A 94,756-nucleotide genomic window follows, 5' to 3' on the forward strand; every position below is an offset into this window, starting at 1 on the left:
TTGACAATGGAATGTGAGGTTATATCAATCAACGATGAACTCGGAGAAACCCGTGTTGTCGGTAAAGTAGTCAATCTTCAGGCGGAAGAAAACCTGTTCAATGAAGCCGGACAACTTGATTATTCATTGCTCCGTCCCATCTCCTACGATTCTGAAACACGCAGTTATCGTGAATTGGGAGGTATCATCGGCAAGGCATTCCATGATGGCTCACAACTAATCAAATAAGAGGATGAAGATAAAAAACATAATAAACTCGGTCATGGCGATAGCCGCTCTGTTGTTCAGTTTCAACCTCTCAGCGACCGAACCTACCGCAAAAACAGGAAAAGACATGAAATCCATAATAGTCTATTTCACCCATTCAGGCAATACAGAGCTTGCCGCTAAAAAATTGGCGGAAGTGACAGGTTCGCCAATAGTTCGGCTACTTCCTGCCGAGCCATATACAGCAGCCGATGTCGATTGGGTAAACGAACAGTCACGATGCACTCAAGAGCATCTAAACCAGACATTACGTCCCGCAATCAAGCCATTGGACGTGGATTTCAGTCAATATGACACCGTTTTTATCGGCTTTCCTATCTGGTGGCACGAAGAGCCGGCTGTAATCCGCACCTTCCTTGATACCACGGATTTGAAAGGCAAGGAACTTTATCCCTTCTGCACATCATACGAAAGCCCTATGTCGGAGGCTGACGCAACTTTGCAGAAAGGTTATCCTACCCTCAAATGGCACACTGGCCTCCGACTTCCGGCAAGCACCGACAAAATCAAGGAATGGATAGAAAAATAACCGACCACACAGAAACCCTCAGGTTTTTGCATACATCACCAATCTAATATTAATAATAGGTTAATCGAGCATTAATAATAGGTCAAGCAAATAATCAGTCAAATTAATAATCGGTTAAACAAACCCAATGAAAAAGTCAGGCTTCAAGTAGTGATACTCGGTGCCTGACTTTGTTATGCCTTGATTTATTTCTCTTGAAATTAGTGTCTGACTTTTGTCTACCCCACCTAAAAAATCAAAAGCCTCGTAATATTGCCAATTAAATCATGTTTTTATACTGTGCAACGGAGCTATACTGTCGGTGTTGCCGGTACGTCGCCCTGAGCCGATAATGGTATTGTTCGCGCCGATAAGTTGAGTAAACCGTTGGGACTTGTTAGAGTAAACTTTATTGTCGGCCATTTGGTTTTATATTAAAACACAAACAGTTAATACTTTGGATATGTCAATACTATTTTATATTGGTATTATAATGGTCTTTCTATCTTTCATCCCTTGGCTTTTACTAAGTAGTAAAATGATGAGAGATAAGAAAGAGTATGAGCAGTTGCCGCTTAAAATGAAAGAGATTGAAGCAGATTACAAAAGGAAACGATTTTATTTGATGCTATTCCAATTAGCAGGTATCATCATTGCTATAATCGGAGTCCTGTGCTGATACCGTTCCTGTGCGGGTGCGTCAAAATTCATAGTGCACCCTCTTTTCATGACAGAAAGAAAACCATATAACAAGGAGACTGTGCAAAAAACGCAGCCTCCTTGTTCTGTAACTTCAACGCTAATGCGGAACGCGTTATAGGGACTTCTATCATATATGAGATCGTGCGTTTTTTATTTAAATGTAAATTTGTTTCAGAAAATAAATACTAATTTTGCTTTTGGCAACTTATGGGTTGTCGTAAAGAGGTAGAGCAATAAGAATATCTATTTTTTGCAGCGTCAACTGAGTATGATAGAGCATTTCAATACATATATCGAAGAGATTGATTTTGATGCCTGGCGCGAGTTGTGTGTCAGCAGGGGGTCTTTGCGGCGTTTTGCCAAAGGGGAGGAGTTCGTTTCAATCGGCGAGGTGGGACGTTATATCGGATATATCGTTTCCGGGACGCTTAAATATGTGGCACGTTCCACTGATGGTACGGAGCATGTGATGGGACTGGTGTTTGACGAAGGATTGGTTGCTGACTGGCCATTTTGCATATACGGACAAAAAGCTAAACTGGCCATAGTAGCAGTCTCGGACTGTGAGATTTACTGCATCCCAACCAAGGATGTCAATGAGATGATTGACGCCGATCCGGATTTTAAAGATATTGTGATGCACTCGACTGAAGCTGTTTATACAACTGTCTATGACCGTTATGTAGATTTATATGTCAAATCACCTCAGCAGCGTTACGATGAACTTGTCAAATACCACCCAAATCTTTTTGACCTCTTTTCGCTCAAAGACATCGCTTCATTCCTCAACATTACGCCCACTCATCTGAGCCGACTGCGAAAAAACGACAAAAAACAGTGTTAAAAACCTTGACTCTCAACATATGTTGAGAGTTTTTATTTTTATTGGTTGTAACTTTGCGGACGGGTAGGCTATCTTTAGTCTAACACAACTTTGATTAAACAATAAAACAACTCAAAATGAATAAATTAAAAATGAAAGGAGTTCTATTATACCTGACTTTATGCGCCATATCTTCGATTAGCCTTCAAGCAGAATCCACTACGGCTTTATCGGGCGCATGGAGAGGAGAACTGAGAATGGGGAATTTTGCGTTGCCCCTTGTATTCAATTTCAATGAGGCACCCGATGGATCTCCGACATTTACACTTGATTCTCCACAACAAAATGTAAAAGGATTACCATTGATGGTCAATTATTTGTCATCCGACAGCATATCTGTTTCCGCTGGAAATATCGGTGCAACATACGATGCCCGTATAGTTGGGAGTGAGATTGACGGAGTATTCTCTCAGAGAGGCTACAATTTCCCATTGAGATTAATTCCAGAGGAGCCAATAGACTTGCGACGTCCTCAGACTCCGAAGCCACCATACCCCTATCAAATGTCAGATACCACTTTCACAGCTTCCGATGGAATTATACTTGCAGGCACTATGACGGTTCCTCCAAATGCGACTGAAAATACTCCGGTGGTAGTTATGGTCACTGGGAGCGGTCCGCAAAATAGAGATGAAGAAGGGTTCGAACATCATCCTTTTGCCGTCATTGCTGATTATCTTGCCCGCAATGGAATCGCATCTTTTCGTTATGATGACCGTGGAGTCGGACATTCGGAAGGAAATTTCGCAACATCAACATTAACTACATTTGAAACGGACTGCGAATCGGCAGTGAAGTTTGTGCGCGGTTTGAAACGTTTTGGTAATGTTGGCATACTCGGTCATTCAGAAGGCGGTACTATCGCCATGCTTCTTGCAGCGAAACATATACCAGATTTCATCGTTTCTTTGGCCGGCATGGCAATCCAAGGCAAACAAACTATTCTTGACCAAAATCGACATCATATGGAGGGAATGGGACTTGCTGGAAATGAAATAGAAGGTAGTATAGCCGTGATTGATACCGTTTTCGATGAAATAATTAGAGGCAAACCTGCCTCTTCGATTGATGTTAACAAAATTGCACAATCAATGGGTGTAACGGTACCTACGGCAGTGATGTCATCGCTCAAGCAAAATGTTGCTGCCTATACGCCATACTTTGCCGAGTTGATTGCAGTTGATGCAGGAGCCGAAATAAAGAATATAAACTGCCCGTTTCTTGCCATCAACGGAACGCTCGACACTCAGGTTGATGCCAGTAAAAATCTCGGAGTGATACGACGGGCCAAAAGCAAGAAAGCTGTAGTGAAAGAATTGGAAGGACTCAACCATTTACTTCAACATGCCTCAACGGGAGAGATAGCTGAGTATTCGGGAATCCGCGAGACAATCGCTCCCGAAGTTCTGGAAATTATTGTGGACTTCATTGACGGAATTTCAAAATAAAAAGACCATATCACAGCCCGACGAGAGAAAAATCTTTCGCCGGGCTGAATTGCGATTTATATACAGTCAGCAAAGACTGGAGAGTCCTATTTGACCATTAAGGACGTAAAGACTGAAACTACTGTCACCTTACATTTTATAGTTGAAGATTTCTATTTGTCTTTCAGAATTGATGAAATTGATGGAACTAATACCAATGAGTTCTTTGAAGTTGGTAGGGAGATAAGATTTATACGCAATGAAGACAATACCAAGCCTTTAAAGGTAATTTGGTGTCAAAATATTACTTTTCGACCTATGACTGTCGGAGAAGGTATTTTCAAGATCTTTCATAGAGATACAAATATATTCACAATGGAATTTTCGTTGCATCATAAAAGCGATGAAGAGTTCGCACTGTATGAATATACAATGGGAGGCGATGACGGGTACATGACAATGTTTGACTCCATTTTCAATTTCGATTGGGAAAAAAATATCACATCACTCCCTTCCGGATCTCAACCTGTGAAAAGAATCGAGATGATACTTACCGACAAAAGCAATGGATGTAAAGTAACATGCAGCCTCCAACAATGAAGGATATGACGGCAAACAGTGTTAAAATCCTTGATTCTCAACATTTGTTGAGAGTTTTTATTTTTATTGGTTGTATTTTTGCTTGATAATACGACAAAGTATCACCCTGTTAAATGACCATTTTGGGACATGGCCATATACGCACTGTCGAAGAAGTGAATATGGATTTCCTTGAAACCGATTATCACGAATAGATATGAAACAATTGATTTTTATACTGCTTTTGTTGGCTGCAACTACGGCATTTGCAAAAGATTATGTCAAGGATGCAGATGCGGCGATTCTTGAAGTTCATTACATACGCACTGCGGTGAATGATACAACAAAACGGAATTCTCATTTTTCAAGGGATCCTGTGATGCTTAGAATCGGGAAAAACAAATCTGTTTTTTGCGGCACAAAACGCTTATGGCAGGATTCGATAATGGTATGTGACCCTGCGAGCTTTTGGGCCATGGATCAGGCACGAACTATGAGTGGCAAGCGCGATGATACCCAGTTGGCATGTGGTTATTATTGGAACTATATCTATAAGAATATTCCTGAAGGCAAAGTTACGGAACGTTGCTATTTTGATATGGAGCGATGGCAGTATTCAGAGGATTGGGAGAAACCCGAATGGGTGATTGGGGATAGCACCAAGACCATATTGGGTTATGAATGTGTTGAGGCTATTGCCGATTATCGTGGGCGAAGATGGATAGCTTGGTTCGCACCTGAGATTCCCATTCAGGATGGACCATGGAAACTTTGCGGTCTGCCGGGGTTGATTCTTGAAGCTCATGATGCCAACAATGATTATGTCTTTGAAGCAAATGGCCTTGTGCAGAATCCCAATTCAGAAGTCGGAATTTTTACTTATGATGATAAATGGGGCTTCACCACAGTGACCCGTGACAAGTTTTTCAACAATTGGTGGAAGTTTCAGCACTCAAATTTTGCTGCTAAAATTCAGGCAGCGTATGGTGTCGGTACAGCTTCAACTAATGAAAAATCCGAAGTCAACTTCGACAAGGAGGAAACCAACTATCCTCACGACTTATGAACCGACTGATATTCATATATTGGTATTCTCAATATCAGGCCTCTACATCTGAGTCGATTGCGAAAAAATGATAGCAAAAAATGCTAAAATCCATGACTTGCGACATTTGTTGATAGTTTTTATTTTTATTTGTGGTATCTTTGTACAAATTACGTTTCAAGAAATATGCGAAATAAGCGCCTCAAAATATCGTCTTTGATACTTGCAGCCTGTTGTATATGGTTGTGGTGTAGTTCCTGTGGGCTGAAGAAAAGTGTTTCGCTCACAACCGGGAGGTATGATAATGTGTCGTCACGCAATTTCCAATCTGATATTGAAATTTCCCGTGACACAGTTGCCACGTATCATTTTTAGTGAGAGATATGAGGTGTGTAAATAGCAAATTTAGATTTTGAATATGAATGGAATTATGAAAATAGCGGATAAGAATGGGAAAATGCTCCGATACGGAATGTTGGTTCCTTTGGCTTTGATGATAGCATCTGTCGTGTCGAGTTGCCTCTCATATTCCAACGCTAAAACAAGCATCGCGAATGACCTTAACGATGCTATGATTGCATTGGTTCATGAAAACAGCGAATTGTGGACCCGTCAGGATACCATCACGGCATTGAGAAAAATGCATGAAGCCACCCGCAAACCGCTCATCTATCAAGCATCTGATTTGAATTTCAGAAATTCTGTTCTGAAAGATCAGGCATATTTCACTCTTGCCTTGGTTGACGAGAAGAGGACTGCGCCTAAACTCCAAGGGAATAAAATTGCCTCGGATTCCATAATGCTTGTGCCTGAACGGGCAGTCGATGGAGTTGCAATACAGGTTCAAGGTTTCGCTGACTGTTCGATGGTATCAGTGTTTGCCGCTTCCGATCAGACGTTGCCCAGTGTCCTTTTCGCTCTCTCCATCCTTTCGATGGCGGGTATGTTTTTATTGCCACGAAAAGTTATCGGCCTGCCCATTGCTTTGCAAGAAACAGAACTGCCGGAAATGGCAGGCATTCCGCTACATTCGACCGAACATATTCTTGACGGAATCAAACTCACTCCTATGCAGCGACGGTTTGCCCGGATGCTTCTGGAGGCACCCGATATGAGAGTTGACAAAGCCACACTTTGCTCAGCCCTTTGGGACAATAAGAGCAATGCGGAGGAATCACTTTATACCTTGGTGAGACGCACAAAAACGGCTCTTGCAGAAACTGATATCGAAATAATCTGTAACCGAGGAGAGTCTTATGAGCTTCGTGTAAGTGGCTGACACGCTGCATTGTCAGTGTTTTGTCAGATAAATGTCAGACAAAATTTTAGGTCTTGTCGGTACTTTTTCATTTGCTTTGCAGCCAAAAACAACCGCCGCTACTAACGGCTATGAGAGCGATTTTCGCTTTATCTCTACCGCGTGTCGGAGGTTAAAGAAAAACTCGTTTTAGCATGAAAAAGTTACTGTTTGTCCTACTGTGGACATTGCCTTCGATGGCATCCGCACAACAAGAAGTCTCGCCCGACTCCATTTCCAACAATCTCGATGAAGTGGTGGTTACTGCCGACGCGCAGATTGAAACTGCCAAGAAGGTCATACTCCGGCCTACAAAGCTGGAGAAGAAACACAGCACCAACGGCTACACCCTGTTGGAAAACATGAACTTGCCGGATTTCAATGTCAATGCTTCGGCAAAGTCCATTTCGACTGCGGCAGGCCGTGATGTCAGAATACTCGTCAATGGCGTGGAGGTTAATCCGGATGAACTCGCCACACTCTCTGCATCAGAGATTGTGCAGATTGATTACCAACGCAATCCCGGTGGGCAGTATGTCGGTAGCGGGGCGGTGATGAATTTCATTACCGCGCAGTATGGTTACGGAGGCAACGTCTATCTTTCAGCCGATGAAGGATTGGTACGTCAATACGGTAATTATATCGGAATGGTCAACTACAAGAAAGATGCCCTCACACTGACGCTTACGGCAAATGGGAAATGGGATGAGCGCTCTCAGCTCAACAGCGCGGAGAATGTATTCATGCTCAATGACGGAGTTTTGAATCAAGCCATTTTGCCCGTCGGGAGCAAAACCCGTTCAAATTCCCAATACGTCAACTTCAAATTAGCCCATGCAGCCGGGAACCATTCGTTTGACATTTCAGTGGCCATGACACGAAGCGCCACCCCAAGGAATTTCTTACAGGACAATGTCACTTACACAGGTCTCTATGATTTCTCTTCCGAGGCCATCCGAAAAAGTAAAGAGCGAGGTCTGTCACCGGTAGTGAAAATGCACTATAATCTGTTTTTGCCCGGAGGCCATACAATTATGGCGATCTCAACCCTACGCCACGGACATACGAACTACCGAAGTAACTATCTGGAAACTAATGTTGACGCAATTACAAACAACACTAAGGAGAACAACATATTGGCAAGTGCCACTTTGGGGTATTTCAAATCTTTCTCAAATGGACTCAGCATCGGCTTGACTGTCGATGAATACTATAACTATTACCATGATGTTTATTCCGGCAGTTTCACAAGCAAGCAGACGTTGAAGAACAACCATGCGATGGCCATGCTGCACATCGACCATAACCTGCCATTCGGTCTGTCATATTATGCCTCAGCAGGTATAACCGACTTATATTCCACAATCGGAGACCATAGCGACAATCAGATCTCCCCAAAGGTGTTCTATGGTCTGACATACGCCATCAATCAACGACATTCTCTTTCAGTTACAGGCAATTATCTCCACAGTATCTATAATCCATCATACAAAAACGATGCAGTGATACAGACGTCCTTCTTCGAGGCTACAATGGGAAATCCCGACCTTAAGCAGTTGAACGCTTTTCAAAACTTTGTAAGCTATAATGGCCGTTTCGGGCATTTCGGACTGTCGTTCACCTACGATTTCCTGAAATACTTCGACAACACTTCCAACCGATACTTCGCGGAGGGCAACATAATGTATCATCAGCTTGTCAATGACGGTAATTTCTCTTATAACAAACTGATATTCGGTCTGTCGGCCAATCTTCTCGACAACAAGCTACGGCTGAAAGGAAACGCAACATTCAGCATCAACCGTTTCGATTCTGAATACCGGCCTGCAAGAAGCAATGATTGGCGGACTGATTTCAGTGCGTCATACATGTACGGGGATTGGCAGATAAAGGGGACTTATGCCTTACCATATAGCGTGCTTGGGATAGAAGGAGTAAAGGTGCGTAATCCTGCGCAATATGGCCTTTCACTTAACTGGCAGCATGGCAATTGGGCAGCAGAATGTCGTGTTGAAAATTTCCTTGACAGACGGATGTGTACACGAACAGATGCGAATTATGGCCTATATCAGTCTCATTCACGGTTATTTAGCGATCTGACAGGGCGCAATGTCAGCCTTTCCCTCACATACATGCTCCCCTACGGAAAGAAGACGGAAAAAGGTCGTGTGGAAACTGAAAACAAAATCAACTCAGCAATCCTCCGTCCATTCTAATATTGGGAAAATTGAAAAGTATAAAATTGTTTTGGAAAATATAAAACTATCCGGGAAATAGAAGACTATCCGGGAAAAATAGAAAACAGCTAATCATATCAATACTAATTCCAAGCTCCCGGCGAGATGTCGGGAGCTTGGAATAGGTATTGATTGTGGTTAGAAACTGAAAACCTGAGCAGCGATTTGAAAATAAGCTCTGTTTTCAACCGGATTGAACATAGCCGTAGCCGAAACCGGGATACGGTAAGTCTCAGTAATCTTGACGGAATAGGTGACTTTTGCTTTCACATCAATGAACCCGGCCTATCCGAATAAAATGTTGAGCGGTCGCCCGATTTGTGCGAAAGGGTGAATGTTCCGCCGACAGAGGTATCGACTGTCCACTCTTGTCTGTCAAGGCAACGGTAGGTCACCTCGACGTATGTGGAATACCGATTTTTAGAACCGGTTGAGTAGAGGTCATATCTGTCACGGCCGAATAAGATTGTTGACCATGTAAGCGACAAAGGGAATTTGGGCCCGAAATTATATGAAAGGATGCAATCAAGGAATCTTCCGGTAGTCCGTGCGCTGTAATTGAAAAACTCCTTATTGTTGTAGTTCGCTCCCGGTGAGAAATTATATGTGTCCCACAAGGCAAGATTGAACATTTTCATGGAAAATTCCAGAAATAAGTTGAACTCCTTGTATGTACCGTTGACATTTGTCCCGTTCCAGAATCCGAAATTCACGATATTATTCCTGTCATGTATGCTGAGGGAGGTGCATATAACCAACCCGTCGCTCACCTCGATGCCACGCCAGAGATGATTGTTGGCTATACGCAAATCAAAGTCCAGATAGTCAGCCACTGGTTGGCAAGGGCCGGAGACAGGGCAATTCCTTCTGTCTCCGGCAATTGCCGAAAAGGTACCTAAAGAATAGATGATTGTCAGATATACCTTTATTGCACTTGCTTTCATCTGAACGCAGACCTTAGGCGTCGGTTTTTTCTTCAAGATCAATAATCAACTTCATCGACGTATCTCGGTTATCGTCGATAAAACGGTAGGCATCATCATATTTCTCGAATGGGAAACGATTGCTTACCAGAGGTGTGAGATCCACTCTTCCTTTATTGACGAAATCAACCGCAGTCTCATAATCCTCATGACGATACATCATTGAACCGATGAGCCGTAGCTCATGTTCTCCGAGGTAGAACATGCTGAGCGCAGGGTCTTTCGAGAAGACTGCCACAATCACAATGTCGCTACCCTTCTCGATTGTCTCCATCAGTGAACGGATGCTTGATTCGACTCCGGCAACTTCAAATCCTGCCTGATAGCCTTCTTCGCCGAATGTTTCTTTGACAGCTTCCTTAAGAGGGATTTTGGCGACATTTGCAGTGTATTCAATGCCACATTCTCGCGCCTTCTGAAGACGCAGGTCGCTGATGTCGGTAATCAGAACTTTCTTTGCTCCACGGGCCTTGCAGAACTGGGCCAGCGCCGCCAGTGTATAGAACATAACCGGCGATGTGTTTGGCGAGAAATAATACAACAGTATCATGCTTACGCCTGTCAGCAGGCTAAAGACACTTGCGGCCCATCCCTTGTTGTTTGTCAGCTTGAACACCATTGGAAATAGTGCCGCTCCTGCTATGCTCGGCAGAATGATAACCATTGAGAAAAATGGAAACAGATTCTCATTGCCCTCCACATATTTGAAATAGTATATCAGATCGGCATTTCTTCCGTAGAGTATGAACCCGAAGAGCAGTTGACCGATCACAGCCATTATGAACGGCTTGTTTTTCGCCCCCCGCCCGTAATTGTTGGCTGACGGGATATGATTTCCGGGATGGAGGCGTGACCACTTCTTTTGTTTTTGCAAAACAGAACCAGTGGCACGCAGTAAAGATGGCACCATAAATGATGGCTACCCATATAAAACCTCTTGCATTGCTCAGTGTGCCGTCGCCACAATATTTCACCAACGGGACTGTCACAATATTGATGATGCCAATTGCCACCATCGCTGCGACCGAGCGGCTGGTATTGAGCTTGGCTCTCTCATCGATATTCTGTGTCATCGCGCCACATAGAGTGCCGTATGGAAGATTGACGCATGTGTAGCCAAGTACAAGCAGGGCATAAGTGAGACTCATATATAGAACTTTCCATGTATATCCCATTTCCGGCTGTGCCCAGAAACAGAGGATAAGGACAATCGATGTCAACGGCACTCCGAACAACAGCCATGGACTATAGCGCCCCCCAGCGTGATCTGGTGCGGTCGCAGAGACTGCCGATTAATGGATCATTGACAGCATCCCATATTCTTGAAATCAATAGAAGCGTTGCCACCGCTCCCATGCCGATGCCGAACACATCGGTATAGAAAATCATCAGGAAAGAGACTACAAATGACCAACTGAAATTGCAGCCTACGTCTCCAAACCCATAAGCGATTTTGCTTATGAGTGGCACTTTTGTGTTTTCAGCTATTTCAACTGAATTTTTCATGTTTTTCGGATTTAAGAGATTAACGGATTGACTTGATGATGTTTGTGATGCAAAATTAGTCCCGACTCCTTTTGGGTAAATCACCATAATAGATATTGCCAAGGAGCTTGGCATATCAAAATCTACAGTATCCAGAGTTCTTGCCGGAGATTCCCGCAACGTTAAACCGGAAACAATGCGTAAAATTCAGGAGACGGCAACAAAAATGGGTTACCGCAGGAATGAGCTTGCGGTCAACCTGCGACGTCAGACGACTAAAAATATTGGAATAATAATACCTGAGATTGTCACACCGTTCTTCATGACTTTCATTCAGCAGGCTCAGAAATATATGCGTAAGAATGGATTCAGAACAATTATTGCCGTCTCAAATGAAGATTCTGAGCAGGAACTGGAAAATCTTGTCATGTTTGAACAATGCCGGATTGATGGTATCTTGATCTGCCCTTGTCACAAATCTAAAAACAACAAGGCATTTCAGCGGCTGATGGATAGTGGGATACCGCTGGTGTTTTTCGATAGGAAAGTCAGTGAAATGGATGTTTCGCAGGTCAGCATTGACGACAATCTTATGTCGCATTTTATGGTTGAAGCGCTAATCAGGCGTGGACGTAAGAAAATCGTTCATATCGCCGGACCTGATTATGTAAGCAATGCTGTGGATCGCTATAGAGGCTATCGGGAAGCTCTGGAGAAATTCCAGATACCTTTTGACGCCAGATATGTGGTGGATGGCGGACTGACCGCCGATGAAGGAGTGCAGGCTATGGAACAGTTCCTGTCTCTCGGTCTGGACTTCGATACCGTTTTCGGATTTACGGAGACAGCCGTATTGGGTGCGAAAAGCGTACTACAGAAGTTGCACTATAAAATTCCTGATGACATTGCCCTTTGCTGTCTATCCGGGACTACTCTATGCACACTTGTCTTCCCAACCATTTCCGCTGTCGAACAACCCGTCAATCAGATGGCATCTGAGGCATGTAGAATCCTGCAACGTAAAATCGAAACTCACGATATGTCACCTGAAAAAATCACACTGCGAGGCGAAATGAAACTCAGGGAGTCAACCTGAACTTTGCGCCAGAAGTTGGTCGCATAGTAAAACCCAGCTATGTTTAGGCATAAAAACAGACAGCCCCGGGGCGCGTAGAAGATTTAGCTTTCGAACTAATATATTAATTGTATGGCGGTATAAAAGCAACAGAGGGCTAAATCTTAAGATTTAGCCCTCTGTTTTGTTGCCTTGGAAGGATTCGAACCCTCACAGGCGGAACCAGAATCCGACGTGCTACCATTACACCACAAGGCAATTTTTATTTCGTTTTGTCATTAGGAGTGGTGTTATTTCCTTTTGACAGTGCAAAGGTAGGGGTAAATTCTGAATCCACCAAATTTTTTCAAGACTTTTTTCAAAAAAAATTAACTTTAGCCCATTTTTGAATGTATTAGAAGGGGGAAATGATGAATTTTTAGGCTCGTTTTTCTATAATAAAATTAGTTTTTAGGTTCATTTTCAGGGCGTTTCTCTTGTTGTGGATTGGCCTGAGTTGAGGAATATGGCAATTATGGAAATTTTTGAGAATTTTTCTCTGATTTTCGTGTGGATAGTGAAAAAAGTGGATGGTAGCGAAATTTTATGATCTGGTGTTGTCACAGAGTGTAATTTTTATTCACATGTCATGTGTCTTATTTTGCATGATTATTCTCGTTGTCGGATTGGTTGAATGAATATGATTTCGCTCAGGGGGAAGTTAATGGAGATGTCAGGGGACGCTTTAAGGCTATAGGTGTTTCAAAGTTGCCCAGTTTGGCTTCCATTGTGAGATTGGTCTTGCTTTAAATCTATACATTAATCCTAATCTGCTTATAGTCTTTCTAATATAATAGGGACTATTGCGATTGTATATTACAAACGAGATCATGATTGGGCGTTATAGTTGACTGAAGCATTGGGTAATACTACGATTATTAGTGTCGTGGATTAGGATTCAGTATGCCGTAGATTCTATATACGGTGTGGTGTGTGAATCAGAATTTTTGACCCAATAGGCAAATGAATAGATATGTTAGGAAAGATGTGGAGTGGCTCCGGAGGTGGCGGTAGATGAGGTAGGGGATGTAGATGCCGGTGAGGAGGGAGAGGGTGGAGTAGACCCACCACGGAAGTTCGACGAAGTGGTGGAGGATCTGCTGGGCAGCTATATTGAAGTACCACGACAGGAGGAATATGATATAGTTTGCTCCGGAGAGGTGGTCGAGGATGCGGATGTCATGGCTGTCGAGCAGTTTTGAAGATGAAATGCACATCGTTATTCCCGCAAGCGTGCAGAGCGGGAATAGCGGTGTGTTTTCTGTCAATGCGAAGAGCCCAGCCCACAGGGCGGCGCATCCGGCGAATGCGATGGCGGAATTTCGGGGGAAGAGGCGGTTGATGTGTTGGTAATATCGTGCGTAGATAGCTCCGATGATAAAATACAGCCCGGTTTCCACTGTGAGATGGAGTGAAAAAGTATTGGTTGTTCCTATAGGAACGAACGGTGTGATAAGGAATATCAATAACAGGGCTGCGTAAACCGGCAAATCGGGCAGATGGAGCCGTCGGGCGGTATGCAGAATCGTGAAATTGACAATCAGAAGCGTGAAGCAGACTTGCAGAAACCAGAAGTAGGGGATGACGAGGCTTCCGGTGTAGATAAATGAATCTCTGAACGATTCGACGGAAAGAGTGACAGGGTCGTCGGCCATCCCCGACATCATCGCACGCGGGAAGAAGGTGACTGCTGTCAGCACAACGAATGGAACCATGAGCCTCCTCAGTTTCGAGGTGACGAAATTCCTCCATGAGACCGCCTTCCCTTTCAGCTCCATGCCGTAGACCATCAGGAAGCCCGACACGAAGAGGAATAAGGGCATGTGGAAACTGTAGATCATACGGTAGAGCAGGGTTGTACGTCCCATGTCGTTGTCGGGATACTCATGCATGGAGTGACCGACGACAACAAGGATGATGCCGATAACCTGCATGTAGGAGATGAAGGCCAACTGCTTGCCACCGATGTTATTATGGAGAGACGGATTGCTCATGCGAAACTGTTTTGGCTGATGAAGCGGTGAGGAGGAGTCACGACATGATGGTGGCTACAATCTTGCGAGGACCGCCGTAGTCACGGAATTCACACAGATAGATGCCTTGCCATGTCCCGAGGTTCAAGTGTCCGCGTGAGACAGGAATGGTGAGTGACGGCCCGACGAGCACGGATTTGGCATGTGACGGCATGTCGTCGGGGCCTTCGTCTGTGTGAAGATAATATGGCGCATTTTCGGGGACAAGACGGTCAAAGATAGCGTTGAGGTCATGGCGCACGTCAGGGTCTGCGTTCTCATTGAGGGCGAGGGCAGCCGAAGTGTGTTTGATGAGCAGATTGAGCAGTCCACATTCGGGAAGGTTGCCGATCTGTCGCATTATCTCGCCTGTCACCAGATGGATGCCACGGGGATAGGCGCGGAGGGTGAATTCAATTTGCTGTATCATATCGGAGTATAAATATACGGTTTGGAAATTATGACCGGTGATCGTCGTGAAGCAATCTAATAGGACCGGGACCACCGGGAATACAAGTGCAAAGATACGAAATCTTTGTTGAACTTTTTTAACATTTGCGCCGTTCTATAATTGCTATCGAATCTTTCGTTAGCAAACGGCAATCATGATGGCCTGACAGGTGTTTACTTTGCAGAAAATTTAAAAACAGAATGTCATTATGATCGCACTTAATGTTCCTTTAGTTACATGGTGTGTAATCGCCTTCGCGATGGTCGCACTCATTATTATCAGAGTTTGTCAGAAGAACTACAATCAGCCTGCTCATCACAGACATCTCATTGAAATCGGCAGTGAGCGGGAAGAATTCTTCGTTCCGGGCGACAGGCTCATAAAAGAAGATGATCTCTATGACGACGATGAGGATTGAAGCCTCAGCCGCAGAGCCCATAGCTCTTTCGAACTGTCTGTGCGGCGAGAGCCATTCGCTTAAAGAAATCTGTCTGTTCCTCTCGGAATATGCCTCATGGCTGCTTGGAAGCGGTGCCACCTGCATCCGTCTCGAACGGAACGTCAACCGCATGGCGAAGGCTATGGGCTGCGAGGCGGTGATGACCATCCTTCCACGCCACATTCATCTCACCGTCTGCCTGCCTGACCATTCGGACAGCTATACATATATAACTGCATCGAGGACCATGCCCATAAGCTTCGACATAAACACACGTCTGAGTGAACTGAGCTGGGAGATTGCCGACAGCAAGATTAGTTTTGATGAGGCCAAGGAGAAATTCGAATCCATCATACATACGCCTCCTGCCAACAAGAATCTCGTGCTTCTCCTGGCTTCATGCGCCAACGCCGCTTTCTGCCGGCTTTTCACAGGCGACTGGCAGGCCGTTGCAGTTGTCTTTCTCTCGACAATCGCCGGTTTCTATCTGAAACAGGTGTTGTGTGAGCACAAGATGGACATGCGTCTCGTCTTCATCATCTGTGCGTTTGTCTCGTCAGTGTTGGGTGCGACGGATGCACTTTTCAATTTAGGCACAACGCCGGAGATTGCCGTTGGCACCAGTGTCCTCTACCTTGTCCCCGGCATACCGTTTCTGAATTCATTCAGCGATATGCTTGCCGGACACTATATCTGCTCTTTTTCACGTTTTATACATGCAGTGATTCTCACATGCTGCCTTTCGTTCGGACTGTGCGGAGGGATGCTGCTGATGAATATGGGCATGTTTTAGGATCTGTGTAGTGATTTTTTCGGTCGTCATGCAGTCCCCACGTTTCTGATTCATTATGTTAAGCGAATTTCTTCAAGATGCTTTCTTCGCAGCGATCGCAGCCATCGGTTTCGCAGCGATAAGCAACCCTCCAAGGAGGGCCTACCTCTATTGCGCCATCATTGCCGCCGTCGGGCATTCCGCACGGTTTCTGATGATGCAGGAGAGTCTGCTCGGTCTTCATATTGTCATCGCAAGCACTTTGGCGGCACTGATAGTCGGTATGCTTGCCGTATTGTTGTCGCCCGTGGCACATACGCCTGCGGAGACATGTCTCTTCCCCTCTCTGCTCCCGATGATTCCGGGCATTTATGCCTACAAGACTTTCGGAGGATTGGTGATGTGTCTGTATCACGGCAGCGAAGATGCTTTCGACCATTATTTCTACCTCTTCGTTAGCAACGGACTGACCTGTCTGTTCATCCTCCTCGGGATGGTGATAGGCGCTACTATTCCGATATTCCTGTTTAAAAACATCTCGTTTCAAGCAACGAGGTGAAGACGCGGGCGGTGGCCCGGTCAAGATATATTCATCCATTATTTCAGATTCATCCCATCATGGAACTTCGACAGCTTAAATATTTCGTCAAGGTGGCCGAGACATTGAACTTCTCGGAGGCATCGCGCGCACTCTTCATCACCCAAAGCACCCTTTCGCAGCAGATCAAGCAACTGGAGCAGGAGATGGGCACAATGCTGTTTGTGCGCGACAGCCACAGTGTATCTCTGACCGAGGCAGGAAGCGAGTTGCTGCCCTACGCTGTCCGTACCCTTCAGGACGCTCAGCTTTGCCACGAGAGGATGAATGATTTGCGCGAGTTGCTTGCCGGAACGCTGAACATCGGCGTTACCTATTCGTTCAGTCCGATACTGACAGAGACCTTGCTTGATTTCATGAAGCTTTATCCCGGTGTCAAGCTCAACATCTATTATAAGCCTGTCTCGGAACTGATGACAATGTTGAGCGAAAGGGAAGTAGATTTCGTGTTGGCCTTCCGTCCGCGTCAGGCTACCGACGGGATTGAGTCACATGCGCTGTTCCAAAACTATTTAGCCGTGATTGTCAACTCATGCCATCCGCTTGCATCCAAGCAAAAGGTGACAATGGAGGAGCTGAGCCACTATGACCTGGCTCTGCCTACGAAGGGATTGCAGGCGCGGAATTACTTTGATGCTATCGTCATGCCCAAAGGAATGGATATGCGCGTTAGGATTGAGCTTAATGAGGTCAACATTCTTCTGAAACTCATCAGTTGCAGCAATCTTGTGACCGTCCTTGCAGAAGCTACAACGCACAATGTCAAGGGGATCAAAGCTGTTCCCCTTGACATTGCGGCTAATGAGATGATAGGATGTGTCCACACTCTGCGTGACAGTTACCACAAGCGTTCGATGCGTGAATTCGTGAGAATGTTGAGCGAATCGGCTGCAATCCGTGAGCGTGTCAACGCATGGCTTTAGGTGTGAGGATGAAGCTAATCGGGAGTCTGCATCCTCACCGGGAGTGGAATCAGTCGAGTGTCTTTTTCGGATAGAGTGATTCCCACCATGAATCATCATCCTGCAGGTATTTGGCAAACCAGGCGAAGATTGTCTCCTGCCATTGCTTGCGTTTGTTGAAGTCGGTCACCTGATGGTTGGCATCCTTGACGGCAACAAAGGCAGTCTCGCGTCCGAGGAGTTTGAGGGCGGTATACATCTGGATGCTCTCTCCGAAGGGGACGTTCGTGTCGGCATCGCCGTGAAGGAAAAGTATCGGAGTATGAATCTTGTCGGCATTGTAGAGCGGACTCTGTTTCACATAGAGGTCGGAGTGGCTCCAGGGATAGCTGTTGGCCATGCTGACCTCGCTGTAGGAATAGCCCCAGTAGCCTTCGCCCCAATAGCTTGTGTGGTCGCTGATACCTGCGTGTGAGATAGCGGCTGCGAAGATGTCGGTGCGTGTCTGGAGATATTGGGTCATGAAACCGCCGTAGGATGCACCGATGCAACCGATTTTAGATGCGTCCACCCACGGATTGGCGGCAGTGAACTGTTTCACGCCTTCGATAATGTCTTCAGCAACACCTTCACCGGCGGTATTGACATGGCGCGATGCGAATTCCTGACCGAAACCTGCGCTTCCGCTCGGATTGATGACAAGGACGACGTAGCCGTTGGCCGCATAGACATGGTGCGGGTAGCGGCCTTCGAATGTGCGGCTTGTCGGGCTGCAACCACCATAGTAGTTGACAATCATAGGATACTTGCGCGAAGGATCGAAGTCGGGAGGAAGGATGTAGCGCCCGCAGATGCTGTCGCCTCGTGATGTGAGATAGGTCCAAGGTTTGCATTCGCCTAAGCGTATGCCGTCAAGGCGCTCGGCACTAATATCCTCGATAAGTTCCTGACGGAGATTCTTGGTGTTGAGCGAATAGAGACGGTCGGAGTTGGAAGCTCCCTGACCTACATAGACCAGAGCCGGGGCCGATGAAGCGACGGCAAATGAAGCCACGTATTCCTCATTTGCCTTGAGGTCGTCAATCTTTCCATTCGCGGGGTTGACGCGGAAGAGTGAACGGCGGTCACGGTCCTCGGCTGCGAAATAGATGCAGCCGTCGGCGCGGTTCCAGATGACATTCTCGACAGAAGGATTGAAATCGCGTGTGAGGGGAGTTATGTCGGTGGTGGCGACATCGAGGATGTAGAGCTGATTGTCATACATGCTCGGTGTGCGTCCTTCGGGCAGATTCTTTCCGATTGCACCGTAGGCTTCGGGCGAACCTATGAGCGCAACTTTCGAGCCGTCGGGCGAGAGGGTCGCTCCTCCGAAAAATCCTTCCTTATCAACGAGGCAGCGGGTTGAGTTGTCGGCGAGATTCAGAAGATAGAGGGAAGAGAGAGTGGTGGGGCGTTTCTCCAATCGGGATTCGGAGACGGTGTAAAGGAGCTTGCTGCCATCGTCGGAAATCCCACACAATCCGATGTTGCGGTTGCCGAATGTGAGCGGGGTTGACAGTCCGGTGGCAAAATCCATTTTCATGAGTGTCCCTCGGTTTCTCCATCCGGGCTGGCGGTCTTCGGGATGGACGATTTCATAGAGGTCGGCGCTCTTTTCCTTCGGCCCTTCCTGAGTCTTCATGTAAATCATGAAGTCCTCGGTGGGAGAAATCGTGAAATAGCTTGTCGGAAGTTCAGAGGCGATAACTTCTTCCTGTCCGTTGGCCGGATTGAGGGTGACGAGTTCAAGTTTGTCGTTTTTGTAACGGGTGAAGTAGAGCAGGTCGCTCTTCGGCATCCATTTGAGGGCTTCTAACCTTTTTGCCAATACGGCTCCCCCGTTGGCGGCACTCACTTCGTTGGAGAAAGTATTGGCTCCTCCTTCGTGGGTGGTGTAGTAGATTCTCAGAAGATATTTGCCGCTCGGAGAAAGCGATGCGGAGCTGAAGCGGCGACCGGTCATGACATCGTTGAGGGTGTAGCGGCGCTGTGAACCGGAATTGATTTTCATCAGTTCGGGACGTTCGCTTTCAAGGGCTATCTTTACGGAGTCGGCGGAGGCACTGTCGGTAAGACACTTGATGGTGATGCTGTGGGTGGCGGGAGTGAGGCGGAGCTGATCACTGTCAAGTTTTTTTCCGTCAAGGTAAACCTCATGGTTCTTCAGACCGTCGACTTTGAGCGATGCGGTGACGTAGCGTTCATTGTCAATCGTGAAATTCAACAGGTGGAGGGCATGGCTGTCGGATTTAAGGACTAAACCGCCGTCACACAATCGCCCCTTGTCGGCTGATGCGAGCGAAAGCGGAGTAGCGAGCAGTGAGGAAGGGTCAAATTTCTTTGAGTTTACATCGACACTGTCCACCATGACGGGTAGATTGAGTGAAAAGGGACCTTGATATTTGAATGACTCAATATCAATCTTTTCAGCACTTGCATTCATCGAAAGGAAGGCAAGTGCGCTTAAAGGTAATATGCGCAAGTTCATGTGATAAAATTGTGTAACGCAAAAATACACAATTTCCATGAGACAATGTATATAGAATGAGTAAATAAATTAAAGGAACAATTGGTGTATTTTTTTATTTTAAGAAAAATTCTCTTTTATCAAGTGTTAGGCTCTGATCCCTATTTCTTGGGGAGCCGGAGAGGATAGCAGAAACTTCTCTACATCCACAATCACAAATGTATTTAGCCATACAGCCTTGACATTCTGTTGGATGATAGTTCGACTCTAAATATAAATTCCAATATTCCCTATCAGTAATTAATGTGGGATTGAATACATATCCAACTATCCTAGGAGAATGGTTACATACTCTAATTCTTCCGGATGGATCGACTGCAAAAAAACGTTTCGCAGCAGCGCATCGATATCCAATTTTTAAATGCTCATATTGAGTAGGATGGTAAATAGAGCATAACGGAATTGTTGTTCCCATTCGTCCGTAAATATTTGCGGATTTAAGAGCGGCTTCTGTTATTTGCAGCATTTCATTTACCTGCTTAGTCGAGAGTTTTAATTCTTCTAAATAAGTAATCCCTCTACCTCCTGGCATAAATCGATTGAGTAGAATATTAGATGCACCATTCTTGATTGTAAGTGAAATCACATTATGTAATTCGTGTATGTTTTGTCTGGTCGCTGTTATGCTGGCTGTTACTTTAATCCCAATCTCTTTCGCTTTTTTCATCTTTTCAAGAATATTGTCTGCACCGTTTATTCCAGTGTGCCATTTGAAAGTGTCGTAGCCAGGAAAGCTGATAGCTAACTGAACGCCATACTTTTTGAAGAGCATTAACCATTCATCGTTTATCAGTAAGCCATTAGAAATAATACTGCAACTTTTACATTTTTGTTTTGTCACAACATATTTAAGTAGCTCAGCAAATCCATCTTTCATCAATGCCTCACCTCCCGAAAATGTAATTTGTTCTACTCCATTGTTGAGAAGAATATCGATTGCATTTTCCCATTCGCTAATTGTCAGCTCTTTTTCGAGTGGGTACGATGATTGCTCCCATGGACAATAGCAGAACTTACACTTATGATTACATGTATATGTAAGTTCTATTACAACATTCTTAGGTAAAAGTCTCATTATTTTATGTCTAAAACCAAATTATCTTCATGAAAAATATGAACACCATTACATAGATTAATAGGGTGATTTATGGGGATTTGAATATGCTCAAAAACTTTAAAATCTGAATTCTTCGCTAATTCGTTCAGACATTCCCTACAGAGAAAATGTACATATACAGTATGGCCGAGTTCTCTATTGTGGGCAGTTAAAATGTTAATATCATAATATGAGGAATGATAAAAAGATATACTTTTTTCACATTTATCACATTCTATAGTTACATCTGGTTCATCATCATAGTCATCGGCAGGCTCATAGCACATCACATCCAGGGTTTGGATGCTTATTCTTCTAATGAACTGATGTAGTCTGAAGGCTAAATTGCGCATGGTTAAAATATAGTTGTTATCAGGGAAATACAAAATCTAATTAGACTCATCTTGTAAATTTAATTAATAAATTATTGAATTACTTATGAGTTGATAGTATATAGAGTTTGCGAATTTACGAAAACTTGTCTTGGCGTACAACAATAATTTGATAAAAAGCTACTACTACATCGAGCGAATATACAATGAAGCCCGTAGGACGCAATTGTATATTCGTGAGGCGTGGGGTTAGGTTGGTATTGAATCAGACGGGCATCGAAGATGTCCGATAATATCATCCCGTCACAAATAATTATCTACGGAATTGATTCGTTTCAAAATATCGAAATAGGTAATATCCCCACATTCTCCACATATCAACAATTATTTGAATAATCCGGAGGCGTGCGTTATTATCGGACATCTTCGATGCCCGTGGGAGGATGTTATTCCTTTTCCCCACACCTTCGCGCGCCGCAATTTCGCCCTGCGGGCTTCATTGCATCGCGCTCGATGAGGGGCTACCATCGTACCGCTGCTTCGCAGCTAACCGGCTGCCATCCGGCAAAGTAGTGACATAATGCAATAGCCTCGTAATTCACCAATTACCATCCATAACAAATTTGTTATATGATAGAACAGAATAAACAAAAGTGACAGAAGTGTAATTTGCTGAAATTAAGCTTTTTGTATCTTCTGACCTTCTGTCTTTCTGTACCCTTTTCAGATGTTGACGGATTTAATGCATTGTAATTACGGTTTGTGCAGCAATTTACCAATTGCCATACGGTGAGGTGATGCATCTTCGCAGCTTACCAATTTATAGTTTAACCGATCCCGGAAGGTTTTTTTCATCAAAATTACTATCAGTTTTGACTGAAAAGGTGCGAAGATGCAAAAACTGTGGTTTTTATTTCCTTTTTATGGTAAGGTTCATTTCCAATAGGGCGGTGTAGGCTATCGAGGCGGCTGCGGCGGCTGCTTCGGGGTCGATGTTGCGTTCGCGTTCAATGTGGAGGAGTGCGGAGGCATAGTCACGTTTATGTTCAGCATTCAGTTTGGTCCAGTTTATGCCTGCGAACTCTACCGCAATATCCTCAGCGTAGGGCAGGAGTCCGAGACGCATCATCACTGCAATGACGGGATAGCCGGGGTAGCCCTGCCAGAATGTAGCATTGTCGGTTGAGGTGAAGACTTTTGCATCGTCGCGCCATGTCACTTTATATTTCTTCGCGCGGTCAGAGGATTCCACTTCCGCTTCACCATGACCGACGGTGCTGTCAGCAAGGATGTTGACGCGACCATCGGTGAGGGCCGTCCATGCCTCGTAGATTTTTTCGATAGGGGTCTGCTTTTTCATGCCATACATATATTAATTGTATGAAAAATAAACCCGTGTGGGAGGATTATTGTTTAACTTTGCAGAAAAGTCAAAATTATTGGTATGAAAGTATTAGTTATAAACGGAAGTCCTCATCTTCACGGCTGTACAGACCGTGCGCTCAATGAGGTTGAAGCAACGCTTCAGAACGAAGGGATTGAAACTGTCAGGGTAAATGTCGGTAATCAGGATATTCGCGGGTGTATTTCCTGCCTTTTCTGTCGCAAGCATGGCGAATGTGTGTTTCATGATCTTGTCAACGAGGCCGCGCCTCTGTTTGAAGAGGCAGATGGTATAATTGTCGGTTCCCCGACGTATTATGCCGGTGCCAACGGTCAGGTGCTTGCTTTCCTCGACCGTCTGTTCTACTCCACAGCAGGAACCTTCGACAAGACTATGAAGGTCGGGGCGGCTGTCATCTCATCCCGTAGGGGTGGTTCGACATCGGCATTTGATGAAATCAATAAATACTTTACCATCAGCGCCATGCCGATTGTGTCGAGCACATACTGGAATGAGGTACACGGTTTTGTGGCTGAAGATGTCGAAAAGGATCTTGAGGGACTCCAGACAATGCGCAATCTTGGACGCAATATGGCTTTCCTCATAAAAGCTATAAATGCCCGGAAGGAAACTGAGGGTGTTCCTGCTCAGGAACGCAGGTTTTTTACCAGTTTCCATGACGGAAAGTAAGCAAACGGTATGTTTTATTAACTTTTTGATGAAATTTACATGTATTTTATTAAAATTTGAAATAAAACATATAACTTTGCAAACCATTTCTAAGAAAAAAAGAATTTATGCTTCGAATTGCCATACAGGCCAAAGGTCGACTTAACGAGAAGACCATGGCCTTACTTGCCGATGCCGGCATCTCGGCTTCCGTCGGAAGCCGTTCGCTCATAGCCCACGCAAAGGGTTTTCCGGTGGATTTACTTCTTCTTCGAGACGATGACATACCTCAGGCCGTCTCGATGGGAACAGCCGACATAGGTATTGTCGGACTAAATGAGGTGGAAGAGAAAAATGTCGATGTCAAGCGTGTGCTTGATCTCGGATTCGGCGGTTGCCGTCTGAGCCTTGCCGTCCCCCGTGAGGCTGACTACAAAGGCCTCGAATGGTTCAACGGCAAACGCATCGCCACTTCATATCCCGAAATCCTTTCGCGTTTCCTCAAAGAGAAGAATATCAATGCCAAAATCCACACCATCACCGGATCAGTCGAGATTGCTCCTGCCGTCGGGATGGCCGATGCGATTTTCGATATAGTGTCGTCAGGCGGAACGCTGATTCAGAACGGTCTTGTCGAGGTGGAATCCATCCTTGAATCTCAGGCGGTGCTCATTGCCACTCCCGGACTGCCGGAGGAGAAGCAGGCTGAACTCGACAAACTCTGCTTCCGTTTCCGTTCGATTATTGAGAGCCGTGGCATGAAATATGTGCTCATGAATCTTCCGAAATCGTCGCTTGACGAGGCCTTGAAGGTACTTCCCGGAATGAAGAGCCCGACAATCCTTCATCTTGCCGATCCCGACTGGCTTTCGATTCATGCCGTCATTCCCGAATCGCAACTTTGGGAGCGCATCGAGCGTCTGAAGGCCATCGGTGCAGAGGATATTCTTGTGCTTGTGCTTGAAAATATTGTAAAATAATCGGATATGCAGACATTCTTAAATCCATCACGTCAGGAATGGCCGGTACTTACCGAACGCAACATCCCCGATGATCCGGCTGTCGGTCAGGCGGTCAGTGGAATTATCGAGGAGGTCCGTGCGAAAGGTGACGAGGCCTTGCGTGAGATGGCATTGAAATTCGACGGCACCTCAGTCAGTGAGCTTGAGGTCAGTGCCGCCGAGATTGCCGAGGGGTGTGCTCGGGTCAGTGAAGAAGTGAAGGCTGCTATAGGCTTGGCAAAGGAGAATATTTCCAAATTCCATGCTGCCCAGCTTCCTCATGAAGTCGATGTCAACACCATTCCCGGAGTGCGCTGCGTCCAGCGTCCGGTTGCCATTGACCGTGTCGGGCTGTATATTCCCGGCGGGCAGGCTCCATTGTTTTCGACTGTGTTGATGCTTGCATGTCCGGCAAAGATTGCAGGGTGTCGGGAGATTGTGTTGTGTACGCCTCAGAGCCGCAACCAACCGATTGCACCCGAGATTCTTTATGCAGCCTCAATCTGCGGCATCGACAAGATATATCGTGTCGGTGGCGCACAGGCTATCGCCGCAATGGCGCTTGGCACGGAGACTATAGCCCGTGTCGATAAGATTTTCGGCCCGGGTAACCGCTATGTCACCAAGGCCAAGCAACAGTTGAGCTCCGTAGTGGCGATTGATATGCCTGCCGGTCCGAGCGAAGTACTCGTCATGGCTGATGAGACCGCCGAACCGACTTTCATTGCTGCCGATCTTCTCTCGCAGGCTGAGCATGGGCGCGACAGTCAGGCTATCCTTGTCTGCAACTCAAAGGCGATTGCCGAAAAGGTTGATGAGGAGGTCAAACGTCTGTCCGGAAAACTCAGCCGTGTGGAGTCGGTCGAAGGTTCGCTTTCCCACAGCCGTCTGATTGTGTTTGACAACGGCACCGACACCATGCTCGACTTTGTCAACGCATACGCACCTGAGCATCTCATTATTTCCATGCGCGACGCGTGGTCGGTCGCATCACGGGTGAGAGCGGCGGGAAGTGTCTTCATCGGCAATTATTCTCCGGAGAGTGCCGGTGACTATGCTTCGGGTACAAACCATACGCTCCCGACAGGTGCGTGGGCGCGTTCCTACAGCGGTGTGAATATCGACAGCTTCATGCGCAAGATAACCTATCAGGAACTGACGCGCGACGGACTGGCTCTCCTTGCCCCGACAATCGTCACCATGGCTGATGCCGAAGGACTGGATGCCCACGCTCTTGCCGTGAAGGTGAGGATTGACCAACTTAAATAGACTTTACACATATATTATACAATATAAATTGCTTCTGATGACAGGTAAAATAAACCCTCTCGACCTTGTCCGCCCCAACATCCTTGCGCTCGAACCTTATTCGACTGCCCGCGATGAATTCAAGGGGGGCGACATCTCCGTGTGGCTCGATGCCAATGAAAGTCCCTATCCTTCGGGGCTTAACCGTTATCCCGACCCTCATCAGAAGAAACTCAAACATGCGATTGCCGCGCTTAAAGGTGTGCGCGAGGAGCAGATATTCATCGGTGGAGCCGGAAGTGATGAGGCTATAGACCTTGTCTACCGTATCTTCTGCCGTCCGGGTATCGACAATGCCATCTCCATATCCCCGACTTATGGTGTGTATGAGGTGAGTGCCGATATCAATGACATTGCTCTGCGGAAAGTGGAGCTTGGCGAGGATTATTCCCTCCCTGTCGACGCGCTCCTTGAGGCTGCCGACGGCAACAGCAAGGTCTTGTGGATTTGTTCGCCTAACAATCCGACGGGAAATGCTTTCGCTCCTGAGGATATTCTCAGACTTGTGGACAGCTTTCCGGGTATGGTGGTGGTCGATGAAGCTTACATTGACTTCTCGCCATATCCTTCGCTGCTTAACGTACTTGACAAACACCCGAATCTGATAGTCATGCAAACTTTTTCGAAGGCATGGGGGATGGCCTCGCTCCGTATGGGCATGGCCTTCGCCTCGCCTGAGATTGCAGAGCTGTTCGCAAGGGTCAAGTATCCCTACAACGTCAACGGGCCTACTCAGGAAGAGCTTCTGAGGCGCATCAGTGAGACGGACATCAATGAAAATGTGGATGAAATCATCCGTGAGCGTTCACGCCTTGCCTCAGCTCTTGAAAGTATGCCGAAAGTGAGGAAGGTGCATCATTCCGATGCCAATTTCCTGCTTGTCGAGGTCGAGGACGCGGATGGCATGTATGACTATCTGATTTCCCACGGCGTGATTGTCCGCAACCGCAACCGTGTGAAAGGTTGTCGCGGCTGTCTGCGTTTCACGGTCGGTACGCCGGAGGAAAATGACCGTGTGATTTCTCTTGTCGAAAAATTTTAATTCCAGATATGTCATGTTGAAGAAAGCTGTTTTCATTGACCGCGACGGAACCATCATAAAGGAACCTGCCGACGAGCAGATTGATTCTCTCGAGAAGCTTGAATTCGTCCCCGGGGCAATTTCCGGTCTCCGTTCGCTCATGAACCGTGGCTATGAACTCGTGATGGTCTCGAATCAGGATGGTCTCGGGACAGATTCATTTCCTGAAGATACATTCTGGCCCGCACACAACCGTATGCTCTCCACTCTCGAAGGTGAGGGAGTGAGGTTTGACGATATTCTGATTGACCGTTCCTTTCCGGAGGATAATGCGCCGACACGCAAGCCACGCACAGGAATGCTCACGGCATACATGGACGGGTCGTATGACCTTGCAAATTCCTTCGTGGTCGGTGACCGCTTGACCGATGTGCAGCTCGCTCAAAATCTTGGTGCGCGTGGAATCCTCATCGCTCCTGCCGACGGGGAATGTCCGGACGGATGCGAATTGCTGACGGAGGATTGGGACGAAATTGCCCGCCATATCCTGTCGTCTGACCGCAAGGTGACTGTCGAGCGCAACACATCTGAAACCTGCATCTCCATCACTCTCGACCTTGACGGTCATGAACCGTCGCATATAGACAGTGGGTTGAAGTTCTTCGATCACATGCTCTGGCAGCTTCCCCACCACGCAGGAATCTCGCTCGAACTCCGCTGTGAGGGTGATCTTGAAGTAGACGAGCACCATAGCATGGAGGATGTGGCCATCGCGCTCGGACAGGCCATCGACACGGCGCTCGGGTCGAAGCGCGGCATTGACCGCTATGGATTCGTGCTCCCGATGGATGAATGTAAGGCTATGGTGCTGATTGATTTCGGAGGCCGCGCGGATTTCGTCTGGGATGTCGAGTTTACGCGTGAATATGTCGGTGATACTCCGACAGAAATGTATAAACACTTCTTCAAGTCGCTCTGTGTGGCCATGCGTTGCAATCTCCACATCTCAGCGCGCGGTGAGAACAATCATCATCTCATCGAGGGTGTGTTCAAGGCTTTCGCGCGGGCATTGCGTATGGCCGTGAGGCGCGATGTGTTCAGTTATTCACTTCCTTCAAGCAAAGGTGTCCTATGATAGCGATAATAGATTATGAGATGGGCAATCTCCGTTCGGTCGGCAATGCCCTTGACCGCCTTGGTGCGGAGTGGAAACTGACTGCCGATCCCGCAGAGATCCGTCAGGCTTCAAAAGTGTTGCTTCCCGGTGTCGGAAATGATGCCGAGGCTATGGCGCGTCTGCGTGAGCGCGGTTTGTGTGAGGTCATCCGTGACCTTCGCCACCCGGTGCTCGGTATCTGCGTCGGTATGCAGGTGATGTGTCGCCACTCCGAAGAGGGTGATGTGGACTGCCTCGGGATATTTGATGCCAAAGTCCGGAGATTCCCGGAAGAGGATGACCTGAAGGTGCCTCACGTCGGGTGGAACCGCATCAACAATCTTGATTCGAAACTTTTCAAGGGGATAGATAGGGGTGCATACGTCTATTATGTCCATTCCTACTATGCACCGCTCTGTCCCGACACCATCGCCACCACGCGATATGGCTCAACGATGTTCAGTGCTGCTCTGAAATATGAGAATTTCTATGGAACACAGTTCCATCCGGAGAAGAGCGGAGATGTCGGTGAGCGCATAATTGCAAATTTCCTTGCATTGTAATTCCGTAAAGCAGTTATATCGGAATTGTCCTTATACAATAAACCATGATAGAAGTAATTCCTGCAATAGATCTCATAGACGGCAAGTGTGTCCGTCTGAGTCAAGGTGACTATGACCGCTGCACCGACTACGGTGCGTCGCCGGTCGATATGGCGAAACTGTTTCTTGACAATGGCCTCACGCGCATCCATCTTGTTGACCTCGATGGCGCGAAGGCCAGCTCTCCGCGCAATCTCCGCACACTCGAACAGATTGCACGTCTCAACGGTGTTGAAGTGGAGTGGGGCGGAGGCATCAAGACCGACCAAAGCCTTAAGGATGTGTTCAATGCCGGAGCGACATACGCGATTATCGGCAGTGTGGCCGCCCGTCAGCCTGAATTGATGTCGGCATGGCTTGACATGTATGGTGGCGAGCGCCTTGTGCTTGGTGCAGATGTGCGCGACGGCAAGGTGGCCGTCAGCGGATGGATGGAAGCGACAGCCGATACCATTGACGACCTTATCAACCGGTTCAAACCTCACGGTCTTTCACAGGCAATCTGTACGGACATATCGAAAGACGGAATGCTCGAAGGCCCTGCCTACGATATGTATGTCCGTCTGTCGGAGGAGTTTCCGGATGTCATTTTCACCGTGTCCGGTGGCATAAGTTCGCTTGACGATATTTTGCGACTGAATGATATGGGCATGAAACGTGTCATAACCGGCAAGGCTCTCTACGAAAACCGTATTTCTCTTTCCGACCTCCGCCAATTCGCGCGATAGATTCCGTAGGAGATACAAAAGCACAAAAGAGCATAAGAAACAAAAGGATATATAGCAAAGAATCTGAAGATAACTATCAATCTTGCAGAGAGCTATATATCCTTTTGTTTCTTATGCTCTTTTGTACGTTTGTATCTAAAAACAGAAATACTGAATTATATACAGTATTATCTGTGTTTTTCAGACGTTGGCGGGTTTCTTTGTGGTTTCGGTTGAAAGGACGTAAGCCTTGACCTTTTGGAAGAGGTCGTTGGCGAATACGAATTCATTCAGTGCCTCGTTGGAGGTCTGATAAATCTGGTGCATGTCGCCGACCCATTCGCGATGTCCTTTGTTGATGAAGATGATGTTCTCGCCGATGCCCAACACGGAGTTCATGTCGTGGGTGTTGATGATTGTCGTGATATTGTATTCGTGGGTGATGTCGCTCAGAAGCTCGTCGATGAGTATCGAGGTGCGGGGGTCGAGGCCGGAGTTGGGCTCGTCGCAGAAAAGATATTTCGGGTTGAGGGCAATGGCGCGTGCGATGGCCACACGTTTCTGCATACCGCCGGAAATCTCGGAGGGAAATTTCTTGTCGGCACCTTTCAGATTCACACGTTCGAGGCAGAACTGGGCGCGGTCCTTGATTTCACCGTAGCTCATCTTCGTGAACATGGTCAGGGGGAACATTACGTTGCCCAGGACGGTCTCAGAGTCAAAGAGCGCGGAGCCTTGGAAAAGCATACCGATTTCCTTGCGCAGTTCCTTCACCTTATTCTGGTCCATTTTCAGCAGGTCGCGGCCGTCGTAAAGAATCTCGCCTTTTTCCGGGCGTAACAGCCCGACGAGCGATTTGACAAGCACGGTCTTTCCCGAGCCGCTCTGTCCGATGATAAGGTTGGTCTTACCTGTGTGGAAGGTGGCTGAGACATCGTGGAGGATGGTCTTGCCATCAAATGACTTGGTGATATTTTTTACTTCGATCATTGCAGCAAGAGTTTGGTAAGCACTACGTCGAGGAGAAGAATCAGGATGCTTGAGGCAACGACAGCGTTGGTGGAAGCCTTGCCGACCTCAAGCGCACCGCCTTTCACATAGTAGCCGTAGAATGCGGCAACCGAGGTGATGATGAACGAGAAGAAGAGTGATTTTATAAGTCCGTACCACACATACCATTCGGAGAACATTGTCTGCAGACCGTAGATGAAGCGGTTGAGAGGAATGATGGATGTGAAGACCGAAATCAGCACACCTCCGAGAAATGAGGTGAAGATACAGAAGACCACGAGTACCGGCATATAGATGAGGAAGCCGACAATCTTGGGCAATACAAGGAAATTGGCTGAGTTGATGCCCATGATGTCGAGTGCGTCAATCTGTTCTGTCACACGCATGGTTCCTATCTCCGATGCTATGTTGGAACCCACCTTACCTGCAAGAATCAGACAGAGGATAGAGTTGGAGAACTCAAGGAGGATGATTTCGCGGGTGGCGAGGCCTGTCGAATAGGAGGGGACAAGAGGCGATACGATGTTGAGCTGCATCTGGATTGTGATAACCGCACCGATGAAGAGCGAGATGACTATCACAAGCGGAATTGAATCAACACCGAGTTTGGTGATTTCAAAAAATGTACGTTTGAAGAAGGTCTTCCATTTGTCGGGGATGGAAAAGACCTTGTTTATGAAGAGGCAATATGTGCCAAATGTGGTCAGAGAGTCGGATATAAGCATACCGAAATTTATGTAATGAGTTGTTTTCCTATGACAAAATTAACCATTTATTGTCAAAGGAAGTTCATGAGAGGGTCAAAAGACCAAATTATTGGCATAAATTGAGAGCCAGCGAGTGTTTGCAATGGCCAGGAGCGACTAAAGGGCTCATATCATAGATATGCAGGGCCGGCTGATGAAGCGGCCCTGCGCATGATATGGTTCAATCCGTGGTCGGCTTAAGCAAGAGCCTTCACGAGCTCGTCGACCGAAAGGCTCTTCTGTTCGCCGGAAGTCATGTCTTTCAGCGTTACGGTGCCTTCTGCAAGCTCGCTTTCGCCGATGATGGCCACAAAGGGGATGCCGAGTGCGTCAGCGCGTCCCATCTGCTTCTTCATCTTCGCGCAGTCGGGATAGATTTCAGCTGAAATACCGTTCTCGCGGAGTTTTTTGATGACTTCAAGTGATTTGGCTGCTTCTGCTACGCCGAAGTTAGTAAACATCACCTTGGCTGCACCGGCTATGTCGGCAGGGTAGAGGTTGAGGGTGTTGAGCACATCATAGATACGGTCTGCTCCGAAGGAGATACCGACACCTGACACTCCGGGGAGTCCGAAGACACCTGTGAGGTTATCGTAGCGTCCACCGCCTGTGATGCTGCCGATTTCAACGTCGCGGGCTTTGACTTCAATGATAGTGCCGGTGTAGTAGTTGAGACCGCGGGCGAGGCTCACATCAAGTTCTAGTTCCGCACGGAGTCCGAGTTGCTTTGAGCCTTCCATCACTTCGCGGAGTTCCTCCACTCCCTTAAGGCCAGTTTCGCTTCCCGCAAGAAGTTCGGAGAGTTTTGCGAGACGTTCCTCGTTCGAGCCTGAAAGAGTGATGATGGGAGTGATTTTGTCAATGGCCTCAGCGCTCAATCCGCGTTCTGCGAGTTCCTCCTTGACCTTGTCAAGACCGATTTTGTCGATTTTGTCGATAGCAACGGTGATGTCGACAATCTTCTCAGGCTCACCGACGAGTTCAGCTATGCCTGCGAGGACTTTGCGATTGTTGAGTTTGATTGTGGTGCGGATTCCAAGACGGTTGAACACCTCGTCAATCATCTGGATAAGCTCTATTTCATTGAGAAGCGAATCCGAACCGACGACGTCGGCATCACACTGATAGAATTCGCGATAGCGGCCCTTCTGCGGACGGTCGGCACGCCATACGGGCTGAATCTGGAAGCGCTTGAAGGGGAAAGAGAGGTCGTTGCGGTGCATGACCACGAAGCGCGCGAAGGGGACGGTGAGGTCATAGCGGAGACCTTTCTCGCAAAGTTTCGGGGCGAGTTTCGGGCAATCGCCGGCTTCAATCAGCTTGGGATCAACTCCGCGGAGGAAATCGCCTGAATTGAGAATCTTGAAGAGGAGTTTGTCGCCCTCCTCACCGTATTTTCCCATGAGGGTTGACAGATTTTCCATCGCCGGAGTTTCAATCTGCTGGAATCCAAAGAGATGGAAGACGCTGCGGATAGTATCGAATATATAGTTACGACGGGCCATCTCGGCCGGGGTGAAGTCACGGGTTCCTTTAGGAATGGAGGGTTTCTGAGCCATAATGTAATATTATGTGTAGGATTACAAATGTTTGCCTTTAATTTTTTGCAAAGATACGGATAATTTAGTAAATTTGCGAAAATTTAATGCGTAATCATACTTCATCAATGAAATACATCGGGGCACATGTCTCGGCGGAGCAGGGTGTAAGCAATGCTCCGCTCAAAGCTCATCTTATCGGAGCCAAATCATTCGCGATTTTCACGCGCAATCCTTCCAGATGGACTTCCAAGGCAATTACAGCCAAGGAAGCGGAGGCGTTTAAGGTTAATTGCGCTGAGTATGGCTACACTCCCGATGTGATTCTTCCCCACGACAGCTTCCTTATAAATCTCGGTTCGCCTGATAAGGAGAAACTTGAAAAATCAAGAGTAGCTTTCCTCGATGAACTCCGCAGATGTGAGCAGCTTGGCCTGACCATGCTGAATTTCCATCCCGGTTCCCATCTGAAGGAGATTGAGACCGATGCCTGCCTCGACCTCATCGCGGAATCGATAAATCTTGCTCTTGACAAGACCACAGGGGTAAAAGCCGTCATAGAGAACACAGCCGGGCAGGGGAGCAATCTCGGTTGCACTTTCGAGCAGCTTGCCCATATCATCGACAAGGTTGAGGACAAGAGCCGTGTCGGGGTTTGCATCGACACCTGTCATGCCTACACTTCCGGCTATGACATGGTCAGCGAAGAGGCCTACAATCGCACTTGGGATGATTTCGACCGTGTGGTCGGGATGAAATACCTTTGCGGAATGCACCTTAACGATACCATGAAGGCTCTCGGATCGAGGGTTGACCGCCATGCACCGCTCTTCACCGGACATCTTGACGAGGGATTCTGGCGACGGTTGATGAATGACCCGCGCATGAACGATATGCCGCTTATACTTGAAACTCCCAATGAGGAGATATGGGCCGAGGAGATAAAACGGCTCTATGCCATGATTGACTGAATGGATTCAGAAGGTTAAAGGCACAATAGGTAAAAAATAAATTAATAACAGATTATATCATTACACTTACAACAAAATTATGGTTAAGAATAAACCGGACCAAAGTTTTATGAAACTCTGGAATCTGAGTTTCGGTTTTTTCGGCGTACAGATTGCCTACGCCCTTCAGAGCGCCAACATCTCGCGCATCTTTGCCACCTTGGGTGCCGATCCGCACTCACTGAGCTACTTCTGGATTCTTCCCCCCTTGATGGGTATCCTTGTCCAGCCACTTGTCGGAGCTGCGAGTGACCGTACATGGAACCGTCTCGGTCGTCGACTTCCATATCTGCTTCTCGGAGCTGCAATTGCAGTTATCGTGATGTGTCTGCTTCCCAATGCCGGAAGCTTCGGCCTTTCGGTTGCCGGAGCGATGATTTTCGGTTTTGTTGCCCTGATGTTCCTTGACACATCCATCAACATGGCCATGCAGCCGTTCAAGATGCTTGTCGGCGATCAGGTCAACGAACGTCAGAAAGGACTTGCATATTCCATCCAGAGCTTTCTCTGCAACGCAGGTAGCCTTGTCGGTTATCTCGCGCCTATCACATTGACCGCAATCGGTATCAGCAACATCGCTCCGACCGGGCAGGTGCCTGATGCTGTCACATATTCATTCTACATTGGTGCCGCCGTACTGATTCTCTGTGTCATTTACAGCTTTGCCACTATCCGCGAGATGCCCCCCAAGGAATATGCCGAATACCACGGTATCACCGAAGAGCAGAAAGAGGAGAAGAGCAGCATGATTCACCTCCTGCGCCACGCTCCCAAGACTTTCTGGACAGTGGGTCTTGTTCAGTTCTTCTGCTGGGCTGCTTTCCTTTATATGTGGACCTACACTCCGGGTGCCATCGCCGATACCGTTTGGGGCACAACCAACACAGAGACCGAGGCTTACCAGACTGCAGGCAACTGGGTCGGTGTATTGTTCACGATTCAGGCCGTAGGCTCTGTGCTTTGGGCTGTTGTCATCCCCCGTTTCAAGAATCATAAGACTGTTTATGCTCTCAGCCTCCTTCTTGGAGCAATCGGATTCGTGTCGACCCTCTTCATCACTGATAAGTATGTCCTCTTCATCTCATTCCTCCTTATCGGTTGCGCTTGGGCCGCGATGCTTGCTCTTCCCTTCACTATCCTTACCAACTCGATTTCCGGCAAGAATATGGGTACCTACCTCGGCCTTTTTAACGGAACCATCTGCATTCCGCAGATCTGCGCCGCAGCTCTCGGTGGCGTGATTCTTCCGCTCCTCGGTGGCCGTCAGGTCAACATGCTCGTGCTTGCAGGCATTCTCCTTGTGGTAGGCGCATTCTGCGTCTCGCTCGTGAAAGAGACCTACGGAGATTCCACAGCCAACGCCGAGGCTTGAGTCTAAGAACAGAACTTTCGCTCTCCTGATCCGACATTACGGATGCCATAAAAATCGAGAGGTGCAGAAACAAATTCCGGTTTCTGCACCTCTCGATTTTTTAGCTTCTATATATGAGTTGACCGCTTTGCGTAGTGCGTTTTTTATTTAATGCGGTGCCGGAGGAGGGTTAGGACGAGGCCGCGACAGAGCAGGTAGGCGAGGAATGCTATCCACAGACCGTGATTGCCAAGACGGGGGAAGAGGAAATAGTAAGTGAGGAAGTAGACCAGTGTGGCGGATGCGATTGAGATGAGCATCTCGCGTGTGCGGGTAGCTCCGATGAAAACACCGTCCCAAGTGAAAGCTGCGAAGCCTACGGCGGGGATGGCTATCACCCATGAGAAAAATTCTTTGGACGATATGATTACTCCGGCATCATCGCTCAAAAGACTCATGATTCCTTCACCGGCCAAGGCATATATTATGGTGAAAAGAGCCACCATGACAATGCTCCATCTGAAAAGTGCCTTGATTGTGGCATGTAGGCCCTCGGAATCCTTCTTCCCGATATAGTTGCCGCAGAGCGATTCTCCGGCGAAGGCAAAACCGTCCATGAAGTAAGAGAAGAGTGTGAAGAACTGCATGAGCAGGGTGTTGACGGCAAGAATGTCGGTACCTTGGGTGGAACCCGTGCGGGTGAACCATACTGTGACAGCAATCAGGCAGAGCGTGCGGAAGAAGATGTTTACGTTGATTGAGAAGAAGCGTTTGAGTTGAGTTGTGTCGAGTATCTCTTCGAGACTTTTCAGTTGCGGATGATCCTTGCGGATGGCTGTGGTCAGAGCTACTATAAAACCGAGCCATTGGGCGCTGAGAGTGCCGAACGCGACTCCCTTAATCTTCATTCCGAACAGATAGACGAGGGCGAGGCTGATGACGATATTGGAGATGTTGATGATGAATGCGACTTTCATCGGCGCCTTGGCATTCTTCTGGCCGAGGAACCATCCTGAAATGACGAATGCTCCGAGCGATGCGGGCGCACCCCAGATGAGGATTGAGAAATAGTCGCGGACCATCCCGAGAATGTTGTCCTCGATTTCGAACAGCACTCCGGCAAGTTTGAAAATTGGTCGTTGGAGCACTATCATGGCTGCTGATGCGAGGAGCACAACGAGAAGTCCGCGCAGCAATACGAGGTCGCATCCCTCCTTGTCCTGCGAACCGTGGGCCTGGGCGGTCAGACCGCTCGAACCCATGCGCAGAAAGGCGAACAGCCAGTATATCATGTTGAATATCGTACCGCCCACAGCAATGGCTGCGATATAGTCAGCGCTCCCCATGTGACCAACAATCACCACATCCATCAGCGCGAGCAGTGGTGTGGTGATGTTGGTTATAATCGAGGGTACTGCGATCGACAGTATTTCACGATTAATCGGTTTCATGTTTGTGCAATCAGTCCTTCAGGGTCTTCACTTTCATTGATTCCCAGATAAGATAGATGATGAGAAGTGCGTAGACTGCCAGACCGGCCCACTGGGTGGCGATGGCGTCCATCGGGTTCTGATATTCAAAACCGAGGAAGCGGGTGAGGGCTGCGAATACGCCGAAGAGCGCGCCACCGGCGATGAGACCCGACGAGATGAGGGTGCCACGGTCACGACGTGCGTCGTTGAGCGACTTGTCTTTCGAACGGCTGCCCACAAACCATGCGATGGCACCGCCCACAAGAAGCGGAGTGTTGAGCTGCAGGGGAATGAACATGCCGAGGCAGAATGCGAGTGCGGGGACACCGAGCCAGTTGAGCAGAAGGGCGAGGATAGCACCGGTCATGTAGAGAATCCACGGAGTGTCGCCACCCATCATGAGAGGTTCGATGACCTTAGCCATAGCGTTGGCCTGAGGAGCTACGAGAGCGTTCTCACCTGTGAATCCGTAGACCTGGTTGAGCAGGAGGATGACACCCCCGACGGTTGCTGCCGAGACGATGGTGCCGAGGAATTTCCAGCTTTCCTGCTTCTTGGGGGTTGAACCGAGCCAGTAGCCGACCTTGAGGTCAGTAACGAAGCCTCCGGCCATTGAAAGAGCGGTGCAGACAACACCACCGATGACCATTGAGGCCACGATGCCGGAGGTGCCGTTAAGACCGATGCCGACGAAGATGGCTGATGCGATAATCAGTGTCATGAGGGTCATACCCGAAACAGGGTTTGAGCCTACAATTGCAATGGCGTTTGCCGCTACAGTGGTGAAGAGGAAGGCGATGAGGGTCACCACAATCCATGCCACCAATGCCTGCCAGAAGGTGTTGATGACACCGAACCAGAAGAAGAGGAGGACGGCGACGAGGGCGATTGCAACGAAGAACACGATGTGTTTCATCGAAATGTCGCTCTGCCAACGGATGGTGGAAGCGCCATCAGCCTTGCCGCGGAGTTCGCGTCCGGCGAGACCGACAGCACTGCGGATGATACCCCATGATTTCACAATGCCGATAATACCGGCCATTGCAATGCCACCGATACCGATGAGACGCGCATAGTCAGCGAAGATGGCTTCGGGTGCCATGGCGGTCATGTCGGAGCTACCGTAAGTGCCGAGCAGAGGGATGAGCACCCACCAGACGAACACTGAACCGGCAAAGATGATGAAGGCATAGTTGAGACCGATGATGTAGCCGAGACCGAGGACGGCAGCACCGGTGTTGCAGCTTACCACAAGTTTGGTCTTTTCGGCAAGAGTCTGTCCCCAGCCTGTGACGGCTGTGTTAAGGACACCTGCCCACCAGCCGAAGGTCTCGACGATGTAGTCATACACACCGCCGATGAGCGATGCGAGAACGAGGGTCTTCGCCTGACCGTCGTTCTTCGAGGATGCTTTCCCGAGACCGCTTGCAAGCACCTGAGTGGTGGCTGTAGCTTCCGGGAAGGGGTATTTGCCGTGCATGTCCTTCACGAAATATTTTCGGAAAGGAATGAAGAAGAGGATGCCGAGGATACCTCCCAAGAGTGAGCTCAGGAAAATCTGGAGGAAGTTGACGGTGATTTCAGGATACTTGGCCTGAAGAATGTAGAGCGCGGGGAGGGTGAAGATGGCACCGGCCACAATCACACCCGAACATGCACCGATACTTTGGATGATGACGTTCTGCCCGAGCGGGTTCTCTTTTTTCAACGCGCCTGAAAGACCGACGGCGATGATGGCAATTGGAATTGCCGCTTCAAACACCTGTCCGACCTTTAGGCCAAGGTAGGCTGCCGCGGCACTGAAGATGACGGCGAGCACAAGTCCCATGGTCACTGAGTAGGGGGTCACCTCCGGATAGTCATGCGCGGGGTGCATGATAGGGCGGTAGACCTCATCCTCTCCGAGTTCGCGGAAGGCGTTTTCGGGGAGTTCCAGAGGGTCAGCGTCCATGTAGACTTCTTTGGCTTCTCTGTTGTCTGCCATGATAATGAATGGTTTTGGTTTAAGGTTTGTTTATTGTTCTGAAAAATAGGATGGCGGGAAGGGGCGGCAGTTGTAGCGCGAGGCCATGATTTCGCCGTAGGCACCTGCGGAGCGGAGTGCGAGGAGATAGCCGCGCTTCACTTCGGGAAGTGTCTCATCCTGACCGAAGCAGTCGGACGATTCGCAGATAGGGCCGACAACGTCGTAGTGGTGAAGCTCACCGTTGGGATTCGAGATGTTCTCGATCTTGTGGTGGGCATTGTAGAGGGCGGGACGGATGAGGTCGCTCATGCCTGCGTCCACGATGGCGAATTTCTTGGTTGTTCCTCGCTTCACATAGAGCACTTTGGTGATGAGCGAACCACACTGTGCCACAATCGAGCGCCCGAGTTCGAAATGCACTTCCTGGTCTTCGCGGATGCGCAGATGGTTGTGGAACGTTGTGAAGTAGTTCTCGAAATCCGGAATCGGATGGCGTTCGGGATGTGCGTAGTCGATGCCGAGACCGCCGCCGACGTTGATTGACGAGAAGTAGATGCCGCGTTCGTTGTATTCGTCCTGCAGACGGTTGATGGTCTCGCAGAGCATCACGAACGGCTCTGTTTCCGTAATCTGTGAGCCGATGTGGAAATGGAGACCACGCAGGTCGATGTTGGGCAGGGTGCAGGCAAGCGCGATGATGCCGGGGAGCATCTCAAGATTGACTCCGAATTTGTTTTCGGCCAGACCTGTGGTGATGTAGGCATGGGTGTGTGCGTCGATGTTTGGGTTGACTCTGATTGCGACGCGCGCAGTCTTGCCCATTGATTCGGCAAGCTGGCTGATGACACGCAGTTCCGGTTCGGACTCGACGTTGAAACATTCGATGTCTTTCTCCAGACCGAGACGGATTTCATTGTCGCTCTTGCCGACACCGGCATAGACTATGCGGTCGCCACGGAAACCGGCTTCAAGAGCGGTCTCGATTTCCCAACCGCTGACGCAGTCCACTCCGAGACCTGCGGCCTGGATGCTGCGGAGGATTCCGGGGTTGGCGTTGGCCTTGATTGCATAGTGGACCTTGAAGCGGGGGTCGCGGGCGGTACGCTTGATTTCCTTGAGCGTGCGGTCGAGCAGCTTCAGATCATAGAAGTAGAAGGGGGTCTGAAGCGATTCAAATTCTTCGATAGGGAAACGTGTCATTTATTTCTCGTTGAAAAGTGTTTCGCTCAGGCGACGCAGAGCTTCGATTTTGTCCTCCTTGCGGATGAGGAATGAGATGTTGTAGTTTGAACCGCCGTAGGAAATCATGCGGACTGGAATATTGGCAAGAGCTTCCATTGCCTTTGCCTCATAGCCGGTGTTGGTCCACTCCATGTTGCCGACAACACAGATGATGACCATGTCGCGGTCGATGGTGACGGTGCCGAACTTCTTAAGCTCGTCGACGATTTCGGGGAGGAAACGCTCGGAGTCGATGGTGAGCGATACGCCGACTTCGCTTGTGGCGATCATGTCGATGGGAGTGCGGTATTTCTCGAATGTCTCAAACACGCGGGTCAGATAACCGTAGGCGAGGAGCATACGCGAACTCTTGATCTTGATGGCCACAATGTTGTCCTTGGCAGCGACGGCCTTGATGGAGGGTTCGGTGATGTTGTTGTAGATGAGTGTGCCGTGTGCCTCCGGTTCGAGAGTGTTGAGAAGACGGAGAGGAATATTGTTGACCTTGGCGGGGAGCACACAGGTGGGGTGGAGGATTTTTGCACCGAAGTATGCAAGCTCGGAAGCTTCCTCGTAGTGAAGCTCGTTGACGGGGCTTGTCTTGTCGACAAAGCGGGGGTCGTTGTTGTGCATACCGTCGATGTCAGTCCAGATTTCGATTTCCTCAGCTTCGATGGCTGCGCCGATGAGCGATGCGGTGTAGTCGCTGCCACCGCGCTGGAGGTTGTCGATCTCGCCGGTTGAGTTGCGGCAGATGAATCCCTGGGTGATGAAGATGTCGGCGTCGATATACTTGTCAAGGAGGGGCTGGAGATGGAGGGTGATGTGCTGCATGTCGGGCTCACCGTTGGCATCGGTCTTCATGAAGTCGAGTGCAGGGAGCGATTCGGCATAGAGGCCACGCTCGTTGAGGAGGATGGTCATCATGGCCACGCTCATGATTTCGCCCTGTGCGAGGATGATCTTTTCCTCGATTTCGCTGAAAGTCTCGCGCTGGGTGAACGAACGGATATAGTTGAAGCAGGCCTTGATTTCTTTGAGGGCTTTCTCGCGGCTCTCATGTTTGTCGTAGAGCGCTGCGATTGTCTTGAGATATTTTGATTCGAGAAGATTGATTGTCTCTTTTGCTCCGTTGGTGTTTTTCTTGTAGAGGTAATCGGCGATTTCTACAAGTGAATTTGTCGTGCCCGACATTGCGGAAAGCACGATGATGTTCTTGCCTCTTTCAGAGACGAGGTCGGCAACGTGGCGGATACGTTCTGCGGAACCTACTGAGGTACCTCCAAACTTTAAAACTTTCATACCTTATAATTATAATTGTAATGTGATTTTCGAATGACTGACTGATGATATGCCAAAATGGACGGATTGAACGATTTTAGCAAATTATCGGCAAAATTACTAATAATTATCTAAAAATCGAACCAATCTGTTGTCAAACTGAAAGTTTAACGCCGGATTGGTTCGATTTTGATATGAAAAGAGGTAAAATTGTAAGAGGGCGGTGACGCTTATCGGCCTGATGCCATGCGTTTGAGCAGGGAGTAGGAGGAGACGATTCCGAGTTCTCCTGCGCGGCTGAGGTCGGGGAACGCCTTGTCTTTGTCGCCGATGGTGAGGTGGACATATCCGCGGTTGTAGTAGGCTTCGCCGAAATCACGTTTCAGTTCGATTGCCCGTGTGAAGGCTTTCAGGGCTTCGTCGAGATGTCCGATTTCAGTAAGCACGACGCCTTTGTTGTAGTATGCAACAGGCATGAAAGGGGAGAGGCTTATAGCCTTTTCGATGTCGGCGAGGATGTCGACGCTCTCTTCTTCGGATAGGATGTGGGTGCCTTGTCCGTCGTCGGTCGCTTTATGTTTTTTCGCATATCTCACCTGCGCTCTGAGCAGATATGCCAAGGCGAAATCGGGCGTCAGTCTGACGGCTGTGGTGAGATCGCCGACGGCTGCATCAAAGTCACCTACTGTATAGAAATCCATTGCCCTTCCGAAATAATCAATCGCACGCGGGGGATGGCTTGCGATGTAGGAATTATAGAAGTCTATCGACGAGCGGTGGGTGGTCTCGACATTGTCATCCCGGAGGGTGGATTCGCGGTTGGCTACTTGCAGACCGAAGCGGAGCAGTCCGGTTGCGTTGAGGTCGTTGACCTCGCGGATGTATTCGCTGTTGAGCTTGATTTCTGTCGGTGAGGTGTAGTAGGTGATTATGAAAATCGGTTCAAGTTCGACTTTCAGTTCCTGGTCCTGGACACGTCCGCGGATGGTCGTTGCATCGTTTTCCGATGTGTAGTTGGCCGATACGGTTGCGAGCGATGAGAAGCGTTTCTTCACCTGTTCCTGAGTTTCGGTCACGACGGGACCGTCGCCGTCCTCATCCTGTGAATTTCCGGCTGAGGTGTTGTCGGCAAACTGTTTGTCGGGAGAGACCGGAACCTTTGTCTTGGCAAGTGCGAGAGACTTGTTATAGTCTTTCTCGGCGCTTTGGAGGTCTCCTTTGCGGCGTTTGATGTCGTAGCGCAGGAAATAGGCCGCAGCGAAATCCGGGTAAGCCTCGAGCACACGGTTGAGGTCGGAAAGGGCTGCTTCAAAATCACCGATTTCAGCAAGAAGCATTGAGCGGTTATAGAGCGTTTTGTAGTCGTCAGGGTTGAGATTTATGACGCTTGTGAAATCCTCGATGGCCTTGTTGGTGTCGTGGACTTCGGCTCGGAGGAGTCCTCGGTTGAAGAGCGCCATTGAGTTTGTCGGGTCAAGTTTCAGCGCATGGTCATAGTCGTCAAACGCTCCATAGAAATCATCGGTCATATAGCGCAGGAATGCACGGTTGATGTAGTAGCCGGGGAAATCCGGGCTTAGTTTCACCGCCATGTCCATGTCGGCCAATGCACTTTTGTAGTCCTGTCCGGAGTGGATGGCTATGTCGGCCCTCATCAGATAGGCGTTGATTGCCGAGGAGTTTATTGTCAGTGCCTTATCAATGTCGCTTTTCGCTCCAATGGTGTCCTTTGTTTCGAGTCTGAGACGTGCGCGGCCGAGATAGCCCCCCTCATAGCGCGGATATTTTCTGATAAGAGCGGCGAAAGTGGTGTCGGCTCCTGCATGGTCCTTAATCTGACATTGCGCCATGGCTTTGTTGAAGAGGACGCTGCGGGTGTCGGGGTGCATTTCAAGCACTTTGTTGTAATCCTTGATGGCCTCACGGTTTTTACCTTGGTTCTGACGTGCCACCCCGCGCACTTCGTAGGCATCCACGATGAAGGGGTTGCGCTCGATGGCAAGCGAGGCATCCTCTTCGGCTCCGGGGAAATCATCGAGGTTCAGTTTGGCGATAGCGCGATAGAAATATGGTTTTGCAAGACGCGGATTGACGCTGATGACCTGATTGAAATATTGGATTGAAAGGACGTAGTCTTCAAAATAATTTGTATTTGCCCCGATTCTCATCACCTGCTCGGTGTTGATTTGCGCCCTCAGCGCGAGCATGGGGCAAAGAAATGTGAACAAGATTATGATGGAGCTTTTTAAACGCGACATTTACCTTAGGGGAAAATAATGATCATGGAATAGCGGGAAGATTGCAGAACTGAAAGAGCCATGCAAATTAAACCCTCTGTGAATTCAACGGCAAATGTAGTGTTTTATGTGAAAAAATCCGTTATTTTTAAGGAATTTTCATAATTTTGTTATACAAGCGAACTGATTTTGCTTTTTCGGCGCTTTAAATTTAAAATTGAAAATATGAATAGGAATTGCTATATTTGCATGAAATTGTGATTATCAAAGATGATGGCTTAATGGAAGAAGGCATTTTTTTCATCATGAAATCAAAAATTTTTTCATTTGGCTAATAAAACGAACAATCAACAATCTTGTCATATAGGCATAAACATTTCTTAAATTTATCTTATGTCGTTCTTTAGCAGACTATTTAAATCGATAAAACGGCAGAGCCGGGGTGAGATAGATTCATCCGGGAGTGCCGATATTGATGCCTTTGAAAATAGATATGGCAGTCTGTTGGCAATAGATGATTTTATTTCCAGAAAAGACTGTAAAGAGATAATTGAAGATTACTTTGGTTTATATGAGCGGCTGAATACTCTTAAAGATTCGAACACATTAGAGTATTATTGTAGGGATAATGGTCTTAAATTCGATCGCGTATTGTCTTTTTTGTCCAAATATTCAGATTTGAAACAAACAGAAGGCTCTATTAAAATTCGGGAGCATAATGATGCGTTTGTTGAGCGCCATTTAAATTCTGAGAAATCATATTTGGATAATATTTTGTCGGAAATAGACAGAAATATAAAACTGGATGATGAACAGCGTCGGGTTGTTTTATCGGATGAAGATTATACCCTTGTAATAGCTGGTGCAGGTGCGGGCAAAACGACAACAGTAGCAGCAAAAGTCAAATATTTAGTTGAGAGGAAAGGTGTAAGACCCGACCAGATATTAGTCATATCATTTACAAATAAAGCCGTAGGAGAATTAAGGGATAAGATAAATAAATCTCTCAAAATAGATTGTCCTGTAACAACTTTCCATAAAACAGGCTATGCAATTTTGCGTAGGCAGGAAGAGGAACGTAAGATTATTGTTGACCAAGGATTCATGTTTCATGTCATCAATAATTATTTGAAGGGTAATATCCTTGAAAATCCTGAACTTGTTGAAAAGTTAATCTTGTTTTTTGGTAGCTATTTCGATGCGCCATTCGAAGGAGATGATTTGAATAATTTCTTCAACTATATAAAGAAAGCAGATTTTTCTACTTTGCGTGGTAATATGTCGGAGTATGCTGATAAGATAATAGACAGGCGCACGGGAAAATGTATAAGTATCACACATGAGACATTGCGCTCTTCCCAAGAAGTGCTTATTGCTAATTTCTTGTATATGAATGGGATTGATTATGAGTATGAGAAGCCATATCCGTATCATATCCTGCGTTCGCACAAACCATATACTCCTGATTTTACAATAGTACAGGGTGAGAAAGTTGCCTATGTCGAACATTTCGGTATTACTCAGGATGGAAAGAACAATCGTTATCCTCCGGAGCAACTGGAACGCTACAGAAATGCTGTCAATGACAAAGTCAAATTGCATCGTGAACACAAGACAGATTTGATATATACTTTCTCTGCTTACAACGACGGCAGGGATTTGTTGTCACATTTTCAAGAAGAATTGATAAAACATGGATTTAAATTATGTCCTCGTCCATCTCGGGAGGTGTTTGACAAAATTGTCTCGACTGAAGAAAACAAGTACATAATTAAATTGGTGAAGCTGATCTGTACGTTTATTCAGAATTTTAAGACCAATGGTTATTCTTTGGATGACTTATATCGTTTTCAGGCAACAACCAATAACGAGAGGTCTAAACTATTCCTTACAATTTGCGAGCAATGCTATCATGAATATACAAAACGGTTGAAAGAGAAGAATGCCATTGATTTTGAGGATATGATTAATGATTCTTCTCGAATATTGCGTGAGGAAGAAATAAAAGGAACAAAATTAGATTTCAGATATATTATAGTAGATGAGTATCAGGATATTTCCCGGCAAAGATTTAATTTGACGAGGGAGTTGAGTCGATTGTGCGATGCCAAGATTATTGCTGTTGGTGATGACTGGCAGTCAATCTATGCCTATGCCGGGTCGGATATTACTCTGTTTACAAATTTCAAAGAGATTTTTGGGTATGGAGCTGAGTTGCGCATCACGAAAACTTATCGTAATGCGCAGGAAGTGATAGATATAGCCGGTGGCTTTATTCAAAAGAATACCAAACAATTGAGAAAAGCTTTGGTTTCGCCAAAACGGATAAACAATCCTGTAATTATCGAAACCTATACTGAAGATGTCGATAGAAGCCTTTATCAGGGAAAAGGTGGCAAGTATTTCCTTGTAGGGGAGACTGTCCAAAGGATAATGAAAGAAATTCTCTCTGAGAACCCAAAATCATCAATCTTATTGCTTGGAAGGTATGGGTTTGATGCTTTTAATTTAACTAAATCTGCTGATTTTGTTTATTGGGAAAAGACAGGAAATGTTTCATCAAAAACATTTGCTGATATTGAAATGGAATTTATGACCGTCCATCGAGCCAAGGGATTAGGGTATGATAATGTCATACTAATAAATGCCATGGATGCTGTCTATGGTTTCCCTTCCAAGGTAGAGGATGATCCGGTTTTGAAATATGTTCTGAAAGGAGACAATGCGATAGAGTATGCAGAAGAGCGCAGGTTGTTTTATGTGGCGCTTACAAGAACAAAGAATAGGGTATATATTGTTACTCCCCAGCAAAGACCTTCGGCTTTCGTAAGGGAGTTGCTCACAGATTATCCTAATATAATGGTAAGAGGTTGTATTGATGAAATAGAATCGCAACCTCGTGATAAGAAGATTTGTCCAATTTGTGGTTATCCGCTTCAATTTCGTTATAAGAAAGCTTATGGCCTAAAACTTTGGATATGCACAAATGAACCCGAAATATGTGACTTTATGACTAATAATCTTCGAGGCGGAGACTTGCAGATTATGAAATGCAATAAATGCCGGGATGGATATTTAGTTGTGAAAGATGCAAAGACAGAACCCTTGCTTGGTTGTACGAATTATAAACCGGATAAAACTGGCTGTAATAATTATATGACAAGAGATTATTACTTGAAGTATAGAAGTATGAAATGATGAGAATGAGATGTGTATATAATCTTTTATTGTTTTATTTGTTGACAGTAACAGTTGTAGGAGATATGTCTGCCCAGGGTTTGAGTGAGCGGTTGGATGAGGCCGGGTTTGTTGCGGTTAATAAGGTTGATACCACGCTGCAGGTTCGGTTGATGTATGCCGGTGAGGATAATTTCACCGGAGTGAAGCTGTATGAAGATGTGGTTGACGGTTATCTTCATCCAGATGCGGCTGCTGCTTTGGTGAAAGCTTCGGCTGAGTTGCATCGTTTGTATCCGACCTACAATCTTCTGATTAAGGATGCTGCCCGTCCGATGAGCGTTCAGCGCAAGATGTTTGATGCCGTCAAGGGAACTCCTAAGGCGAACTATGTGGCCAATCCTGCAAAGGGTGGGGGCCTTCATAATTACGGCCTTGCGGTAGACATCACCATTGTCGATGAGCAAGGAAACGAATTGCCGATGGGCACTCCGGTGGACCATCTGGGCAAGGAAGCCAATATTGATTGGGAGGAACGGATGGTCAGAGAGGGCATCATATCCGAAACGGAGCGACAGAACCGTCTGTTGCTGCGCCGGGTGATGACTTCTGCCGGTTTCCAGCCTCTCAGGACTGAATGGTGGCATTTCAACCTTGTCAGCAAGCGCCGGGCGCAGGCTGCATATCGTCTGCTAAACTTCTGAATGGGGAATCCGGACCTGAATGCATGATGTATGGGTCGGATTCATTGATAATCATTAGTACCATAAAAATTTTCAGTGGATATAAATGATAATGTATCATTTATAAAATCAAAATAACAAACATAGTCATAAATAGCCATGCTCAGCATACTGTTGACGAATGATTTATTGGAATTTATAATACAAAGATAAGAATAACTCCGCTATAAATCAACCGTGTTTCGGTTTTTTGAGGTAGTTCATTTCGGTTTTTTGAGGTAATTTGTTTCGGTTTTTTGAGGCTTCTTGTGGAAAGTCCACCGGAAAGCCCCAATCTTTACCCCCCTAAAGATGGCTGTTTGAGAGAGCCGTCACTGTTAAAACTGGTGGTGTGCAGCCCTGTTAACCGTTTTGTATACTTCAAGCGCAATTTGATTTTATTAAATATATGCTATGGTTATATGATAGAATAGTCTGGTTTTCTCGGTGGGCGGTGGTTGATAAGTAAATGATATTGGCGGTTATTTCGCAAATTCTTCGTAATTTTGCAGTCGCTTTTACGAATCATCCATCCAATCATTTACGAAAACGACAAGCAGATATGGCTTTAAAAGACGAAATAGCGCGTCGGCGCACATTTGCAATCATCTCGCACCCTGATGCCGGTAAGACCACACTGACTGAAAAACTTCTTCTTTTCGGTGGTGCTATCCATGTGGCAGGTGCAGTGAAATCAAACAAAATCAAGAAGACCGCGACCTCCGACTGGATGGAGATTGAAAAACAACGCGGTATCTCGGTGGCAACCTCGGTGATGGGTTTTAATTATGGAGATTACAAAATCAACATCCTCGACACTCCCGGTCACCAGGACTTTGCGGAGGATACCTACCGTACGCTGACTGCCGTTGACAGCGTAATCATCGTTGTCGACGTAGCGAAGGGCGTCGAGCAACAGACCCGCAAACTGATGGAGGTGTGCCGAATGAGAAATACTCCGGTAATCATCTTTGTCAACAAGCTTGACCGTGAGGGCCGCGACCCGTTCGACATCCTCGACGAGCTTGAAAGTGAATTGAAAATCAAGGTCCGCCCGTTGTCGTGGCCTATTAATATAGGTGCGAAATTCAAAGGCGTTTACAATATCTTCGAACATTCGCTCGATCTGTTCACCCCCGACAAGCAGAGGGTGAGCGAGCGCGTGGAAATCGATTCGGTCGATGACCCCCGTATTGACGAAAATGTCGGAGAAGTCGATGCAGCTAAGCTCCGTGAGGATCTTGAGCTTATCGAAGGTGTGTATCCCGAATTTGATGTCGAAGAGTATCTTGAAGGACGTGTAGCCCCCGTTTTCTTTGGCTCGGCCCTCAACACATTCGGTGTGAAGGAGCTGCTCGACTGTTTCGTGCAGATTGCGCCTGCTCCACGTGCGACAAATGCAGAGGAGCGTGAGATCAAACCCGACGAGGAAGGATTCTCAGGCTTCGTGTTCAAGATTCATGCGAATATGGACCCCAACCACCGTTCGTGTATCGCCTTCGTTAAGGTTTGCTCCGGCAAATTCGAGCGCAATGCTCCTTATCGTCACATCCGTTCGGGAAAAACCATGAAATTTGCTGCTCCTACAGCGTTCATGGCTCAGAAGAAAAATATTGTCGACGAGGCATATCCCGGCGATATTGTCGGTATTCCCGACACCGGCAATTTCAAGATTGGCGACACTCTGACTTCGGGCGAGACACTTCATTTCAAGGGTCTGCCGAGCTTCTCGCCTGAGATGTTCAAGTATATCGAGAACAGTGACCCGATGAAGGCCAAGCAGCTCGACAAGGGTATACAGCAGCTTATGGACGAGGGCGTTGCGCAGCTCTTTGTCAACCAGTTCAATGGCCGTAAGATCATCGGTACAGTCGGGCAACTGCAGTTCGAGGTGATTCAATACCGTCTTCTCCACGAATATGGAGCACAGTGCCGCTGGGAGCCAATCTCGCTCTACAAAGCATGTTGGATTGAAAGCGATGACGCCGAAGCACTTGCAGCCTTCAAGAAACGCAAATTCCAGTTCATGGCCGTGGACCGTGAAGGTCGCGACGTATTCCTCGCCGACTCAAACTATGTCCTCCAGATGGCCCAGAACGATTTTCCTAAGATCCGCTTCCATTTCACCTCGGAATTTTAAGGTATTTTTAACAAGCGCGGACAGTAACATCCCCACCACACGACCCCTCCACGGTAACTACACAATGCCGTGGAGGGGTTTGGTTTATGCGTACGGGGGATTGGATGTCAGCGTGCAGTCATAAAATAATGGCTGAAACTACTGTTGAGCAGTTCCAGCCGTAAGAGATAGGTATGTGCAGTTCAAAATCTATTCAGCGATTGTCATGAAACTGCCAGATATAGTTCTGATCCCATGGATTTAATGCCATTTTTAATAGTGGCCATCACATCTTCTTTAGGTTTCCATATACCATAAATAAATCTATCAAGTACAGCCTTAGGCATACCGATGTATTTTGCAACTTCGGCTATATCAAGCCAAGGACAGCGTCTGAATATTTCTGCAACTTCATTATCAGGATTGGGTTCCTGTATTTCCATAAATGATGCCACAGATAAATCTTCGTCCAATGATTGCCAACGTACATATTCTCCGTTGCCCCAGATATAGAATTGCTGGCGCTCCACATTGTCTGCATCCTTTAAAACCGGGAAGGCCTCAAGAGGGCGACTGAAAATATTACCGGAAACCGAACGCATATAGATGCGACCATTATCAAACCATATTTCCTGAATCTTTTCCATAATCAACAGTTATATGAGTTATATTTGTTCCATACTTCAACGATTTCTTCGCTAAAATTGCTCACAAGTGCGAGAATCTTCTTTACTTTTGCAGTCTTGATGCCATCTGATTTGATTATTTTTACTTCAGGATATACCTGTATCTTTGCAAATCCTCCTTCGGATTCGATATGAACATGAATAGGCTCATGATCGCCAGGGATGATAAAGGCGCGGATTCCGAAAAGGTCGAAAACTGTTGGCATTTTTGATTCTTTTACTTTGTGGTCAACGACAAAATTACTGAAAAGTAATCAACTTTGCAAATTAACCGGATGCTATTCCCAGTAGCCAAGAAAAGCCTGGTCTGGCGGCTATAATAGTGGCATTAGGTCTGCAGACCAATTCGTCCCTTTCGCCGAAAAGGTTTCAATTGGTTCAAGCGCTGAACATGAGATAGATAACATTAAAAAGAACCGCTATGCGTGCTATCGTGCAGTGCACAATTCTGATTCGTCTAAAACCATTATGGCTCAAGCACAAACGTATTTTGTGATGCAAACTCGTAGAGCAGAGAAAGAGCTTGACGAGTTGACTGAGTATGAAAGCAAAAGGCTCGTGCTACGTAGGGAGAGGCCAATAGGAGAAATTACAGTGGACAATAGGAAGCATTCTTCCATAATCTGAAGGGCGGTATTGTGAAAATTTATTCTGCCTCAGGATTCGGCATTGTCTACCGGGTTGTTTGTGCGGTAGTCGGAGGGGGAGAAGCCGGTGAAGCGTTTGAAGGCTGTCGAGAAGTGGGGTTGGGAGGTGAAGCCGACGCTGTAGGCAATCTGTGAGATGTCGATGTCATTGCGGCGCAGGAGCTCGCAGGCTTTGCGCAGACGGATGTTGCGGATGAATTCGCTTGGGGTGAGGCCGAAGAGTTCTTTCATCCTGCGGTTGAGGTGGGCACGGCTGAGACCGACTTGCTGACAGAGTTTCTCGACGTTGAGGTCGGGATCGTCGAGGTGGTCGTTGATTTCCTGCACGATTTTGTCGATAAGCGCCTTGTCGTTTCCTTTCAGGATAGGGGTGTCGATGTTGCTGTCCTGCTGCTGGATGCCGGAGAATTTTCCTTTGAGACGCAGACGGTTGTCGATGAGGCTGTCTACAAGGGCGAGGAGTTCGTTGATATTGAACGGTTTCCCAATGTAACCATCGGCACCTTTGTCCCATCCGGCCATTCGGTCGGCCACGTCGTTTTTCGAGCTGAGGAGGATGACGGGAATATGGTTTGTCCCGACATTTGATTTCAATGTCTTCAGCAGGTGCAGACCATCCATTTCCGGCATGACTACATCGCTGATTATAAGGTCGGGTGCCGAATTTGTGACACTGCGCATCGCTTCCTTTCCGTCGGAGGCTTCGGTGACCTGTCCTGTTGTGGAGAGAACATCGCTGAGATAGGCCCGGATTTCGGGATCGTCATCGACGACAAGAATTTTGACGGATGAAGCCTTGCGGGGGCGTTTGGTGTCGGGAATAGATGTGGAGGCAAGTTTTGGCTCAAACTTGATGGCGCGGGAGTGTTCTCCCTGCGGAACTGCTGCTTCGTGGTGGGCATCTGTAGCCGTGGAGCGGGCTTGACGGTAAGGAATACGGACAGTGAACCGGCTGCCTTTCGTGTCAGTGCGGTTGGATGCGGAGATTGTTCCGCCGTGGAGCTCGACGAGCTGGCGGCAGAGGTCCAGCCCGATTCCAAATCCAAGAGGCATTTCGCCCTTGTTGAATTTACCCTGATAGAAGCGGTCGAAAATCCGGTGGATGTTTTTCTCGTCGAGTCCGATGCCTGTATCAGTGACAGTGATTTCAGCGTAATCGCCGATGGTGGTGTCGATTCCGGTTGTGACGTTGACATTTATATCTCCGCCGGCAGGTGTATATTTGATGGCGTTGGAGAGGAGATTGACGAGCACCTTGTCGAAATTGTTGCGGTCAATCCACACATTCAATTGTGTCAAATCAGGCGAGGAGGTAGAGAAACTGAGTTTCTGCCGCTTTTCCTCCGCCTGGGTCTGGAATATTTCAACGAGGTCGCGTGTGAAACTTATCAGCTCCGTTTCCGAACGTTCGATTTCCATTTTACCCTTGTCAATCTTTCGAATGTCGAGGAGTTGATTGATAAGGGCGAGGATGCGGTTGGCATTCCTGTGGATTGCGTTGAGATTTTTGGCTGTCTCGGCATCATGGTCTTTTTTCATGATGCGTTCGAGCGGACCGAGAATCAGTGTGAGCGGTGAGCGTATTTCGTGGGAAACGTTGATGAAGAATTTGATCTTTTCTTCATTGATGCGTTCGGTATTCTTTTTGCGCAGGACAATGACAGCCAACGTTATGAGCACACATATAAGTGCGCAGAAGAAAATTTTGACCGGAAGGGTGAGGTACCACGGCGGAGTGACTGAAATTGTGATGGTCTTGACCTTTGAGAACTCTCCGTTTTCACCGGCGCGTATCTGCAGATGGACTTTCCCCGACTGGAAATGTGGCAGGGTGATGTAGTTGCTTCCCGGCGAAGTCGAAACCCAGTCGTTGACGATTCCCGGGATGCGCCATTGATAAATCAAGTTGTCGGTTGTGCGGAAATCGCGGGTCGACATCCGCAGGGTCAGAGGATTCTCCTTATAGGAGAGATTGATGTGCTCATCTCCGGACAGGATTTGTTTGTTTCCGGCCAGTGTGCGGCTCTCGCGCGTCACTTTTTCGCCGTTGAGATAGTAACCCGAAATGTATGTCTCATAGTCCATCGTCGGAGTTTTCAACGTGCGGGGGTTGAACAATGTCAGGCCGTTGTTGCCACCGAACAGAAGATTGACACCGTCGCCGGCAGTTGCTGCAGACGCATAGTCGATGTCGGCCATATTGTCGTTGGCGCGGAACACGGTGATGTTTCTCCGGCTGTCAATCCGGTTTATCCCGTCGTGGGTTCCGACCCATGCGTTGCCATCTTTGTCAAAGACTATTGACGAGAGCAGGATGTCGGAAAGTCCTTCGTTCGTAGTGAGTCGGGAGTGGGTGAAGTTGTCAGGGTCAATGATGAAAAGACCGTAGCTTGTCGCATCCCAGATTTTGCCGTCAGGTCCTTCGGCAATGGCGTTGTGGACACCCTTGTTGAGCTGCGGATATTTTGCACTGATGGATGTGAGTTGCTTTGAGTCTACATCATAGACGGCAAGCGCACCGAACATACCGATCCATATTCTCCCGCGCGAATCACACAGGAGCGAAGATGTCCAACGCAGACTTGAAATGTCGTTATTTTCCTTAAGCTGCTCGGTTGCAAGTGTCGAAGGATTGACTTTCATGACGCCTCGGCCGTGTATTCCGAGATAAATGTCGCCGTTTTTGTCCTCTATGACCGGACGGGCTATATAACGTCCGGGGACGTTAAGGATCTGACGCGTTGATAGGGTGACAGGATCCACTTCGTAGAGTCCGTGGTTGTCCACTCCGATATAGATGCGTTTATGACGAGGAGAATATAGGATTGAACTTATGGCTCCGCCAAAATTCTTTGAGTGTAGCAGTCGGCTGTATCTGTCGATGTTGGCCAACCGTCCGTCGTCAATGCCGACCCAGATAGTCTCGTCACCGGGGACGGTGCATACGACTGTAGTTCCGCCGGAATAGTTCGGGAGAATGTTTTCGAGGCTCATGAAATTGAATGGGAGTCCATCAGCGGGAGCCATCAGTATTCCCTGATGCGAACATCCCAACCATAGATTTTTGCGGGGGTCTTCGTAAAGGGTGGATATGCGGGCTCTGTCAATGTTGACGAGCGGATTCCGACATTCGCTGTAACGGGTGAGTTTACGGTCCCCCTTTTTGAGCTCGTAAAGTCCTCCTCCAACAGTCCCGACAAGAATGTCGCCATCGTGTGTGACTGTCGCACTGTGCAGCACCGGATTTCCTTCTATGGCAACTTCCTCGAAAACGTCTGTGGTGGTATTCCAGATCCATGCCTTGTCATTGGTCGTGACAAAAATGTTTTTGTTGCCGTCGGGGAGAAGAATCTTGATGTATGAAGAGGCAGGATGATACATTCTGATTTGTCCATTGGCGGCAATTCGTATCACATCACCGTTGTGTGTGCCTCCGAGCAATTCACCGTTGGGACTTTCGGCGAGAGTGTTGATGCCCAGCATTTCCTGTTCAAGCGGCATATTTCTTACGGCCACAGGTTCCCCGGATGAGAAATCAAGGACATAGAGCCAGACACCGGCTACCATAAAGAATATGTCGCCATTGGATTGTTGCATGATGTCCGAGATGTAACCTTTCAGTGTCGTGTTTGGAAGAGATATGCGTGTGAAAGAATCCGAGTCGGGATTGTAGAGGTTGAGGCCTTCGCATGTGGCCACCCATATACGGTCGGTCTCATCACGGATAATCTTGATGATGCGGTTGTCGCTTAGTGATGTTTCCGACCTGTCGTCATGAAGATATTTGTCAAAGCTCGTTCCGTCGAAACGGAGCAGACCCGATTGTGTGCCGATCCAAAGTGAGCCGTCGCTGTCAAGGCAGAAACTGCTGTAGTTGGACGATACGAGACTCCGGTCGTTGAAGAGGCGGGTGTTGTGCATCGCCGTCACATCTCCGACTGAAAGAACAAGCAATAAAAACGCAAATAATACTTTGATTGTACTCATAGTTTAGATTATCTGAACATTGCAAAATTAAGAAATTTTTTTGTTTGAAAATGAACTGCCGGAACCCAAAAGAAGGGGATGTTACAAATATTAATGCGAATGATGCAAATAGAAATGTCTGCAAATCGTTGATTTACCTCGATGAGTGATAGGATAACGCGGATTAGAGTCTTTCGCGCTAATTTTGCAATGTGAGAACCGCAGGCTTTTATGCCTTTCCTCGTTTAACCTTAAAATAGTAAAGTTTATGATTAAAAAACTTGCCATACTTCTCATGCTTGTCGCATCAGTATCGTCCGTCGGGCGATGCGTGACAAATGAGTCGTTTACCAATCCCGTGATATGGGCCGATGTCCCTGACCCCGACGTCATCCGTGTTGGTGATGACTACTATATGGTATCGACGACCATGCATCTGATGCCCGGATGTCCGGTGATGCGCTCGAAGGATCTTGTCAATTGGGAGACTATCGGCTATGTCTTTGACCGCCTCACCGACACTCCACGCTATGACCTTGAAGGAGGAACTGTCTACGGAAAGGGACAGTGGGCGACATCGCTGCGCTACCATAATGGCAGATTCTATGTACTGTTCTCGCCCAACGACCAACCGTATAAATCCTATATATACACAACCGCCAACCCGGCGGGGAAATGGGAGCTTGTTTGCCGCACCGACCATTTCCATGATGCATCGCTGCTGTTTGACGATGATGGCAGAGTCTATGTATATTATAATGGTGGCGAAATTCGCCTTCGGGAGCTGATGCCGGACCTTTCCGGTGTGAAGCCGGACGGGGTTGATACAGTTGTCATCCGTCCCGACTCCACGGAGACCGGTCTTCATGAAGGAAGCCGCGTCATCAAACACAATGGAAAGTATTATGCCTTTGTCATCTCATGGCCTTCAGGTCAGGCAAGGAGACAGCTTTGCTACAGGGCCGATAGCATTACCGGGCCTTACGAGAAAAAAGTTGTTCTCCAATCGGAATTCGGAGGATTTCCCTACGTCGGACAGGGATGTCTGGTCGACGGTGCTGACGGAGACTGGTGGGGCATGATTTTTCAGGATCGCGGAGGAGTAGGGCGTATACTGACGCTCAACCCATGTCGTTGGACCGACGAATGGCCCATGCTCGGTGATTCAGACGGCAAGGTTCCGGCTTCGGTTTGCAAGAAGCTCGTTCCGGTGACCGGCGATGGAATTGCCGCTTCCGATGAATTTTCCGACGGAAAGAAATCAATACTTTGGGAATGGAACCACAATCCGGTCGACGATGCTTGGTCGCTCACCGAGCGGAAAGGGCATCTGCGCCTGACCACGCCGCGTCTTTCCCGGAGCATTTTCGATGCTCCGAACACGATTACCCAACGAATGGAAGGGCCGCAGTGCGAAGCTGAGATAAAGATGGATATATCCGGGATGAAACCGGGAGATGTTGCAGGCTTCGCTGCATTCAACGGTGATTCAGGACTCCTTTCAGTTGTTAAGGATTCGGATGGGACATGGCTTTCGGTCTCAACTTCTTCTGTAAGTCTTGGAGATGGACATGCAATTACCGATGTCAGCGACAGTGAAATCAGGCGTCTTCCTCTTCGGTCTGATTGCGTCTATCTCAGGATAGAGGCTGATTTCAGACCCGGACGCGACATAGCCCGCTTCCATTTCAGCACCGACGGAAAAAATTGGCAATCTGTAGGGACGGATTTCAAGATGATATTTGACTACCGCCGGTTCTTCATGGGAACCCGTTTCGCCATCTATAATTACGCCACTCTGACACCGGGCGGATATGTCGACATTGATTATTTCAGATACAAACGTCTCCCCGGATAATATCATCAGACATCACACTTATCTATTAAGTATAGTGAATAATCTTTTTTGATTAAGGTAAGCTTCTATTAAGAGTAATAAAGATTGTTTAAAGATTTGTTTTATCTTGTATAGATTAATTTGACGTAGTTTTCTTTCATGTTTGCATTTTGGTAATACTACCTTTAAAGAACACACTACGCTGAAATGGCCGGAACGTGAGTTTCGGCCATTTTCAGTATGGCTATTTTCAATTCACTGGTATTTAGAGGCTTATTTTTGATCATGATATAAAAATGAACGGAAAAGATACAAATTCGAACGATGGATGCTACGGATATGAAAGGAATGGAGCCATCCGGCAGCCGTCTCTCTGAGGTTAACAACATAAATTTGCAATGTTTAACCAACCATCACAATCATCGAAAAAATTTCGGATTCATGAAAACAAAACTAACCTTGATGACCCTCTCGGCCGCCATGGTCGGCATACTCGGAAGCTGCGGTTCGGCAACGGACGCGAAGGCGATCGAGCCGCAGAAGTCGGTGGCCATCTTTGATTCCTTCACCTACGAAGGCAACGATGACTACTACAATGCCAATCCGCTGGCTGACGAAAGTTCATTCTACAATCCCATCCTTCCCGGATGGTATTCCGACCCTTCAATCTGTACCAATGGTGACGGCGATTATTTCCTCGCCACATCGACATTTACCTATTTTCCCGGCGTGCCTCTCTTCCATAGCCGTGACCTTGTCAACTGGAAGCAGGTCGGTCATGTGCTTTCGCGTCCCTCACAGTTGCAGAATATGGAGAAGCAGCATGTCAGCGGAGGTATTTTCGCTCCTGCGATAGCCTACAATCCGGCCAACAAGACATATTACATGATTACCACCAATGTTGGTTCCGGTAATTTCTTCGTGAAGACTCAAGACCCCTTCGGAGAATGGAGCGATCCCATCATGCTTCCGGAAGTGAAGGGCATTGACCCGGCATTCTTCTTCGATGAGGATGGCAAGGGTTATATTGTCAACAATGACGATGCCCCCGACAATAATCCCGAATACCCCGGCCATAGAACCGTCAGGGTCGTGGAATTCGACACCGCTACCGATAAGTGTGTCGGCGAACGTAAAATCGTTGTCAACAAGGGTTGCCGTCCCGAAGAGAAACCTATCTGGTGTGAAGGTCCACATATCTATAAGATAAAGGGGCAGTACTATCTGATGACAGCTGAGGGCGGAACAAGCACCTGGCACAGCGAGGTCATCTACCGTGGTCCCTCGCCATTCGGTCCCTATACTCCTTGGGAGGGAAATCCTATCCTTACTCAGCGCACTCTCGACCGCAACCGTGTTAATCCCATCACCTGCGCCGGCCATGCTGACCTTGTGCAGACCAAGGAGGGTGACTGGTGGAGCGTATTCCTTGCCTGTCGTCCTGTCAAGGATGACATGGAGAATCTCGGCCGCGAAACATTCATGATGCCCGTGAAATGGACTGAAGACGGTTGGCCTTACATGACACGCGAGGGTGAGACTGTCCCCATGCAGCTCCGTCGCGAAGGCGTGAAACGTAGCTCGGATGTCACTTTCGGAAACTTTGCACGTGTTGACAATTTTACTGACTCAGTTTTAGGCATGGATTGGATGACACTCCGCGGAACTGCCGGAAATTTCTATTCACTCACCGACAATCCCGGCTTTCTCACTGTCAAGTGTGCGGATGTGACATCTTCTGAAAAAGCTGTGATTCCTTACATCGGACGTCGCATACATCATCATAACTATACTGCCACCACCGGTGTGACTTTTGATCCCGAACATGACAAGCAGTGTGCCGGTCTTCTGCTCATGAAGGATGAGACCCATCAGTATCTCCTCGCCAAAACCCGCAATGAAAACGGCCACTGTGTGGTCCTGCGCAAGATAAGCGAGAATGGTGTTGAAGATCTTGCATCGAAGGCCATAAATGATGATTCCCACAATCTTAAACTTAAAGTTGACTCCAAGGGCCTTGATTTGAGTTTCCATTATTCAGCCGACGGCGGACGGACATGGACGGAAGTGGCATCGGGCGTTGATGCCGGATTCACATCGACCGCAAAGGCCGGAGGTTTCACCGGAACGACAGTCGGAGTCTATGCTTCCAATAATATTTAGTTTATGACATTTAACCGACTTTATCCCTATATCTCTCCTCCTTTTGTCGCTCACGATAACCAACCCAATTATATTACTTTAAATTAATAACAATGGAAAATGTAAAGAAACTATTTCGATGCATTTCACTCCTGTTGCTCTATCTGAGTTTCGGCACGGTAGGGGCATACGCCGATACGGTCAGGGGTACGGTGGTTGACGACACCGGTGAACCACTGATAGGAGTGACAGTGCTCCTGCAAGGAACATCCCAGGGTGTGGCTACTGACTTTGACGGTCAGTACAGCATCAATGTTCCAAGTCTGAAAACCGCAGTGCTCGATTTCTCGTATGTCGGCATGGTCTCGCAGTCCGTCAAGGTCAACGGACGCAGCGTGGTTGATGTAACGCTCGTTTCCGACACGGAGATGCTTGAGGAAGTGGTCGTCGTCGGTTACGGTCAGCAGAAAAAGGCCTCCATCGTCGGTGCCATCACCCAGACCTCAGGTGAGACTCTTGAACGTGCCGGTGGTGTGAGCAGTGTCGGAGCGGCTCTTACCGGTAATCTTCCCGGTGTTGTGACCACATCGTCAACCGGTATGCCCGGCGACGAGGATCCGCAGATTGTCATCCGAAGCGCAAGTTCATGGAACAGTTCCAATCCTCTGGTGCTTGTCGACGGTATCGAACGTCCCATGAGTTCGGTCGACATCAGTTCGGTCAAGACTATTTCCGTTCTCAAAGACGCATCCGCGACAGCCGTCTATGGTGTGAAAGGTGCCAACGGTGTCATCCTCATCACCACCAAGCGCGGTGAAGAGGGACGTGCGAAAATCTCTATCGGCATGAATGCCACTGCCAAGGTCGTTTCAAAACTTCCCGAGACTCTCGGCTCGGCCGATGCCATGCTTATCCGCAATCAGGCCATCGAGCGTGAACTCGGTGTCGACCCCTCTTCGTGGGCAAGCATCTATCCCGATGCGCTCATCGAGAAGTATCGCAATCCCGGCGACGAGTGGGAGCGCTATGTAGATGTCGACTGGCAGAAGGAACTTTTCAAGGACTATGCGATGTCCTATAACCCCAACATCAATGTAGCCGGCGGTACGAAGAATGTGAAATATTTCGCTGCTATCGACTTCCTCCATGAAGGTGACCTTTTCCGTACATGGGACAACGGTCGCGGCTACAAATCAGGCTATGGCTACAACCGTGTGAACGTCCGTTCGAACCTCGATTTCCAGATTACTCCCACCACCGTCTTCAAGGTGAACCTCTTCGGCATGAACGGAGAGAAAAAACGTCCGTGGAAGATGAATGACAGCGAATGGGGCACAACCCAGCTCTGGCAGGCTGCCTACAGCGCACCGCACGACACCTTCCTTCCCCGCTACTCTGACGGGACATGGGGATATTATCCTCTTGACACCCAAGGCTCGCCCAACTCCGTCACCAACCTTGCGCTTGCAGGAGCCGAAAAGGTGACCACTACCAGAATCAATACGGACTTTGCTATCGAGCAGGATCTCAGTTTCATAACCAAGGGCCTCCGTGCCTCGGCACTCGTGTCGTGGGACAATGTTTTTGTCGAGGGTGAACGCGGTATCAATGACCTCTACAACTCCTATCAGCAAAAGTGGATCAATCCGATTACAGGTGAGGTGACAACTTCTCAGGTAGGCGACACCAAGACCGGTTTTGATTTCAACGAAGGAATCAAATGGAACACAAGTGGCGGTAGTGTCGACAACAATCAGACCGTCCGCAATCTCTTCTATCAGGCTCAGCTCTACTGGGCACGCAAGTTTAACGAGCATGACGTTTCGCTCATGGGTGTGTTCAACCGCACGGAGAACACCTACGGTTCGCAGTTCACCAACTATCGTGAGGACTGGGCATTCCGCGGAACCTACAACTTTGCCGACAAGTATTTTGTCGAGTACAACGGTGCCTACAACGGTTCGGAGCGTTTCAGCAGCAAACACCGTTTTGCCTTCTTCAATTCAGGTGCGGTGGGCTGGATGATTTCACAAGAAAACTTCATGAAATTCTCGCGTGGCTGGCTTGATATGCTCAAAGTCCGTTACTCCTACGGTGAGGTCGGTGACGACTATGTTCCCTCCCGCTGGCTCTATGCAACCCAGATGGGCTACGGTGGCCAAGGCTATCAGGGCATCAACCGCCAGACAGAATCACCTTATATATGGTATTACGAGCAGGCAGTCGGCAATCCGGATGTGCATTGGGAAAAAGCCATCAAGCAGAACCTCGGTATTGACTACTCTTTCTTCAACCATTTCGCCGCAGGTAGCCTTGAATTCTTCCGCGACAAGCGCAGCGACATCCTCATCACAGGTGACAAACGAGCTGTTCCCAGCTACTATGGAACCACAGCTCCTACCGCCAATCTCGGTCGTGTCCGCACCTCCGGTTTCGAACTCGAACTCCGTCTCAACTACACTTTCGGACGTGATTTCCACCTTTGGGGCAATTTCAACATGACTCATGCGACAAACAAAATTCTGTCGTATGACGACCCTGAGCTGACACCCGCCTATCAGAAAAACACCGGTTTCGCCATCGGTCAGGACCATGCCACCTACACAGCAGGTTTTGCCAACAACTGGGATGAGGTCATCGGTATGACGCAGCACAACACCAACGACAATCATAAACTTCCCGGTCAGTACATATCCGTCGACTATAACGGTGACGGTGTTATTGACTCAAACGACAGCGCACCCTACGGCTACACCGGTACGCCCGAGAATACCTACAGCGCCACTATCGGATTCGAGTGGAGAGGTTTCAGCGCTTTCGTGCAGTTCTACGGTGTTACCAACGTGACACGCTATGTCGGTTTCAAGTCTCTCAACAACCACCTCAACAACGTGTTTGACGAAGGCTCATACTGGTCCGGTTCAAATCAGAATGCCGACAGTCCGCTTCCCCGATGGAACACGACACCTTCCTACTATGAGGGAACCCGCTATCACTACGACGGCTCATATATCCGTCTGAAAAATGCCGAGATTGCCTATACATGGACCAACGGTTGGGTCAAGAAACTTGGCATGAGCATGTTCAAACTCTATCTCAACGGCAACAACCTCTGGATGTGGTCAAGGATGCCCGACGACCGCGAATCGAATTTCGCCGGAACAGGTCTCGCATCGCAGGGTGCCTATCCTACTGTCCGCCGTTTCAACCTTGGCTTTAAGTTTGATATCTAAAACACGCCTTAAACAATGAAAAAACAGTTTGCATATATAAAAGCCGGTCTGCTGAGTCTTGGTGTCATCTTTGCCGCCACCTCATGCTCCGACTACCTTGACAAGTCAGAGGAGTCCGACATCTCCGCGACCGAGCCGTTCAAGGATTTCACCAATTTCCAGGGATTCGTCGAGCCTCTCTACAATAATATCCCTCTTTTCGACAAGGGCTATTGGACAAACTCCTTCAACTGGGGTGACGATGAGGTGACGAGCGCCAACATCAACTATCACATGGTCTATAAAATTGACCAGGGTGATTTCTGGGGATGGCAGAGCGAATTCGACGGCTGGGGAACAGGTTGGCTCGACCGCAAGGATTTCCAGCCCAGAGAAAGGGACCGTTTCAAGAAAGGTCTGTGGCCTTGCGCATGGTGGGGTATCCGTCAGTGCAACATGGGTCTTGAGAATCTTGAGCTCCTCACCGATGCGACGACTGAGCAGAGGAAGGCCATCGAAGGTCAGCTCCTCTTCTTCCGCGGTTGGTTCCACTTCATGCTCATGCAATATTTCGGCGGCCTGCCTTATATTGATGAGGTGATGAATGCCAACGGACAGCTCACCCGTCCGCGTCTTTCCTACCATGAATGTGCCGACAAGGCTGCCGCCGACCTCCGCCGTGCCGCCGATCTTCTTCCAATCGACTGGGACAAGACTTCAATCAGCATCATCACCAACGGTAATAACCAGCGCCGTATCAACAAGGTCATGGCTCTTGCGTATCTCGGCAAGAATTACCTCTGGGCTGCTTCACCGCTGATGAACCGTGAATCCACCGGTGCCACCACCTATAATAAAGAATATGCCCAGAAGGCTGCCGATGCTCTTGGCGAACTTCTCAATCTCGTGGAAACGGGTCAGACACAGTATGAACTTGTCGATTATGCCAATATCGCGGATGTGTTCTATTCCTACGGTCAGAACGGACGTATGCCCGGGTCGACAGAAGTCATCTTCCGTGGTCCGGAATGGGATCCCTGGCAGAACACCCGCTATGGTCTTGCCCTCCAGTATGTCCCGACTCCTTACCATCCCGACGGCGGTGGCAACAATCTCAGCCCCTGCGCCAATTATGTCAGCAACTACGGTATGGCCAACGGTCTTCCTCTCGATGACCCGCAGTCAGGATGGGACAAGACACATCCTTGGAAGGGCCGTGACCCCCGTTTCTACAATGACATTGTGTTTGACGGCTGTCTCATAACCGACAATTACCAGTGTGAGCTTCCCAACATCGAACTTTTCACCGGCGGAGCCTCACGCGATGTCAATACCGCCTCGCGCACCGGCTATGCACTGAAAAAGTTCCTCCACAAGACCTGTAACCGCTATGATGACGGCTGGGGCTATTCACCGCAGTTCACAATCGGTCTCAGCTATCTGCGTCTCGCCGATGTCTATCTGATGTATGCGGAAGCAGCTTCGCAGGCGACCGGAACACCGACAGGCAAGTCGTCGGCCTGTTCCCTCTCCGCACTCGATGCCATCAACAAAATCCGCACCCGTGCAGGAGTTGAAGAGGTCAATGCCAAATTCACAGGGAATCTCGACGGCTTCATGAGCGAGGTGCGCCGCGAACGCGCGGTTGAACTCTCCTTTGAGGGCCATCGCTTCAACGACCTCCGGCGCTGGATGCTCATTGACAAACCCGAGTATGCCAACAAGACTTCAGTCGAGTTCACCCGCAGCGGAGAGTTTGACAAGGCTCATCCCGAGAACAATGCCGTCAGCGGCTTCCACGAAGAAGTGATTGTTGCCCGCAGCTACTCGGAGAAGCATTATTGGCTCCCCCTCAAAAAGTCGGACTGCAACATGTCGGCTGACTTCAAGCAGAATCCAGGCTGGTAATCATCCTTAATTAGAATCTCATGAAACAGATACAAAAAATTATAGCTTTGAGTGCCTTGGCGTTGATTGGTGGAAGCACTGCCAACGCTGATGAGCTTCTCGATTCGACAAAAGTCCATGTGGCCTTCCGCACGGTCGACAAGATGGATCTTCTTGGCGGCGTTTCGGAAGTGGATATGGAGAAACTCATCGAAAAGGACTATTCGACATATAGCCTTAACGACATGCAGTCGTTTGTCGGCGGCTACAACGGTCAGCTCTGGAATCAGGGCGAAGTGCTTGTGCTGGTCGACGGTGTGCCCCGCGATGCCAACAATATTCTTCCGAGTGAAATCGCACAGATAACATTCATGAAGGGCGCGCAGGCAGTGGTGCTCTACGGTAGCCGTGGTGCGCACGGTGTGATTCTCATCACCACAAAGCGCGGCAACGACAAGGGCCTGCAGGTGAGTGTGCGCGGGAATGCCCAGCTCTTTGTCCCCAAGAGTTATCCCAAATATCTCGGTTCGGCTGAGTATGCCACTCTCTACAATGAGGCACTTGCCAATGACGGTCTCTCTCCCGCCTTCTCGCAGGAGGACATCTACAACTATTCTGCCGGAACCAATCCTTTCCGCTACCCGGATGTCAACTTCTTCTCAAATGACTATCTGAAGAAGAACTACATGCGCTATGACGGCACAGCCGAGTTCCGTGGCGGAGGTAAGTTTGCAAAGTTCTACGCCAACGTGGGTCTTTATCATGTCGATGACCTCATCAAGTTCGGTGAAGGCAAGAAGAACGGCACGACCCGTCTGAATGTCCGTGGCAATATCGACCTCCGTCTCAACGACTGGATCAGCGGTTGGGTCAACACAAGTGCATCGTTCTACGATGTCCGCAGTGACAATTCCAATTTCTGGGCCTCGTCAGCGACACTTCGTCCGACAAACCCCGGCGCGGCTCCTCTCGTTCCGCTGATTCCCATCTCGGCCATAGACCCCTCCGACAAGACCGCGTGGACATATATCAACAACAGTTCGCATATCGTCGACGGTAAATATCTCCTCGGTGGAACCCAGCAGTATTCGACCAACCCGTTTGCAGCGATGTATGCCGCCGGCCACAACACCTACACAAGCCGTCAGTTCCAGTTTGACCTTGGACTTGACATTGACCTCGCAAAGTTGTTGCCCGGCCTCTCGTTCCGTGCGCAGTATGCCGTTGACTATTCGACAAGCTACGTCACCTCAATCAACAATGACTATGCGACCTATCAGGCAACATGGGACAATGCGCTCGGCCACGACATGATTGCTTCACTCACGAAGTTCAATCTCGACAAGTCGACAGCCACACAGAATGTGTCAGGCAGCACCGACCGCCAGACAATCACGTTCAACGCCCTCTTCAACTACAAGAGGACTTTCGGCGACGCGCACAATCTTCAGGCAATGCTCCTTGCCAACGGCTATCAGGTCACAACCTCAGGTGAATATCACCGTGTCAGCAATGCCAACCTCGGTGTGGATGTAACGTATGACTACATGAACAAGTATTATGCTCAGTTCAGCGGTGCGGCAGTCCACTCCTCCAAGCTCGCACCCGGTCACCGTCAGGCTTTCTCGCCGACAGCATCGCTCGGATGGCGCATCAGTCAGGAAGAATGGCTGAAGGATGTCAACTGGCTTGACAACCTCAAGCTCACCGCATCCTACGGTCTGCTCAACCAGGACATTGACATTGAAAGCTACTACATGTATGCCGACATCTTTACCTCGACAGGTACATGGTGGGGATGGAGTGAGACCAACAACTCAATGCAGACCACCGACTCCAAGCGTGGCGGTAACCCCAATCTCGGTTTTGTCAAGCGTAAGGAGTTCAATGCCGGTCTCAATGCCACACTCTTCAACGGTGTGCTCAATCTCAATGCCAATTTCTTCAACATTGACCTGAATGACCAGTTGACAATAGCATCAAGCACATATCCCAACTATTTCATGAGCTATTGGCCCGTTTCCGACCTCCGTCCCTACATCAACTACAACAATCAGCGTCGCACCGGCTTTGATTTCGGCGTGAACGTTGCAAAGGATTTCGGAAAGGTGTATCTTGCTCTCGGTGTCAACGGTATGTATGCCACTTCGAAGAACACCCGCATCAACGAGACCGTCGAATATGACTGGCTGCGTTCAACCGGTGCATCGGCCGATGCACTCCGTGGCTATGAATGTCTCGGTTACTTCGCTGATGAGGCGGATGTGGCTTCCTCCGCGAAAATCAACAACAATACCCGTCCCGGCGATCTGAAATACAAGGATCAGAACGGTGACGGTGTAATTGACGGCAAGGACCAGGTGGTTCTCGGCAAGTGGAGAGCACCCTTCGTGATGGGCGTGAACCTCACTGCGAAATGGAACAACTTCACCCTCTTCGTGGCCGGTTCGGGCAACTACGGAGGCCACAATCTCAAGCAGGATATGCCATACTATTCTGTCTATGGTGATAAGAAGTATTCCGAAGTTGTCCGCGGACGCTGGACACCCGAAACCGCCGCTACCGCAACCTTCCCCCGCCTGACAACCCAGGGTGGAGAACTCAACTTCGTCGCATCGGACTACTGGCTATATTCCACCGATGCTTTCTATCTCAACAAAGTGCAGCTTACCTACGACTTTGCCTCATCTCTTTTCCGCGACAAGTTCGTGAAGGGACTTCAGGTATATGTCAGCGGTGACAATCTCGCCACAATCTCCAAGGAGCGCAAGCTGCTTGAAATGAACGTTGGCTCAACTCCCCAGACCCGCTGCTATACTTTGGGTGTGAAAGTCGATTTCTAAACCGGAAACAACTGAAATAATGAAAAAATACTTATTCATCATACCATTGGCCGCAATGCTCGCTTCATGTGACGATCTTTTTGAACCGGCCATTGAAAACAATCTGGGTATTGACCACATGTATAACAATGCCCAGTATGCCGAAGGTATCCTCGCCAACGGCTACACCCGAATTCCCATTGCGTCATACTCGTTCAACGAAGTCGCTACGGACGATGCCGTGTCGAATGACACCGGAAACAGCTACCGCAAAGCTGCCGCCGGTTCATGGACTGCTGACAACAATCCGTTTGACCGCTGGACTCAATGCAAATCGGCTATCCAGTATATCAATATGTTCCTCGAAAGATGTGACCGCGTGCATTGGGCTGACGATGAGCTGGTATCACAGATGTTCTGTGACCGCGAGAAGGCTGAGGCCTACGCACTCCGTGCGATGTACAACTATTTCCTGCTTGAATCACATGCCGGATATACTTCCGATGGCCGTCTGCTCGGTGTGCCTATTCTGGAAACTGCCGAGGATCAGTCCTCGAACTTCAATATCCCGCGCAACACTTTTGAGGAGTGTGTGGAGGCTATTCGCCGCGATGCTGCGATGGCGCTCGATGTGCTTCCCTGGGAGTATGGCAATGCCGAGGAGATGACCCGCCTTCAGAACCGTTATTCAGGAGCTTCAATGACTCAGGTGACCCGAGTGTTCGGCGACAATTTCTGCGGACGTATTTCAGGCCGTGTTGTTGAGGCATTCCTTGCAAAGCTTAATCTTCTCGGTGCAAGTCCCCGCTTTGCCGAGGGTTCGGGTATCACATGGGCCGATGCAGCTGACGCAGGTGCGAAAGTGCTTGACCATATAGGTGGTGTCGAAGGTATGGACCCGACAGGCTGGACATGGTATTGCAATGTCACTGACATCAACAATATCACCTCCACTTCTCTTCCGGCCGAAGTCCTCTGGATGAGCGAACGCTCGAAGTCAAATTCACTTGAGACTGACAACTATCCCCCTTCCATCTATGGCAAAGGAAAAGTGAACCCGACACAGAATTTCGTCGATGCCTTCCCGATGGCCAACGGTTATCCCATTTCCGTAGAGGCCGGAGGATATGATGCCGCCAACCCATACACTGACCGCGATCCGCGTCTTACTGCTTACGTCGTCTACAACGGCATGAAGATGGGTCTCTCCAACGCTACCATCACCACTGCTGCCGACGGTACCAACAATGATGCCCTCAACAAGCTCAACGGTTCGTCGACCCGTACCGGCTACTATCTGCGCAAGCTCCTCCGTACAGACATCAGTCTTGACCCCAACGGAACAACCGAGGAGTATCACTACACTCCGCGTATCCGCTACACTGAAATGTTCCTTCTCTATGCCGAGGCCGCCAATGAAGCGTGGGGTCCGACCGGAACAGGTTCGCACTCCTATTCAGCCTACGATGTAGTCAAGGCACTCCGTGCCCGTGCAGGTGTAGGTGTTGAAAACGGCGATGCCTACCTTGAATCAATCAAGGGTGACAAGGACAAGATGCGTGAGCTCATCCGCAACGAGCGCCGTATAGAACTCTCATTCGAAGGTCACCGTTTCTGGGATCTCCGTCGTTGGAAAGCTGAGGTCAACACGACCGCAACAGGTATGCGTATCGAAGGCAATATTTTCAATATCTTCGATGTGGAGACCCGCAACTATAAGGACTATATGTCCTACGGCCCGATTCCATATTCGGAAGTGTTGAAATTCAGTGAACTCCAGCAGAATACCGGTTGGTAACGTTGTAAAAAACTCAAATTTGAAATCATGAAAAAGATAATATTCCCCCTCCTTGCAACAGCTTTGGCGTTCTCATCCTGCAAAAATGACAGCAAGGACTTCCCCGACTATGTGTATCAGACCATCTCGTTTGCCCAGCAGACACCTGTCCGCACCATCACTCTCGGCGAGGATGGTGACTATGACACCTCTCTTGACAACGAGCATATTTTCCAGCTCTGCCCCGTGCTCGGCGGTGTGAACACAAACAAGAAGCAGCGTTGGGCCCAACTTGAGGTAGACCCCTCGCTTGTGGATGGTCTGCAGTTCTCCGACGGTTCGGAAATGAAGGTGCTTCCGCAGTCCTATTACAGTTTCCTCAACGACACCAAGGTCACGATTGAGAAAGGGAAGGTGCTCGGCTATCTGAAAGTGAAACTTGAAGATGCCTTCTTCGCAGACCCTGAAGCTGTCAATATGCACTATGTCCTCCCGGTGCGCATCACTTCCGCCTCTGACTCAATCCTTGAAGGCAAGGCTAAAGTCGAGGGTTCAGCGCCGAGCCTTGTCGATAACAGCCAGTGGTCTACACTTCCCAAGAACTATACCCTCTATGCCGTCAAGTATATGAACAGATGGGATGGGATATGGCTCAGCAAGTCGAAGACCACCGGAACCAACAACGGTCATGCATTCTCATCCGAAACAAATCCCTCGAATTGGGAAAGCGCGGATGTCAAGGAGCTCAGTTCGAAATCACTCACCGAATCGCGTTACAAATTCACTCATGCCGTGACTTACGTCGGCCCTGACGGTGGAGACGGAGAGAGAAATATCAGTTGCGAACTTATCCTTAAGATTGACGACAACGGCAACGTGACAGTTTCAACAGAGACTCCCGGCTGCACGGCTTCGGGTACAGGTAAGTACACTTATCACGGCGCACCTAAGGCATGGGGCAACAAAGACCGTGACAAGATTGAGCTTGAATATTCCTACTCGATTCCCTACATCGTTAATGAGATGACAGGTGCCACCGCAGAATATAAGGTCAACGTGACCGAGACACTCGTGGCCCGCGACCGTCAGAATCATCTCACTACTTTCAGCTACACTATCCGATAACCTGTAAATTTGGTACTTAAATGAAAACAAACCATAAATTATGGCTCGCATTTCTTGCCGGTGCATCCCTCACGGGATGTGCCGACCAGGAGATTGACAACTATTATGTCGAGAAGCCTGCGAGCATCGCTCAATACGAGTATCTCAACGCTTACGGCAACCTGAAGGACTATCTCCGTCAGCGTACCGGCATAAATCCCGATTTCAAACTCGGAGTTGGCGTGGCAGCTCCGGACTATAACAAGTTCGGTCAGGTTTACCGTATCACCAATGCGAACTTCGACCAGATTACAGCCGGAAACGCCATGAAATATGCTTCGGTCGTCAAGGACAACGGGGAGATGGATTTCAGTACTGTCACAGCCTTTGTCGAAGCAGCCGAAAAGGCGGGAATCGAGGTCTACGGACATACTCTCTGCTGGCATGAACAACAGAATGTCAAATGGCTCAACGGCCTTATCGCCGACAAGGAGATGGAAGTTGATCCGGATGCGAAGAATGAAGTCGAGGATGCCGTCAAGGATTTCAAGAATGATGCGAAATTTCCTTTCTATGTGATGGGCTATGAACCTGAGATTATCAATGGAATCCTGACTGTTCCGGAATATCCCGGAAGCTGGTATCAGTTCTTCATCATGGACGGACTTTCAACCGTTCCGGAACGGAGTTATACCGTAACGGCCCGCATCAAGGGTAGCAAAGCAGGTGAACTGAACGTGCAGCTCGGTAACTGGGGAGCGTTGATGGAAAAGAAAATGCAGTTCACTGATGAATGGAGTGAATGTGCGGTGACAATTGACGGTATCACCACTGAAAGCAGCTTCGTTGTGTTCCAGCCCGGAACATACGATGGCAAACTTGAAATCGAATGGGTGAAACTGTCGCACTCCGAGGCTCCGTCGGTCAATTATTATGAATCGCTCGTTGCCAACGGCGATGCCGAAGGTGAGGAGGGAACATCATTCTATTCAGTTGAAGGCGCTGGACTTCAGGCTGCCCGTATTGTCGACAATCCTTTCGGTGACGGACATGTCTATGAAGTGGCTTTGCCTGCTAATCCCGCAACTGCATGGGATGCACAGTTCTTCATCAAATCAAACATCGTTCTCATGCCTGACGATAAGGTGAAGGTCACTTTCCGCTACCGTTGTACTGATGACCGCAGCATTGACACGCAGGCTCACGGCGAACCGACAGCCTACCATCACTGGTCGTTCATCGGCACACTGAGCGCAACCACCGAGTGGAAGGAACATGTCTGGACAGGCAGCATCACGTCTGATCATGCCGGTGCTGACGGATGTGGCTCCATCGCGTTCAACCTTTCGTCGGCTGACACCTCAGGAAAATTCTATATCGATGACATCACATTTGAAATCGAACGCAGCGGTAACACCATTCCTTTGACTCCCGAGGAAAAAGCTGAAATCCTCACCAATGAAATGGAACGTTGGGTCAAAGGTATGATGGAAGCCACCGCAGGCAAGGTCAAGGCTTGGGATGTTGTCAATGAGGCAATTTCCGGAGGCCCCTGGGGACAGCGCTATGATCTGCAGCACGCTGCGACCGCATCCGGCGACCAGTCCAACAAGTTCTATTGGCAGGATTATCTCGGTGACAACTTCGTGCGTGTTCCCGTCAAGTTTGCCCGTCAGTATTTTGCAGAGAACGGAGGAAATCCCGAAGAACTCAAACTCTTCATCAATGACTATAACCTCGAATCCGACTGGGATGACAACCAGAAACTGAAGAGCCTCATCTCATGGATCGAGCAGTGGGAATCGGACGGTGTGACGAAGATTGACGGCATAGGGTCGCAGATGCACATCACTTGCTACATGAACCCCGAGACACAGGCATCGAAAGAGGCCCACGTTGTCAAGATGCTCGAACTCATGGCTGCGTCCGGAAAACTTGTCCGCATCACCGAACTCGACATGGGACTCTGTGATGAAAACGGTAATACAGTCAAAACGGAAGATCAGACCTTCGAACAGAAGCAGGCCATGGCCGCATACTATAAGTTTGTAATCGAGAAGTATTTTGAAATCATACCTCCCGCTCAGCAGTATGGTATCTGCCAATGGGCACAGACCGACAGCCCAGAAGGTTCCGGCTGGCGTCCCGGTGAACCCATCGGACTCTGGGACAGCAACTACAGCCGCAAACCGGCCTACGGAGGTTTTGCCGAAGGTCTTGCCGGTGGCAAATAGTGTAGAAACTGATTCGTATTAATTCATTATTTTGGTAGAAGGAGGCCGTTGTGATAATGGCCTGTCCACCGCCGGGATGGCCCGTGCACTTCCCATCCCGGCGGTGATTTTTATAACATTACCTCTCATCAATATATTCAAAATATCGGTATGAAAAATTTAATATTGTCCGCAGTTCTGGCACTGTCGTTCCCTTTACAATCTTTTGGCCTTTCGCTCGCGGAGGGAACTCCTGCGGTGACCAACATTCCACAGGCAAACTATCCCTGCGTCGATTCAGATTCGCGAGCCACCTTCCGGCTGTTTGCTCCCGAAGCCAAGGATGTCAAGGTGGACATCTGCGGCACAAGATATGATATGACGCGTGACGGCAATGGCTTGTGGAGTGTCACGACTAATCCGCTTGTCAAAGGATTTCACTACTATTTCCTGATTATCGACGGAGTGTCGGTGATTGATCCGGCTTCCGAGACATTCTATGGTTGCGGACGTAAAGCAGGAGGAATTGAAATCCCGGAGGATGATGCAACAGCGGCATATTATTCTTTTGACAAAAACATAGCCCACGGTCAGGTCAGAGAGTGCAGATACTACTCCGGACTGGAGAATTCCGAACGCCGGTGTTTTGTCTATACTCCTGCCGATTATGACAAGGATTCCTCCAGGCATTATCCTGTACTTTATCTCCAGCATGGTATGGGAGAGGATGAGCGCGGATGGCATCAGCAGGGAAAGATGGCCAATATTCTCGACAATCAGATTGCCGCAGGTAAGTGCGTGCCTATGATTGTCGTGATGGATAACGGAAATTGTGACTACATATTCGGTGCACGGGAAGGGGAGACCCGCGATGAATTCGGCGCGTCGTTCACGCCTATAATGCTGAACGAACTGATACCATTCATAGAAAAGAATTTCCGGACATACACCGACCGCGACAACCGTGCGATGGCCGGGCTTTCATGGGGTGGTCATGAAACCTTCCAGACAACACTCTACAATCTTGACAAATTCGCCCATATCGGGGCTTTCAGTGGTGCGTTGTTCTTTCTGTCTGACGGCCTTGAGAATGCCTACAGAGGTGTCTTCAACGATGCGGCTGCGTTCAATTCGCGTGTCCGGACTCTGTTTCTCGGAATGGGTACGGAGGAGAATTTCGGAAGCGACAGCATAAGCAAAGCCCTTGCGGAAGCAGGCATAAACCATACATATTATTCATCAGAAGGTACTCATCACGAGTGGCTGACATGGCGTCGCTGTCTCAATGAATTCCTTCCTTTGATTTTCAAACAGAACGAATATCTGACACAAAAATAAGACTGACCTATGAAAACCGTAGCTAAAATATTATTTGCCGGAATGATGATTTACGGACCGGCAACAATGGCTTTGGCCGAGAATCCCATCATACAGACATGTTTCACCACGGACCCGGCTCCGATGGTGCATGGCGACAGGCTTTATATCTATACCGGGCATGACGAAAACAATGCCGATTTTTTCTGGATGCAGGAATGGCGTGTCTACTCGACCACGGATATGGTAAACTGGACCGACCACGGTTCGCCGCTCGCGATTGAGGATTTTTCGTGGGGCGATGACCGCGCGTGGGCACCGCAGTGCGTCGAACGCGACGGTAAATTCTATTTCTATGTTCCGTTGCATTCCAAACTGTCGGGGACTATGGCCATCGGTGTCGCTGTCGGTGACAGCCCTACCGGCCCATTCAAAGATGCCCTCGGCCATCCGCTCGTTGATGGAAGCTGGGACTACATTGACCCGACGGTGTTTGTCGATGATGACGGACAGGCCTATCTCTACTGGGGTAATCCTGAGATATACTATGTGAAACTCAATCCGGATATGGTGAGCTTTGACGGTGAAGTCCAGAAAATCATCCAAACGGAGGATGGCTTCGGCGCTCCCGGTCCGAAAGAGCGTGTGGAGGGGAAGAAATATCGCGACAACTACACGGAAGGACCTTGGTTTTTCAAACGTGACGGCAAATATTATCTTGTCTATGCCGCCGGTGGAGTTCCCGAGCATATCGCTTATTCCATGAGCGACAGTCCGACAGGCCCGTGGAAGTACATGGGCGAGATAATGCCTTTGTCGGATACAAATTCATTCACTAACCATAGCGGTATCATTGACTATAAGGGAAAATCATATTTCTTCTACCACACCGGCAAACTGCCCGGTGGAGGTGGCTTTGCGCGCAGTGTTGCGGTGGAACCGTTTGAGTACAATCCCGACGGTACCATTCCGGTTATCCATCCTACAGATGAAGGTGCTCCTTCTGTCGGAACTCTAGATCCGATGCGACGTGTGGAAGCGGAAACAATGTCCTGGTCAAAGGGTGTCAGTACTGAGATGAACTCGAATACCGGAGTATATGTCAGCGATATTCACAATGGAGATTATATAAAGGTGTCGGGTGCGAATTTCGGCAGCGGTGCTCCTGCCAAATTCGGCGCTTCAGTGGCGAGTGCTCTCAGAGGCGGGAGCATAGAAGTGCGCCTCGATGCAGTTGACGGCGACCTCGTGGCAACTCTTGAAGTCCCGGGAACCGGAGGTTGGGAGGAATGGCGCTACATCGAAGTGCCTGCATTGATGGAAATTCCCGGCGTCCATGACCTTTATTTTGTATTTAAAGGACGGAAAGGACCGAAACTGTTCAATTTTGATTATTGGAATTTCAAATAAGATGCAATTATCATGAAAACATTACGTTTGTTTCTTTCCGCAGTATTGGCGACAGTTGCAATGTCCGCTTGGGCGTGGCCGGGGATGGATATGCCTGTCCTTCATGTCGATGGTCGCTATCTTAAGGATACTGACGGCAACATCGTGAATCTTCACGGTTTTGCACAGACCTATAGTCCTTGGTTCAATGAGCAAGGCACAAAGTGGTCAAATTATGATGTCGATGCCTGTCTGAAATATAATAAGCAGAAGATTGACGAGATTCTTGTCGCCGGATGGAAGATGAGTTTCCTCAGGCTTCATGCCGATCCGTATTGGTCAAACACTCCCGGAGTGGCAACCACCGGCGAGAATGACATTTCAGCCTTTGATTTCAACCGTTTCACTACATATCTTCACAAAGTCTTTATCCCGATGGCTGAATATGCGGTTTCGAAAGGACTTTATGTGGTGATGCGTCCGCCGGGAGTGTGTCCCGAAAATATCGAGATTGGGGATGCCTATCACCGTTATCTGAAAAAGGTGTGGGGATATGTTTCGACACAGGCTAAGTTGAAGAATAATCCTCACATCATGTTCGAACTTGCAAATGAACCTATCCACATAAAAGGCTCCGACGGGCAGTTTGGTGCCAACACTGATGGCTGCTTCAAGAATCTGACCATATATTTTCAGGAAATCGTTGATCTCATGCGCTCGAACGGCTGTGAAAACATCCTTTGGATTCCGGGAACAGGCTATCAGTCGCAATACGCCGGATTTGCAAAATATCCTGTAAAAGGCGAAAATATAGGATATGCCGTCCATGTCTATCCCGGATGGTATGGAAGCGATGCCATCGAACCGAGCCATGAGCTTGGTGGTAGCTATGGCGGTGGGTTCTCTTCTTTTTCGGCAGGATGGGACGCACAAATAAAACCTGTTGCGGACTTTGCGCCTGTAATGGTTACCGAAATGGATTGGGCACCGTCGAAATATGAGGCATCTTGGGGAAAGAGTATCACCGGTACCATGCTTGGCGAGGGATTCGGTGCAAACTTCAAGCTCCTTGCCGATAATTCCGGCAATGTGAGCTGGCTCTTGTTTACCGGATGCGAATATCTTGCACAATTCAAGGATACTCCTGCAACAACAGGAAACTATACATTCCTGAATGATCCTCAGGCATGTCCGTGGTCGATTTATCATTGGTTCAAGGAATATGCCGGAGACCCGCTTCCCGAACCTGAATCTGTAGGATTGTCATTCTCTTCGAATCAGGATGGTGATGAGTGTGTCATCATGACAGGCAGTTCGCTTGGGGCTGCGGTGATTGCCAACTATAAGGAGGACTATCAGTCAAATGTAAGTTCCGGTCTTGAGATTTCAATTGATAATCCGCAGATTGTGGATTGGTCAGATGGCAAGTTCAATGCCCGCTCAATCGGAACGACTACCGCATCTGTCTCTTATTCCGTGAACGGGACGCGCCATGATGTGGATGTGAAGTTTGAATCAACTCCATTTCCACTTATTAACGGATATTTCAATCCATCAATCTGGGAAACCGGTTCATTCAATCAATCGACACATGAAATCACCACAGGCAAATACGGATTTGCCGGATGGAAATATCCTTCAGGATTGGATCTGTCGGCCTATCGCTATCTGATTGCCGAGATGGATGGCCCGAACAATTCGGCTGTTTCTTTTCGAATCTTTGATACTGACAATTATTGGTCTGATCCGGGTGCGCTTGACTTTGGCAACGGGCAAAAGGTTGTGTTTGATCTTTCGGATGTTGTCAGTGGTAACGGGAGGAAAATGGATATGTCACATGTATTTATCCTCGGGTTCTGGTCGTGGGGCAATGCTCCATTTAGAATAAAGAGCGTTTATGTGAGCGATAATCCGGATGGCGAATCCGGCCTTGACCTTGTCGTTTCTCCGGATAAGGAGGATAGGGTAGATGTCTACAATCTTCAGGGTGTCAAAGTAAGATCGGATGTCCCTGCCGCGGAGGCTTGCATCGGATTGCAGCCGGGAATATATGTCGCAGGTGGCCGTAAGCTTGTTGTGAAATAAGAGGGTGTTTAAAAATAAATGTTAACCCGTGGGTCCCGTATTTCGGAGGAGCTTTTCTGCTGCGTTGAGGGAGTGTACTTAATGTACACGACTGAAACAAAGCGGAAAAGATGCCCGAAAGACGGAAAGCCGAAGGTAACTTTTACAGCTTAATACATCCTCATGACAAAAGGAATAAACTTTAATGAAATACAATGAAACTATAATACCGTTGCCTCGGTTTCTCTTTGGCGCTTATCCCGTAACTGTTCTTTCTCCGCAAGCTGCGAAAGCGCCAAGGCGATGACGGTCGAGTGCCAAAGGGCACACTCCCTCATTGTTACGGGATAATCCCTCAAAGATAAACCGCCCACGGATTAACATTTATTATTAAACACCCTCTAAAAAATAAACCGGATACATTTCTTGACTATGATGAGATATATACTTTTATCAGCCATTCTGTTTCCGATGGCTGCATGGTGTGATGATTTTAAAATTGCTGCTCCCGATGGTTTGACCGTGGTGACGGTCGGCGAGTCGGAGGGACGTCCGGTCTATACCGTTGATTATGACGGAAAGCCTTTCCTTCTACAATCACCTTTGGGTTTGGTGACAAATCTCGGTGACTATTCTGACGGTATGACATTGACGAAGGCGAGTCCTGTGACGAGGGTGAGTGACTCTTATTCTCTTCCCAATATCAAGACAAGTCGTGTGAATTACGAGGCTAACCGTCAGGAATTCACATTCAGCCGTGACGGCAAGGAGATTTTCGATGTGATTTTTGAGGTCAGTGACAACAATGTGGCGTTCAGATACCGCCTGCATCCGCAGGGCGATACTCTCTGCTGTGTGGTCGATTCGGAAGCTACCGGTTTTGTCATGCCGGAGGGTACGACGACATTCCTCTGTCCGCAGAGTGGCCCGATGGGTGGATTCGCGCGTACATCTCCAAGTTATGAGACCCACTATTCGGCAGATGAGCCGACCGGCAGAAACGGTTGGGGTGAGGGTTACACTTTTCCATGTCTGTTTAGAAACGGTGATAATGGATGGATTCTGATTTCGGAGACAGGAGTGGCGGGCGATTACTGTGGCTCACATCTGAGTGGAAATCCCGACGGCAGCTATACCGTCGCTTATCCACATCAGGGGGAGATGAACGGTTTCGGTTCGACTTCCGCAGCCGTGATGCTCCCGGGGCTTACTCCCTGGCGTACCATTACAGTCGGCGATACGCCTGCGGCCATAGTGGAGACCACGATTCCTTTCGATGTCGTGAGGCCACTCTATGATGCTTCCATAGATTACAAGTATAATTATGGGCGCGGCACATGGAGCTGGATCATCAAGATGGACAGCAGTTGCAATTTTGATGAGCAGAAACGCTATATAGACTTTGCATCTGATATGGGCTATGAAAGCGTCCTCGTCGATGCGTTGTGGGATACGCAGATTGGCCGTGATAAGGTGGAGGAACTTGCCCGTTATGGAAAGTCGAAAGGTGTGGACCTCTATCTGTGGTATAATTCAAACGGACATTGGAACGATGCTCCGCAAGGCCCACGAGGTATTATGAACGATATTGTAAAACGCCGTAAGGAAATGGCGTGGATGAAGGAAAACGGAATCCGGGGCATTAAGGTCGATTTCTTCGCCGGCGATAAACAGGAGACCATGCGTCTCTATCATGATATTCTCGCGGATGCCAATGACTATGGAATTCTGGTTATTTTCCACGGTTGCACTCTTCCGCGCGGCTGGGAACGTATGTATCCCAATTATGCGGCGAGTGAAGCTGTCCGTGCAAGTGAGAACCTGCATTTCTCGCAGGGTGAATGTGACCGGGAAGCATTCGATGCAACCTTCCTCCCTTTCCTCCGCAATGCGGTTGGCAGTATGGATTTCGGTGGAAGCACACTTAATAAATACTATAGTGCCAACAATGAAGCCAAGGGTTCGAAGCGCGTGACTTCCGATGTTTTTGCTCTCGCCACTGCTGTCCTTTTTCAAAGTCCTGTCCAGCATTTCGCGCTTGCCCCCAACAATCTGACGGATGCACCCGAATGGGCAGTGGATTTTATGAAAAAAGTCCCGACTGTTTGGGATGAAACGCGCTATATAGATGGCTATCCGGGTCAATATGTTGTGTTGGCTCGCCGTCATGGTGATGTCTGGTATGTCTGCGGCATAAATGCTTCCGATGAGACCCGAAAGCTCACCATATCTCTACCGGAGGAAATGCGAGGTGTCCCATTGTCATTGTATTCCGATGATTCATCTCTTTCCGGCTCATTGAAAGATTGCCGTCCCGACAAGAAGGGTAGGGTGAAGGTTTCAATTCCGAAAAACGGTGGATTTGTCATAGTCAATCGTCCAGATCCGGATTTCCATGTCTATCTCTGCCTCGGACAGTCCAACATGGAGGGCGCCGCCCCCTACGAGGCGGTGGACACTTCTGCCGTCAGTCCACGTTTCCGGATGATGTCGGTTGTCGATATGCCATCTAAAAATCGTATGGCCGGTCGTTGGTACAGTGCTGTTCCGCCGCTTGTGAGGGAAAACACCGGTCTTTGTCCTGCCGATTATTTCGGCCGGTCTATGGTTGAGGCTCTGCCCGAAAAGGTAAGGGTAGGGGTGATAAATGTGGCTGTCGGCGGATGCAAGATTGAGCTGTTCGATCCAAATTCATGTGCAGAACACATTGAGTCGGAACCGGACTGGTTGAAGAATATAGTAAAGGCATATAAGGATAATCCCTACAAACGGCTTGTCGAGATGGCCCGCGAGGCACAGCGGACAGGTGTCATAAAAGGCATACTTCTTCATCAGGGAGAATCAAATACCGGCGACAGTGAGTGGCCGGCAAAGGTGAAAGCAGTCTACGACCGCTTGATTGCCGATCTCGGTCTTGATGCGGAGTGTGTACCGCTCGTTGCAGGTGAGATGCTTTCGAAAGAGGAAGGAGGGGTGTGTGAATCGATGAATGGAATCGTGGCGACCCTCCCTCAGCACATTCCCAACGCCACCGTCGTCAGTTCCAAAGGATGTCCAGGCGCACCCGACGGCCTCCACTTCACCTCCGAAGGCTATCGTGAACTTGGCCGCAGATATGCCTCCGCAATGCTCACTCTGGTCAATACTAAAAAGAGACGAACATGGTAAATTTTGAGGTGTGGATAAGTGTTAGGCAGCTAATTAATTAGTAATTTGCATTACATTATGTGGCTGTATCGTAAAAAATTACGGTACAGCCACACGATTTAATAAGTTTTTATTATAGTTTTAGAGCTTGCGTTTGTCCCAGGCGGGATGGGCCGGATCTTCGGCGACGAGGGCTTCGTCCAGACTGATTCCGAGGGCGTCGGCGAGCATTTTGCCGTATTCGGGATCGGCGAGATGACAGGCTCTGACGTGGCGTTGTTTGATGAAAAGTGGCACGTCAGCCATCTGGGTTGCTGTGTTGGAGCATGTTGCAGCTTTGTCTTCAGCACTCATAAGCCTCCACAGTTTGCCGGGCTGTGTGTAGTAGTCATCGTCGAATTCACGTTCGTTATAGTTGAACATATCGCCGTGGAGTTCCATCGGAGGTTCCTTTCGGTCGGGGGAGTCTTTCCACTCGCCGAAGCTGTTCGGTTCGTAGTTGATTGTCGCACCGAGATTGCCGTCGGTGCGCATCTTTCCGTCGCGATGATAGGAATGGAACGGACATTTCGGCTGATTGACGGGAATCAGGTTGTGGTTCACGCCAAGACGGTAGCGCTGTGCGTCGCCGTAGGAGAAAAGACGTCCCTGGAGCATTTTGTCGGGCGAAAGGCCTATGCCGTCAACGATGTTGGTGGGATTGAAGGCTGCCTGTTCAATCTCTGCATAGAAATTCTCAGGGTTGCGGTTGAGTTCAAGGACACCGACTTCGCGCAGTGGGAAATCCTTGTGATACCACACTTTGGTGAGGTCGAAGGGATTGATATGGTAGGTCTTGGCCTCATCCTCGGTCATGAGTTGCACATAAAGTTTCCACTTGGGGAAATCGCCGCGTTCGATTGCTTCGAAAAGGTCACGCTGATTCGACTCACGGTCCTTGGCGATGATTGCCTCGGCTTCCGCATCGGTGAGATTCTTGATTCCCTGCTGGGTGATGAAGTGGAACTTCACCCATGTGCGCCGGTTGTTCTTGTCAATGAAACTGTAGGTGTGACTTCCGAAACCGTGCATGTGGCGGAAAGAGGCGGGGATACCTCGGGGCGACATGGTGATTGTCACCTGATGGAGTGCTTCGGGCAGGAGGGTCCAGAAATCCCAGTTGCTTGTCGGATTTCTCATTCCTGTCCGTGGGTCACGCTTTATGGCATGGTTCAAATCGGGGAATTTGAGCGGGTCACGGAGGAAAAACACCGGGGTGTTGTTGCCCACCAGATCCCAGTTGCCGGCATCGGTGTAGAATTTCATTGCAAACCCGCGGATGTCGCGCTCCGCGTCGGCTGCTCCACGTTCGCCTGCAACGGTAGAGAAACGGACGAGGCATGGAGTCTGCTTGCCGACCTCGGAAAAAATTGAGGCGCGTGTGACATCCTTGAGGTCATTGGTGACTGTAAATGTTCCGAATGCTCCGGAGCCTTTGGCGTGCATTCTTCTTTCGGGGATTACTTCCCTGTCGAAATGGGAAATTTTTTCAATATACCACGGATCCTGAACTGTCATCGGTCCGCGTAGACCTGCTGTCTGAACATTCTGGTTGTCGGCAATCGGACGGCCGTTTTCAGAGGTGAGTGTCTTTTTGTCCATACAATCTTTAATTGGTTGTGAGGTGTAAGTATGATTAAATTATAAAAGGTCGTGACCGTAAAGAATATTCTGCTGAAAATTGCGATGGCAGATGGTTTTACGGTAACATACCAACATCCCAAAAAGCCTAAAAGTTTATCTCTTCTTGCGGTCTCTTTTGCAGTTTTTGCCTTAAGTGACATATTTCATCCATATTTGGACCTCAAATGACTCAAAATCGTTATTGATTGATTCATTCAGCATTAAAAGTGGCATTTTGATTGATTTTTAAACGTTATTGATTGAATTTTTAACGCTACTTCTTCATTGTAATGGCTATATTTGCAAAAGGAAAATTTTTGTTCCGACCAATCTGCCTTAATTCAAAAACCAATAATTCCGCACAGATGAAATCAATATTCTCCGCTTTGATATTTGCCACCTTTGGTCTGGCCGTCAACGCAGCAAATGCTTCAGCATCCAATGCCGAAATGACCCATCACGGCTATCCGATCGAGCCTGTCCCGTTCACTTCCGTAAAGATAGATGATCCGTTCTGGGGACAGAGGCTTGAAGCTGCGCGCAACGTGACCATTCCTCTTGCCTTCAGTAAATGCGAGGAAAGCGGACGCTATGACAATTTCATAAAGGCTGCCAATCCGAGTGAGAGTTATGAGGTGGGTGGATTCCCGTTTGACGATACGGATGTCTACAAGACCATCGAGGGTGCGAGCTATCTTCTCCAGACATATCCCGACAAGAAACTGGAGGCTTATATCGACAGTGTCCTTACCATCGTGGCCGGAGCGCAGGAAGAGGATGGTTATCTGAACACGTCCTTCACCATGAATCCTGCCAAACCACATTCATGGATGGCTCCGGGCAAGAGATGGGAAAGAGTGGAGATTCTCAGCCATGAGTTCTATAATTTGGGTCACATGATAGATGGAGCCGTGGCTCACTATCAGGCTACCGGGAAACGAAATTTTCTCGATATAGCCATACGCTATGCCGACTGCGTTTGCCGGTCGATAGGCGAGGCCCCGGGTCAGCTCACACTCGTCCCCGGCCATCAGATTGCCGAGATGGCTCTCGCACGTCTCTATCTCGTCACCAGTGACAGGAAGTATCTCGACCAGGCTAAATTTTTCCTTGATAAACGTGGCTACACTGCCCGCAAGGATGCCTACAGTCAGGCACACAAGCCGGTAGTGGAACAGGATGAGGCCGTGGGTCATGCCGTCCGCGCCTCTTATATGTATGCGGGAATGGCTGATGTGGCAGCCCTTACCGGTGACAGTGCCTACATCAATGCAATAGACAGAATCTGGGACAATATCGTAAACAAAAAATACTATATCACAGGAGGTATCGGTGCCACACACAAGGGTGAGGCCTTTGATGCCAACTATGTCTTGCCCAACGAAGAGGCTTACTGTGAGACCTGCGCTGCAATCGGTAACGTATATGTCAACCATCGCCTTTTCCTTCTTCACGGGGATGCGAAGTATTATGATGTTGTCGAACGCACACTCTACAACGGTCTGATAGCAGGAATGTCCATCGATGGTGGTAAATTCTTCTATCCTAATCCACTGGCAAGCGAGGGGAACTACGAACGTCAACCGTGGTTCGGTTGTGCGTGCTGTCCGTCAAACATCTGCCGTTTCATTCCCTCCCTTCCGGGCTATGTGTATGCCGTGAAGGATAAGGATGTGTATGTCAATCTCTATATAGGCAACTCTTCCGAGCTTTCGGTTGCCGGAAAAAAGGTGATGCTCTCTCAGAAAGGGGACTACACCCGCGAAGGGAACGTGACGGTAAGCATCGATGGAAACCGTGCGGGAGAATTCTCGCTCAAACTCAGAATCCCAGGCAGACTTCAAGGCAAGCCGGTTCCAAGCGACCTCTATTCCTATATAGGGAATACATCAGCCACTCCTTACAGTGTCAGAGTGAACGGCGAGGAAGTCAAAAGTGAACTCGACAAAGGCTACATGACAATTACCCGCAAATGGAAAAAGGGTGATACCGTTGAGCTCAACTTCGACATGACCCCGAGAATGATTGCCGCCAACGATAATGTCAAGGCCGACATCGGCCGCGTAGCTGTAGAGAGGGGTCCGCTTGTCTATTGTGCTGAATGGCCCGACAATGATTTCGACATTCAGCAGGCCGTCGTGAATCCGGCAACAGGATTCGAGGCTGAGAAAACAGACCGTCTCAACGGTATAACCATCCTCCACGGAAAAGCGCAGCTCCTGACGCGCGCGGCTGATGGAAACCTCGCTTTGAAAGATGTCAATCTCTCGCTCATACCTTACTACGCATGGGCACACCGTGGACAGGGACAGATGAGTGTATGGCTTCCCATGTCGCCATCTGCAACCCGTCCGCTCGTCAAGGCCGGCGATGATTTCCGCAACGAATTCGAAACACGCTGAGACCGTACACTACAAACCATTTAATACCAACGTGATGCACTACGAATCATATATCGCAGCTATTGCCCTGCTCGTCGTGGGTAATGATATTGCAGCAAGAGAGACTGCAAGTCCTGACGGACAGACAATTCTGACCACGGAGCTTAAAGACGGTTCGGCCGTTTACTCTATAAGACACAAAGGAGTCGCGATGCTCGAAAACTCGCCTCTTGGATTCAAAACCGATATAGGCGATTTCAGCAGAGGCCTGTCAGTGGTGAAAGATTCCACCGACAAGTTTGTCAGACACTTCAAGCAGGACAGAATCAAGCATGATGAAGTCCATTTTGAAGCTAACCGTCTTGTTGAAACCTATACCAACTCCGCCGGACAACAATTTGATATAGAGTGGCTTGTTGGAAACAACGACATTGCATTCCGTTACTTGATTCCGCGGCAGAAGGATACGGGTAGTGTTGTCATCATGGATGAAACGACCGGTTTCCGTTTTCCTGACCATACGACAACATTCATCACTCCGCAGAGCGAGCCGATGATAGGTTGGAAAAGGACCAAACCAAGCTATGAGGAGGAATATAGCAACGATGCTCCGATGGATACGCCCTCGCAGTTCGGATGTGGCTACACTTTCCCGGCGCTGTTCCATGTTGGTGACAGCGGATGGGTGCTTGTCAGCGAGACCGGAGTTGACGGGGCATACTGTGCATCGCGGTTGAGTGATTTCACCGACGGCATGTATAAACTGACCTACCCGATGAAGGAGGAAAACAATGGCAACGGCAGCGCGGAACCTGGAATATCATTACCGGGAGCTACGCCGTGGCGCACTCTCACATTTGCCGACAACCTCGGGCCAATTGTGGAGACCGTCATCCCATGGGCACCTCTCGATCCGCTCTATGAAGCGGACGCCAAAACCTCCGGCCGAGGGACTTGGAGCTGGATCATCTGGCAGGATGGAAGCATCAATTTCGATGACCAGAAGAAATTCATAGATCTTGCAGCCGAGATGGGTTATGACCATGCGCTCGTGGACAACTGGTGGGACACAAGAATCGGTCGCGATGGAATGGAACTGCTTTCCGACTATGCTCGCAGTAAAGGCGTGAAGATTGCCGTGTGGTACTCGTCAAGCGGTTGGTGGAATGATATAGTTCAGGGACCTACGAATCTGATGTCACGTCCGATTCCGCGCAAAAAAGAGATGAAATGGTTGAAAGACATGGGTGTCGAGACCATTAAAGTCGATTTTTTCGGTGGAGACAAGCAGGAGACAATGCGTCTGTATGAAGACATCCTCCGTGATGCGGCCGACTATGGAATAAGTGTGATTTTCCACGGTTGCACACTCCCGCGAGGGTGGGAACGGCTCTATCCCAACTATGTCGGGAGCGAGGCCGTGCTGGCATCGGAAAACCTTATATTTTCGCAGGACTTCTGCGACAAGGAAGCATTCAATGCCACCCTCCATCCCTTCATACGCAATGCTGTCGGTTCGATGGAATATGGTGGCACTGTCCTCAACAAGCGTATGGGGAAGGAGAACCGCCACGGAAATATCCGGCGCACATCCGATGGCTTTCAGCTTGCCACGGCAATACTATTCCAAAATCCAGTGCAGAACTTTGCCCTCACACCGGAAAGCTATGCTGAGGCGCCCGATGATGCCATTGCTTTCATGAAAGAGGTGCCGACGACGTGGGATGAGACCCGCTACATCGACGGGTATCCCGGGAAATATGTGGTCATTGCGCGTCGACATGGCGACAGTTGGTATGTCAGCGGTGTAAATGCCCTTGACCATCCGATTAATCTGAAATTGAACTTGCCGATGCTCCAAAAAGGTCAGACGGTGGAAATCTACACAGACACTCCCGTTGACAGTCTTAAGGCTAAAAAGCTGGCTGTCAAGAATCCGGGTGCTGTTCCGGTGACTATCCATCCCAACCACGGATTTGTAATCGTAAGCCGCTCTGAAAAGTAGTTTTATAACAACCCCACGCTATGTCAAGACTCATCAACACCATTGTTTGCGCTTCGCTCTGCCTGCTTTCGCCGACAATGCTTTTTGCCAATTCCAATGAAGCCGAAACTTCTGCCCCCGTTGCTGGCTCTTTCGAGGCCGGAAAAGGTACTTTCCTTCTTAATGGCAAGCCCTTTGTCGTCAAAGCTGCCGAACTGCACTATCCCCGAATCCCCCGGGATTATTGGGAACACAGAATAAAGATGTGCAAGGCGCTCGGGATGAATACCATCTGTCTCTATGTGTTCTGGAATGCACATGAAAGTGAACCCGATAAATTTGACTTTACCGGACAGAATGACCTTGCGGAATTCATCAGGCTCTGCAAGGAAAATGATATGTATGTCATTCTCCGTCCCGGTCCATACGTCTGCGCGGAGTGGGAGATGGGTGGATTGCCCTGGTGGTTGCTCAAGAAAAAAGATATACGTCTGCGTGAACAAGACCCCTGCTTCATGGAGCGTGTAGACAAATTCCAGAAAGCAGTGGCCGCTCAGGTTGCAGACATGACGATAGCCAATGGTGGACCCATCATCATGGTGCAGGTGGAAAATGAATATGGTTCATACGGAACCGACAAGGAGTATGTAGGTGCCATCCGGGATATGTTGCGTAAAAACTTCGGTGAGGAGGTCACGCTGTTTCAGTGTGACTGGGCTTCCAATTTCCTCAATAATGGTCTTGACGATCTTATCTGGACCCTGAATTTCGGCACCGGCGCGAATATCGACAAGCAGTTTGCAAAATTGAAGGAGGTGCGCCCGGATAGCCCTCTGATGTGTTCCGAGTTCTGGAGCGGATGGTTTGACAAGTGGGGTGGCAACCATGAGACCCGACCTGCCGAAAATATGATTGCAGGGATAGATGAGATGCTATCGAAAGGCATATCATTCAGCTTGTACATGACTCACGGAGGAACAAACTGGGGACATTGGGCCGGAGCAAACTCCCCGGGGTTTGCTCCTGACGTCACATCATACGACTACGATGCTCCGATAAGTGAATCCGGCCGACCAACGCCGAAGTATCATGCTCTACGGGAAACTCTCGCAAAATATTCCGATAGGAAACTGCCGCCTGTACCGAAAGCCATCCCCACAATCAAAATCCCGGCATTCGGACTGACGGAAGTTGGCCCGCTTTTCGCCAACCTTCCGGCCCCGCATAAGGATGAAAAGATAAAGACCATGGAGGAATATAATCAGGGCTTCGGCAGCATCCTCTACCGCACCGTGCTTCCGGAATTGCCGACTTCCACACTGCTGACCGTCAACGATGCCCATGATTTTGCCCAGGTATTCCTCGACGGAAAGTACATCGGCAAACTTGACCGCCGTCTTGGTGAGAAAAGCCTGCAACTTCCATCGGTCGGTAAAGGTGCAACGCTCGAGATTCTTGTTGAGGCAATGGGACGTATCAATTTCGGACGTGCCATCAAAGATTTCAAAGGTATAACAGATAATGTGACCATAACCGAAAACCGTGACGGGCATAAATTCGTCTGCGACCTCGGCGACTGGGAAGTGTTCAACCTTGATGACAAAGAAGAATTTTACAATTCAATGGAATATTTTCCGGTTGAGGCTTTCACCCCCGGCGATGATGGCAGGATGCCGAGAGGTGTCTACCGTACAACTTTCAATCTCAACAAAACGGGCGATACCTTTCTCAACATGGAAACATGGGGAAAGGGGCTTGTCTATGTCAATGGTCATCCGCTCGGACGCTTTTGGGAAATCGGACCTCAACAGACGCTCTATCTCCCCGGATGTTGGCTTCGGAAGGGTGAGAATGAAATTGTCATCTTCGACATCATCGGTCCGAAAAAGGCTGTGACCGAAGGCCTTGATAAACCGATTATCGACAAACTTCAGCAAACAGCTCCCATCACTCACCGCGATACGACCGGTACTCTCGACCTCTCAGCAGAGACTGCCATAATTACCGGTTCTTTCGCTTCCGGCAACGGATGGCAGGAAATAGACTTCGATTCACCCGTAAAGGGTAGATATGTCTGTCTGGAACTTCTCAATTCACAGGATGGCGGCGATGAAGCGGCAATCGCAGAGCTGTATCTGACGGATGCTGATGGAAAGCGCATCTCGCGTGAACCGTGGAAAGTGAGATATGCTGATTCGGAAGAAGTAAAGAAAGGCAATCATGCCGCCGACAAGACATTTGACCTGCAGGAATCAACCTATTGGTCCACTGTCTCCGGGATCGCCTATCCTCATTCAATAGTTATAGACCTCGGAGCCCCACACACTCTGCGAGGTCTGCAATACCTCCCGAGAATGGAATCCCACTCTCCGGGAGCCATAAAAGACTTCCGTATCTTCGTAAAGGAAACAGATTTCAGATATTGAAAAGCCCTGTGGCTTTTGGATGCTGAACGTTATTTGGTGAAAATGCCATAATTTTTGTACCTTTGCGCTATCTTATCTCTAATAAACCGATTATTATGAAATTTAGCTCCAAGGCGATAATGTTCGCGCTGCTGTCGGCTTTTGCCCTCGGTGTTCATGCAGAGTTCAAGAATTTTCCTGACGGAAGCGCAGTTCCGGCATGGTTCAACGACTCGAAGGCTCCTAAAGTCGATAAGCTTGGCAAGAAGTATGTGATTACTGACCACGGCGTTGGCCGCGACAGTACCGTCATCCAGACCGCGGCCATTCAGGCCGTTATCGACAAGGCTGCCGCCAACGGCGGAGGCGTGGTTGTCATTCCCGAAGGTACCTTCCTCAGCGGTTCGCTCTTCTTCAAGCCGGGAACACATCTCCACATCCTCAAAGGCGGTAAGCTGAAAGGTAGTGATGCCATCACTCACTATGAAATCGTGAAAACCAGACTTGAGGGCCAGACAATCGACTATTTCGCCGCTCTCGTGAATGCCGACAAGTGTGACGGTTTCACCATTTCAGGTGAAGGAACCATCGACGGCAACGGCCATCGTTTCTACGATGAATTCTGGCTCCGCCGTAAGGTCAACCGCAAGTGTACGAATCTCGAAGCGCTCCGTCCGCGCATGGCCTATATCTCGAACTCGAAGGATGTCACAGTCAGCGGTATCCACATGGTCAATTCCGGTTTTTGGACAAACCATCTCTACAATTGCGAGCGAATCAAATATCTCGGTGTCACTATACTCGCTCCGACCGACGGCTATCCCAAAGGCCCGAGTACTGATGCCATCGACCTTGATGTCTGCAACGATGTGCTCGTCAGCAATTGCTACATGAACGTGAACGACGACGGTGTCTGCCTCAAAGGTGGTAAGGGTACCTACGTCGATACCATTGCCGGTAACGGTAGCGTCAATCGTGTCATCGTTGACCGCTGCACCTTCGGCAAGACAAACGCGGGTGTCACTTTCGGTAGCGAGGCTTGGGACTGCTCCAATGTCATACTTAAGGACTGCAAGTTTAACGGCACCTACCATGTGCTTCTCTTCAAGATGCGTCCCGACACTCCCCAGCAATACCGCAATGTCCTCATTGACGGTGCTACCGGTACGGTCCGCAATGCTGTTGAGGTTCAGACATGGACTCAGTTCTTCAACAAGGTTGACCGTGATCCGATGCCTGCCTCGGGTGTCGACAACGTGACATTTATCAACGGCCACCTCGAATGTACCCGCGATTTCTATAAGGATAAGAAGACCGACGACTACACCCTCACCAACTTCACATTCCGCGATATCTGGGCCGTCGATCCGTCAAAGACATTCGATACCTCAAATATCGAGAATTGTGTCATCGAAAACGTGACTCTTAAATAAACGTTGGATTACATAATTTATTAGCGACATATCTGATAAGAGGCTGTGCTCATTTGAACTGCACCCCAAAAGTTTTTTGTCTAACTTTTGGGGTGCAGTTCATTTTGACACAGCCTCTTTCAGTTTAATAGAACAATTGATATTGTTTTATTACTGTCCAATCATTTTTAGAGTGGGATTATCTGATATGCTCTCTCACTCGGGCGAGGTAGGCTTTCATGGCTTCGCTGTCGCGGTGCTTGATGATTTCGAGGAGTTCAGCCATCTGTTCCTGGATTTTTTCAATCTGTTCGGGAGTATTGGGATTGAAAAGGATTTCACTGACAAGAAAATCGTCTTCCGACATCAGCCCGCGCGCAATCTGCATGTGGCGCTTGAATGTCGTGCCGGGGGCTTCCTGATGCTTCATCACTCCTGCAAATGCCAATGTCGCGGCAAAGGGTATCGAGAGGGAGTAGGCGATGGTCTCGTCATGCTCCTTGAAAGAATACTCCACGATGTTGAGATGGAGACGCGAGTAGAGGTCGCGGAAAAAAACTTTGCCGAGATGGTCACCCTCGCTGATGATGATAGCGTTTTCATTGCTGAGGTTGCTGAGCGATGCGAACGTCGGGCCAAACATCGGGTGGGTGCTGACGAAAGGATGGCCGCACGAGGCATAGAACTCCGGCAGCCCTGTCTTGACCGATGCGATGTCGCTGATGATGCACGACGGTTTGAGGTAGGGGAGTACGGACTGAAAGGACTGGAGGGTGTATTTCACCGTCGACGCATTGATGACGAGCTGTGGCTCGAAGGCCTCGATTTCGCTGAGTTCCTTGAAGCGGAGAGCATTGAATGTGAAGCGCAGGCGCTGATGGTCGGGGTCATAGACTGCCACCTCGTGGTCAAACGAGAGGAGGTCGCAGAAGAAGCTGCCCATCTTTCCGGCTCCGAGAATCAAAATTTTCATCTCTGTCTATGTTTCTGTGGAAATATATATAATTGAAGCCTGCCGGTCTCCTGCAAGCAGAACCCGCCGGCAGGCTTCTGTATGATTCGTTTCTGTTTTATTTCTTGTTTTCGGTCAGTTCCACCTGGATTCTTACTGACTCCTCATGGATTGTCGAGAGAATCTTGCGCATGAAGTCCTCGTCAACACCGGCTGCGGCTGCGGTCTTGACGCGGGTGTGCATGATGTCGCCGTAACGTCCCGGCTGCACGACGGGCATATTGTGGTTTTTCTTGTAGGCACCGATTTCGCGCGAGATGTTCATTCGCTTGGCGAGGATTTCAACCATCTCATTGTCGAGTTGGTCAATCTGGCGACGGAGCTGTGCGAGGCTTTCAGTAGGCACCGGTGCGTCGCGATACACGAGGTTGTCGAGAATCACGCCGAGCACTTCCGGTGTGATTTGCTGGTTCTTGTCGCTCCATGCACAGTCGGGGTTGCAGTGGCTCTCGATGATGAGGCCGTCGAAGCCCATGTCAAGTGCCTGCTGCGAGAGTGAGGCAATGAGTTCGCGTTTGCCGCCGATATGGCTGGGGTCGCAGATGATGGGGAGCTGCGGGTAGCGGATACGGAGTTCGAGGGGGATGCGCCATTGCGGATGGTTGCGGTAGATGTGTTCGCCGTAGGTGCTGAAACCTCTGTGGATGACACCAAGACGGGTGATTCCGGCATTGTAGAGGCGTTCGAGTGCACCGATCCAGAGTTCGAGGTCGGGGTTCACGGGGTTCTTGACGAGCACGGGGATGTCGCGTCCGCTCTCACGGAGTACGTCGGCGATTTCCTGCATTGCGAACGGGTTGGCCGAGGTGCGTGCACCGATCCAGAGGAGGTCGATGTCATATTCAAGCGCTGCTTCGACGTGGCCTCGGTTGGCTACCTCGGTCGAGATTTTCAAGCCGGTCTCCTCGCGGACCTTGTTGAGCCATGCGAGTCCGGGGACACCAACACCTTCGAAACCTCCGGGTTTGGTGCGGGGTTTCCAGATGCCTGCGCGGTAGATTTTGACACCTGTGCGCAGGAGTTCGCGGGCTGTTTGCATCACTTGTTCCTCAGTCTCTGCACTGCAAGGACCTGAGATGATGATAGGCTTGGTGAGTTCCACTCCGTCGATTGCGAGCGGCTTGATATTTTCCATGTCCATAATTGTCTATATTCTATGTATAAGTTTTTTATTCGGATAAATTATTTTGTGTTGAGTGCTTTTATGCGGTTGAGCGCTTCGGTCATGCGCTCCTCGGTCGCACAGAGCGAGATGCGGATGTAACGTTCGCCGTTTGATCCGAAGATGAATCCCGGAGTGAGGAATACCTTCGCTTCATGGAGCAGACGGTCGGCGAGGGCTTCCGATGTGACGTTCGGGTCATTGATTCTTCCCCAGAGGAAGAGTCCGCTCTGAGTCGGATCGAAGGTGCAACCGAGTTCACCCATGATTTGCTCTGCCACCTTGCGGCGCGACGCGTAGACGGCGTTGACCTCGTCGTGCCAGTCCTTGTCGGCTTCGAGTGCCTTTGCGGCAGCAAGCATGAGAGGTTTGAACTGTCCGGAGTCAATGTTGCTCTTCACTTTGAGTATCCATGAGATAAATGTGGGGTTGGATGCAGCCATACCGACGCGCCATCCCGGCATGTTGTGGCTCTTGCTGAGCGAGTTCATCTCTATGGCTATCTCTTTCGCTCCAGGCACTTGCATGATGCTCATTGGAGTGTCGTTGAGGATGAAGGAATAGGGGTTGTCGTTGACAATCACTATGCCGTGCTTCTTGCCGAAAGCTATGGCCTTCTCGAAAGTCTCCATCCTTGCGCGGGCACCTGTCGGCATGTGGGGATAGTTGAGCCACATCAGTTTTATGCGGTCGAGGGGAAGCTTCTCCAGAGCTTCGAAGTCCGGCTGCCATCCGCTCTCCTCGACGAGATCGTAGTTGAATATCTCAGCGCCGACGAGCTTGCTGATTGAGGAATAGGTCGGATAGCCGGGGTTGGGGACGAGCACACCGTCGCCGGGATTGAGGAAGGCGAGAGAGATGTGTGTGACACCCTCCTTGGAGCCGATGAGCGGCTGGATTTCCGACTTCGGGTCAAGGTCAACGTCATACCATTTCTTGTACCAACGGGCAAAACCTTCACGCAGTTCGGGCACTCCGACGTGGGGCTGATAGCCGTGGTTGGAAGGGCAGTTGAGCGCTTCGGTCATTGTGTCGATGACTGCCTGATGGGGAGGACGGTCAGGCCCTCCGATTCCGAGCGACACCACATCGTCGCCGGCAGCCTTCATGGCCGCCACTTCTTTAAGTTTTGTCGAGAAGTAGTATTCCTTTATGTTCTCTACTCTCTGTGAAGGTTTTATTTCCATGAGTTTGGTGATTTTTTTTCGTTGGATTTTGATGAGTTTGCCTTGCGTCAGTTTTTTCAGGCGTGGGTTATGCCCGCTTCGGCATATTCGCCGAGGATTTTGAGGTCCTTGATGAGCGGTCTCACCGCTTCGATGGCCTGATGGTAGCGCACAAGGCTGTCGAAAGTGACATCTACATAGAATCTGTATTCCCATTCGCGCCCGACAATCGGGGTTGACTGTATCTTCGAAAGATTGATGTCGTAGAAAGAGAGGATGGTCAACACCTTTGAGAGTGCGCCGTGTGTGTGGGGGAGAGTGAATACGATTGAAGCCTTGTTGATGTCGCGCTCAGCCGGTCCGATTTCCGAGGCAAGCAGCGGGTCGGCTATGATGAGGAAGCGGGTGAAGTTGCGCTTATTGGTCTCGATGCTCTTTTCAAGTATGTTCAGGCCGTAGAGATTCGCGGCATATTCTCCGCAGACTGCGGCATGACCGGTCAGCTTCCCTTCGGCTATCTCTTTCGCACTTCCGGCAGTGTCGAGATGCTCGACTATCTTGAGGTTTGGATGGCGGCGCAGGAACTGTTCGCACTGCATGAGGGCCATAGGGTGGGAATTGACTTCCGAAAGCTCGTCAATCTCCTGACCGGGGAGCGCACACAGGACGTGTGAGATTCTGAGTTTAAGCTCGCCGATGATGCGGAGGTTGCTCTGCCGGAGCAGTTCATGGTTCTGCAGCAGACTCCCGGCAATGGTGTTCTCGATGGCCACGATTCCTAAGAGCGACGCATCGGTCGAGAGGGTGTCAAACATAGCCGGAAAAGTCTCGCAGGCTATTGTCTGAATCTCTTCATTGCCGAAATAAAGGTGAGCGGCGGCATCGTGATAGCATCCGGCCACACCTTGTATGGTGACTTTCTTCATCTCTTCCTATATTAGACGTTAAAACACAATTAAATTCTTAACATATTAAAAAAATCCCGTTCGGGTATGAACGGGATTATATGATTTGGAAAAATATTTCGCAGGTATGTGAAAAATTTACGCGTGCAAATCCCGTTCTTATTTTTTGTCAAAATAAAAATAATAAAAAAACGGATATGCGTAAAATCGTGTCATCTTTTGAAAATTTTTCTTTTTTCTGTATTGAAAAATTGGTTTTCCTTTTAATTCGTAGTGCAAAGGTAGGGATTATTTACTAAACACCAAATATATTCACGGAAAAATTAAAAATTTTAACTGCAATAGTTGTCTCAATAGGAATCATCAGATTAGTCTTTATGCTACGGTCAAATCTCAATTATCTTGTCTCTCTTGAAATCTCCGTGTTCGTTTGAGAATACATATCCGAGTTGGTTGCTGACGCATTTCACGCCTCCAATCTCCCGGTCATTATTGCGGTGTGAATGTCCGTAAATCCAATAGTCAATAGGCAGAGATTCCATCAGAGCGTTCAAATCGGATGTGAAGGCCCCGTTGATAAGGCTTCCTTTGAACTCCTCCGCCATAAGGTCGAATGACGGCACATGATGGGTGACGACAATCTTTGTTCGGGCGTTGCTATGTTCAACACTCTTTCTGATAAACTCCACGCATTTGTCGTACTCATCATTGAATCTGTTCCATGAGAGTCTATGGTCGCCATCCCGAATCGCTCTGAAATCGGCAACTCCATGTTCCGTGAAATAAGCCTCGGAGGGTGGGATATGTGCCCAAAGTGTTGAGACTATCAAGTCGGTTTCACCGTCAAGCGAGATTACAGAGTTATAATAAGCCTTGACATTTGCGCGTATATCCAATGTCCAGCCCTCGCATAGTTCATTTATATCAAAACTGCGGTACAGTTCATGATTGCCGGGGACAACGATAGTCCGATTGAAGTTGCGGCTGCACCAATCCCAGAATGGATGTTCGGAATACAGTTCAGTGCCGAGATAGGCAATATCTCCGGCAAGCACAAGAATAT

Annotated in this window: 66 protein-coding genes, 1 tRNA gene and 2 pseudogenes; 42 read left to right on the forward strand and 27 right to left on the reverse strand. The window is 48.7% G+C overall.

From position 1 onward, the window contains the following. The 8 genes and pseudogenes from QZ310_RS06040 to QZ310_RS06075 form a co-directional block, all read left to right on the forward strand. Window positions 1–228 (forward strand): annotated as a pseudogene (locus tag QZ310_RS06040) (flavin oxidoreductase); the annotation flags it as partial. Between the two features lie 106 nt (window positions 229–334). Continuing rightward, window positions 335–796 (forward strand): flavodoxin, encoded by a 462-nt coding sequence (locus QZ310_RS06045; RefSeq protein ID WP_297071440.1) that lies wholly within the window; start codon window positions 335–337, stop codon window positions 794–796. Window positions 797–1,745: 949 nt separating this feature from the next. After that, window positions 1,746–2,321 (forward strand): Crp/Fnr family transcriptional regulator, encoded by a 576-nt coding sequence (locus QZ310_RS06050; protein WP_297071442.1) that lies wholly within the window; start codon window positions 1,746–1,748, stop codon window positions 2,319–2,321. Between the two features lie 116 nt (window positions 2,322–2,437). Continuing rightward, the gene (locus QZ310_RS06055) at window positions 2,438–3,808 is read left to right on the forward strand and encodes an alpha/beta fold hydrolase (protein WP_297071444.1); all 1,371 of its coding nucleotides are present in this window, start codon (window positions 2,438–2,440) and stop codon (window positions 3,806–3,808) included. A gap of 90 nt (window positions 3,809–3,898) precedes the next feature. Beyond that, window positions 3,899–4,387: a hypothetical protein gene (locus tag QZ310_RS06060; protein WP_297071446.1), complete on the forward strand. Its 489-nt coding sequence runs from the start codon at window positions 3,899–3,901 to the stop codon at window positions 4,385–4,387. A gap of 196 nt (window positions 4,388–4,583) precedes the next feature. Next, the gene (locus QZ310_RS06065) at window positions 4,584–5,432 is read left to right on the forward strand and encodes a GLPGLI family protein (protein WP_297071449.1); all 849 of its coding nucleotides are present in this window, start codon (window positions 4,584–4,586) and stop codon (window positions 5,430–5,432) included. Window positions 5,433–5,841: 409 nt separating this feature from the next. Beyond that, a complete protein-coding gene (locus tag QZ310_RS06070; RefSeq protein ID WP_297071451.1) occupies window positions 5,842–6,690 on the forward strand; it encodes a hypothetical protein in 849 nt (282 codons plus the stop codon). A 173-nt stretch (window positions 6,691–6,863) separates the two neighbouring features. Continuing rightward, a complete protein-coding gene (locus QZ310_RS06075; protein WP_297071453.1) occupies window positions 6,864–8,924 on the forward strand; it encodes a hypothetical protein in 2,061 nt (686 codons plus the stop codon). Between the two features lie 287 nt (window positions 8,925–9,211). Here QZ310_RS06075 and QZ310_RS06080 read toward each other — a convergent pair whose 3' ends face one another. The 4 genes from QZ310_RS06080 to QZ310_RS06095 form a co-directional block, all read right to left on the reverse strand. After that, window positions 9,212–9,778 (reverse strand): hypothetical protein, encoded by a 567-nt coding sequence (locus QZ310_RS06080; protein WP_297071455.1) that lies wholly within the window; start codon window positions 9,776–9,778, stop codon window positions 9,212–9,214. A gap of 124 nt (window positions 9,779–9,902) precedes the next feature. Beyond that, the gene (locus QZ310_RS06085) at window positions 9,903–10,706 is read right to left on the reverse strand and encodes a zinc-binding dehydrogenase (protein WP_297071457.1); all 804 of its coding nucleotides are present in this window, start codon (window positions 10,704–10,706) and stop codon (window positions 9,903–9,905) included. Continuing rightward, a complete protein-coding gene (locus QZ310_RS06090; RefSeq protein WP_297071459.1) occupies window positions 10,615–11,154 on the reverse strand; it encodes an MFS transporter in 540 nt (179 codons plus the stop codon). The genes QZ310_RS06085 and QZ310_RS06090 overlap by 92 nt, the downstream gene beginning before the upstream one ends. 19 nt (window positions 11,155–11,173) lie before the next feature. After that, entirely contained in the window at window positions 11,174–11,434 is a 261-nt protein-coding gene (locus tag QZ310_RS06095) for an MFS transporter (protein WP_297071461.1), read from the reverse strand. Window positions 11,435–11,522: 88 nt separating this feature from the next. Between QZ310_RS06095 and QZ310_RS06100 the strand changes: the two genes are divergently transcribed. Then, window positions 11,523–12,509 (forward strand): LacI family DNA-binding transcriptional regulator, encoded by a 987-nt coding sequence (locus QZ310_RS06100; protein WP_297071560.1) that lies wholly within the window; start codon window positions 11,523–11,525, stop codon window positions 12,507–12,509. A gap of 166 nt (window positions 12,510–12,675) precedes the next feature. Here QZ310_RS06100 and QZ310_RS06105 read toward each other — a convergent pair. The 3 genes from QZ310_RS06105 to QZ310_RS06115 all read right to left on the reverse strand — a co-directional run bounded on the left by QZ310_RS06105 (window position 12,676) and on the right by QZ310_RS06115 (window position 14,969). Continuing rightward, window positions 12,676–12,746: transfer RNA gene (locus tag QZ310_RS06105), tRNA-Gln, on the reverse strand. Between the two features lie 719 nt (window positions 12,747–13,465). Continuing rightward, window positions 13,466–14,521 carry an acyltransferase gene (locus QZ310_RS06110; RefSeq protein ID WP_297071464.1) on the reverse strand — a complete coding sequence of 352 codons (1,056 nt, stop codon included), beginning with the start codon at window positions 14,519–14,521 and terminating at the stop codon, window positions 13,466–13,468. 37 nt (window positions 14,522–14,558) lie between these two features. Continuing rightward, complete coding sequence (locus tag QZ310_RS06115) at window positions 14,559–14,969, reverse strand: secondary thiamine-phosphate synthase enzyme YjbQ (protein WP_297071466.1); 411 nt, start codon at window positions 14,967–14,969, stop codon at window positions 14,559–14,561. Between the two features lie 229 nt (window positions 14,970–15,198). On the opposite strand from QZ310_RS06115, the gene QZ310_RS06120 reads away from it, so the two are divergent. The 4 genes from QZ310_RS06120 to QZ310_RS06135 are packed head-to-tail and all read left to right on the forward strand — an operon-like array spanning window position 15,199 to window position 17,722. After that, window positions 15,199–15,408 (forward strand): hypothetical protein, encoded by a 210-nt coding sequence (locus QZ310_RS06120; protein WP_297071468.1) that lies wholly within the window; start codon window positions 15,199–15,201, stop codon window positions 15,406–15,408. After that, the gene (locus tag QZ310_RS06125; protein WP_297071470.1) at window positions 15,389–16,222 is read left to right on the forward strand and encodes a threonine/serine exporter ThrE family protein; all 834 of its coding nucleotides are present in this window, start codon (window positions 15,389–15,391) and stop codon (window positions 16,220–16,222) included. Before QZ310_RS06120 ends, QZ310_RS06125 begins: the two co-directional genes overlap by 20 nt. A 55-nt stretch (window positions 16,223–16,277) precedes the next feature. Next, window positions 16,278–16,760 (forward strand): threonine/serine exporter family protein, encoded by a 483-nt coding sequence (locus QZ310_RS06130; RefSeq protein WP_297071472.1) that lies wholly within the window; start codon window positions 16,278–16,280, stop codon window positions 16,758–16,760. Between the two features lie 59 nt (window positions 16,761–16,819). Continuing rightward, window positions 16,820–17,722: a LysR substrate-binding domain-containing protein gene (locus tag QZ310_RS06135; RefSeq protein WP_297071474.1), complete on the forward strand. Its 903-nt coding sequence runs from the start codon at window positions 16,820–16,822 to the stop codon at window positions 17,720–17,722. A gap of 49 nt (window positions 17,723–17,771) precedes the next feature. Here QZ310_RS06135 and QZ310_RS06140 read toward each other — a convergent pair whose 3' ends face one another. The 3 genes from QZ310_RS06140 to QZ310_RS06150 form a co-directional block, all read right to left on the reverse strand. Next, a complete protein-coding gene (locus tag QZ310_RS06140) occupies window positions 17,772–20,228 on the reverse strand; it encodes a S9 family peptidase (protein WP_297071476.1) in 2,457 nt (818 codons plus the stop codon). A 94-nt stretch (window positions 20,229–20,322) separates the two neighbouring features. After that, entirely contained in the window at window positions 20,323–21,342 is a 1,020-nt protein-coding gene (locus QZ310_RS06145) for a radical SAM protein (protein ID WP_297071478.1), read from the reverse strand. 1,263 nt (window positions 21,343–22,605) lie between these two features. Next, on the reverse strand, window positions 22,606–23,055 hold the full coding sequence (locus QZ310_RS06150; RefSeq protein WP_297071480.1) for a hypothetical protein: 450 nt from the start codon (window positions 23,053–23,055) through the stop codon (window positions 22,606–22,608). A gap of 84 nt (window positions 23,056–23,139) precedes the next feature. On the opposite strand from QZ310_RS06150, the gene QZ310_RS06155 reads away from it, so the two are divergent. The 7 genes from QZ310_RS06155 (at window position 23,140) to hisA (ending at window position 29,564) form a co-directional block, all read left to right on the forward strand. Further along, on the forward strand, window positions 23,140–23,769 hold the full coding sequence (locus QZ310_RS06155; protein WP_297071482.1) for a flavodoxin family protein: 630 nt from the start codon (window positions 23,140–23,142) through the stop codon (window positions 23,767–23,769). A gap of 107 nt (window positions 23,770–23,876) precedes the next feature. Then, window positions 23,877–24,728 (forward strand): ATP phosphoribosyltransferase, encoded by an 852-nt coding sequence (gene hisG / locus QZ310_RS06160; RefSeq protein WP_297071484.1) that lies wholly within the window; start codon window positions 23,877–23,879, stop codon window positions 24,726–24,728. Window positions 24,729–24,734: 6 nt separating this feature from the next. Beyond that, the gene (hisD, locus tag QZ310_RS06165; protein WP_297071487.1) at window positions 24,735–26,018 is read left to right on the forward strand and encodes a histidinol dehydrogenase; all 1,284 of its coding nucleotides are present in this window, start codon (window positions 24,735–24,737) and stop codon (window positions 26,016–26,018) included. A 49-nt stretch (window positions 26,019–26,067) separates the two neighbouring features. Next, window positions 26,068–27,099: a histidinol-phosphate transaminase gene (gene hisC / locus QZ310_RS06170; protein WP_297071562.1), complete on the forward strand. Its 1,032-nt coding sequence runs from the start codon at window positions 26,068–26,070 to the stop codon at window positions 27,097–27,099. Window positions 27,100–27,112: 13 nt separating this feature from the next. Continuing rightward, complete coding sequence (gene hisB / locus QZ310_RS06175) at window positions 27,113–28,213, forward strand: bifunctional histidinol-phosphatase/imidazoleglycerol-phosphate dehydratase HisB (protein WP_297071489.1); 1,101 nt, start codon at window positions 27,113–27,115, stop codon at window positions 28,211–28,213. Then, complete coding sequence (hisH, locus tag QZ310_RS06180) at window positions 28,210–28,797, forward strand: imidazole glycerol phosphate synthase subunit HisH (protein ID WP_297071491.1); 588 nt, start codon at window positions 28,210–28,212, stop codon at window positions 28,795–28,797. The genes hisB and hisH overlap by 4 nt, the downstream gene beginning before the upstream one ends. A gap of 44 nt (window positions 28,798–28,841) precedes the next feature. Next, complete coding sequence (gene hisA, locus QZ310_RS06185; protein WP_297071493.1) at window positions 28,842–29,564, forward strand: 1-(5-phosphoribosyl)-5-[(5-phosphoribosylamino)methylideneamino]imidazole-4-carboxamide isomerase; 723 nt, start codon at window positions 28,842–28,844, stop codon at window positions 29,562–29,564. Window positions 29,565–29,744: 180 nt separating this feature from the next. Here hisA and QZ310_RS06190 read toward each other — a convergent pair whose 3' ends face one another. The 3 genes from QZ310_RS06190 to hisS form a co-directional block, all read right to left on the reverse strand. Further along, complete coding sequence (locus tag QZ310_RS06190) at window positions 29,745–30,533, reverse strand: ATP-binding cassette domain-containing protein (RefSeq protein ID WP_297071495.1); 789 nt, start codon at window positions 30,531–30,533, stop codon at window positions 29,745–29,747. Beyond that, window positions 30,530–31,273: an ABC transporter permease gene (locus QZ310_RS06195; protein WP_297071565.1), complete on the reverse strand. Its 744-nt coding sequence runs from the start codon at window positions 31,271–31,273 to the stop codon at window positions 30,530–30,532. Before QZ310_RS06195 ends, QZ310_RS06190 begins: the two co-directional genes overlap by 4 nt. Before the next feature lie 224 nt (window positions 31,274–31,497). Next, window positions 31,498–32,859, reverse strand: coding sequence for a histidine--tRNA ligase (hisS, locus tag QZ310_RS06200; RefSeq protein ID WP_297071497.1), 1,362 nt, complete (start codon window positions 32,857–32,859; stop codon window positions 31,498–31,500). Window positions 32,860–32,966: 107 nt separating this feature from the next. Between hisS and nfo the strand changes: the two genes are divergently transcribed. Together nfo and QZ310_RS06210 are read left to right on the forward strand one after the other, a co-directional pair. Then, window positions 32,967–33,809: a deoxyribonuclease IV gene (gene nfo, locus QZ310_RS06205; protein WP_297071499.1), complete on the forward strand. Its 843-nt coding sequence runs from the start codon at window positions 32,967–32,969 to the stop codon at window positions 33,807–33,809. 79 nt (window positions 33,810–33,888) lie between these two features. Then, window positions 33,889–35,220, forward strand: a complete 1,332-nt coding sequence (locus tag QZ310_RS06210; protein ID WP_297071501.1) for an SLC45 family MFS transporter — start codon at window positions 33,889–33,891, stop codon at window positions 35,218–35,220. Between the two features lie 143 nt (window positions 35,221–35,363). Here QZ310_RS06210 and QZ310_RS06215 read toward each other — a convergent pair whose 3' ends face one another. The 5 genes from QZ310_RS06215 to QZ310_RS06235 form a co-directional block, all read right to left on the reverse strand. Beyond that, window positions 35,364–36,650: an MATE family efflux transporter gene (locus QZ310_RS06215; RefSeq protein WP_297071504.1), complete on the reverse strand. Its 1,287-nt coding sequence runs from the start codon at window positions 36,648–36,650 to the stop codon at window positions 35,364–35,366. 10 nt (window positions 36,651–36,660) lie between these two features. Continuing rightward, window positions 36,661–38,622: an OPT family oligopeptide transporter gene (locus tag QZ310_RS06220; RefSeq protein ID WP_297071567.1), complete on the reverse strand. Its 1,962-nt coding sequence runs from the start codon at window positions 38,620–38,622 to the stop codon at window positions 36,661–36,663. A gap of 63 nt (window positions 38,623–38,685) precedes the next feature. After that, window positions 38,686–39,837, reverse strand: a complete 1,152-nt coding sequence (gene lysA, locus QZ310_RS06225) for a diaminopimelate decarboxylase (protein ID WP_297071506.1) — start codon at window positions 39,835–39,837, stop codon at window positions 38,686–38,688. Next, a complete protein-coding gene (locus QZ310_RS06230) occupies window positions 39,838–41,160 on the reverse strand; it encodes an aspartate kinase (protein WP_297071508.1) in 1,323 nt (440 codons plus the stop codon). 209 nt (window positions 41,161–41,369) lie between these two features. After that, window positions 41,370–43,367: a tetratricopeptide repeat protein gene (locus QZ310_RS06235; RefSeq protein ID WP_297071510.1), complete on the reverse strand. Its 1,998-nt coding sequence runs from the start codon at window positions 43,365–43,367 to the stop codon at window positions 41,370–41,372. Window positions 43,368–43,769: 402 nt separating this feature from the next. On the opposite strand from QZ310_RS06235, the gene QZ310_RS06240 reads away from it, so the two are divergent. From QZ310_RS06240 to QZ310_RS06250, 3 genes are all read left to right on the forward strand, one after another. After that, window positions 43,770–46,574: a UvrD-helicase domain-containing protein gene (locus QZ310_RS06240; protein WP_297071512.1), complete on the forward strand. Its 2,805-nt coding sequence runs from the start codon at window positions 43,770–43,772 to the stop codon at window positions 46,572–46,574. Between the two features lie 65 nt (window positions 46,575–46,639). After that, window positions 46,640–47,257 (forward strand): M15 family metallopeptidase, encoded by a 618-nt coding sequence (locus QZ310_RS06245; protein ID WP_297071515.1) that lies wholly within the window; start codon window positions 46,640–46,642, stop codon window positions 47,255–47,257. Window positions 47,258–47,837: 580 nt separating this feature from the next. Continuing rightward, window positions 47,838–49,415: a peptide chain release factor 3 gene (locus QZ310_RS06250; protein WP_297071517.1), complete on the forward strand. Its 1,578-nt coding sequence runs from the start codon at window positions 47,838–47,840 to the stop codon at window positions 49,413–49,415. A 203-nt stretch (window positions 49,416–49,618) separates the two neighbouring features. Here QZ310_RS06250 and QZ310_RS06255 read toward each other — a convergent pair whose 3' ends face one another. The 3 genes from QZ310_RS06255 to QZ310_RS06265 form a co-directional block, all read right to left on the reverse strand. Further along, window positions 49,619–50,041, reverse strand: a complete 423-nt coding sequence (locus QZ310_RS06255; protein ID WP_297071519.1) for a DUF2442 domain-containing protein — start codon at window positions 50,039–50,041, stop codon at window positions 49,619–49,621. A 2-nt stretch (window positions 50,042–50,043) separates the two neighbouring features. After that, window positions 50,044–50,286, reverse strand: coding sequence for a DUF4160 domain-containing protein (locus QZ310_RS06260; protein WP_297071521.1), 243 nt, complete (start codon window positions 50,284–50,286; stop codon window positions 50,044–50,046). Window positions 50,287–50,736: 450 nt separating this feature from the next. Further along, window positions 50,737–54,714 (reverse strand): response regulator, encoded by a 3,978-nt coding sequence (locus QZ310_RS06265; RefSeq protein WP_297071523.1) that lies wholly within the window; start codon window positions 54,712–54,714, stop codon window positions 50,737–50,739. A 247-nt stretch (window positions 54,715–54,961) separates the two neighbouring features. Between QZ310_RS06265 and QZ310_RS06270 the strand changes: the two genes are divergently transcribed. The 13 genes and pseudogenes from QZ310_RS06270 (at window position 54,962) to QZ310_RS06330 (ending at window position 79,625) form a co-directional block, all read left to right on the forward strand. Next, window positions 54,962–56,551, forward strand: a complete 1,590-nt coding sequence (locus QZ310_RS06270) for a glycoside hydrolase 43 family protein (RefSeq protein ID WP_297071524.1) — start codon at window positions 54,962–54,964, stop codon at window positions 56,549–56,551. Between the two features lie 459 nt (window positions 56,552–57,010). After that, window positions 57,011–58,693 carry a glycoside hydrolase family 43 protein gene (locus tag QZ310_RS06275; protein WP_297071569.1) on the forward strand — a complete coding sequence of 561 codons (1,683 nt, stop codon included), beginning with the start codon at window positions 57,011–57,013 and terminating at the stop codon, window positions 58,691–58,693. 92 nt (window positions 58,694–58,785) lie between these two features. Further along, window positions 58,786–61,905, forward strand: coding sequence for a TonB-dependent receptor (locus QZ310_RS06280; RefSeq protein WP_297071526.1), 3,120 nt, complete (start codon window positions 58,786–58,788; stop codon window positions 61,903–61,905). A 15-nt stretch (window positions 61,906–61,920) separates the two neighbouring features. Continuing rightward, on the forward strand, window positions 61,921–63,792 hold the full coding sequence (locus tag QZ310_RS06285) for a RagB/SusD family nutrient uptake outer membrane protein (protein ID WP_297071528.1): 1,872 nt from the start codon (window positions 61,921–61,923) through the stop codon (window positions 63,790–63,792). Between the two features lie 20 nt (window positions 63,793–63,812). Then, window positions 63,813–66,614: a SusC/RagA family TonB-linked outer membrane protein gene (locus QZ310_RS06290; RefSeq protein WP_297071530.1), complete on the forward strand. Its 2,802-nt coding sequence runs from the start codon at window positions 63,813–63,815 to the stop codon at window positions 66,612–66,614. A gap of 19 nt (window positions 66,615–66,633) precedes the next feature. Further along, entirely contained in the window at window positions 66,634–68,391 is a 1,758-nt protein-coding gene (locus tag QZ310_RS06295; protein WP_297071532.1) for a RagB/SusD family nutrient uptake outer membrane protein, read from the forward strand. A gap of 27 nt (window positions 68,392–68,418) precedes the next feature. Then, window positions 68,419–69,495 (forward strand): DUF5627 domain-containing protein, encoded by a 1,077-nt coding sequence (locus tag QZ310_RS06300; protein WP_297071534.1) that lies wholly within the window; start codon window positions 68,419–68,421, stop codon window positions 69,493–69,495. Between the two features lie 20 nt (window positions 69,496–69,515). Then, on the forward strand, window positions 69,516–71,708 hold the full coding sequence (locus tag QZ310_RS06305) for an endo-1,4-beta-xylanase (protein WP_297071536.1): 2,193 nt from the start codon (window positions 69,516–69,518) through the stop codon (window positions 71,706–71,708). Between the two features lie 150 nt (window positions 71,709–71,858). Next, window positions 71,859–73,025, forward strand: a complete 1,167-nt coding sequence (locus tag QZ310_RS06310; protein WP_297071538.1) for an alpha/beta hydrolase-fold protein — start codon at window positions 71,859–71,861, stop codon at window positions 73,023–73,025. 42 nt (window positions 73,026–73,067) lie between these two features. Beyond that, the gene (locus tag QZ310_RS06315; RefSeq protein WP_366141971.1) at window positions 73,068–74,414 is read left to right on the forward strand and encodes a glycoside hydrolase family 43 protein; all 1,347 of its coding nucleotides are present in this window, start codon (window positions 73,068–73,070) and stop codon (window positions 74,412–74,414) included. 12 nt (window positions 74,415–74,426) lie between these two features. After that, a complete protein-coding gene (locus QZ310_RS06320; protein WP_297071542.1) occupies window positions 74,427–76,478 on the forward strand; it encodes a cellulase family glycosylhydrolase in 2,052 nt (683 codons plus the stop codon). 411 nt (window positions 76,479–76,889) lie between these two features. Continuing rightward, window positions 76,890–78,827 (forward strand): annotated as a pseudogene (locus QZ310_RS06325) (glycoside hydrolase family 97 catalytic domain-containing protein); the annotation flags it as partial. Next, on the forward strand, window positions 78,825–79,625 hold the full coding sequence (locus QZ310_RS06330) for a sialate O-acetylesterase (RefSeq protein WP_297071570.1): 801 nt from the start codon (window positions 78,825–78,827) through the stop codon (window positions 79,623–79,625). The pseudogene QZ310_RS06325 and the gene QZ310_RS06330, both read left to right, overlap by 3 nt. Before the next feature lie 120 nt (window positions 79,626–79,745). Here QZ310_RS06330 and QZ310_RS06335 read toward each other — a convergent pair whose 3' ends face one another. Then, window positions 79,746–81,245 (reverse strand): catalase, encoded by a 1,500-nt coding sequence (locus tag QZ310_RS06335; RefSeq protein ID WP_297071544.1) that lies wholly within the window; start codon window positions 81,243–81,245, stop codon window positions 79,746–79,748. A gap of 470 nt (window positions 81,246–81,715) precedes the next feature. Here QZ310_RS06335 and QZ310_RS06340 point away from each other — a divergent pair, with 470 nt between their 5' ends. From QZ310_RS06340 to QZ310_RS06355, 4 genes are all read left to right on the forward strand, one after another. After that, window positions 81,716–83,668 carry a glycoside hydrolase family 127 protein gene (locus tag QZ310_RS06340; RefSeq protein WP_297071572.1) on the forward strand — a complete coding sequence of 651 codons (1,953 nt, stop codon included), beginning with the start codon at window positions 81,716–81,718 and terminating at the stop codon, window positions 83,666–83,668. A gap of 34 nt (window positions 83,669–83,702) precedes the next feature. After that, complete coding sequence (locus tag QZ310_RS06345; protein WP_297071575.1) at window positions 83,703–85,652, forward strand: glycoside hydrolase family 97 protein; 1,950 nt, start codon at window positions 83,703–83,705, stop codon at window positions 85,650–85,652. A gap of 20 nt (window positions 85,653–85,672) precedes the next feature. Then, the gene (locus tag QZ310_RS06350; protein ID WP_297071546.1) at window positions 85,673–88,057 is read left to right on the forward strand and encodes a beta-galactosidase; all 2,385 of its coding nucleotides are present in this window, start codon (window positions 85,673–85,675) and stop codon (window positions 88,055–88,057) included. A gap of 95 nt (window positions 88,058–88,152) precedes the next feature. Further along, the gene (locus QZ310_RS06355; protein WP_297071548.1) at window positions 88,153–89,469 is read left to right on the forward strand and encodes a glycosyl hydrolase family 28 protein; all 1,317 of its coding nucleotides are present in this window, start codon (window positions 88,153–88,155) and stop codon (window positions 89,467–89,469) included. 178 nt (window positions 89,470–89,647) lie between these two features. Here QZ310_RS06355 and QZ310_RS06360 read toward each other — a convergent pair whose 3' ends face one another. The 5 genes from QZ310_RS06360 to QZ310_RS06380 form a co-directional block, all read right to left on the reverse strand. Further along, complete coding sequence (locus tag QZ310_RS06360; protein ID WP_297071550.1) at window positions 89,648–90,421, reverse strand: prephenate dehydrogenase/arogenate dehydrogenase family protein; 774 nt, start codon at window positions 90,419–90,421, stop codon at window positions 89,648–89,650. Window positions 90,422–90,518: 97 nt separating this feature from the next. Next, a complete protein-coding gene (locus tag QZ310_RS06365; protein WP_297071552.1) occupies window positions 90,519–91,595 on the reverse strand; it encodes a bifunctional 3-deoxy-7-phosphoheptulonate synthase/chorismate mutase type II in 1,077 nt (358 codons plus the stop codon). A 47-nt stretch (window positions 91,596–91,642) separates the two neighbouring features. Then, window positions 91,643–92,809, reverse strand: a complete 1,167-nt coding sequence (locus QZ310_RS06370) for an aminotransferase class I/II-fold pyridoxal phosphate-dependent enzyme (RefSeq protein ID WP_297071554.1) — start codon at window positions 92,807–92,809, stop codon at window positions 91,643–91,645. Window positions 92,810–92,865: 56 nt separating this feature from the next. Beyond that, on the reverse strand, window positions 92,866–93,714 hold the full coding sequence (locus QZ310_RS06375; RefSeq protein ID WP_297071556.1) for a prephenate dehydratase: 849 nt from the start codon (window positions 93,712–93,714) through the stop codon (window positions 92,866–92,868). Between the two features lie 365 nt (window positions 93,715–94,079). Next, window positions 94,080–94,756, reverse strand: a 677-nt coding sequence (locus tag QZ310_RS06380) for a metallophosphoesterase (RefSeq protein WP_297071558.1), incomplete at its 5' end; no start/stop codon positions are given.

Origin of the sequence: uncultured Duncaniella sp., from assembly GCF_910577345.1 — a bacterium.
GTDB lineage: Bacteria > Bacteroidota > Bacteroidia > Bacteroidales > Muribaculaceae > Duncaniella.

Excerpts from the sequence above, each read along its gene's own strand:
- QZ310_RS06045 (WP_297071440.1), top strand. The coding sequence starts at position 335 with ATGAAATCCATAATAGTCTATTTCACCCATTCAGGCAATACAGAGCTT.
- QZ310_RS06050 (WP_297071442.1), top strand. The coding sequence starts at position 1,746 with ATGATAGAGCATTTCAATACATATATCGAAGAGATTGATTTTGATGCC.
- QZ310_RS06055 (WP_297071444.1), top strand. The coding sequence starts at position 2,438 with ATGAATAAATTAAAAATGAAAGGAGTTCTATTATACCTGACTTTATGC.
- QZ310_RS06065 (WP_297071449.1), top strand. The coding sequence starts at position 4,584 with ATGAAACAATTGATTTTTATACTGCTTTTGTTGGCTGCAACTACGGCA.
- QZ310_RS06070 (WP_297071451.1), top strand. The coding sequence starts at position 5,842 with ATGAAAATAGCGGATAAGAATGGGAAAATGCTCCGATACGGAATGTTG.
- QZ310_RS06075 (WP_297071453.1), top strand. The coding sequence starts at position 6,864 with ATGAAAAAGTTACTGTTTGTCCTACTGTGGACATTGCCTTCGATGGCA.
- QZ310_RS06085 (WP_297071457.1), bottom strand. The coding sequence starts at position 10,706 with ATGGCTGTGATCGGTCAACTGCTCTTCGGGTTCATACTCTACGGAAGA.
- QZ310_RS06095 (WP_297071461.1), bottom strand. The coding sequence starts at position 11,434 with ATGAAAAATTCAGTTGAAATAGCTGAAAACACAAAAGTGCCACTCATA.
- QZ310_RS06110 (WP_297071464.1), bottom strand. The coding sequence starts at position 14,521 with ATGAGCAATCCGTCTCTCCATAATAACATCGGTGGCAAGCAGTTGGCC.
- QZ310_RS06115 (WP_297071466.1), bottom strand. The coding sequence starts at position 14,969 with ATGATACAGCAAATTGAATTCACCCTCCGCGCCTATCCCCGTGGCATC.
- QZ310_RS06120 (WP_297071468.1), top strand. The coding sequence starts at position 15,199 with ATGATCGCACTTAATGTTCCTTTAGTTACATGGTGTGTAATCGCCTTC.
- QZ310_RS06125 (WP_297071470.1), top strand. The coding sequence starts at position 15,389 with ATGACGACGATGAGGATTGAAGCCTCAGCCGCAGAGCCCATAGCTCTT.
- QZ310_RS06130 (WP_297071472.1), top strand. The coding sequence starts at position 16,278 with ATGTTAAGCGAATTTCTTCAAGATGCTTTCTTCGCAGCGATCGCAGCC.
- QZ310_RS06135 (WP_297071474.1), top strand. The coding sequence starts at position 16,820 with ATGGAACTTCGACAGCTTAAATATTTCGTCAAGGTGGCCGAGACATTG.
- QZ310_RS06140 (WP_297071476.1), bottom strand. The coding sequence starts at position 20,228 with ATGAACTTGCGCATATTACCTTTAAGCGCACTTGCCTTCCTTTCGATG.
- QZ310_RS06145 (WP_297071478.1), bottom strand. The coding sequence starts at position 21,342 with ATGAGACTTTTACCTAAGAATGTTGTAATAGAACTTACATATACATGT.
- QZ310_RS06150 (WP_297071480.1), bottom strand. The coding sequence starts at position 23,055 with ATGAAAAAGCAGACCCCTATCGAAAAAATCTACGAGGCATGGACGGCC.
- QZ310_RS06155 (WP_297071482.1), top strand. The coding sequence starts at position 23,140 with ATGAAAGTATTAGTTATAAACGGAAGTCCTCATCTTCACGGCTGTACA.
- hisG (WP_297071484.1), top strand. The coding sequence starts at position 23,877 with ATGCTTCGAATTGCCATACAGGCCAAAGGTCGACTTAACGAGAAGACC.
- hisD (WP_297071487.1), top strand. The coding sequence starts at position 24,735 with ATGCAGACATTCTTAAATCCATCACGTCAGGAATGGCCGGTACTTACC.
- hisB (WP_297071489.1), top strand. The coding sequence starts at position 27,113 with ATGTTGAAGAAAGCTGTTTTCATTGACCGCGACGGAACCATCATAAAG.
- hisH (WP_297071491.1), top strand. The coding sequence starts at position 28,210 with ATGATAGCGATAATAGATTATGAGATGGGCAATCTCCGTTCGGTCGGC.
- hisA (WP_297071493.1), top strand. The coding sequence starts at position 28,842 with ATGATAGAAGTAATTCCTGCAATAGATCTCATAGACGGCAAGTGTGTC.
- QZ310_RS06190 (WP_297071495.1), bottom strand. The coding sequence starts at position 30,533 with ATGATCGAAGTAAAAAATATCACCAAGTCATTTGATGGCAAGACCATC.
- hisS (WP_297071497.1), bottom strand. The coding sequence starts at position 32,859 with ATGGCTCAGAAACCCTCCATTCCTAAAGGAACCCGTGACTTCACCCCG.
- nfo (WP_297071499.1), top strand. The coding sequence starts at position 32,967 with ATGAAATACATCGGGGCACATGTCTCGGCGGAGCAGGGTGTAAGCAAT.
- QZ310_RS06210 (WP_297071501.1), top strand. The coding sequence starts at position 33,889 with ATGGTTAAGAATAAACCGGACCAAAGTTTTATGAAACTCTGGAATCTG.
- QZ310_RS06215 (WP_297071504.1), bottom strand. The coding sequence starts at position 36,650 with ATGAAACCGATTAATCGTGAAATACTGTCGATCGCAGTACCCTCGATT.
- QZ310_RS06220 (WP_297071567.1), bottom strand. The coding sequence starts at position 38,622 with ATGGACGCTGACCCTCTGGAACTCCCCGAAAACGCCTTCCGCGAACTC.
- lysA (WP_297071506.1), bottom strand. The coding sequence starts at position 39,837 with ATGACACGTTTCCCTATCGAAGAATTTGAATCGCTTCAGACCCCCTTC.
- QZ310_RS06230 (WP_297071508.1), bottom strand. The coding sequence starts at position 41,160 with ATGAAAGTTTTAAAGTTTGGAGGTACCTCAGTAGGTTCCGCAGAACGT.
- QZ310_RS06240 (WP_297071512.1), top strand. The coding sequence starts at position 43,770 with ATGTCGTTCTTTAGCAGACTATTTAAATCGATAAAACGGCAGAGCCGG.
- QZ310_RS06245 (WP_297071515.1), top strand. The coding sequence starts at position 46,640 with ATGTCTGCCCAGGGTTTGAGTGAGCGGTTGGATGAGGCCGGGTTTGTT.
- QZ310_RS06250 (WP_297071517.1), top strand. The coding sequence starts at position 47,838 with ATGGCTTTAAAAGACGAAATAGCGCGTCGGCGCACATTTGCAATCATC.
- QZ310_RS06255 (WP_297071519.1), bottom strand. The coding sequence starts at position 50,041 with ATGGAAAAGATTCAGGAAATATGGTTTGATAATGGTCGCATCTATATG.
- QZ310_RS06260 (WP_297071521.1), bottom strand. The coding sequence starts at position 50,286 with ATGCCAACAGTTTTCGACCTTTTCGGAATCCGCGCCTTTATCATCCCT.
- QZ310_RS06265 (WP_297071523.1), bottom strand. The coding sequence starts at position 54,714 with ATGAGTACAATCAAAGTATTATTTGCGTTTTTATTGCTTGTTCTTTCA.
- QZ310_RS06270 (WP_297071524.1), top strand. The coding sequence starts at position 54,962 with ATGATTAAAAAACTTGCCATACTTCTCATGCTTGTCGCATCAGTATCG.
- QZ310_RS06275 (WP_297071569.1), top strand. The coding sequence starts at position 57,011 with ATGGTCGGCATACTCGGAAGCTGCGGTTCGGCAACGGACGCGAAGGCG.
- QZ310_RS06280 (WP_297071526.1), top strand. The coding sequence starts at position 58,786 with ATGGAAAATGTAAAGAAACTATTTCGATGCATTTCACTCCTGTTGCTC.
- QZ310_RS06285 (WP_297071528.1), top strand. The coding sequence starts at position 61,921 with ATGAAAAAACAGTTTGCATATATAAAAGCCGGTCTGCTGAGTCTTGGT.
- QZ310_RS06290 (WP_297071530.1), top strand. The coding sequence starts at position 63,813 with ATGAAACAGATACAAAAAATTATAGCTTTGAGTGCCTTGGCGTTGATT.
- QZ310_RS06295 (WP_297071532.1), top strand. The coding sequence starts at position 66,634 with ATGAAAAAATACTTATTCATCATACCATTGGCCGCAATGCTCGCTTCA.
- QZ310_RS06300 (WP_297071534.1), top strand. The coding sequence starts at position 68,419 with ATGAAAAAGATAATATTCCCCCTCCTTGCAACAGCTTTGGCGTTCTCA.
- QZ310_RS06305 (WP_297071536.1), top strand. The coding sequence starts at position 69,516 with ATGAAAACAAACCATAAATTATGGCTCGCATTTCTTGCCGGTGCATCC.
- QZ310_RS06310 (WP_297071538.1), top strand. The coding sequence starts at position 71,859 with ATGAAAAATTTAATATTGTCCGCAGTTCTGGCACTGTCGTTCCCTTTA.
- QZ310_RS06315 (WP_366141971.1), top strand. The coding sequence starts at position 73,068 with ATGATGATTTACGGACCGGCAACAATGGCTTTGGCCGAGAATCCCATC.
- QZ310_RS06320 (WP_297071542.1), top strand. The coding sequence starts at position 74,427 with ATGAAAACATTACGTTTGTTTCTTTCCGCAGTATTGGCGACAGTTGCA.
- QZ310_RS06335 (WP_297071544.1), bottom strand. The coding sequence starts at position 81,245 with ATGGACAAAAAGACACTCACCTCTGAAAACGGCCGTCCGATTGCCGAC.
- QZ310_RS06340 (WP_297071572.1), top strand. The coding sequence starts at position 81,716 with ATGACCCATCACGGCTATCCGATCGAGCCTGTCCCGTTCACTTCCGTA.
- QZ310_RS06345 (WP_297071575.1), top strand. The coding sequence starts at position 83,703 with ATGCACTACGAATCATATATCGCAGCTATTGCCCTGCTCGTCGTGGGT.
- QZ310_RS06350 (WP_297071546.1), top strand. The coding sequence starts at position 85,673 with ATGTCAAGACTCATCAACACCATTGTTTGCGCTTCGCTCTGCCTGCTT.
- QZ310_RS06355 (WP_297071548.1), top strand. The coding sequence starts at position 88,153 with ATGAAATTTAGCTCCAAGGCGATAATGTTCGCGCTGCTGTCGGCTTTT.
- QZ310_RS06360 (WP_297071550.1), bottom strand. The coding sequence starts at position 90,421 with ATGAAAATTTTGATTCTCGGAGCCGGAAAGATGGGCAGCTTCTTCTGC.
- QZ310_RS06365 (WP_297071552.1), bottom strand. The coding sequence starts at position 91,595 with ATGGAAAATATCAAGCCGCTCGCAATCGACGGAGTGGAACTCACCAAG.
- QZ310_RS06370 (WP_297071554.1), bottom strand. The coding sequence starts at position 92,809 with ATGGAAATAAAACCTTCACAGAGAGTAGAGAACATAAAGGAATACTAC.
- QZ310_RS06375 (WP_297071556.1), bottom strand. The coding sequence starts at position 93,714 with ATGAAGAAAGTCACCATACAAGGTGTGGCCGGATGCTATCACGATGCC.